This is a genomic window from Paenibacillus durus (assembly GCF_000756615.1).
Classification (GTDB): domain Bacteria; phylum Bacillota; class Bacilli; order Paenibacillales; family Paenibacillaceae; genus Paenibacillus_AQ; species Paenibacillus_AQ durus.
Genome location: NZ_CP009288.1, coordinates 4,609,559 through 4,724,901, shown reverse-complemented (window position 1 = coordinate 4,724,901; position 115,343 = coordinate 4,609,559). Strand labels below are relative to the sequence as shown.

Annotated in this window: 99 protein-coding genes, 2 tRNA genes and 2 other annotated features (1 of these 103 cut by a window edge); of the genes, 72 read left to right on the top strand and 29 right to left on the bottom strand. The window is 51.6% G+C overall.

Annotated elements, in window-relative coordinates; all coding sequences use genetic code 11:
• Window positions 1-130: 130 nt before the first annotated feature.
• The gene (locus tag PDUR_RS20520; RefSeq protein WP_407944242.1) at window positions 131-886 is read right to left on the bottom strand and encodes an AAA family ATPase; all 756 of its coding nucleotides are present in this window, start codon (window positions 884-886) and stop codon (window positions 131-133) included.
• A gap of 241 nt (window positions 887-1,127) precedes the next feature.
• Here PDUR_RS20520 and PDUR_RS20515 point away from each other — a divergent pair, with 241 nt between their 5' ends.
• Window positions 1,128-2,225: a glycosyltransferase family protein gene (locus tag PDUR_RS20515; RefSeq protein WP_042207979.1), complete on the top strand. Its 1,098-nt coding sequence runs from the start codon at window positions 1,128-1,130 to the stop codon at window positions 2,223-2,225.
• 22 nt (window positions 2,226-2,247) lie between these two features.
• Complete coding sequence (locus PDUR_RS20510) at window positions 2,248-3,381, top strand: CgeB family protein (RefSeq protein WP_052410321.1); 1,134 nt, start codon at window positions 2,248-2,250, stop codon at window positions 3,379-3,381.
• Here the strand turns inward: PDUR_RS20510 and PDUR_RS20505 are convergent.
• Window positions 3,361-3,699, bottom strand: a complete 339-nt coding sequence (locus tag PDUR_RS20505; protein WP_156130538.1) for a hypothetical protein — start codon at window positions 3,697-3,699, stop codon at window positions 3,361-3,363. The genes PDUR_RS20510 and PDUR_RS20505 overlap by 21 nt on opposite strands.
• Here PDUR_RS20505 and PDUR_RS20500 point away from each other — a divergent pair.
• The 7 genes from PDUR_RS20500 to PDUR_RS27470 all read left to right on the top strand — a co-directional run bounded on the left by PDUR_RS20500 (window position 3,664) and on the right by PDUR_RS27470 (window position 11,168).
• On the top strand, window positions 3,664-5,076 hold the full coding sequence (locus PDUR_RS20500) for a glycosyltransferase family 4 protein (RefSeq protein ID WP_042207977.1): 1,413 nt from the start codon (window positions 3,664-3,666) through the stop codon (window positions 5,074-5,076). The two genes, PDUR_RS20505 and PDUR_RS20500, sit on opposite strands and share 36 nt — an antisense overlap.
• Before the next feature lie 522 nt (window positions 5,077-5,598).
• Window positions 5,599-6,693, top strand: coding sequence for a non-hydrolyzing UDP-N-acetylglucosamine 2-epimerase (gene wecB / locus PDUR_RS20495; protein WP_042207976.1), 1,095 nt, complete (start codon window positions 5,599-5,601; stop codon window positions 6,691-6,693).
• Complete coding sequence (locus PDUR_RS20490; protein ID WP_042207975.1) at window positions 6,683-7,669, top strand: polysaccharide biosynthesis protein; 987 nt, start codon at window positions 6,683-6,685, stop codon at window positions 7,667-7,669. Before wecB ends, PDUR_RS20490 begins: the two co-directional genes overlap by 11 nt.
• Entirely contained in the window at window positions 7,666-8,505 is an 840-nt protein-coding gene (locus PDUR_RS20485) for a dTDP-4-dehydrorhamnose reductase family protein (RefSeq protein ID WP_042207974.1), read from the top strand. Before PDUR_RS20490 ends, PDUR_RS20485 begins: the two co-directional genes overlap by 4 nt.
• The gene (locus tag PDUR_RS20480) at window positions 8,475-9,293 is read left to right on the top strand and encodes an NAD-dependent epimerase/dehydratase family protein (protein ID WP_233277406.1); all 819 of its coding nucleotides are present in this window, start codon (window positions 8,475-8,477) and stop codon (window positions 9,291-9,293) included. Before PDUR_RS20485 ends, PDUR_RS20480 begins: the two co-directional genes overlap by 31 nt.
• Window positions 9,294-9,502: 209 nt before the next feature.
• Window positions 9,503-10,225: a glycosyltransferase gene (locus tag PDUR_RS20475; protein WP_042207973.1), complete on the top strand. Its 723-nt coding sequence runs from the start codon at window positions 9,503-9,505 to the stop codon at window positions 10,223-10,225.
• Window positions 10,226-10,325: 100 nt separating this feature from the next.
• Window positions 10,326-11,168: a YhcN/YlaJ family sporulation lipoprotein gene (locus PDUR_RS27470; protein WP_052410319.1), complete on the top strand. Its 843-nt coding sequence runs from the start codon at window positions 10,326-10,328 to the stop codon at window positions 11,166-11,168.
• A 94-nt stretch (window positions 11,169-11,262) separates the two neighbouring features.
• Here PDUR_RS27470 and nagA read toward each other — a convergent pair whose 3' ends face one another.
• The 10 genes from nagA to PDUR_RS20420 form a co-directional block, all read right to left on the bottom strand.
• Complete coding sequence (gene nagA / locus PDUR_RS20465) at window positions 11,263-12,450, bottom strand: N-acetylglucosamine-6-phosphate deacetylase (RefSeq protein ID WP_042207972.1); 1,188 nt, start codon at window positions 12,448-12,450, stop codon at window positions 11,263-11,265.
• Window positions 12,438-13,166 (bottom strand): glucosamine-6-phosphate deaminase, encoded by a 729-nt coding sequence (nagB, locus tag PDUR_RS20460; protein WP_042207971.1) that lies wholly within the window; start codon window positions 13,164-13,166, stop codon window positions 12,438-12,440. The genes nagA and nagB overlap by 13 nt, the downstream gene beginning before the upstream one ends.
• Window positions 13,167-14,045, bottom strand: coding sequence for a MurR/RpiR family transcriptional regulator (locus PDUR_RS20455; protein ID WP_042207970.1), 879 nt, complete (start codon window positions 14,043-14,045; stop codon window positions 13,167-13,169). It abuts the gene before it with no gap.
• Between the two features lie 197 nt (window positions 14,046-14,242).
• Window positions 14,243-15,202, bottom strand: coding sequence for an O-fucosyltransferase family protein (locus tag PDUR_RS20450; protein WP_042207969.1), 960 nt, complete (start codon window positions 15,200-15,202; stop codon window positions 14,243-14,245).
• Complete coding sequence (locus tag PDUR_RS20445; protein WP_042207968.1) at window positions 15,174-16,253, bottom strand: O-fucosyltransferase family protein; 1,080 nt, start codon at window positions 16,251-16,253, stop codon at window positions 15,174-15,176. The genes PDUR_RS20450 and PDUR_RS20445 overlap by 29 nt, the downstream gene beginning before the upstream one ends.
• Window positions 16,254-16,291: 38 nt before the next feature.
• Window positions 16,292-17,470, bottom strand: coding sequence for an O-fucosyltransferase family protein (locus PDUR_RS20440; RefSeq protein ID WP_052410318.1), 1,179 nt, complete (start codon window positions 17,468-17,470; stop codon window positions 16,292-16,294).
• Window positions 17,471-17,522: 52 nt separating this feature from the next.
• Window positions 17,523-18,602: a mannose-1-phosphate guanylyltransferase gene (locus PDUR_RS20435; RefSeq protein WP_042207967.1), complete on the bottom strand. Its 1,080-nt coding sequence runs from the start codon at window positions 18,600-18,602 to the stop codon at window positions 17,523-17,525.
• A gap of 56 nt (window positions 18,603-18,658) precedes the next feature.
• Window positions 18,659-19,588 carry a GDP-L-fucose synthase family protein gene (locus PDUR_RS20430; RefSeq protein ID WP_042207966.1) on the bottom strand — a complete coding sequence of 310 codons (930 nt, stop codon included), beginning with the start codon at window positions 19,586-19,588 and terminating at the stop codon, window positions 18,659-18,661.
• An 82-nt stretch (window positions 19,589-19,670) separates the two neighbouring features.
• Window positions 19,671-20,693: a GDP-mannose 4,6-dehydratase gene (gene gmd / locus PDUR_RS20425; RefSeq protein WP_042207965.1), complete on the bottom strand. Its 1,023-nt coding sequence runs from the start codon at window positions 20,691-20,693 to the stop codon at window positions 19,671-19,673.
• 275 nt (window positions 20,694-20,968) lie between these two features.
• A complete protein-coding gene (locus PDUR_RS20420; protein ID WP_042207964.1) occupies window positions 20,969-22,291 on the bottom strand; it encodes a cation:dicarboxylate symporter family transporter in 1,323 nt (440 codons plus the stop codon).
• A 301-nt stretch (window positions 22,292-22,592) separates the two neighbouring features.
• Between PDUR_RS20420 and PDUR_RS20415 the strand changes: the two genes are divergently transcribed.
• The 6 genes from PDUR_RS20415 (at window position 22,593) to ltrA (PDUR_RS20390) (ending at window position 31,952) form a co-directional block, all read left to right on the top strand.
• Complete coding sequence (locus tag PDUR_RS20415) at window positions 22,593-24,248, top strand: PucR family transcriptional regulator (protein WP_042207963.1); 1,656 nt, start codon at window positions 22,593-22,595, stop codon at window positions 24,246-24,248.
• 264 nt (window positions 24,249-24,512) lie between these two features.
• The gene (locus PDUR_RS20410) at window positions 24,513-24,737 is read left to right on the top strand and encodes a helix-turn-helix domain-containing protein (RefSeq protein ID WP_019908812.1); all 225 of its coding nucleotides are present in this window, start codon (window positions 24,513-24,515) and stop codon (window positions 24,735-24,737) included.
• A gap of 282 nt (window positions 24,738-25,019) precedes the next feature.
• Entirely contained in the window at window positions 25,020-26,603 is a 1,584-nt protein-coding gene (locus PDUR_RS20405; RefSeq protein ID WP_042207962.1) for a PTS transporter subunit EIIC, read from the top strand.
• 74 nt (window positions 26,604-26,677) lie between these two features.
• Window positions 26,678-28,006 (top strand): 6-phospho-alpha-glucosidase, encoded by a 1,329-nt coding sequence (locus PDUR_RS20400; RefSeq protein WP_042207961.1) that lies wholly within the window; start codon window positions 26,678-26,680, stop codon window positions 28,004-28,006.
• 715 nt (window positions 28,007-28,721) lie between these two features.
• Window positions 28,722-30,047 (top strand): group II intron reverse transcriptase/maturase, encoded by a 1,326-nt coding sequence (gene ltrA / locus PDUR_RS20395; protein ID WP_042207960.1) that lies wholly within the window; start codon window positions 28,722-28,724, stop codon window positions 30,045-30,047.
• Between the two features lie 582 nt (window positions 30,048-30,629).
• Entirely contained in the window at window positions 30,630-31,952 is a 1,323-nt protein-coding gene (ltrA, locus tag PDUR_RS20390) for a group II intron reverse transcriptase/maturase (protein ID WP_042207959.1), read from the top strand.
• 576 nt (window positions 31,953-32,528) lie between these two features.
• Here the strand turns inward: ltrA (PDUR_RS20390) and PDUR_RS20385 are convergent.
• Both PDUR_RS20385 and PDUR_RS28255 read right to left on the bottom strand, forming a co-directional pair.
• Window positions 32,529-33,758 (bottom strand): transposase, encoded by a 1,230-nt coding sequence (locus PDUR_RS20385; protein WP_081949603.1) that lies wholly within the window; start codon window positions 33,756-33,758, stop codon window positions 32,529-32,531.
• 274 nt (window positions 33,759-34,032) lie between these two features.
• A protein-coding gene (locus tag PDUR_RS28255; protein WP_156130534.1) for an IS630 family transposase occupies window positions 34,033-35,072 on the bottom strand; the annotation gives its coding sequence in 2 pieces (ribosomal slippage) (window positions 34,033-34,572 and window positions 34,575-35,072; 1,038 coding nt in all).
• Window positions 35,073-35,212: 140 nt separating this feature from the next.
• Here PDUR_RS28255 and PDUR_RS20370 point away from each other — a divergent pair.
• From PDUR_RS20370 to PDUR_RS20355, 4 genes are all read left to right on the top strand, one after another.
• Window positions 35,213-36,466 (top strand): RNA-guided endonuclease TnpB family protein, encoded by a 1,254-nt coding sequence (locus PDUR_RS20370; RefSeq protein WP_233277405.1) that lies wholly within the window; start codon window positions 35,213-35,215, stop codon window positions 36,464-36,466.
• A gap of 104 nt (window positions 36,467-36,570) precedes the next feature.
• A complete protein-coding gene (locus PDUR_RS20365) occupies window positions 36,571-36,858 on the top strand; it encodes an SIS domain-containing protein (RefSeq protein ID WP_081949602.1) in 288 nt (95 codons plus the stop codon).
• Between the two features lie 158 nt (window positions 36,859-37,016).
• Window positions 37,017-37,520: a PTS sugar transporter subunit IIA gene (locus PDUR_RS20360; RefSeq protein WP_042207955.1), complete on the top strand. Its 504-nt coding sequence runs from the start codon at window positions 37,017-37,019 to the stop codon at window positions 37,518-37,520.
• Window positions 37,521-37,705: 185 nt separating this feature from the next.
• Window positions 37,706-38,719, top strand: coding sequence for a zinc-dependent alcohol dehydrogenase family protein (locus PDUR_RS20355; protein ID WP_042207954.1), 1,014 nt, complete (start codon window positions 37,706-37,708; stop codon window positions 38,717-38,719).
• 1,080 nt (window positions 38,720-39,799) lie between these two features.
• Here PDUR_RS20355 and PDUR_RS20350 read toward each other — a convergent pair.
• Complete coding sequence (locus PDUR_RS20350) at window positions 39,800-40,060, bottom strand: hypothetical protein (protein WP_042207953.1); 261 nt, start codon at window positions 40,058-40,060, stop codon at window positions 39,800-39,802.
• A 215-nt stretch (window positions 40,061-40,275) separates the two neighbouring features.
• Here PDUR_RS20350 and PDUR_RS29910 point away from each other — a divergent pair, with 215 nt between their 5' ends.
• The 6 genes from PDUR_RS29910 (at window position 40,276) to rlmN (ending at window position 49,624) form a co-directional block, all read left to right on the top strand.
• Window positions 40,276-42,825, top strand: coding sequence for an AAA family ATPase (locus PDUR_RS29910; protein WP_042207952.1), 2,550 nt, complete (start codon window positions 40,276-40,278; stop codon window positions 42,823-42,825).
• 513 nt (window positions 42,826-43,338) lie between these two features.
• Window positions 43,339-44,322, top strand: coding sequence for an ABC transporter substrate-binding protein (locus tag PDUR_RS20340; protein ID WP_042207951.1), 984 nt, complete (start codon window positions 43,339-43,341; stop codon window positions 44,320-44,322).
• Entirely contained in the window at window positions 44,306-45,079 is a 774-nt protein-coding gene (locus PDUR_RS20335; protein ID WP_052410316.1) for an ABC transporter ATP-binding protein, read from the top strand. Before PDUR_RS20340 ends, PDUR_RS20335 begins: the two co-directional genes overlap by 17 nt.
• The gene (locus PDUR_RS20330) at window positions 45,073-45,828 is read left to right on the top strand and encodes an ABC transporter permease (protein WP_042207950.1); all 756 of its coding nucleotides are present in this window, start codon (window positions 45,073-45,075) and stop codon (window positions 45,826-45,828) included. The genes PDUR_RS20335 and PDUR_RS20330 overlap by 7 nt, the downstream gene beginning before the upstream one ends.
• Before the next feature lie 168 nt (window positions 45,829-45,996).
• Complete coding sequence (locus PDUR_RS20325) at window positions 45,997-48,369, top strand: S-layer homology domain-containing protein (protein WP_042207949.1); 2,373 nt, start codon at window positions 45,997-45,999, stop codon at window positions 48,367-48,369.
• Between the two features lie 187 nt (window positions 48,370-48,556).
• On the top strand, window positions 48,557-49,624 hold the full coding sequence (rlmN, locus tag PDUR_RS20320; protein WP_042207948.1) for a dual-specificity RNA methyltransferase RlmN: 1,068 nt from the start codon (window positions 48,557-48,559) through the stop codon (window positions 49,622-49,624).
• 176 nt (window positions 49,625-49,800) lie between these two features.
• Here the strand turns inward: rlmN and PDUR_RS20315 are convergent, their stop codons facing one another.
• Window positions 49,801-50,631: a TerC family protein gene (locus tag PDUR_RS20315; protein WP_042207947.1), complete on the bottom strand. Its 831-nt coding sequence runs from the start codon at window positions 50,629-50,631 to the stop codon at window positions 49,801-49,803.
• A 770-nt stretch (window positions 50,632-51,401) separates the two neighbouring features.
• Here PDUR_RS20315 and nifB point away from each other — a divergent pair.
• The 11 genes from nifB to PDUR_RS20260 all read left to right on the top strand — a co-directional run bounded on the left by nifB (window position 51,402) and on the right by PDUR_RS20260 (window position 63,672).
• Window positions 51,402-52,778 (top strand): nitrogenase cofactor biosynthesis protein NifB, encoded by a 1,377-nt coding sequence (gene nifB / locus PDUR_RS20310; RefSeq protein WP_042207945.1) that lies wholly within the window; start codon window positions 51,402-51,404, stop codon window positions 52,776-52,778.
• 6 nt (window positions 52,779-52,784) lie between these two features.
• On the top strand, window positions 52,785-53,663 hold the full coding sequence (nifH, locus tag PDUR_RS20305; protein WP_042207944.1) for a nitrogenase iron protein: 879 nt from the start codon (window positions 52,785-52,787) through the stop codon (window positions 53,661-53,663).
• 143 nt (window positions 53,664-53,806) lie between these two features.
• Complete coding sequence (nifD, locus tag PDUR_RS20300; protein ID WP_042207943.1) at window positions 53,807-55,264, top strand: nitrogenase molybdenum-iron protein alpha chain; 1,458 nt, start codon at window positions 53,807-53,809, stop codon at window positions 55,262-55,264.
• Window positions 55,261-56,814 carry a nitrogenase molybdenum-iron protein subunit beta gene (gene nifK / locus PDUR_RS20295; RefSeq protein ID WP_042207942.1) on the top strand — a complete coding sequence of 518 codons (1,554 nt, stop codon included), beginning with the start codon at window positions 55,261-55,263 and terminating at the stop codon, window positions 56,812-56,814. The genes nifD and nifK overlap by 4 nt, the downstream gene beginning before the upstream one ends.
• Before the next feature lie 232 nt (window positions 56,815-57,046).
• Window positions 57,047-58,408: a nitrogenase iron-molybdenum cofactor biosynthesis protein NifE gene (gene nifE / locus PDUR_RS20290; RefSeq protein WP_042207941.1), complete on the top strand. Its 1,362-nt coding sequence runs from the start codon at window positions 57,047-57,049 to the stop codon at window positions 58,406-58,408.
• Window positions 58,398-59,726, top strand: coding sequence for a nitrogenase iron-molybdenum cofactor biosynthesis protein NifN (nifN, locus tag PDUR_RS20285; RefSeq protein ID WP_042207940.1), 1,329 nt, complete (start codon window positions 58,398-58,400; stop codon window positions 59,724-59,726). Before nifE ends, nifN begins: the two co-directional genes overlap by 11 nt.
• Complete coding sequence (gene nifX, locus PDUR_RS20280; RefSeq protein WP_042207939.1) at window positions 59,701-60,102, top strand: nitrogen fixation protein NifX; 402 nt, start codon at window positions 59,701-59,703, stop codon at window positions 60,100-60,102. Before nifN ends, nifX begins: the two co-directional genes overlap by 26 nt.
• Window positions 60,086-60,646: a DUF269 domain-containing protein gene (locus tag PDUR_RS20275; RefSeq protein ID WP_042207938.1), complete on the top strand. Its 561-nt coding sequence runs from the start codon at window positions 60,086-60,088 to the stop codon at window positions 60,644-60,646. The genes nifX and PDUR_RS20275 overlap by 17 nt, the downstream gene beginning before the upstream one ends.
• 80 nt (window positions 60,647-60,726) lie before the next feature.
• Window positions 60,727-61,482: a HesA/MoeB/ThiF family protein gene (locus tag PDUR_RS20270; protein WP_042207936.1), complete on the top strand. Its 756-nt coding sequence runs from the start codon at window positions 60,727-60,729 to the stop codon at window positions 61,480-61,482.
• Window positions 61,479-62,624 (top strand): homocitrate synthase/isopropylmalate synthase family protein, encoded by a 1,146-nt coding sequence (locus tag PDUR_RS20265; protein ID WP_042207935.1) that lies wholly within the window; start codon window positions 61,479-61,481, stop codon window positions 62,622-62,624. Before PDUR_RS20270 ends, PDUR_RS20265 begins: the two co-directional genes overlap by 4 nt.
• Window positions 62,625-62,937: 313 nt before the next feature.
• Window positions 62,938-63,672, top strand: a complete 735-nt coding sequence (locus tag PDUR_RS20260) for a class I SAM-dependent methyltransferase (protein WP_042207934.1) — start codon at window positions 62,938-62,940, stop codon at window positions 63,670-63,672.
• Window positions 63,673-63,869: 197 nt separating this feature from the next.
• On the opposite strand, the gene PDUR_RS20255 is transcribed toward PDUR_RS20260, so the two are convergent.
• Complete coding sequence (locus PDUR_RS20255; RefSeq protein ID WP_042207932.1) at window positions 63,870-64,481, bottom strand: phosphatidylglycerophosphatase A family protein; 612 nt, start codon at window positions 64,479-64,481, stop codon at window positions 63,870-63,872.
• Window positions 64,482-64,761: 280 nt separating this feature from the next.
• On the opposite strand from PDUR_RS20255, the gene PDUR_RS20250 reads away from it, so the two are divergent.
• From PDUR_RS20250 to PDUR_RS20220, 7 genes are all read left to right on the top strand, one after another.
• Window positions 64,762-65,949 carry a GerMN domain-containing protein gene (locus PDUR_RS20250; protein ID WP_042207931.1) on the top strand — a complete coding sequence of 396 codons (1,188 nt, stop codon included), beginning with the start codon at window positions 64,762-64,764 and terminating at the stop codon, window positions 65,947-65,949.
• 196 nt (window positions 65,950-66,145) lie between these two features.
• On the top strand, window positions 66,146-66,904 hold the full coding sequence (gene rph / locus PDUR_RS20245) for a ribonuclease PH (RefSeq protein WP_042207930.1): 759 nt from the start codon (window positions 66,146-66,148) through the stop codon (window positions 66,902-66,904).
• 1 nt (window position 66,905) lies between these two features.
• Window positions 66,906-67,553, top strand: a complete 648-nt coding sequence (locus PDUR_RS20240; protein WP_042207929.1) for an XTP/dITP diphosphatase — start codon at window positions 66,906-66,908, stop codon at window positions 67,551-67,553.
• Window positions 67,554-67,807: 254 nt separating this feature from the next.
• Window positions 67,808-68,233: an NfeD family protein gene (locus PDUR_RS20235; RefSeq protein ID WP_042207928.1), complete on the top strand. Its 426-nt coding sequence runs from the start codon at window positions 67,808-67,810 to the stop codon at window positions 68,231-68,233.
• Window positions 68,234-68,237: 4 nt separating this feature from the next.
• The gene (locus PDUR_RS20230) at window positions 68,238-69,170 is read left to right on the top strand and encodes an SPFH domain-containing protein (RefSeq protein ID WP_042207927.1); all 933 of its coding nucleotides are present in this window, start codon (window positions 68,238-68,240) and stop codon (window positions 69,168-69,170) included.
• A 166-nt stretch (window positions 69,171-69,336) separates the two neighbouring features.
• Window positions 69,337-69,801, top strand: a complete 465-nt coding sequence (locus PDUR_RS20225) for a cupin domain-containing protein (RefSeq protein ID WP_042207926.1) — start codon at window positions 69,337-69,339, stop codon at window positions 69,799-69,801.
• A 258-nt stretch (window positions 69,802-70,059) separates the two neighbouring features.
• Window positions 70,060-70,896 carry an aldo/keto reductase gene (locus PDUR_RS20220; RefSeq protein ID WP_042207925.1) on the top strand — a complete coding sequence of 279 codons (837 nt, stop codon included), beginning with the start codon at window positions 70,060-70,062 and terminating at the stop codon, window positions 70,894-70,896.
• Window positions 70,897-71,001: 105 nt separating this feature from the next.
• On the opposite strand, the gene PDUR_RS20215 is transcribed toward PDUR_RS20220, so the two are convergent.
• Both PDUR_RS20215 and asnB read right to left on the bottom strand, forming a co-directional pair.
• Window positions 71,002-71,823 (bottom strand): CPBP family intramembrane glutamic endopeptidase, encoded by an 822-nt coding sequence (locus PDUR_RS20215; protein WP_042207924.1) that lies wholly within the window; start codon window positions 71,821-71,823, stop codon window positions 71,002-71,004.
• Between the two features lie 203 nt (window positions 71,824-72,026).
• Window positions 72,027-73,871: an asparagine synthase (glutamine-hydrolyzing) gene (gene asnB / locus PDUR_RS20210; protein WP_042207923.1), complete on the bottom strand. Its 1,845-nt coding sequence runs from the start codon at window positions 73,869-73,871 to the stop codon at window positions 72,027-72,029.
• Between the two features lie 152 nt (window positions 73,872-74,023).
• On the opposite strand from asnB, the gene PDUR_RS20205 reads away from it, so the two are divergent.
• Window positions 74,024-74,380: a hypothetical protein gene (locus tag PDUR_RS20205; protein ID WP_042207922.1), complete on the top strand. Its 357-nt coding sequence runs from the start codon at window positions 74,024-74,026 to the stop codon at window positions 74,378-74,380.
• 99 nt (window positions 74,381-74,479) lie between these two features.
• Here PDUR_RS20205 and PDUR_RS27465 read toward each other — a convergent pair whose 3' ends face one another.
• Both PDUR_RS27465 and PDUR_RS20195 read right to left on the bottom strand, forming a co-directional pair.
• Window positions 74,480-74,866 (bottom strand): EMC3/TMCO1 family protein, encoded by a 387-nt coding sequence (locus PDUR_RS27465; RefSeq protein ID WP_052410314.1) that lies wholly within the window; start codon window positions 74,864-74,866, stop codon window positions 74,480-74,482.
• Window positions 74,867-74,888: 22 nt separating this feature from the next.
• Window positions 74,889-75,554, bottom strand: coding sequence for a LexA family protein (locus PDUR_RS20195; protein WP_052410313.1), 666 nt, complete (start codon window positions 75,552-75,554; stop codon window positions 74,889-74,891).
• 229 nt (window positions 75,555-75,783) lie between these two features.
• Here PDUR_RS20195 and PDUR_RS20190 point away from each other — a divergent pair.
• Window positions 75,784-75,857 (top strand) — tRNA-Arg (locus tag PDUR_RS20190).
• Between the two features lie 237 nt (window positions 75,858-76,094).
• Here the strand turns inward: PDUR_RS20190 and PDUR_RS20185 are convergent.
• Window positions 76,095-77,954, bottom strand: coding sequence for an arginine--tRNA ligase (locus PDUR_RS20185; protein ID WP_042207921.1), 1,860 nt, complete (start codon window positions 77,952-77,954; stop codon window positions 76,095-76,097).
• A 43-nt stretch (window positions 77,955-77,997) separates the two neighbouring features.
• Window positions 77,998-78,216 (bottom strand) — a binding site (T-box leader).
• Window positions 78,217-78,360: 144 nt separating this feature from the next.
• On the opposite strand from PDUR_RS20185, the gene PDUR_RS29545 reads away from it, so the two are divergent.
• Complete coding sequence (locus PDUR_RS29545; RefSeq protein ID WP_218918419.1) at window positions 78,361-78,462, top strand: YjcZ family sporulation protein; 102 nt, start codon at window positions 78,361-78,363, stop codon at window positions 78,460-78,462.
• Window positions 78,463-78,596: 134 nt separating this feature from the next.
• Here the strand turns inward: PDUR_RS29545 and PDUR_RS20180 are convergent, their stop codons facing one another.
• The 3 genes from PDUR_RS20180 to PDUR_RS20170 are packed head-to-tail and all read right to left on the bottom strand — an operon-like array spanning window position 78,597 to window position 81,134.
• Window positions 78,597-79,298 (bottom strand): TetR/AcrR family transcriptional regulator, encoded by a 702-nt coding sequence (locus PDUR_RS20180; RefSeq protein ID WP_042207920.1) that lies wholly within the window; start codon window positions 79,296-79,298, stop codon window positions 78,597-78,599.
• 58 nt (window positions 79,299-79,356) lie between these two features.
• A complete protein-coding gene (locus tag PDUR_RS20175) occupies window positions 79,357-80,406 on the bottom strand; it encodes an ABC transporter permease (protein WP_042207919.1) in 1,050 nt (349 codons plus the stop codon).
• Window positions 80,403-81,134 carry an ABC transporter ATP-binding protein gene (locus tag PDUR_RS20170; protein ID WP_042207918.1) on the bottom strand — a complete coding sequence of 244 codons (732 nt, stop codon included), beginning with the start codon at window positions 81,132-81,134 and terminating at the stop codon, window positions 80,403-80,405. The genes PDUR_RS20175 and PDUR_RS20170 overlap by 4 nt, the downstream gene beginning before the upstream one ends.
• A gap of 249 nt (window positions 81,135-81,383) precedes the next feature.
• Between PDUR_RS20170 and PDUR_RS20165 the strand changes: the two genes are divergently transcribed.
• From PDUR_RS20165 to pstA, 4 genes are all read left to right on the top strand, one after another.
• Window positions 81,384-82,817 (top strand): TolB family protein, encoded by a 1,434-nt coding sequence (locus PDUR_RS20165; RefSeq protein ID WP_042207917.1) that lies wholly within the window; start codon window positions 81,384-81,386, stop codon window positions 82,815-82,817.
• A gap of 58 nt (window positions 82,818-82,875) precedes the next feature.
• The gene (locus PDUR_RS20160) at window positions 82,876-83,733 is read left to right on the top strand and encodes a phosphate ABC transporter substrate-binding protein (RefSeq protein ID WP_042207916.1); all 858 of its coding nucleotides are present in this window, start codon (window positions 82,876-82,878) and stop codon (window positions 83,731-83,733) included.
• An 81-nt stretch (window positions 83,734-83,814) separates the two neighbouring features.
• A complete protein-coding gene (gene pstC, locus PDUR_RS20155; protein WP_042207915.1) occupies window positions 83,815-84,759 on the top strand; it encodes a phosphate ABC transporter permease subunit PstC in 945 nt (314 codons plus the stop codon).
• A complete protein-coding gene (gene pstA, locus PDUR_RS20150) occupies window positions 84,759-85,640 on the top strand; it encodes a phosphate ABC transporter permease PstA (protein WP_042207914.1) in 882 nt (293 codons plus the stop codon). The genes pstC and pstA overlap by 1 nt, the downstream gene beginning before the upstream one ends.
• A 269-nt stretch (window positions 85,641-85,909) precedes the next feature.
• Here the strand turns inward: pstA and PDUR_RS20145 are convergent.
• A tRNA-Arg gene (locus tag PDUR_RS20145) sits at window positions 85,910-85,983 on the bottom strand.
• Window positions 85,984-86,156: 173 nt separating this feature from the next.
• On the opposite strand from PDUR_RS20145, the gene PDUR_RS20140 reads away from it, so the two are divergent.
• The 18 genes from PDUR_RS20140 (at window position 86,157) to PDUR_RS20055 (ending at window position 108,707) form a co-directional block, all read left to right on the top strand.
• Complete coding sequence (locus PDUR_RS20140; protein WP_081949931.1) at window positions 86,157-87,038, top strand: hypothetical protein; 882 nt, start codon at window positions 86,157-86,159, stop codon at window positions 87,036-87,038.
• Between the two features lie 119 nt (window positions 87,039-87,157).
• A complete protein-coding gene (gene tig / locus PDUR_RS20135) occupies window positions 87,158-88,498 on the top strand; it encodes a trigger factor (RefSeq protein WP_042207912.1) in 1,341 nt (446 codons plus the stop codon).
• Between the two features lie 208 nt (window positions 88,499-88,706).
• The gene (clpP, locus tag PDUR_RS20130; protein ID WP_042207911.1) at window positions 88,707-89,297 is read left to right on the top strand and encodes an ATP-dependent Clp endopeptidase proteolytic subunit ClpP; all 591 of its coding nucleotides are present in this window, start codon (window positions 88,707-88,709) and stop codon (window positions 89,295-89,297) included.
• Between the two features lie 11 nt (window positions 89,298-89,308).
• Window positions 89,309-90,565, top strand: a complete 1,257-nt coding sequence (gene clpX / locus PDUR_RS20125; RefSeq protein ID WP_042207910.1) for an ATP-dependent protease ATP-binding subunit ClpX — start codon at window positions 89,309-89,311, stop codon at window positions 90,563-90,565.
• A gap of 101 nt (window positions 90,566-90,666) precedes the next feature.
• Window positions 90,667-91,803 (top strand): flavodoxin-dependent (E)-4-hydroxy-3-methylbut-2-enyl-diphosphate synthase, encoded by a 1,137-nt coding sequence (gene ispG, locus PDUR_RS20120; protein WP_042207909.1) that lies wholly within the window; start codon window positions 90,667-90,669, stop codon window positions 91,801-91,803.
• Between the two features lie 193 nt (window positions 91,804-91,996).
• The gene (lonB, locus tag PDUR_RS20115) at window positions 91,997-93,706 is read left to right on the top strand and encodes an ATP-dependent protease LonB (RefSeq protein WP_042207908.1); all 1,710 of its coding nucleotides are present in this window, start codon (window positions 91,997-91,999) and stop codon (window positions 93,704-93,706) included.
• A gap of 167 nt (window positions 93,707-93,873) precedes the next feature.
• A complete protein-coding gene (lon, locus tag PDUR_RS20110) occupies window positions 93,874-96,228 on the top strand; it encodes an endopeptidase La (RefSeq protein ID WP_042207907.1) in 2,355 nt (784 codons plus the stop codon).
• Window positions 96,229-96,248: 20 nt separating this feature from the next.
• Window positions 96,249-96,875, top strand: a complete 627-nt coding sequence (yihA, locus tag PDUR_RS20105) for a ribosome biogenesis GTP-binding protein YihA/YsxC (protein ID WP_042207906.1) — start codon at window positions 96,249-96,251, stop codon at window positions 96,873-96,875.
• Between the two features lie 293 nt (window positions 96,876-97,168).
• The gene (gene hemA, locus PDUR_RS20100) at window positions 97,169-98,557 is read left to right on the top strand and encodes a glutamyl-tRNA reductase (RefSeq protein WP_042207905.1); all 1,389 of its coding nucleotides are present in this window, start codon (window positions 97,169-97,171) and stop codon (window positions 98,555-98,557) included.
• Between the two features lie 189 nt (window positions 98,558-98,746).
• On the top strand, window positions 98,747-99,388 hold the full coding sequence (ccsA, locus tag PDUR_RS20095) for a cytochrome c biogenesis protein CcsA (RefSeq protein ID WP_330217219.1): 642 nt from the start codon (window positions 98,747-98,749) through the stop codon (window positions 99,386-99,388).
• Between the two features lie 18 nt (window positions 99,389-99,406).
• Entirely contained in the window at window positions 99,407-100,054 is a 648-nt protein-coding gene (locus PDUR_RS20090) for a precorrin-2 dehydrogenase/sirohydrochlorin ferrochelatase family protein (protein WP_042207903.1), read from the top strand.
• Between the two features lie 4 nt (window positions 100,055-100,058).
• The gene (gene hemC / locus PDUR_RS20085; RefSeq protein WP_042207901.1) at window positions 100,059-101,021 is read left to right on the top strand and encodes a hydroxymethylbilane synthase; all 963 of its coding nucleotides are present in this window, start codon (window positions 100,059-100,061) and stop codon (window positions 101,019-101,021) included.
• Window positions 101,022-101,030: 9 nt separating this feature from the next.
• Window positions 101,031-102,578, top strand: a complete 1,548-nt coding sequence (gene cobA, locus PDUR_RS20080) for a uroporphyrinogen-III C-methyltransferase (protein ID WP_042207900.1) — start codon at window positions 101,031-101,033, stop codon at window positions 102,576-102,578.
• A 222-nt stretch (window positions 102,579-102,800) separates the two neighbouring features.
• A complete protein-coding gene (locus PDUR_RS20075; protein WP_042207899.1) occupies window positions 102,801-103,790 on the top strand; it encodes an SPL family radical SAM protein in 990 nt (329 codons plus the stop codon).
• Window positions 103,791-104,012: 222 nt separating this feature from the next.
• Entirely contained in the window at window positions 104,013-104,999 is a 987-nt protein-coding gene (locus tag PDUR_RS20070) for an aldo/keto reductase (RefSeq protein ID WP_042207898.1), read from the top strand.
• Between the two features lie 431 nt (window positions 105,000-105,430).
• On the top strand, window positions 105,431-106,432 hold the full coding sequence (gene hemB / locus PDUR_RS20065) for a porphobilinogen synthase (protein ID WP_042207897.1): 1,002 nt from the start codon (window positions 105,431-105,433) through the stop codon (window positions 106,430-106,432).
• Between the two features lie 32 nt (window positions 106,433-106,464).
• Entirely contained in the window at window positions 106,465-107,766 is a 1,302-nt protein-coding gene (hemL, locus tag PDUR_RS20060; protein WP_042207896.1) for a glutamate-1-semialdehyde 2,1-aminomutase, read from the top strand.
• Between the two features lie 32 nt (window positions 107,767-107,798).
• Entirely contained in the window at window positions 107,799-108,707 is a 909-nt protein-coding gene (locus PDUR_RS20055) for an RluA family pseudouridine synthase (RefSeq protein WP_042207895.1), read from the top strand.
• A gap of 74 nt (window positions 108,708-108,781) precedes the next feature.
• Here the strand turns inward: PDUR_RS20055 and greA are convergent, their stop codons facing one another.
• Complete coding sequence (gene greA / locus PDUR_RS20050) at window positions 108,782-109,267, bottom strand: transcription elongation factor GreA (RefSeq protein WP_042207894.1); 486 nt, start codon at window positions 109,265-109,267, stop codon at window positions 108,782-108,784.
• Between the two features lie 238 nt (window positions 109,268-109,505).
• On the opposite strand from greA, the gene PDUR_RS20045 reads away from it, so the two are divergent.
• Genes PDUR_RS20045 through PDUR_RS20040 form a run of 3 tightly spaced genes read left to right on the top strand, consistent with a single transcriptional unit; the run spans window position 109,506 to window position 111,899 of the window.
• Window positions 109,506-110,843, top strand: coding sequence for a LysM peptidoglycan-binding domain-containing protein (locus PDUR_RS20045; protein ID WP_042207893.1), 1,338 nt, complete (start codon window positions 109,506-109,508; stop codon window positions 110,841-110,843).
• A gap of 23 nt (window positions 110,844-110,866) precedes the next feature.
• Window positions 110,867-111,193 (top strand): hypothetical protein, encoded by a 327-nt coding sequence (locus PDUR_RS29250; RefSeq protein WP_169744928.1) that lies wholly within the window; start codon window positions 110,867-110,869, stop codon window positions 111,191-111,193.
• Entirely contained in the window at window positions 111,162-111,899 is a 738-nt protein-coding gene (locus tag PDUR_RS20040; protein WP_042207892.1) for a hypothetical protein, read from the top strand. Before PDUR_RS29250 ends, PDUR_RS20040 begins: the two co-directional genes overlap by 32 nt.
• Window positions 111,900-112,068: 169 nt before the next feature.
• Here the strand turns inward: PDUR_RS20040 and PDUR_RS20035 are convergent, their stop codons facing one another.
• A complete protein-coding gene (locus PDUR_RS20035) occupies window positions 112,069-112,323 on the bottom strand; it encodes a hypothetical protein (RefSeq protein WP_042207891.1) in 255 nt (84 codons plus the stop codon).
• Window positions 112,324-112,736: 413 nt separating this feature from the next.
• The gene (locus PDUR_RS29245) at window positions 112,737-112,904 is read right to left on the bottom strand and encodes a hypothetical protein (RefSeq protein WP_169744927.1); all 168 of its coding nucleotides are present in this window, start codon (window positions 112,902-112,904) and stop codon (window positions 112,737-112,739) included.
• 124 nt (window positions 112,905-113,028) lie between these two features.
• Window positions 113,029-113,318, top strand: a binding site (T-box leader).
• 159 nt (window positions 113,319-113,477) lie between these two features.
• Between PDUR_RS29245 and PDUR_RS20030 the strand changes: the two genes are divergently transcribed.
• Window positions 113,478-115,343: the 5' portion of a valine--tRNA ligase gene (locus tag PDUR_RS20030; RefSeq protein WP_042209543.1), read on the top strand. Its footprint extends 768 nt past the window's final position; only the first 1,866 of its 2,634 coding nucleotides appear in the window; the start codon lies at window positions 113,478-113,480; the stop codon falls past the right edge of the window.

Below are 115,343 nucleotides of genomic sequence, written 5' to 3'. Positions count from 1 at the left end.
ACAATTTCAGGTATTCTGCATTATCCCGCTTCCATTTGAGTGGCCCCGTCCACCTGCCTGATTCCACCACAAAAACAAAGGGCGTCCAGCAGCCATTTCCATAGCTTATGGGACACCCTCGCATAAACCTTTATTCTTCCTCCAGCAGCTCGCGCAGCATGCCCTCGCGGTCATTCATGAACGCCTTGGTCACCGCGAAATGCTCCGTTTCCTCTAAAGAAACTTCCCGGATTCCTTCCTCTTCCAACAGCCAAATATCCGCCCCCGGATAGGACATCAGAATCGGCGAGTGTGTAGCGATGACGAACTGCGAGTCGCTGCGCACCAGCTGATGCATACGGGCCAGCAGCGACATTTGCCGCAGAGGGGACAGCGCCGCTTCGGGCTCGTCCAGGATATACAGGCCGCGTCCGCCGAACCGGTGCATGAAAGCGGCGAAGAAGGATTCGCCATGCGACTGCTCGTGCAGCGATTTGCCCCCGTAAGAATCTCTGATCCTTGGGCCGGGAGAGGGCTGCTCATCGAGCTCGTCAATATATGAGGCTACATTATAGTAGCTTTCCGCGCGCAAAAAGAACCCGTCTTTCGGCCGTTTGACCCCTCTGGCGATCCGAAGATATTCATACAGGATGGAGTGTGAAGAACGGGTATTGAACGAAAAATTCAGCGTCCCCCCTTCCGGATTGAAGCCCCAGGCGGCGGCGATCCCCTCGAGCAGGGTCGATTTGCCGCTGCCGTTCTCTCCCACCAGGAAAGTAACCGGATTCCTGAACATCAGCCGCTTCAATGAACGGATCACAGGCAGGTGAAAAGGATAGGAGCGGAAGGACGGAATCTTGTTCCTAAGCAGCTCCATATGGCGTAAATACAGCTTGTCGTTCTCCATTGTCATGCTCCTCCCCGCAAGACTGCTCCGAGCCGCACTTAGACTCAGGGCCTGTATCTACCACTCTATCATCGGGAGTTCCTAAAGTCCAAGTCAGAGTCCAGGCCTAGATATGCAGCTTGTACGGTTGCCAGAGGGCATTTGCCAATTTATTGCGGTAACGGACAGGTGTCCATGAGGCGGATATCTCCGAAGCATATAACTATACTGTCATCAGATTACGACAGGGCAGGGTGAGGCTGTGAAAGCGAAAATAAAGCAGGAGCGCAAACAGGGGTACCGTGACGGCTACCGTCAGGGCTACCATCTTGGTCTGTGTGAAGCTGTGAAACAGCTCAATCCGGGTACGGCAGGTGTTCGGCGTCCCTTAAAGCTAATGTATGTCCCGCAGGGCTTCGATGCGATCGATGCCGGGGTATCGGAGGCGCTGGCCGGGCTTATTACCGAGCTGATTGTATGCCCGGCGCATGCCATGCTGGAGACCGCCGCCCGGGAATCTCCGGAAGCGGTGCTGGTTATGAATGGGCTGCATGTATTTCCGGATAACCATTTGGAGCAGATCGCGGAAATCCGCAGGCGGGGTATTTCCACTGCTATCTGGTTTGTCGACGATCCCTACTTTACGGAGGATACGTCTGTTCTTTGCCGGCATTACGATCATGTGTTCACGCATGAGCTGGGATGTGTGGAATTTTACCGGTCGCATGGAGCGGAGTCGGTGCATTATTTGCCGCTGTGCGTGAATCCGGAAATGTTCAATCCCCGCCGCATCGGCCCGGAGTATTGCTATGACATCGTTTTTATCGGCAATGCTTTTTTCAACCGGACCGAGCTGTTCGACCGCCTGGCCCCGATGTTGATTCGTCACCGTACGCTGATCGTCGGCGGATTCTGGGAGCGGCTGAAAAGATTCGATATGCTGTCTCCTTTCATCCACAAAGGCTTTATTCCGCCGGAGGAGACGGCGAATTATTACAGCGGCGCAAAGCTTGTCATCAATATTCACCGTCCATGGGAAGCGGGGCAGGATAACCGCAATTCATACCGGGTTCCCGCAAGATCCATCAATCCGCGCACTTATGAGATCAGCGCTTGCGGCGCGATGCAGATTACGGACGTACGGGATGATCTGGCGAACCACTACCGGCTGGGCTACGACCTGGAGACCTTCGGATCGCCCGAGGAGCTGGAATCCAAAATTGAATATTATCTGAAGCATGAGACTGAGCGGCGGAATTTCGCCTTGAGAGCTCTGCGGACAACACTTCAGAACCATACCTTTGCAGCCCGGCTGCCAAGACTGCTTGATGTGATCGACGAGGCGCGAGCGAGACATTAATTAAATAAAGGAGCGAGGTACGATGAGCAAAGATTTCATTCTTCCGGTCCCGCCGCTTCCCCTTACGCCGGCTGAGCAGGCGAAGCTGGAGGGAAGGCTGAACGGTTTCAAGAATGGCTATTCCGAAGGCTATATGCGCGGACGCTTAGCCATTCTGGACGGCCGTCCAGAAGAACCGCTGCCCGTACGCGATATTCATGTCATGTATGTCGGTTCCGGTAAAGGCTACCCCTATTCCCCGCTGGACGAAGCCGTGCTGACATCGCTGCAAAGCCTGACGGCGGATGTAACGGCAACGGATGTACATCAGAACCTGGTAGAACTGGCTGGCGCCAAACGGCCGAACTTGGTCCTTGTGCTCGACGGAATGGAACTGCCGCTGGAACAAATCGACCAGATCCGGAGAATGGGTATCCTGACGGCGATCTGGCTTACAGATGATCCTTATTATACTGATTTTACGCTGGGCATCGTGAATCACTACGATTATGTATTCACGCTGGAACGAAATTGCGTCGAATATTACCGGCAGCTTGGTTGTACGGAGGTGCATTATTTGCCGTTCGCGGCTTACCGGCCGCATTACCGCCCCACGATCTCCCGCACACCGGTTGCGCGCGAGGTAAGCTTTATCGGCTCCGCGTATTGGAACCGGGTCAATTTCTTCCGGGAAATCATGCCCCAGTTGATGGAGTTCAATACGGTTATTAACGGAATTTGGTGGGACCGCCTTCCGGATGCTCAAGCTTACGGAGACCGGATCGAGATCGGGAAGTGGATGTCCCCGCAGGAGACGGCTGCCGCTTACAGTTGTTCGAAAATCGTGATCAACCTGCACCGTTCCCATGTCGATGATGCATTCAACAACAATACACTGGCGATTTCTGCGGCTTCGCCGAATCCGCGGACATTCGAGATTGCGGCCACCGGCACGCTGCAGCTAAGCGATGTCCGGGATGATCTGGCCTCCTTCTACAAGCCAGGAGAGGAGATTGTAACGTTCAGCACACCGCAGGAGATGATGGACAAAATCCGGTATTACCTGGCGAACGAGGAGGAACGCCAAGCCATTGCGCTCAGGGGGCTGGAACGGACGCTCCGGGAGCATACGTATCCGAAGCGGGTCAATCAGCTGTTAACCATTATTTTCGGATAAATATCCGCTTCCGCTCCGATCTGCCGATTTATGTTCTTGCCGCGGGCGGTTGTCATGTCCGCTGCCGCTGCGGATCTCATACGATAAGCCAAGGCGAATCGGGTAAACATCGGACCATTTCAGAGGCTTCTGTCCGGTGCGGATCTTCGAGAGCGGCAGGGAAGTCTTTCTATTCGGGCAGCGGAACCGCAGCAGGTTCCCGCTAACGTCCGGGCATTGCATACCTAACAGGGAGGTGAGCGGCCGCTCCGAATTTATCTGTTCGGAAGCGCCAATACGCCAATGGGTGATAAAGCTGCCGTTGTCCTTTTTTCCCATGTATCCAATGACAACAGCATAACCGGCGCCGAAAAGCTGCTGCTGTTCTTCGCCCGGGAACTGTCCTCATACTTTGACTGCCTGCTTGTCGCGCCTCAGGAAGGGAAGTTGACGCGTCAGGCCCGCCGCAGCGGAATATCGGTGGAACTGCTGCCAATTCCGCTTGTGTACGGCATGTATACTCCCTATGCGGGACTCGAAGAGGACATCAAGTCTTTTCAGAACGGCAGGGAGTTCAAGGACCTTCATGCATGGCTGGCTAAGCGGCGTCCAGCTTTTGTCGTAACGAGTACCTGTGTACACGTTCTGCCGGCCATAGCCGCCAAATCGCTGGGTATACCGGTGGTATGGAAGATCAGCGAGATCATTACCGAGAACGAACACACTCCGCTAAGCATCAATCTGATCCACCGGTTCAGCGACCAAATTATCTGCATTTCACAGACGGCGGCTCTTTCTTTTACGGAGGAAATACGGGCAAGTAAAATTGCGCTGCTTCCGCCTACGTGGGACGATCAGGAGATGATGACGGCGGCGTGGAGCAGGCTGAGGGGAGAGCGGCGGCGAGAGCTGCGTATAAAGCCCGCAAATCGGCTCGTCGGTTACATCTCTTCATTTATTATCGAGCAAAAAGGACTGGAGCATTTCATCCACATGGCCATACTTGTGGCAGAGAAGCATCCGGAGGCACGCTTCCTAGTTATTGGCGAGCCGCGCGACAAGGATTACTTCAGCCGCTGCAAACACAAGGTGAAGCTGGAGGGATTGTCCTCCCGCTTTCGGTTCGCGGGCTATGAGAAATCGCTTTCGGAGTCGTACTGCGCCATGGATGTGCTGGTCGTTCCAAGCCTCGTCCGCGAGGGCTTTGGCATGACCGCCATGGAAGGCCTCGCCTTCGGCAAGCCGGTCGTCGCCTATGATTCCGGCGGACTAGGCGAGATCATGCGGGCGGTAGATTGCGGCGAAGGCCTGGTTCCGCCAGAGAACATTGAAGCGCTCGCGCAGCACGTGGAAGCCCTGCTTGCGCAGCCGGTGCTGGCGGCGACGATCGGCGTCCGGTCACGCGGCCGCGTAATTGCCGCCTACGGCCCGGCGGCATACCGTGAGCGCCTGAGCGGGCTGGCGGAGGCGTGGCGCCTCCGCTGGGCGGACGCCGCCCCGGCGGAGCCGCCCGCCGGCGATGGCACAGGCGCTGCGCCTGAGCAGGCAGCGCCGCGCAAGCGCCGCGCATCGAAGCGGCGCGGCCGTCTCCGGCGCCGGCTGGCCCGCCGCGCCGCTTCGCCGCGGAGCGCGCGGCGGGCGAAGCGCGCCAGCCGCACGTCCCGGCGGCGGCGGACATCCCGCAAGCGCCGAAGCGCTGCGGCGCGGCGCCGGTAGCGGCGCCAGGGATGCGCTGGACGGCGGGCTCGCGCTTGGCAGGGCCGCCGCGAGCCCGTTGCGCATCCGGCGCAGGGCCGCCGGGCTGCGCCGGTTTAATCCGGGCTTTGCGTTTACCGCCGTCTGGACCGCTCCTATTGGCGCTTGCCCCGAGCAAATAGAAGGAAATACTCCCTCTAATTTTTTACAGTCAAACCTTTTCAAAGTATATAGTGGAAATCCTCCGGTTAATTTCTGCATTTTCCTCAGTTCCGTTCAAATCGGCGTATTTAACGGGAGAAATTCCAGTTAATCTAAGAATCGTGCTTTAATCGGCGTGATTAGACGGTGGAAATCCTTTTAATTGGCGTGGCGCACCTTAGAAACTCCGGCTCGCCGGCAGCACCGCAGCCCCAGGAGTCCGGGTTTGGCTCATTGCCGATTCCCGGCCTGCCCTCGCATACTTCGCCGGGGTTCGCGTACGGCCTGCCTGCCGGTCCTGAAACTAAAACATCATCAAGATTCAAGCAGGGGAGTGAACGCATGAAAATCATGACCATTCTGGGCACGCGCCCCGAAATCATCCGCCTGAGCGTAATTATTCCGCTTCTGGACCGGTATGCGGACAGTCATGTGCTGGTGCATACGGGCCAGAATTTCACCGCCAGTCTGAGCGGCATTTTCTTTGAGGAACTGGGGCTGCGGGCGCCGGACTACGTGCTTCAGGAGAAGCAGGCAGGGCTTGGCGGACAGCTTGCCGCCATGTTCGGCGGGCTGGAGCCGATTCTGCTTAAAGAACGGCCGGACCGCGTTCTGCTGCTCGGCGATACGAACAGCGCGCTGTGCGCCATTCTGGCGGAGCGGATGGGTATTCCGGTCATTCATATGGAAGCGGGCAACCGCTGCTACGATCTGAATGTGCCGGAGGAGAAGAACCGGCGCGTCATCGACGCCGTCTCGACCATCAATATGCCATATACGCCGCAGAGCAAGCGGCACCTGGCAGCCGAAGGAATTCCGAATTCGCGGATTATGCTCACCGGCAACCCGATTCATGAGGTTATGACGCACTACGCTCCGCAAATTGCGGCCAGCGATATTCTGAACCGGCTGAGCCTTGCGCCGGGGCAATATTTTCTCGTTACGGCACACCGCGCCGAGAATGTCGATCATAAGGAGCCGCTGATGGAGATCATGCAAGGCCTAAACCTGATCGCCGAGCACTTCGGAGTCCGTCTCATTTGCAGTATCCATCCCCGTACCCGGTCGAAGCTGTCGGATTCCTTTCCGCTGCAAATGAATAGTCTAGTCGAATTTTATGAGCCGTTCGGTTTTTTCGATTTTGTCGCTTTGGAGAAGAATGCGCGCTGCGCCATCACCGACAGCGGGACCGTTCAGGAGGAATGCTGCCTGATGGGCGTGCCGACCGTGACGATCCGGCGGACGACCGAGCGTCCGGAGACGGTGGACTGCGGAAGCAATGTCGTTTCTGGAGTGGACAGCGGAAGTATTTTGCGGTGCGCCCGGCTGATGACCTCAATGAGCCGCGAGTGGGAAATCCCTGACGGCTATCTGGACCCGGATGTATCGCATAAGATCGTCAAATTTTTACTTGGAGGGAACCTGTATGTTCAATAATCAACGGATAGCGGTTATCGGCGGTACCGGTTCCTGGGGGCATGAGCTGGTCCGGCAGCTTCTACCGCAGAATCCGAAGGAAATCATTATTTTCTCTCGCAGCGAATCCGCCCAGGTAGCCATGAGCCGGGAATTCGAGGATAGACGTTTAAGCTTTGTCATCGGTGATATCCGCGATAAGGAAGCTCTCATTGCGGCATGCCGGGGTGTGGATTATTTGTTCCATCTGGCGGCGCTGAAGCATGTTCCCGTCTGCGAGGATCAGCCCTACGAGGCGCTTAAGACGAACGTCATCGGGACGCAGAATGTCATTGAAGCGGCCATAGCGAACAAGGTGGACAAAGTGATTTATATCTCGACCGACAAGGCGGCCAATCCGTCCAACTTCTATGGCATGACTAAAGCCATCGGCGAGAAGCTGATCGTCTATGCGAATCTGCTTGGGTCCAGCACCAAGTTCGTCACTGTGCGGGGCGGGAATGTGCTCGGAACGAACGGAAGCGTCGTCCATTTGTTCATGAAACAGATTCGGGACAAAGGCGAAGTGCGGATTACCGATTTCAACATGACCCGGTTCTTCCTGACGCTGAGCGACGCCATTTCCCTGCTGTTCAAAGCTTCCGAGGTCAGTGTGGGCGGCGAAATATTCGTAATGACCATGCCGACCTGCCGGATTGCCGATTTGGCTGAAGTGCTCATTGAGGCCTCCGATAGACAGAACGTAAAAATAATCGAGACAGGTATCCGCCCCGGGGAAAAAATCAATGAAATTCTGATGAGCGATTTCGAGAGCCTGACAACCGTAGTATACGACGAGCAGTATCTTGTCATATTGCCTACCCTTAATATGCCTCATCTGAAGTCGCGGTATCAAAATTGCGAGCCGGTGTCCTTCAGCAGCTTCAGCTCCGGGAACAATCTGATGTCCAAACAAGAAATCAAAGACATCCTGATCCGGGGAGGTTTCCTGCAATGAAGCTGCTGATCCTCGGCGGAAACGGCATGGCGGGGCATATGCTGGCAGATTACTTCCGCCTTCAGGGCAAGCACCAGGTATTTCACACAACCCGGGACAAAAGCGACCAGCAGGGACTCATACTGGATGCCGATGATATTGCCGCTGTGGAGAGAACGGTAAGCATCGTCTCTCCCCACTGCATCATTAACGCGCTGGGCGTACTTAACCAATCGGCGGAAGACCATAAAATCGCCGCCTATCACATCAACGGCTTTCTTCCCCACCGTCTGCGGAGAGCCGCCGACACCGTATCCGCCCGGCTGATCCACATCAGCACCGACTGCGTGTTCGAGGGAACGCGCGGCGGCTACACGGAGGAGGATGCGCCCGACGGAACCTCTGCTTATGCGATTACGAAGGCGCTCGGCGAGGTTCGCGATTTCGGTCATCTGACGATCCGCACGTCGATTATCGGGCCGGAAATCCGTAAAGCAGGCATCGGGCTCATAGAATGGTTCCTGGCGCAGTCCGGCAAGGTTCCTGGCTACCGCCGTGTCATGTGGAACGGGGTGACGACGCTTGCACTGGCCAAAGCCATCGATGGTCTCCTGGATTCGGAGGTGTCTGGTTTGATTCACCTGGCCCATCCTCAGCCGGTCAGCAAATACGAGCTGCTCGGGATGATTCAAGAGGCCTTTCACAAGACCGACGCCGAGATTGTTCCTGATGATGTACATGTACAGGACCGCACTTTAATCGCTACACGTAAAGATGCAGTCTTTCATCTGCCTTCCTACCCCGATATGCTTACCGAGCTGGCGGAATGGATTCAGCAAAGCCGGCGATATTCATGACCGGCAGAAAGCTGCTGATTACCGGCGCCGGCGGCTTTACGGGCCGCCATGCCGCCGCCTATTTTACGGCGGGAGGAGCGGAGGTAACCGCCGTGCTGCGGAGAGCGGTCCCCGGCGAATCCGGGGAACCGTTATTTCCGGAAGACGTTAGAACGTATATTTGCGATTTGAATGACGGCGAAGCCGTGAAGAAGATGATAGAGGATACCGCTCCGGGTGAAGTGCTGCATCTGGCGGGGAAAAATTCCGTACCGGAGTCGTGGCGGAACCCGGCTGAATATCTGGAAACGAATGTAATGGCGGCAGTGTACCTGCTTGACGCGCTGCGCTCCCGCAAGGAAGTCCGTCTGCTGGTGGCGGGATCGCGGCTGAAGTTTAATCCGGGAGCAGGAGAGCCGCCGCCGCATCCATACAGCCTCAGCAAGACGCTGGAAGAACTCGTGTCCTTGTCCTGGGGAACGCTGTTCCGGCAGCAGGTGCTGATTGCCGAGCCCTGCAACCTGATCGGGCCCGGACCTTCCACGGGCTTCTGCTCGCTGCTGGCCAGGCACATTGTCCGAAGCGAGCAGGGGAGTGCGCAGCCGCCGTTCCGGCTGTCTTCCCGGCAGGCGCAGCGGGATTTCCTTGATGTCCGCGACGCTGTCCGCGCGTACGATTGCATCTTGAAGCAGGGAGAGCCGGGCACCACGTACCGGATCGACTCGGGAAAGCCGCGCAGCCTGGGCGAGATTACGGAGCGCATGCTGAGCCTGACCCGGGCGAATGTGGGGGTGGAATGGGGAACGTAGTCCGGTCAGGAGCCGGAGAGTGCCCCCGTTTCGGATACGCCGCATAAGCAGGCAGATTCTTCCGGTCAGGGTGCGCCGCAAAGTCAGGCGGAGTCCGGCTGCTTTACCGTACATGCAGCCGCCTTAAATTGGCGCCCCGAAGTGCAGCTGGAGCGCTCCCTTGCCGACATTCTGGAATATTACCGCAGCAACCGGAAAGGAGCATCGCCATGAACGCAAAAGTTTCGGTTATTATCCCGTTTTATAACTGCCCGTATATTGATCAGGCGCTGCAGAGCGCGCTATCCCAGTCCCAGGCTCCTTATGAGATTATTGTCGTCGACGACGGCTCCACCGTCCACCGCGACAGAATTGCTCCATACCTCTCCTATTCCAATATTCATTATCTGGGCAAAGCCAATGGTGGCACCGCCTCTGCTCTGAACCACGGTATTCTTCATGCCACCGGCGACTATGTCGCTTGGCTCAGTTCCGACGATGTCTTTTACCACGATAAGATTAGAAACCAGGCGCTGTTCATGGAGCAGAACCGTCTGCTGATTTCTTACACCAACTTCAATTATATCAATGCCGCATCCCAACTTGTTCAGTTTAATGCCGGAGCCGTTTTTGACAATCGGCTTGATTTCCTGCGCTGCTTTCTTCAGGGTAACCCGGTAAACGGCTGCACGGTTATGATCAAAATGGAACTGTTTGGAGCCATCGGCTTGTTCGATGAATCGCTTCCCTTCACGCATGATTACGATTTATGGTTCCGCGCGGTTCTGAACGGATATCCGCCGGTGATGCTGAATCAATCCCTGACCGGTTACCGGCGTCATGAAGGCATGGGTACAGTCAGGCATTACGACCGGATTATGGCTGAAGTAGCGGCGTTAAAAGAGCGATACAGCGCACCGCTGCGCAGTTTGATAGCCTCCATGGGAGGATAAAAGAGATCTAGCATGCCAAATCCTTTCAGCATAGCCCGCCCTCAGGGAAGCCATCCTAACGATTGTTACACAGCAATCATAACGAGTGGAGGGTGAATGCATGTTGCGATCAAGAATCGGCTTGTCCGTCTCCGCAGCCCTGCTGTTGGGGATGGCCGGAATCGCGGGCTGTACAAACTACCAGAATACGGCGGGGAATTATGGCGTGCGGAGTGTGCAAGATGGCCGCATCAATGATGGTGTACGGGGTGTGAACGATGGCCGCCTGAATGTCAATACGGCCAGGGAAGGGCATACGATCGACAGACTGGATATGGACCAGAAGCTCGCCGATCGCGTGGCTGCCATGAAGGAGGTGCGCACCGCCAATGTGCTTACCGCTGGCCGCAGCGCTTATGTAGCTGTAACGCTGGACAATAATGTGACCGGGGGCATGCGGGCAAAAGGCGGCAACGTATACGGTACGAACATGATGCCGGGCAGCACTGGATACGGAACAGGATACGGAACAGGATACGGCACAGGAGTTGGTATGCAATACCCAACACGGGGAACCAGCATGCCGGGAGCTGTTGCCAATAACAACAGAAGCTTGACAGGAACAGGCGCAGCGATACCTGGTCCAACAGGCGCAGCGATACCTGGTCCAACAGGACGCGGAGGGCTTTTCACTAGCAACGGGGTGACAACGGGAACCACGGCGGCAAGCATTCAAGATACGCTTTCCAAAGAAGTGAAGGCAAAGATCGCTGATGTCGTCAAAAAGAGTACGCCGGGGATCGATCGGGTATACGTCTCGGCCAATCCCGATTTCGTTCAGCGCGTGAACAGCTACGCCGCACAGGCGCGAGCCGGCCATCCCCTGCAAGGTTTTGTAAATGAATTCCGCATAATGGCGGAGCGCATCTTTCCCGCTCGCGGCGGGGACCATATCAATAGATAAAGAAGCATTATCCGTATCGAATGCCAAACGCAACACGCAGAGATTCATCCTCGGCGGATGAACCTCTGCGTTAATTGCCGTATACATAAAATGCCTAAAGTTCCTGACGGCGTCCACCGATCCATACGCCGCGCAGGTTAAGAGCGCCGTCCAGCAGCAGAATATCCGCGCGCTTACCGGTTTCCAGCGAGCCGATGCTGCGCTCCATGCCAAGCGATATGGCCGGATTCAGACTCGCGGCCCGGGAGGCATTCTCCAGACTCAGGCCGGCTTCTTGAATAAGATAACGGAAGCCCTCGATCATGGTGAGCGTGCTTCCGGCAAGAGCGTCAGGGTTGTCTCGAAGGCGGGCTACACCATCCTGCACCTTAACCGGCAGATCACCGATGGCATACTCCCCGTCGCTGAGGCCGGCAGCCGACATTGCGTCGGTAATCAGAATCAGGCCTTCCGGTCCTTTAAGCCGTGCCAGAATCGTGATCGCCGCGGGATGAACGTGAATGCCGTCCGCGATGACCTCCGCGCGTATCCGTTCATCGGACAGGACCGCGCCCGCCGTTCCGGGCTTGCGGTGATGCAGCGGAGTCATCTGGTTAAACGTATGCACCGCCTGGTTAAGACCCGCGTCTGCTGCGGCGATAACCTGTTCGTAAGCGGCGTCGGTATGGCCGAGGGCGGCAGTAATTCCACGTCTGCGCAGCCAAGATATAACTTCCGTCGCGCCTTCCCGTTCGGGAGCAAGCGTAACCTGCCGAATCAAGCCCGGATAGGCCCCAGCCCATTCTTTCAGCCATTCTACATTAGGCGGGACGATATGCTCGGGATTTTGCGCCCCGGGCCATTTTGGGCTGATGAAAGGTCCTTCCAGGTGAACCCCGGCCAACTGCGCATATGGCATTTCCCCCAAGCGGTAGGAGTTGATCTCGCCAAGCACACGGTCGATCGCCTCTTTAGAGGCGGTCATCGTTGTGGCCAGCATTGTCGTTGTGCCGTTAGCGGCATGAAATCCGGCAATCTCCGTAATCGCCTGAGCATTGGCGTACATAAAATCATGCCCCGCGCCGCCGTGAACATGCACATCGACAAAGCCAGGAATAAGCAGGCCATCCTGCACGCGTTCGCTTTCCGGCCAGCCGGAGCAGGCTTCCGGCAGCCAGCGCGCTGCTCCCGCATATACAATTAGGCCGTCCTGCACCGCGACAACCCCGCCCCGGGTGATTCCCCCCGGAGTCAGTACCCTGCCATACAGCAGCTGCTCATTGTCCGTGCCTAATCCAGCCATTGTCCCGCTCCTTCATCTACCAGTACGACGACATTCGGATGGCTCTGAAGCAAGGAAGCGGGGCACTGGGTCGTAATCGGCCCCTTCACCGCGTTCCGGATCGCCTCAGCTTTCTCCGCGCCGCGCACGAGCAGCAGAATTTGCCGCGCCTTCAGGATGCTGCCGACACCCATCGTAATCGCCTGCGTTGGAACATCGGCAAGCGAAGGGAAGAACCGGGCATTGGCTTCCCGCGTTTCCGGCAGCAAATCGACGACATGGGTTCCGCTGGTTAGGCTGGCATCGGGTTCATTAAAGCCGATATGCCCGTTGCTTCCGATGCCGAGAATTTGCAAATCGACGGGCCCTTCCTCTTCCAGCATTTGATCATAGGCCAGGCACTCGGCCGCCAGATCCCCGGCGTTGCCGTTAGGCACATGTGTCCGGGACAGGTCGATGTCGACATGGTCAAACAAATGCTTGTTCATGAAGCTGCGGTAGCTTTCCGGGTGATCTACCGGAAGTCCTACGTATTCATCAAGATTGTAGGATGATGCTTTTGCAAAGCTTACCAGACCTTTGCGGTGCATCTGGACCAGCCGTTCGTAGACGCCGATGGGCGTGCTGCCGGTGGCGAGTCCTAGGACCGCCTTCGGACTGCTCTGAAGCAGGCTGGCGACCAGATTGGCCCCCGTCTGCACGAAGTCTTCGTCGTTTTTAAACTTAAAAATGTTCATTTATTCTGTACCTCCCCGTTTGTGACGGAATTGCTGAACGTTCCGGTAGGATTGCTCCAGCTTCGGAATATAATCGCCAAACCTTCTGCTGACCATCCCGGTAAATAAAATATCGATAATGTGAAGCTGCGCGATCCGCGAAGCCATATCTCCTCTGCGCATTCCTTGTTCAAGGGAGGAGGAGAAGAGTGAAATCCCGCTGAGCGAAGCAAGCGAGCTGCTGCCATATGAGGTGAGTGAGATCGTAGACGCGCCGCTGTTCTTCGCGCAGATGAGCGCGTCGATCGTCTCGGGCGTTTCCCCCGAGTATGAAATGGCAAAGGCGACGTCCCCTTCCCCAAGAGAGGAGGCCGAGGTGATCTGCATATGCGAATCGGCAAAGGCCGTGCAGTTCACGCCGATCCGGATCAGCTTCTGATAGAAATCCTGAGCGACAATCGATGAGGTGGCCATGCCGTACAGATCGACCCTCCGGGCGCGGCAGAGCAGATCGACCGTCTGTTCGAGCCGCCCGATATCAAGCAGCGACGTCGTGTCGCGGATGGAAGCGAGGTGATTCGCCTGCATGGCCTCCACGATGACGGAAAGCGGATTGCCCGCCATAATATCCTGATAAGAGGAGCCGCCGGTCAGAGGCGCCGCATCGCTGTGGGCGATTTCAGCCGCCAGCTTCACCTTGAAATCCGGGAAGCCCTTAAAGTGAAACACCTTGCAAAAGCGCGTGATTGTCGCGGCGCTAATGCCGCATTGCTCCGCCAGCTCTGTGATGCCCATATGGACAATCTCGCCGGGGGAGGCAAGTATCCGCTCCGCCAGCCTGCGCTCCGTTTGGGAGAGCTTGGACCTCTCGTGCTCCAGTGCATGCAGAATTGGAGTCATCAACCCACCTCGTATTCTAATGCGATCGTTGAAATTATTTTTAGTATAATATATAAAATTAAGAAAATTATTTTCATAACTAGGATAAAGCAAAATCTAGTGAGATGCAAGAGCGGCTTTTCATAAAAAAACAAACGACCGCTCACCGGCGGCATACCGGCAAACGGTCACTGTAATAGGATCACGATTATTCGCTTTTAATACAGCAGCTTGATATTTTTCTCCGGCCAATCTTTCATCCGCAGCACCGTATTCGACAAGCTGGAATAGCCATTGCCAATAAAATAGTCGCATTGAACGGCAAGATACGTGTCTTTAATAATGTCCGAGGTGTCTTTTATGAGTTCAATTCCTTTATGGCGCTGATTGGGATAATTGGACCGGTTCGGGTGGATTCTGCCTCTGAAGAACGCTTTCCTGCTCTCGCTGACAATTAAGGTTTCGTATTTATCATAAATCTTTTGGAATTGGCGGACGAACTTGTAATGGTCGGTAATGAGAAACAGATGACGGCATTCGAAATTGCTCATAAAGCTCCATATATTGGGATGGTAATAATCGTTGATATTATAAATCTGCCCAATTTCACTTACGAGGCCGTTGGCCCGGATATGAACGCCCAGAATCGGTTTTTCATCACGGAACTGCGGATTCTCATAAACAAACTGCTTGGCTTCGTCAAGGATGCTGGGTTGGATTTTAATGTATTTGTCGAACAGATAACGGTATATCTGATGCGGTGTTTTGCCGAATAAAGGGTGCCGATCGGGAATCCAGGGTGCGATAGCGCCCACATGGTAATACACATCGCTGACCAGCACGTTGGCGTCAGTAGCGATCATATCCTGTAAATCCCGGTCTTCCCATTTCAATTTGTCCGGGTCTTCCATCAGAACAGTATGACTGGTCCAGATGGGCGGATAATACGTAAAATCGGACCGGACGGCTTCATGAGGCATATGTTCATTGATTGGCTCGAAGAACAACTCGAACGAATTTTTCGTCACGGACTCGGAATACAGACTGTCCATGCCCCAGTACACAATTGGAGTCCGGTCCGTGATCTCTGCAATGAGCAGCTGGCCAACCACATGATCCACATCCGCCCAAATGCTGTACCCCCAAGGTTTAATCAGGAGAAATCGGTTTATGCTCATGCTGGTTATCACCTCCGTACAGACTTGGATATTGAGCCCGCCGCTGCTTGGCCCGATAATATTTGGTGGCCAATTCGGCTCTTGCCCGTTTGCGGGTATTTTTTCTATCCTGTTTCAACGTTCGGTAAAAAAGCTTAATGTGGCTGTCCGGCCAGTCCTTCAGCCGGTTGACGAAAAAGGAAACATTGGAATAGCCGTTGCCGATAAAATAATCGCATTTGGTGGCAAGGTACGTATCCTTGATGATCTCGATGCCTTTTCTTTTTTTTACGACAAAGTTCTGCAGATGGGGAGCCTCGGTAACGGAGTTGCGGGGAGCTCTCACGCAGTCGGTATATACGACTATCGAACCGTAGCGCTTGTTGAAGTCATCGATCGCATCATCGCAATCCGTGATCAGAAATAACTTGCCGATTTTTCCTTCCTTTAATACTTTTCGGATTTCTCCATCATATTGCTTGTTAAGCTGCTGAAGGTTCTCCACCTCGCGCACTTTGTCGCTGGCCCGGATATGAACGCCGAGGAGCGGGTGATGATCCTTCAGATGCGCATTGTAAAATTCGTTGATTTCCGCTTCAATATCAGGCTTTAAACGCAAGTACTTCCGGATCAGATGGCGGTAGATCTGTACTCCGGTCATCCCGTATGCCCAATGACTCTTTGGAATATACCTGAGCAGCGGCTTGGAGAAGAAATGGACGTCGCTGACGGCCACATCCGCTTTGCTGGCCATCAGTTCCCCAATGCCGCGGTGAAGCCGCGCCGTCTTATCCAGATCCTCCACTAGTGCGTTGCTTGCATTCCAGATCGGCGGGAAAAAGGTGTGTTCAGGCCTAAGCACGTCATCGATGGTGTATGAGGAGACGGGTTCATAATACAATTCAAAGGCGTTCGTATCGATATATTCACTGTATAAGCTGTGCGGCCCCCAATACACCACCGGTATTCGTTTGGTCAGCTCGGCTACAAGCAGTTGCCCGGTCAGGTGGTCCATATCCGACCAAAAGCCCCACCCCCACGTCTTAATAAGCAAGAACTTTTGCTGGTGCATCCGTTCGGAGCACCTCCAATCCAGTGGTTTAGAATGAATTAACGATCCTTCAGCTTTTTCCATGTACGGTGCGTGCTATAAGCGATCTGCTTGAATTTTCCAACCAATTTATTGTCGGGATAAACGATGGTATTGGTCACCGCATAATTGGCTAAACTCGAATTTTCCGGCACCCAGTACATCAATTTGATATTGGTATCGGCCCAGTCATTAAGATACGTAACGGCTTTAGACATATTCGAATAGCCATTGCCGATAAAAAAGCTGCATTTCGCGGCAATATAGGCGTCCAATATGGCGTCTATTCCGTTTTGACGGCGGTGCATATGCGTTTCAAGATAAGGAACATCGACGTCATTGGAGGAATGCCGCAGCGCATCCGTATACACAAGCATCGATCCGTACCGCTCCCGGTATTCATCCAGAATTTCCGTGCAGTCCGTGAGCAGGAAAATCTTTTTAATGTTGAATTTGCCAAGCATATACTGGATTTCCTTATGATAGTCCTTGTTTGACGTTTCAAGTTTATTCACTTTATGAATCCGGTAAATCTGGTGAAGCTTAAGGGTATCGTTGGTGTTCTGCTCCGGGTGTTTTTTCATCTTATACACTTTACCGTGATAGCGTTCGTTTAAACTGTTCTTCTCAAATGCGCTAATGGAAAAGTTTTCGCGGACATGAACAGCCAGAGTGGGTCCTTCATGCAGGGAATTAGAATAAAAAAACTTCATGATCTTGTTTGTCAGATCCGGTTTGAGTTTCAAATATTTGCGCATCAAAAAACGGTACGCATGCATCGTATCCATCCCGTACAAAGGGTGATCCTCCCCAACAAGAGAGAGGGCGGACAGTTTGTTCGCATACGTGTCACATACCACGACATCAGCATCGCTCTCCAGCATTTCCCCGATGCTCCGCTCAGTCAGCGAGACCTGCCCGGGGTCAGGCATCAGCAGATTGTCATACTGCCATACGGATGGAAAAAAGCTGTAGCCCGGATTCATTAAGTCTTCGATTGCGTAGTTAGACACCGGCTCAAAATACATATCAAAAGCGTTAGTATAAATCTTTCCGTTATAAAAGCTGTTGCTGCCCCAATGCACTACCGGAATTCTGCCGCTCAAATCCGCGATAAGAAGCTGCTCCAGCAGCTGGCGTATATCCATCCAAATACTATGACTGTAACCTCTAATCAGCATAAAACGTAACCGGTTCATGTTCCTTATCACCTCCATGTTTCCTTTACGTCAGGCGGGACGAAGCGGCATTTTATGTCCGCTCCCCGTATCCGGTACGTTTCAACAATTGGACGAACGCTTTGACATCCTGAGCCCTCTCTTTGGGACAGACCAGTAATACATCTTGCGTCTTAATAATCATCATATTCGAGAGACCGATGGAAGTGACCAGTATATCGCTGGTGAAAATGATCGAATCTTGAGTATCCATTCCGACATAACTGCCGCTGACGGAATTACCGCTGTCGTCGTAGCCCATCAATTTTCCCAGCGCGTCCAGGCTGCCGATATCATCCCAGTCGAAGTAGCCCTTAATGGCTGTAAGGCTGCTGCTGTTCTCCAGCACTCCGTTATCGAAAGAGATATCGGGCAGTTGGTCAAAAGCCTCCTCTATCACTGAATCAAATCCGGGGGAGTCGATCTGGTTAAGCGCTGCTGACAGAATATTGAAGTGTTCCGGCATATTCTGCTGAATTCCGCTCTTGAAGGCCTGCAGATTGCCTGCGACCATACCGCTGTTCCACAGATACTGTCCGGATTCCACGTAGGTGCGGGCAGTGGCGATGTCGGGTTTCTCTTTGAACTGCTGAACCTGGGATACCTGGGGTTTGGGATCGGTATGCTCGCTTGGATCAATTTTGATATAACCGTAGCCGGTGGCCGGATATGTCGGATTTACGCCGATAATGGTCAAATCGGAGCTGTTAATGGTCTCCCTATAAGCTTGGTGGATCGCTTTAAGGTACTCATGCTTATTGTTGACATAGCTGTCAGCCGGAATGAAACAGACCGTGCCGTCTTGAAATCGGCGTTCCAGCAATAAGGCCGCATAAGATATGCAGGCCCCGGTATTTTTACGAAGAGGCTCGAGTATAATATTTTGCGGGGGAATAATGTCCTTAAGCACTTCCCTCGTAATCTCCGCATAATTTTTATTAGTAATGACATAACATTTGTCCGGCGGTATCAGCTCGGTAATGCGCTCAAGGGTCTGCTCAAGCATGCTGCTCGTTCCTTTAACGCTGATAAACTGCTTGGGCTTGTGTTCCCTGGATAGGGGCCACAGCCGCAGTCCGGCGCCGCCGGCCATGATAACCGCATATTTATCCATGTGTTCACCTTCCCGATAGTCGAGATCTGAGAGAGTAAGGCCGCCGCTTCAGCAAGTCATTTGACGTGGTCCAGATAGTAGCGGTAGGCTTCACGAAGACCTGCTTCCAGACCGGTCTTTGCCTTCCAGCCCAGCTTTTCCAATTTGGCCACATCCAGCAGCTTGCGCGGTGTTCCATCCGGCTTGCCGGCATCAAACAGCAGCTCGCCATCGTAACCGACAACAGTTTTCACCATTTCCGCCAGTTCGCGGATGGACAGATCCTCTCCTGTACCGACATTCAGGAACTCTGAACCGTCGTAATGCTCCATCAGGAACACGCACGCGTCCGCCATATCGTCAACATACAGAAATTCCCGGCGCGGCTTGCCCGTACCCCACAACGTCACGCTGGGTTGATTTGACGATTTGGCTGCATCTATTTTGGCGATCATGGCAGGAATGACGTGAGAGTTGTTGAGGTCGAAGTTGTCATAAGGCCCGTACAGGTTGGTGGGCATTACACTGATATAATTGGTTCCGTATTGGCGATTATAATATTGGCACATTTTAAGCCCTGATATTTTGGCCAGCGCGTAGGCTTCATTCGTCGTTTCGAGCGGCCCCGTAAGGAGATATTCCTCCTTAATGGGTTGGGGGCAGAGTTTGGGATAGATGCAGGAGCTGCCGAGGAAAATAAGCTTTTTGACATTATTCTTAAATGCGCTGCGGATGACATTACATTGGATCAATTCATTTTCCATAATATAATCCGCAGGATAGGTGTTGTTGGCCACGATTCCGCCGACTTTGGCGGCCGCCAAAAACACATAGTCGATATCCGACTCTTCAAAGAAACGTTCCACTGCCGCCTGGTTCGTCAGATCCAGCTCCTGCAGCGTTTTGCCGATAATATTCTTGTATCCTTTCTCCTTCAGGTTTCTGACAAGAGCAGAGCCGACAAGACCTTTATGTCCGGCTACGTAAATCCGGCTGTTCTTCTCCAAGTTAAAGCGACTCCCTTCTCACCTAATGTATTGAGTTGCCTATATACGAAGTGAACCTGTATAAATGCAGGGATGGAAGCGATCAGGAACCCTGATCGCTCTTGACCATCATTTCGACAAGCTCCTTGAAGGACACTTTTGGCTCCCAGCCCAGCTTCGTTTTTGCTTTGGTGGGATCACCAAGGAGCAGATCGACTTCACTTGGCCGGAAATACTCTTCACCTACCGTGATCAGCACGCGTCCCGTCTTGGCGTCAATTCCTTTTTCGTCCAGGCCTTCACCTGTCCAGGCAAGCGTAATCCCGGCATGCTGGAAGGCAAGCTCGCAGAATTCCCTTACCGTATGGGTTTCCCCAGTAGCTATAACATAGTCTTCCGGGTGATCCTGCTGCAGCAGCAGCCACATCGCCTCTACATAATCGCCGGCAAAGCCCCAATCCCGTTTGGCGTCCAGATTGCCGAGCACAAGACGCTCCTGTTTGCCTTTTAAGATGTCGGCGAGGCCGGTTGTAATTTTGCGGGTGACGAAAGTTTTGCCCCGGCGCGGCGATTCATGGTTGAACAGGATGCCGTTGCAAGCATACAGATTGTAGGCTTCGCGGTAGTTAACGGTTATCCAGTAAGCGTACAGCTTGGCGACGGCATAAGGGCTGCGGGGATAAAACGGGGTCTTCTCGCTCTGCGGAACTTCTTGGACGAGGCCGTACAATTCGCTGGAAGAGGCCTGATAAAACCGGATGCCGGGGTTTATATCACGAATGCTCTCCAGAAGGCGCATCGAACCGAGGGCGTCTACATCCCCCGTGAATTCCGGAATATCGAAGGACACTCTGACGTGGCTCTGCGCGCCCAGATTGTAGACTTCGGAAGGCTCAATTTTGCTGATTAACCTGCTTAATCCTCCGGGGTCCGCAAGATCACCATAATGCAAAACGAAATCCGGCCGGTCTCCAGATTTATTTTCCAGGAGATGATCAATTCTTTCCGTGTTTATCGAGCTGCTTCTGCGGACCATCCCGTGAACTTCGTAACCTTTGCCCAGTAATAGTTCGGCCAGATATGATCCGTCCTGACCTGTCACGCCGGTAATGAAAGCTTTTTTCAAGTTGGTTTCATCCCCTCTTTTTTGGTTATGGTCTATGTATATGAGCATGAATATGGGAAGGTTTGGGTAACTGTACGCTGACCGCAGAAATAAGGGAATTCAGCCAGGGGATTCGGGCAGTAGGCAATCGTATGAATAGGGGGATTTTGGGCTTTGAGGACGGCAAAAAAAGGCGGCAGCACACCCGGATAGACTGTTTCCTAACCGGATGGCTGCCGCTTTTTCGGCTTTAATTTTAGGCGTTAGCGTATCAATAAAATTAGAATAGGCGATTATTAATCATTGGCCTGGACGGTTACCGGCATGCCGGAAGAATCATGCGCTTTGCTTTTCATGGCAAGCAAAGCTTGCTCCTTGTTTAGCAGCCCTTCCCAACGGGCGACAACGAATGTAGCGACCGTGTAGCCGATAATGTTGACCGTCGTGCGGAAGTTGCCCATAATGCGGTCAGGAGCAAGCATAAGCGCAACGGCTGCGATTGGGATCGAGCCTGTGCTTGCCGCAGTAGCCGACAAGGCGACGAACGCCGAGCCCGGAATACCGGCCATTCCCTTGGAAGTAAGCAGCAGCACGGCGAGAAGTACGATTTGCTCATATATGCCGAGCTCTACGCCAGTTGCCTGCGCCAGAAAGACGAGCGCCAGCGACAAATAGATAGAGGCGCCATCAAGGTTGAAGGAGTAACCAGTCGGAACGACAAGTCCGACAACCGAGCGGTCGCAGCCCGCTCTCTCCAGCTTTCTCATAATTTGCGGCATAACAGCCTCTGTTGAGCCGGTTGCAAATGAGAATACAATTTCCTCACGCACAAGCATAATGGCTCTCCATAGACCGATTCCGACAAACACACGCATAATAACTGCCAGAACGAGCAGGAAGAGCAGACAAGCTACCGTCATGGCGAGGAACAACTTGCCGAAGGCCAGCAGCGTCTGCATGCCGTACTGGCTTACGGTGAACGCCATCGCTCCAAAGGTAGCAATTGCAGTCAGCTTCATAATGAAGCCCATGATTTGAAAAATGACATGGCTAATGTGCTCCAGCAGGTTAATAAGGACCTCTGAGGTCTTGCCCCCTACACGTACGAGAGCGAAACCGAAGAGACAGGATACAAGCAGCACTTGCAGCATCGTGTTCGTGGCAAACGCCGAGACAACGCTGTCTGGAATAATGTTCATAAAGAATTCAGTTCCGTGAGGGAGTTCGGAGTTCTTGGTCACTTTAGTTACAGCGTCGGTGGACAGCGAATCAGGATTCACATGCATCCCCGATCCCGGGTTCATCACGTTCGCAACAAGCATGCCGATAATCAGGGCGAATGTCGTTACAATTTCAAAGTACAGCAGCGCCTTGCCGCCGATCCGGCCGACCGTCTTAACGTTGCCCACCTTCGCAATGCCAAGCACTACGACTACGAAGACAAGCGGGGAAATAATCATCTTGATGAGTTTAATGAACCCGTCCCCTAGCGGTTTCAATGCGATTCCGAATGTCGGCCAAATATATCCAACCGCGATACCTAACACTATGGACATCATGATTTGAAAAAAGAGGCCTTTATAAAAAGGCTGGCGCACCTTGGCTGCTGTCTTGTTCATGTTTGTCATCCTCCTAATTATTTATTCCTGGAATCGAGCCTGTTTGGCGTTTTTTTGGCGTTGCTCTGCTAGCTTCTTTCTGATTACTCACCTTTCGTGTTATTTTTTATTACTTTGTTTGTGTTCTTTATTGACTCATTATAATAGATTAATTTCCGCAAGGCATTATGTACCTTTAATAAAAATAACTATCATTTTTGTTTATGTTGTATAATTAGGACATCAAATGATAGGTATTGGCTATTCATTTGTGTTTAATGAGGTAAGTTAACTATCATAAGCAACAGAGGGGTGAGTTTCCATGATATTAGCAGAGCTCTTGAAAATTCCGTTTCTGCTGGAATCAAAGGTCATATGCGGGTTTCAGGGACTGGGCCGGACTGTCAGTTCCGTCAATATGATGGATGCGCCGGATATTATTGATTTTGTAAAACCCGACGAACTGCTAATCACAACGGCTTATGCGTTAAAGGATCACCCCGAGGAGCTTGTGGCGCTTATCCCCGAATTATCGGCGGCCGGTTGTGTCGGACTCGGAATTAAAAAACGTTTCTGGTCTGCGATCCCCCAAGAGGCAATCGCCGTTGCAAATGAGGTCGGTTTCCCGCTTATCGAGCTGCCGCTCAACGTTTCGCTTGGCGATCTTATTAACCAGGCCATTGATACGATCCTGGACAAGCACACCGATACACTGCGTAATGCGCTGCAAAGCCACCGCCAATTTTCCAGTCTGATTCTGAAGGGGCAGGGAATTCCGGAAATTGTGCGCGATTTAGCAGGGCTGCTGGGCAGCCCCGCCATCCTGTTGGATCAAAGGATGAATTTGATTTCGGCGTCTTCGCATTTCCGCGAGCAGGTTTATCAGGACCTGCTGCCGCAAATCCGCGAATTGGCAAGTCAGCTTCCGAATGAAGACCGCACCTCTGTATGTTGCTTGGGGGATGCCGCCCCCGGCGCCTTAAACTATATCGCCGCGCATCCGATTATGACGTACCAGCCGCAGGGTTTCCTGCTGACGCTGCAGCAATCGGTCGAGCTTCAACAGCTACCGGTCATGATTATGGAGCAGGCCGCCAACGTCATCAGCTTCGAACTGCTGAAGAAGCAGGCAGTGAAGGAGCGGTCCAGACGCTATAAGAATGATCTGTTTACGGATATCGTTAACGGGTTCATGACTTCCGAGCAGGAATTGATCCACCGCGGCAAGCGTTACGGACTGTCCGAGAATTTACCCTCGCTGTGCATTGTCATCCAGCAGGACGATGATCTGACCAGAAGGGAGTTTTCCCTGCCTTCTTCCGAGGAGCAGCAATTGTCCAAGCGGGAGGAGCTATATGATATTTTGAAGGATGCGTTTCAGTCGCGGGGCCATTCGTTTGTGCTGTTCAACAACAAGGATCAGTTCGTGCTCATTCTTTCTATTTCCGGGAGCAAGACGGCTCCTGTGCATGCGGAACGGCTGCTGCGGGAACAATTGACCGAAATCAGTGACAACCTTTATCATAGGGAGAAAATTTCCGTGTCGTTCGGGGTCGGTAATCCGATTGACCGTCTGACGGATATTCCCGTCACCTACAAGGAGGCGGTTGAAGCTTGGGAGACGGCCCATAACAGCAAGAAGCGCCGCTTTGTCCAGTTCTATCATGTGAAGAAGCTGACCGACCTGCTGCGGATGCTGCCGCTTGAAGAACTGAAGAAATATTATAATGATACCTTTAAAGAACTGAATCGGCTGGATGAAAAAGAGCGGCGGGAGCTGATGCGAACGTTAATCACTTATCATGACAACAACTGCCAGATTGCCGAGACCGCCAAGCAATTGTTCGTGCACCGCAATACGGTCGTCTACCGGCTGGAGAAATGCGAGCAGCTCACCGGCCGCAAAATCAGAAACACCAGCGACAATCTGCGCTTCAAGGTTGCCTATCTGATGGAGCAGCTTATTGATGCGGACTGATTGTTGCACAACAAACCCTCTTCTCAGCATTTGAGATGAGGGTTGATTTTTTATATCAATTATCACCATTCCCCGGCTTCGGAGAAAATATGCCGTCAATGTACAGCTGCGGTTACGAAATATCGGATTCTCCTGCATATTCGCTAAAGCCCATTTAGGCCTGCGTGCGGCACCATTAACACTCACAATACATACTATAAATTTGACTGTATCCCTTTACCTTGTTAGACCAAACAATCCCGGGCAAGGAGGGGTGACACCACCATGAAGGGGAACGAACACCACAGCAAATTCTTGTTAACGCATCGTGAACGTGAAGTATTCGAACTTCTTGTTCAGGATAAAACGACGCGCGATATCGCCGGCTTACTATTTATCAGCGAGAAGACGGTTCGCAACCACATCTCCAATGTTATGCAAAAATTGAATGTAAAAGGCCGTTCGCAAGCGGTTGTCGAGCTGATCAAGCTTGGGGAGCTGAAGATATAGACGGGGCCTGCGACTATGCGTTAAGCCTTCTTTTGGCCGAAAGGGCCGGGGAAGGTTTTTTGTTTGCTTGACGAACCAAATCGCTGGCAAGCAGACGCTTCCTGTAAGTACTTATAAAACCAAAATATGAAAACCATTAATAACAGGTTGCCAGTTGATGGAACCTGTTTTTTAATGCCGTTTTTGTATTTAAACGGGGAAAAATATTTGTTAGAGTGTAAAACGTAAACAATAAACCGCTTACAAAAAAGCGGAATTGAAAATGATGAGGGGGGGCTTTTGGTGAAGGATAAAGTTGTAAATGGAATGCAGATTTTTGCAAGAGCGATTGTTGTTCCGGTTTTATTTTTGCCGATCGTCGGTCTAATATTGGCATTTACATCCATTTTGGGCAATCCAATGATTGTTGGAGAAGGCAGTTCCTTAATCAATGTCGGCAAGTTCATGGCCAGCGGGGTTTGGCCTATTTTAACCAACTTGGGAATTGTCTTTTGCGTAGGCATCGCGATGGGAATAGCGAAAGAAAAGAAAGCGGAAGCGGCGCTAATAGCTCTATTGTCATACTTGACATTTCTGGGTGCTAACAACGAGTGGCTTAAGTTAACGGGAAAATTAATCAAATATACAAATCCCTCTGAATTGCAGGGAACCGGGCAAACGATCGTATTAGGCTTTCAAATCATTGATATGGGTGTTTTCCTTGGAATGATCCTCGGGGTCGTCGTAGCGCTTGTCCATAACAAGTTTTGCAATAAAGAATTACCGGGAGCGTTAGCATTGTATGGCAATACCAAGCTGGTATATATCGTATTAGTTCCGATTTTAACCGTACTGGCTGTTGTATTCAGTTATGTTTGGCCATTTGCAGCCAGCGGTATCCGGGCAACAGCGGATTTCATCAATTTATCGGGTTCGATAGGCGTGTTTATATACGGATTTTTAAACAGATTTCTCATACCTACAGGATTACACCATCTCGTATATTCACCATTCCTCTATTCTAACATGGGTGGCGAATTGACTGTAAACGGACAAACGTATTTGGGCGCTTACAATATATTCCTGGCGCAGTTAACAGATCCGTCTATCAAGCTGTTCGACCCATCCGCAAAGTTTTTGCAATACGGTATGGTTAAAGTTTTCGGTTTGGTAGGAGCAGCGCTGGCCTTTTATAAAACAGCGAAACCAGAAAAGAAGAATACGTTAAAAGCCCTTTTAATACCGGCGGCAGCAACTTCATTTTTGGTCGGCATAACAGAACCTATCGAATTTACATTCTTGTTTGTGGCGCCGTTTCTATGGGTAGTTCACTCGGCGTTGGACGGCATATTTGAGGTTATTTCCGTACTCTTGGGGAGTCGAGCTAATGGAATGGGCGGAATCATAGAATTCCTGACTTTTAATTTGCCTGCGGGAATCGGCAGAACAAGATGGCCTATCTTTGTTGGCATAGGACTTATTCAGTTGGCGACCTATTACGCTGTATTCACCTTTTTAATTAAAAAGTTTAACCTCAAGACCCCGGGACGAGAAGATGATGAGGTTGAGGTTAAACTGTTCACCAAAAAAGATTACAAAGAAAAAATGAGCCAAACATCCGGTGAGACAGCTATAGCCGCAGGCAAAGATACCGATTTAGCTGCCGCTATTGTGGAAGCTCTTGGAGGCAGGAGAAATATTGAAACCGTTGACAACTGCTTCTCTCGATTGAGGATCAAGGTAACGGATGCTGGTATCGTTGATGAACTGGGTTTAAAAGGTACAGGAGCATCAGGCGTTATTAAAAACGGCGAAAATATTCAAGTCGTCTATGGGCCTAAAGTTAATGGGGTCAGAAATGCCGTTGATAAATATCTTGCAGGTTAAGCGTTTGCCAATCAAAGAGGTATTAAATTTATTCATAAATTTAATATACAAAAAAGTGGAGAGAGGGACGAATCATGAGTAAAAAGTTTACTGTAACAATCGCGGGCGGAGGAAGCACATTTACGCCGGGTATCGTTTTAATGCTGTTGGATAATCTGGACAAATTCCCAATTGGAAAACTAAAGTTCTATGATAACGATAAGGAAAGACAAGATATCATAGCCGGAGCATGCGAGGTTATTTTAAAAGAACAAGCGCCGGACATTGAATTTGTCGCGACCGTGGAACCGGAAGAAGCCTTCACGGGTATCGATTTTGTTATGGCTCATATCCGGGTCGGCAAGTACGCCATGCGCGAATTGGATGAAAAAATTCCTTTAAAATACGGTGTGCTGGGTCAAGAAACCTGCGGGCCCGGTGGAATTGCTTATGGAATGAGATCCATTGGCGGAGTAGTTGAAATCCTTGACTATATGGAAAAATACTCGCCAAATGCATGGATGCTCAATTACTCGAACCCGGCGTCAATCGTTGCCGAAGCGACCCGCAGATTGAGACCGGATTCCAGGATTTTGAACATTTGCGATATGCCGATAGGTATTGAAGCGCGGATGGCTGAAATTTCAGGATTAGAGTCCAGAAAAGATATGACCGTCCGTTATTATGGACTGAATCATTTTGGCTGGTGGACGGATATTCGCGATAAAGACGGAAATGATTTAATGCCGAAAATCAAAGAGCATGTCGCAAAACATGGCTATGTTGTTTCGGTTGGAGACAGCCAGCACACGGAAGCAAGCTGGAATGATACCTTCGCTAAAGCCAAAGATGTGTATGCTGTGGACCCTGACACATTTCCTAACACCTATCTGAAGTACTATTTATTCCCGGATGATATTGTTCAGCATTCTAACATAGAATATACACGAGCAAATGAAGTCATGGATGGAAGAGAAAAGTTTGTATTTGGCGAAGCCAGAAAAATTATCGAACAGCAATCTACAGAAGGCTCCGGATTGCATATTGATGAACATGCTACCTATATTGTTGACCTTGCAAGAGCCATTGCCTTTAATACGAAAGAAAGAATGCTGATGATTGTCGAGAATAACGGGGCCATTGCCAATTTTGACCCTACGGCAATGGTTGAGATTCCTTGTCTTCTTGGCAGCAACGGACCGGAACCGCTGGCTATGGGTAAGATTCCTCAATTCCAAAAAGGGCTTATGGAGCAGCAAGTTTCTGCAGAAAAATTAGTGGTCGAAGCCTGGATCGAAAAATCCTATCAAAAGCTGTGGCAGGCCATTACCCTGTCCAAAACTGTACCCAGCGCATTCGTCGCGAAACAGATTTTGGATGATCTAATCGAGGCCAACAAAGACTTCTGGCCAGAATTGAAATAAAAACAGGTATAATTTTCTACAAGACGATGGAGTCTGGTCAAGGGCAGTTTCAAACTGCTTTGGCCGGCTCTTTGTGCGCTTGGCAGCGCAATCGACTAAGGAGTGAAAGTCTCCAGCATGCCGCAGATGGCGGAAATGCATAGCTGACAGGCAGTGCGCAGTCCAACAGGATGCGTGCGGAGGGCCTGAAGGCAAAGCCCGGAACAGGCGGCTAAACCAAGTTGGCTGACGAGATCGGATAACCCTGCAAAGGAAGGGAATGTCCAATACCATCATGGGTCTCGGAAGTTAGGAGGACTGGATTCGGGGGAAAGTCGGTTGACGTGACCCAAGGAGATCCGGCCGTCCCCGCAAAGCGGTAACTTCTGTACAAGGCCGTGACGGTCAAGACGGGATTACGGATGGTTGGAAGTCAGAGGTAGGGATAGTAGTGAAGAAGCACGCTGGAAAGGCCGCAAAGGCGTGTGAACCGGTGCGAGAAAAAAAAGCCGGTGCAAGCCCTGACCCAAAAGGCAGGGACTTGGCGTGAAGCCCGAACCGTGAAAGAAGAGAGCATGAGGAGGGCCATGTGCCAGACAGGAGCCGGGGAGCTAAGGTGTGCGTAGATCCGGGGAATGAACATAAGGAGAAGCCGTCTGGGGCGAGTACCGAAAAGCAGAAGCGGAGATTGCCGCGAGGCTACAAACCGCGCTGCTGAAAGGGAAGGAGAACGAGCATGGAGGAACCAAGGCAGGACAAGCTCTCACGTGAAGGAACAAAGCAAGCAGAAGGACGAAAATGGTACAGTCTCATCGACAAGATATGGGCCATGCCGAACCTGGAGGAATCCTTTGTGGAGGTCAAGCGAAACCGTGGCGCGGCAGGAATTGACCGCAAGACGGTAAAGGCGTATGGAGAAGAGTTGGAGCACCATCTAGAAGTGCTTCAGCAAAAGCTGCGGAAGAAGACCTACCAGCCGAAGCCAGTCCGGCGGGTATATATTCCCAAAGCGGACGGAACGCAAAGGCCGCTGGGCATTCCAACAGTAGAAGACCGTGTGGTACAAGCGGCAGCAAGACGCGTGCTGGAGCCGATCTACGAAGCTGAATTTCTGGATTGCAGCTTCGGGTTCCGCCCCGGAAGAAGCGCACATATGGCGTTGCAAAAGATCCGACAGGATCTGGATGACGGGTATCGCTACGTGATTGACGCCGATCTGAAGTCGTACTTTGACACCATCCCGCACGAGCGACTCCTCATTCAGGTCAAGGAAAAGGTAGTGGACGGAAGTGTGCTGTGGCTGCTGGAGAGTTTCCTGAAGGCAGGCGTACTGGAAGGAGGCAGCTTCCAACTGAGCGAACAGGGCACGCCGCAAGGCGGAGTGATTAGCCCGCTCTTGGCGAATATCTATCTGCATCCGTTGGATCGGGAGATGATGAGACGCGGACACAGACTCACGCGGTACGCAGACGACTTTGTCATCTGTTGCCGTACGGAAAAGGGAGCAAAGCGAGTCCTGGAATCCGTCGTCCGGCTACTGGAAAAAGAGCTGGGGTTGACGGTACACCCGGAGAAAACGAAAATCGTGAATAGCCGGAGGGATACATTTGTGTTCTTGGGGCATGAATTTAGCCCAGGCAAGCGGATGAAGCCCTCCGCTAAAGCGACAAAGAAGTTTAAAGAACGGGTGAAAGAGATTACGCGGAGAAACCAAACCGTGGATGTGCAGCAACTCGTAAAAAAGAAGCTGAATCCGTACCTGAGAGGCTGGGGCAACTACTACGGAACAGGTGATGTGAAGAGCAAATTCCGGGAATATGATGCGTGGATACGGCGGCGGTTGCGGAGTGTACAACTAAGAAGCTGGAAGAAAATAAGGAAACTCCATCGGGAAATGCGACGTAGGGGATGGGACAGCGAACTGCCTGGACTGCGAATGACAGCATGGAGAAGCTCTCACTCAACCTATGCGCAATATGTAATGCCCAATTCTTGGTTTAAAGAGATTGAACTATGCAGTCTAAGTGAGCTTTGTAAATCCCTTCATCCCCAAAGGGGATAAACACGGAGGAGCCGTATGCGATGACCCGCACGTACGGATCTGTGAGAGTTGCGCCTTGAAAAGCTCAAGAAGCACGTGTCGCCTGAAATGGCGATCAGGACAAAGCCTAGCCAGCAGTTCTGTACCGAGTCTTGCGTGGTGCATGGCAACGTGCACGGCGAAGCGTAGACAGGAAGGCAGTAGGCCGGAATAAAGTGAAGAGGATCATTAGCCCCGAAATCTAACGTGATCGAAGCAGCCGATCCTATCTCTCTGTGGAGAAGGCAGAAACAGCATCACCGCAAAGGCGAGGGGATGACTGAGGCTTCCGGGGTTCGTACCTACAGCATGCTGCCAAAGGGTTTCTTGGGAACAAGGGAGATCCGGCGGTTCCAAATTTTTTTTTGGTAGAGCCGAACAAGCCTACAAAGCGAGGGAGGTTCGACGACTTGCCGGAAGTCTTACTGACTGATAGTACTCCGAGGTAGGGAGAGCCTGCTACATGGGGAAGCGGTCAGCAGAAATGGAATCTTTCTAAGGCAACATGGGCTCCATACAACGGGAGGACACAGGCCTTCATGCAACGGAAGGGGAAACCTAGCCATGACAACGGGATTGGAAAGAATAGCAGCAAAAGCACGAGAAAATGTAAAGTTTCAGTTTACTTCGCTCACCCACCATATTTCCAAGGAACGGCTGCGAGAGTGTTTGCAGCACATTCCCAGACGTACGGCGCCCGGCGTGGATGGGATTACCCGAGATGAAGCGATGAAAACCTTTGAGGTATGGGCAGATGAGATGCTCACATCGATTCACCGGAAGGGATACCACCCACCAGCCGTAAGAAGAGTCTGGATACCGAAGCCTGGAAAGAAGGAGAAACGTCCGCTAGGCGTTCCTGCCGTAGCAGATCGCGCCTTACAGCGGTGCACAGCGGAAATACTGACTGCCATCTACGAGCAGGATTTTCTGAACTGCTCATTTGGGGGCAGACCGGGAAGAGGCCAGCACAACGCCTTGGCGACACTGAATGAGATCATAGCCGGAGAAAAGGTCGGCTGGGTATTTGAGGCGGACTTAAAGAATTTCTTCGGAAGTCTCGACCACGAATGGATGATGAAGTTTGTGGAACATCGAATCGGTGACCCGCGAATTCTTCGACTCATCCAACGTTGGTTAAAGGTAGGCGTGCTAGAAGACGGTAAAATCCACGTCAGCGAAGAAGGTACGCCGCAAGGTGGTTCGATCAGTGTTCTGCTGAGTAACCTGTATCTGCACTATGTGCTGGATTTGTGGTTCGAGAAAGCAATCAAGCCACGGCTTAGAGGCGAGGCCTATCTTATCCGGTATATTGACGATTTCATTGTCTGTTTTCAGTACCGTAGCGACGCCATCCGTTTCCAAGAAGCGCTCCGAAATCGACTTCATAAGTTTAAGCTGGAGTTAGAGCCGAGCAAAACCAGATTAATCGAGTTTGGGCGATTCGCAAGCAAGCACAGCCAATCCAAAGGCAAACGCAAGCCGGATACCCTCTACTTTCTGGGATTTACGCATTACTGCACGCGAAACCGACAAGGGAATTTCATGGTGGGCAGGAAGACGGAGAAGAAGCGACTAAAGCGAAGCATTGGGAACGTGCAGGAAACAATGAGAAGAATGCAGCATGAAGCGGTAGAGATGCAGGCGGTAAAGATCAATCAGATGTTGCAAGGCCATTACGCCTATTACGGAATGGCAGGGAATATGAGGTGTCTGAACAAAGTCTATGCCGCCGCTGTTACCTACTGGCGGAAAGTGCTGAGCAGGCGAAGTCAGAAAAGCTATGTAACTTGGGAAGAATACCGCCACATTCGCACATTATTTCCCCTTAAGCGACCGAAACTCTTCATCCCTTATAATCGATTGAAGAACTACGCTATGCTGTGAAACCAATTCTGAAGAGCCCGGTGCGGGAAATCCGCACGCCGGGTTCTGTGGGGGTTCGGGCCACCAGTTGGGTGGCCCTTCTACCCGGAGCCCATGCATTTGCGCATGGGCCTACTCGATTTTTACGCGCGCCTAGCGAATCTAGGCACAACTAACCGGTGGGAGTCCGGCCATAGGTAAGAGCCAAGCTGCCTCGCAGCTGACAGGCGACTGGTGGAGAGATCCCAAGGTTGAAGCTCTTGTATTTGAACAGATATAGTGTCGCAGTCCCCCACCTCTCAGCCAACAGCGAAGGCGGGGGTTAGACACGTTTGCTTTACCAAACATACGTTCCTGTGCTATACTAGATCTGGACTTACCCACTTAATGGCTGAATATTCCAATTCGACTGCGAATTAAACCAAAGCATGGCGATTCGGGTCGGCCAAAAATGGCGAAGAAAGCTTGCGAACCGCTGTGAAGCCGTGTCAAAATAGAGTTGGATGGAATCGTCCTTCCGAGGACGGACTTCGCAGCGGGTATGGAACAGAAGGTCAACTACTTGGCGGTGGGTGACTTCTGCTTTCGTACCCGTTTTCACGTCATATTGCCACTGAGCGAAGCGGACGAGCGTTTCAGCAACAAACAATAGGTCATGTGGGCGTGAATGTGATGTTCATCCGTGGAATGACAATCGTTCATGCCGAGTTCTTGCTTGGCGTTTCGAAAAAACACTTCGATCGACCACCGCTTCCGATACACCTGAACGATTTTTTCAGGAGGAGCCTCAATCTGGTCGCTGATCAGCAAGGCAAATGTTTCTTTGACCGACCCGGTTTCCTGATCTTCCTCCAGGTAGGCCGTCACGACAGCGTTCACCGCCTTGAGCACAGGCTCTTTACGGTAGCCTTTGCCTTTGTGGATTTCATCGATGGCGATGTAGATATCTCTAAACGGCATGCAGCGGATCCCCTTTTTCCGCCAGAAGGAGAATGTGGGCTTGGCTTCTTGGATCAACCGGCTGGGCAACGTTTTTACGATTCTTTCTTTACCGTGCACCTTGACCTTGCGATAAAGGGTCATGTTACTTTTGGCTCTGCTCACCCAATGAAAGCCCAGGCCTTCTATACCCAGATACAGATCCTTGGCCAAATACCAGCTGTCCATGGCCACCCAGCACTTTGCGGTACCGCGAAGATTGTCCTTCACTTGCTGCAGCAGGTTGAGAGCTAAATGCAGTTTGGATAGATGCTCCGATTCTCCGTTATCCTGTTTCCAAATGGCGTAAAGAAGCGGATACTGAAACCCATTTGCCTTGACCGCATGGAGTACGACCATATTCATGGCGTTTACATACACTTTGCTGCAATGATCCCACAAGCGATAGATAAACGGCATGTTCCTGGCGTGATTATGTTCGACCAAGGTGTCATCCAGGGCAATGACATCATCATCCTTCAGCATCGTCTCCTCCTGCTCCTGCAGTTTGGCGACACGTTTGAGGTTAAACGCTTGCCATGCAAAGGACGAGACCATAAAACGGCTGAAAACAGACTGTGTGATCTTTTGTCCGCCAAACATCCGCTCGAGGAGGGAGTCTTTTTCATAAAACTGAATCATTTGCAAGCACGTGGTACAACGGCTCAAAAGTCCGACGACAAACAGAAACGCAAGTTTCCAGGTGGGACATCCTCGAGTTTTCATAATTCCGCATTGTGTAAGGAGTAGAGAAAAGTCAAAACGATTCCACAAGGAAAGCAAGAGTGGTGCGTCTCCAAAAGCGCTGTAGGAAAGCTTCTTGTACTTAGGTTGATGAAGATCTGACATTTTCGAACCCCGTTATATGGAAGATAGGTATAAAAGATAATACCTCCTTCGCGATTATTGGGGTATTCCAGAAAAGTCAAGAGGCTTTTCGATTTTTTCGGCACATTTCTGTTACGATTGTTAATTTACAACTTTTTACTCTAACTGGGTAAGTCCAGCTAGATCCATCAAACTTGCGAGGGAGGCGCATCTCATGAAGGTGGTCAAAACACTTAAACATCCGATTACGTCTCACCACCGCATGCTATATAAGTTGAACGAAAGAAGATAGCAATCAAAACCGAACGCATAGGCGGTCAATAATTACATGAGGGCGCTTCATGATTTCATCCATAAACTGCCCAACACGCAGACGGATTTCGGAAACGGTGGAATAGAACACATTGTTGATCACACTGGACTTGAGCCATTTCCAGAGTCCTTCTACGATATTTAACTGCGGGCTGTATGGTGGCAGAAACACGAGCTGGAGCCGATTTTTCTGCTCTTCCAGAAACGGCTGAAGCAGCTTTGCATGATGAATCCGGGCATTATCTAACACAAGAACCAGTTTCCCCGTTGGATAAGCTGCAAGGACCTTCTGAAGAAAGGCAAGAAAAGTTTCAGCGGTATATTCTTCGTCTTCTTGCCAAACGATTCGTCCCGTCTCATAGTCAACCGTCGCGAGTAGCTTGACCCCGCGATGCTTGCCTGTGGTTGGAATGATTCGTTGCTTCCCGCGAAGAAACCAGGTTTTCTGAATCGCTTGATAATCCCGAATCATGGACTCATCCTCGAAGAGCAAGTGGTCGATTTCATCGTTCAGTATCTTTTTTTCAAATCGGGAAAGGTCGTTTCGGCAAACTGGCGTTGCTTTTCGGGATCTGCTGCCGCGAGCGTGTATGTTGGTTTCATATAGCTGAGCCCTAATCGTTCCATTACCTTGGAGATGCCTCGGAGCGAGTAGCGGTGGCCCCATTCTCGTTCCACATACGTGGCAATGAGCTCAAGCGTCCAGTTGTGCTTGGCTGTAAAGCCGACCTCGTGAGGGACCGAATAGGCGACGGTCTGTTTCAACTGATCCTGCTGTTCCTTAGTCAACCGAGTAGGAGCACCCGATGAGTGTTTGAGTTGCAAGGCTGCCAATCCACTGTTTTCGTACGTATGAATGTAACTGCTCACCGTCATTCGGTTTCGATTTAGAATGTCAGCGATCGCCGTCATCGATGTGCCTTTCAAATACAAATAGATGGCTTGATAGCGTTCATACATGCGCCGCTCTTTGGCTTGTTTCATGGCTTCTGTTACTTTTTCCAGTTCGGTATGCTTATCCATGGCGTTCCCCACTTGTCCGTTTCTTGATCTGTTTCTTATTCGACAAATGGTTTGTTTTTCCCTTGCCAGGGTTTGCTAAGAACTTTGATTCAACTTATATAGATGCGACTCTCCATGTGTATCAAGAGGCGCTGTCCTTCTTGATTACGGTCATTCATGAGCAGTTTATGAACTTGGAATCGTTATCCACCCAAGCGGTGGTGACGGCGGTAGAACGGTTGACTCATCGTACTAAGCACAATCCGAATCCGCTCTACGCCGAGTTTGATCAACGCTTTTATAAGTTTCCTTCGTACTTCCGCAGAAGTGCCATTGCAGAAGCGTTTGGCATTCTGAAAAGTCATCATTCCCGTTTTCAGCTTTGGCAAGCCGAGCGGCAACACGCCCAGCAAGAAGGGAAACGCTTTTCGAAGAAACCGCCGACACTTGAGGCTCAGCATCAGGCGTTCCCTTGCTTGTACAAAGGCAATATGTTCATTCGAACCTCTGATAGGGCAGCCAACATCAAGGTATTTCATCAAGGCGATTGGGTCTGGCTCCCCATTACCTTTAATGGGCAAGACCTATTCAAACGTAACGTGTGGAGCATGAAAGAATGCAACCCCAGATTGGTCCGAAAAGGAAAACGCTATGCCCTTCATATCGCCTATGAGGGGGATGTAAAGTTGACTCAGGTAGAACGTTCCAAACAGCGGGTCTGTGCCGTTGATTTAGGGTTAACGAATTCCGCAGTATGTTCCGTGCTGGACGCAAGCGGCACTGTCTTGGCGAGGACCTTTATCAACCAAGCCAAAGAAAAAGACCGAATGCGCCAAATCACAGGCAAACTGAAACAAGCCCAGCGACAGTCCGGTATAGGGGCAAAACCAAATTTCTGGCGGCGGATGAACGGCTTACAGACGCATATCGTCCACGATACCGCGCATCAAATCGTCGCCTTTGCCCAAAAGCACCACGCAGATATCATCGTCATGGAGTATTTAGGCAAGATGCGTCTGCCTAAAGGAACGTGGGGAGCCAAGCGGCTTCGTGCCAAACTCCAGTTGTGGGCCAAACGTCGCATCCAAACGAAAGTGACCGAAATGGCGCATTTCCTGGGGATGCGGGTTTCCATGGTCAACCCTGCGAATACCAGTGCGCTTGCTTTTGACGGCAGTGGATGGGTACAACGCAACACGAAGCGTGATGTTGCTGTATTCGCAACAGGCAAAACGTATCACGCGGACCTTAATGCCTCGTATAACATCGGCGCACGATACGTGCTGCGCAACCTACAAAAAGCCACATCTGAAAAGATGTGGTTGTCCTTGGAGGCAAAAGACCCTTCATTGGCAAAACGAACGTATTGGACGTTGGCTTCCCTCATTAGGGCGCAACAGGCATTGAGCCTTTAATCATGAAGCTCGCAGCGTGTGCAACCCTGTATCGATGCCAACAGAAGCCCCCACTTCTAGCGTAAGCTAACTGGGGGAGAGTTCACAGCTATGATGTAAACCTTATTCAGGAAAAATTGTTTATTAATGTTTCCAAATCCGGAGAAACGGATTCTTTGCTCAAAATGTCGAATTCCGCAAAGAAAAATGGAATTAAGATCATCTCCTTTACAGGAGACTCGGAAAATTCCTTATCCAAACTGGCGGATATAAGCTTGAAAATAGTTGATATGGATGCGATGGATGACCGCAATAAGTCAGCCTCTTCCTTCTATCCGAATGTACTGATGTTATTTGAGTTTTTGATTGGTGAATATTTGGAGAGAATAAAGGAAGACTCCATTAAAAATTGATATGTTGAGCACAACATACCCTTATTTTGAAAACGTGTTACTTTTCTAAAGTACACGTTTTTTTGCGTTGTGAAAATGTTTACACAAGTAAACGCTTTAATATAATATCGGTTTATAGATTAAGCAGCTTCGCTATAAAACATTTGGAGGTATTTCTCATGTTTAATAAAATTAAAGCGCTTATATTTCAAGATAAACCGGAACAGCAGCAGGAAGATGGCTTTATTGTTCCTATTTCCGGGGAAATCATTGATTTGAGCCACGTACCGGACGAAGCGTTTTCCCAGCGGATGATGGGGGACGGATTTGCTATTCAGCCTGAGGATGGAGAAGTCTTCTCACCGGTGGATGGAGTCGTTACGACAGTGGTTCCCAGCAAGCATGCTTTTTCCATTAAAAGCAATTCTGGGATTGAATTTTTAATCCATTTTGGCGTGGATACGGTTAAGCTAAAAGGAGAAGGCTTTGATGTTTATGTACAGGAAGGAAGCGCAGTTAAAGCGGGGGACTTGGTCCTGAAGGTTAATCTCGAACAAATCAAGGACAAAGTGCCGTCTGTTGCTGTTTCGGTTATTTTTATCGAACTGAACGGAAAGCGCTTCAGTTACAAGACCGGCAAAGCAGCAGCAAAGGAAAAAGGACGCTGTTACTATACAATATGAGGACATGCAATGAAGATCTCGAGTATATTGCACTTTGGACGAGGACCTTTAGAAAATAAGTGTTTTTATACGAAGTTTTTATGCAACCGCTAACAATAAATGTACCAGTCAGATTTAATAGTTTGCATCTGTTGAATGGGCAAGGCCTGAGTAAAAATCAGCTTAATAACTGGGAGATGGAAATCATGAGAGCAGCGGTCTTCAAAGGAAAGCATCAAATGGAAGTGTTAGATTGGAAAACGAAGGATCTCGAACCGCATGAGGTGCGAATCCGGGTTGAAAGTTGCGGCATTTGTGGTACGGATCAGCATATTTACCATGGCCACCCCGGATCTGCTGCGGTCGACCCGCCGATTGTGCTCGGTCATGAACTGGCAGGCGAAGTGATAGAGTTGGGGTCTGGGGTTTCGAACTTGAAGCTAGGAGACAGAGTATCGATAGATCCGAATATTTATTGCGGCGAATGTGAATATTGCCGGAGCGGCCGGCCTCACTTGTGCGATCACCTTCAAGCCATCGGCGTGACGCGAGACGGAGGCATGGCGGAATATTGCATTGTTCCTGCGGTAAACGCTTACCGTATCCCGAATGAGATGAGCTATGTAGAAGGTGCGATGGTAGAGCCAGTCGGTTGTGTCTTACACGGATTGAAGAAAATCGATGTTCGCCCGGTTCATACGGTACTCATTATCGGTGGCGGCTTCATCGGCCAATTGTTCCTCCAGCTTGTAAAAAAACAAGGAGCGGCAAAAATTATTGTTAGCGAACCTGCGGTGGAGAAATACGAGCGGCTTCTTGAACTGGGGGCGAACGAGGTCGTGCAGCCAACGAGTCCAGAAACGGTACAACATTTGATGAATATTGCAGATGTAGTAATCGAATGCGTGGGACGCAAAGAATCAATGGAGCTTGCAATCCAAGCAGCTCGAAAAGGAGGTCAAATCCTTCTGTTCGGTGTACCCTCGCCAGACACTCTGATTAATGTTTCGCCATTTACCATTTTTTCAAAAGAACTAAGCATAAAGGGATCCTTTATTAATCCTTACACACATGAGGAAGCGATTTCTTTCATTCGGCAAAACATAGTACGGATTGAGCCATTAATCAGCCATTATTTCGCACTAGATGACATTCCGGAAGTGATGGGGAAATATCCGCAAATGAATGTAGCGAAAGGTGTAGTCACTCACTCTACATAATATGCGCGATTCCACAGTCATCCAAGGGTTTTCGAAAGCCACATCTCCAACGTTATGCACAAACTGAATGTAAAAGGCCGTTCGCAAGCGGCTGCCTTGGCTGATCAAGCTTGGGAGCTGAAAATATAGACTGAGCCTGTGATTATGCGTTAAGCCTTCTTTGGCCGAATGGGCCGGGGGAGGTTTTTTGTTGCGAGAAAGTGAAGGAGATCGGCCTATACAAAGGGGAAAGTTCGAGCGGGTCCGCATCAATAGTAAAAAACAAGCGTTTGCCGCATGAACGGGCAATCGCCTCCTTTGATAAGGTGAAGTTTAGAAATCATAATACAGAAGCTGCTCCTGACAGCTAGATATTCTTGCTAACTCCGATTTGGGGTAACCGAGACGCTTTGTCTTCTCGTTGCACATCCAGCAGGAACAATGGATTTTACCTTTGGCGAATATACCGATAAATTTGACGACCCATCCCCATTGTTTTGCAAGGCGTTTCTTACGCTGAATAACCCGCTTTCTGTGGTGTCTGACATAGGCTTGATTCCGATTTTTTCGATAAGGCTTCACTACCATCACGCTCCCTTGGGCAAAGGCTCAGCCCGCAAGAGATGCCAAGGGTTTTCCTACGGGCAGAGCATGATGGGAATCAGATTTATATTATGAAGCATGTATGCCACCTCCCTGGAGTTATTTTGAAGTAGAGTTCGGATAACATATCTGCATGAATTCAAAATCCACTTTCAATTTTTCTCTTAGCATAAAATCAATACCCAGTAAGCCATCGAAGCCATACGGTTCTTGAATAGAGCCTAACTGAATAGGAAAGGATGCCAAGTTAATATTGTCAATTTCCAGATTAGGAATCACTTATTCGTAACATAGTTCGCTTGTTCCGCCAACGCCATACATTCTTTTGGCTTTACCGTTAATAAAATCAATGTGAATGCCAATTTGGGAAAGTAAATCCGTATTAAATACAGTTGCTGCACACCCTGTGTCGAACAGAATGTTCGATAAATGAATGGATTGCTGATGATGTTTCAATGTCATAGAGACGTTGGGCAGACCATTTAGAATTTGAAATCATCATGAACGCTGCCGTACCCCCGAGAAGAATTCCTCAACGACTTCCACATCGGTTTGACTGGTATGGAAGACATATAATTCACGAGTTGGATACAGCTTGTGAAAATGTTTATACCCATCCCAAGCTTGCTGAGGATTGTCATATTCCTTAATAACCGCCATATCTTTAAGACAGCGAACTCCATTGTTTGAGCTGGCTTTAATCGCTTCGACCAAAACAAAACGACCTGGAAGTGTTTCGGCAATCTCTTCCCATTTCATCGGCTTCACCTCACGTTTGTCTGGTTTATTCATTTTATCATAATCAAAGAAGAGACAAAGAGTTGGGTGAGTAGATTGTTATTTTATGGTACACTCTAGTCATAAAGTCCTTTTATTAATAGAGCAAATGAACTGTAAGTACTTGGTTTTTGAGTATTGGTGTAGTACGTAAAATTCAACCTTAAGACTTATAAAGTTTAGAGAGGGGCGTTAAAATGTATCTTACTGGCTCAGAGTATCTTGAGTTAGATGGAATTTTAAAAAAATATGAAGTAGGCTTAAGAAGCTATATTGCTGAAAAGGTGTGTGATAAATACACAAATTATAATAGTTTTTCAACAGTAATAAGTGAATTGAAAATTAGATTTGACTCATCTCAAATAGGTATTAAGCCCTTTTTGTTTCAGAAATATTATTCGAAATTAGTGGCATTAGAAAAAGATGAAAAACTTGAAAAACTTTATGATGCTTTAAATTTCACATTAACGTGCTTTAAAATGCAAAATCATTACGAAGATAGTGATGTTCCTTACTTGTCAGGGATATTGGATTTGATGTTCTTGTTAAATGCCCCACTATTTAGTGAACTAACAACCCAATTTGGATCAGAATTTGAAGATTTTTTAAGTTTATACCTAAAAATAAGAAACGGTGGATCACACCCGGCTTCTAAAAGAATTTTAATCGAGGAAGCACACCAAATAACGCAATTTGTACTAATAAGTACATCTGTTATTCGAAGTGAGTATTTTTGGTATGTAGAGGTAGAAAGTATAAAAAAGAACATATCTGAATTTTTACATAAGATCAAGAAAAAAACTCCTATTTTTAATAATTTGCTTCAAATAAATCAGAATCATGAAGAATTATTAATGAGAGAGACGGAGTTGGCACATCTAGAGAAGTTATTAATTACTAATAAAAGAAGATCTAGTAGCGTAGTGCTTCATGGTTATGGAGGAGTTGGGAAAACCTCGTTAGCACGAGAATTTTGTAATCGAATTATGAAAAAAGTTCTTGAATCGGAAATAAAAATGGACTTTATTATCTGGGCGTCCTCCAAAAATGAAGAATTAATTTTTGATAGGGTTGGAATGATTAAAATCCGAGAATTCAAGCCGCAATACCAAACATTTGAAGACCTTGTTGAAATGATGTGTAAAATCTTACAATTAGATACCAGTTCTGAAGAACAGTTGCTTAATTATTTTGAAAACTGTAATCAAGGTCTGATTGTAATAGACAACTATGAAAATATTAAAGGTACTGAAAGAGCAAAACTTGAAAAATTCATATCAGACGGATGCCCTAACAATATCCAATTTCTTTTGACTTCAAGACAGGATGAAGATATTGCAGACAAAAGAATAGAAATTAAAGGTTTTAAAGAAGTTGATATTGGTATTCAGTTTATAGAAGAATACTGTACATTGAATGATTTTTCATTAATTTACACAAATGATGAATTGAAAGAGTTTTTGTCCCTATCATGTGGAAATACACTTGTAATTACAATTAGTCTAGATCGAATTTTTGATGGAATTATGGATTTGAAAAGCTCATTAGATAATCTTCGTCCTCTTCGAAATAGGGATGTAGAGCAAATAGCAGAGTTCATGTATAAACATATGTTCGATGGAATTATTGCTGAAAATGAAAAGTCATTTCCTTATATCCGAAAAATATTAAATATCATGTTATTATATAGGGATCCTGTAGACATTAATATCCTATTCGACTTCACCGAAGCTAAAATAACAGATTTAGAAGAAATATTATCTTTGTTTGTTAGAAAATTTATAGTCAATAAAGTACGTGGAATGTATGAATTAAACGAAATGGCTACAAAATTTATTTCTTTAAAACTTGTTCCTGATAATCAACACTTAAGAGATCTATTAAATAAAATTCAAGATTATCGACAGGATAAGGAGCTTGCTCTTAAAAGGTTAGAAGAAGATACATCGAATAATCCTAAATTAAGGAATATTATCGACGATTGGCAACCATATGCAAATTCTGAATCAATTATTATTGCACAAGCATATAAACTTTATGATGATTATTCAAAACGTTTAAGTAAGATACACAATAATGACATTGCATTTAAAAATGATTTGTTATCAGAAGTAAAAGATGCCTTTTCAAAACTATCTAATAGAAGCGGACATCCATATGTAAGTTTTCAGAAAGCAAGAGTTTTAAAATTGTTTTTATTTGGACTTAGAAATGCTGAATTGAGAAAAGAACTAATTCAACAAATGAAAGAAGCATATGAGGAAGCTTATATTGTTATATACACAGGAGATTATAGAAATATAATTAATACAGCTAGTTTCCCAGCTTTATTGATGCTATACGGTATATTTTGTTTAGTTGATTACAAAAACAACTTTGAAGCAGTGAAATATTTAGAAATGGCATCAGATTTTTATAATAACAGAGAGACAGAATTCAGTGAAAATAATGCTAATACCTATTTTTTTCTTTCGCAAGCTTGCTGTAATGCTTATTTGGAAAAGGGAGATATTAGTTACTTAAACAAAGCTTTAAAGTGCATTAACTCTGCATATTCCTATTTCAAAAACTGTTCTGACGAAACTAGTAAAAATAAGGTGAATGAACTATCACTTATGAGCCTTTTTATTCAATTTATGAAAAACGATATTCCCAAAGGGACGGTAAGAAACCAAATGAAGCAGTTTAAACAAATGAAAGGTTACATGAGTCCGATTATAAAAGAAATAAACAAAAAATTAGCTTGAATTACAAACCACATCTCAAACGTTATGCAAAAATTGAACGTAAAAAGCCGTTCGTAGCGGCTGCCTTGGCTGATCGAGCTTGGGGAGATGAAGGATATAGACGGGTCCTGTGACTATGCGTTAAGCCTTCTTTTGGCCAAATGGCCGGGGGAAGGTTTTTTGTTCTGAGGAAAGGGGATTTCATCATTCACGTCTTTGCAAAGGTGCTGCAAGGAATGATGCGGAACGATTATTTGCTTACATTTTCACCTCAGGTATCGAACATATTTTCGCCGGTAAAACATGGGGTTGCAGATAGATTGACGTAAATGTCGGCGGATATTAAACGTACTGCTGAGGGAGCGATCTTTTAAAGCCAAGGAGTATACAAAATCAGGCAGCAGTTGTAAAATTGCATTATTTGCGTCTTCCCGCTCTGATACATAAGTAGTGAGCATCCATTATTTGTTAAATTCTACTTAATGCCGGTGCGCGGAAGGGCCTATATCAACGATACGGAGGATTCCCAGATTCATGAAGAAGAACGGAACATTGAACAAAATATTGCTGCTGCTGTTAATAACACTGCTCGCTGCATTGGCTGCAGGCTGCGGTTCTTCCAATAGGAAAAACTCGCCGAGCGCGGAAAATACGGGAACGGCAGGTGAGATCCCTTCGTTTTCTTTGGGCATGCTGCCTTCGATCGACGCTATCCCTTTTATTATCGCCCATGAGCAGGGTTTCGACCGCAAACGCGGGGTAAATCTCGACATTCAGACCTTCAAAAGCGCCAAGGACCGCGACGCGGCATTTCAGGCGGGAAAGCTGGAGGGATTCAGCGCGGACCTGGTTGCGGTTGCCATTTACAATAACGCCGGACTGGATGTGAAGATCGTCAGCGCCACCTTCGGTGAGTTCGATCTGCTGACTGGAAATGACGGCATCAAGGAGGTCAAGGACCTGAAGGGCAAGACGGTCATTTTGTCCAAAAACACCTCCACCGAGTACACCGTCGCCACCATGCTGAAACAGGCGGGTCTGAGCGAACAGGACATTACAGTAACCGAGGTACCGCAAATTCCGACAAGATTGGAGCTCCTGAAAAATAGCAAGGCGGACGCGGCTGTTCTGCCTGAGCCGTTCGTGACAATGGGCAAAGCCTCCGGCCTGCGGATACTCGGTTCTACACGCTCGGCCGGAATCCAACCGTTCGTGCTTGCCATCCCGCAGAGCGCGATCGACGCCAAACCTAAGGCCATTCAAGCGATGTACGCAGCCTATGACGACGCGGTAGCCTATATGAAATCCCATGATCAGAGTGAATACGTTGACACGATTATTAAAGCGGTGGGTTACCCCGAGACGCTGAAGAGCCAAATCCAGGTACCCGATTATGTTCCGGCGTCCCAAGTAGACAAGGAGCAGGTCGCGGCGGCTTTTGCCTGGGCGAAGGAGAAGGGGCTCCTGACCAAGGACCTGTCTCCGGAGGATGTGATCTCAAATGTCCAGTTCAAGTAATAAAGACGGACTTCGCATAAACGGGCTGACCATAAGCTACAAAGAAGGGACGCCGGCCTTTGGGCCGGCCTCGCTGCACATACCGGAGCATGGCATCTACACACTGATCGGTCCGTCGGGCTGCGGCAAGTCGACGCTGCTCCGGGCCATTGCCGGCCTCCTTCCCTGGTACACGGGAGACATTATATATAATGGACAGGCAGCGCACGGCCGGGATCCCCTCATCGGGCTTGTGCCGCAAACCTACGGTCTGCTGCCCTGGAAGAACGTGACGGCCAATCTCCGCACGGCTCTTGCGGTCACCCTTCCCGGAAGGGAGCGGAAGGAGGAGCGGGAGGAACGAATCCGCCGCTGGCTGGAAGCCATGGGCATCGCCGATTTGGCCGGACGGTATCCTCTCTCGCTCAGCGGAGGACAGCAGCAGCGGGTAGCGGTTGCCAGGGCGTTCGCGCTGCTTCCGGAAATTATGCTGCTGGACGAGCCATTCTCCGCGCTCGATGCGGTGACCCGCGAGACGCTGCAGCGGCTGTTTCTTGAGAACTGGCGAACGCATCCGGTCACCGCTTTATTTGTGACTCATGATGTGGAGGAAGCGATCCTGCTGGGGGAGAGAATTGTCATTATGGCGCCTGGCGGCCGGGAGCTTGATATTATCGACAACCCCGTTTTTTCATTAAAGCATGAAGATAAACGAAGCAGTACGGAGTTCTTCGAGCAGACCAAGCTGATCAGAAAGGTAATGCAGGAGAAATGGTAAAAACAACGCGCTATCATTATATTTTACGGCTATTGTTTGTATTCTTGGGGATCAATGCAGTCTGGTATGCCACGGCTCTGCTCATCAACATGCCGATTCTGCCGAGTCCCTTTGCGGTTTACGCATCCTTGTTTCAGCTTGGGTTCACGGAGACCTGGCTGAATATCGGATACAGCCTGTACCGCGTATTTGCCGGAATGCTGCTGGCGCTTCTGCTCGGCCTGCTGATCGGCCTTCTCATGGGGCGTTCGGTGTTCTGGAACAGACTGCTCGACCCCGTCGTCTATCTGACGTATCCCGTGCCCAAAATCGCCCTGCTGCCCGTCGTCATGCTGTTTTTCGGACTAGGGGAAATCTCCAAAATACTAATGATTATGCTGATTCTGATCTTTCAGATCATTATCTCCGTACGCGACGGTGTAAAGGCGATCCCGGGCAGCGCCTACGAGGTACTGTCCAGCATCGGAGCAACCGCGCTGCATAAATTTTGGCATGTGACGCTGCCTGGGGCGCTGTCGGTCATCCTCAGCACGGTCCGTATTTCACTCGGCACCGCCATTTCTGTGCTGTTTTTTACCGAGATTTACGGAACTGAGCATGGAATGGGCTTTTTCATTATGGATTCATGGCAGCGTTTGGACTACCCTGGAATGTATGCGGGAATACTGCTGTTCAGTCTTGTTGGTTTTATTCTTTTTCTGCTGGTTGATGTGCTGGATCGTATCTTTATGAAATGGCGCAGGTCCTGATTTCGATCCACGGCCGCCGTACTTTGTGAATTACATGATCTTCAAAAAGCCTTCTTTTGCCCCATGGCGGCGATAGAAGGTTTTTTTGTGAATGAGAGATATTTTATATGGAAAATAAATGAAGATATCTTTATAATTACTAAGAATTGAAAAAAGGAGGATGAGATTTTGAGGAAAAAGCATATCCGTACACCAGGCTTCACGGTAAAATCCGCATTAACCGGAATGGTGGCATTTACTCTTGCGATGCCGGCAGGATTGGCCGCTGCGGCTTCTTCTTCCGGTACCGCCGCAGCCGTCCCCGTTTCTTACAAGGTGGCTGCGGACAAATCCCAGAACGCCGAATCTGCGAAGGCAGCTGATGCAGACCCTGCCAAGGCCAAGTTTACGAAAGAGCAGGCGATCTCCAAGCTAAAAGAGTTGTTTCCCATTTTGGCTGATGCGGAAGTAACGAGTGTGGAACTGGGTATTAACAATATGTATCCCGTACCATCCAATCAGATGATATGGAACATTCAATGGAGTTACCAGAAGGGCAATAGCGGATATGGCATTAGCAGCCAGGTGGATGCCGTTAATGGAGATCTGATCAGTACATATCTCTATTTTCCGGACCGGCAGCAGAACCAGAGTTATTATCCGCCCGAGATCACTAGGGAACAGGCACTGGAGAAAGCCAAAGCTTTTATCGCCAAAGCGGCCCCCTCTCTTTCGATTAACGATTTGGAGCTGCAGGATGGCAATGATTATTTGAGTAATCCCGCACTTTTCGGCCCCGTACAATACGGATTTACTTTTAGTGTTATAAAGAACGGCATCACTTCCCCGCTTGAAAATGTTTCTGTGGTCGTAGCTGCGGACGGCAGTGTAAGGCAGTTCAACAAATCGCCGGAGCATTGGAACTACCCGGCGGCTGCTGCGTCGATTCCGCAGGCTAAGGCGGAGCGGACATTCAGCGACCAGTTTGACGTGGAACTCGTTTATATTCCTATCTTCAAGAATGGCAGCGGCAACAGCTGGATCTTGGGCTGGCGGCCGACCGAGCGCGCGCTGTATACTATCGATGCCCTAACAGGAAAACGTCTGGATACCTTTGGCGCGGAAAGTACAGTCACAGCCTCCGTATACAGCGATGTTCCGCAGGCTGCAAGCCGCTTTACCCCCAGAACCACCGCCACAGAAATGACGAGCGATGAAGCGGCTAAGCGGGTGAAGCAGATCGTCTCCATTCCCGCGGCGAAAAAGCTGACATCCAGTTCGCTGGGCAGCGATTACGCGGACACCGGAAGGAAGGTTTGGAGGCTGAGCTGGCTGGACAGCGAGTCTCTCAAAACCGGTTTCCCCTCCCAAACTTACGCCGAAATTGACGCCGTTACCGGGCAAATTCTGAGTTTTAACGAAAATCAATATCCAGTCCCTCCTGAAGCCCAGGAAGCGAACAAGCCGAAGAGCAATGAAGTTAACGCCACACTGCAGCAGGCCAAGAAAAAGGCGCTCGCCTTGATTAACCTCCTGTATCCCGATGCTGCCAGCAATCTGAAGCTGGTCGAGCGGGAAAATACCGCCGGCGAAGGCGCTGGCTTCAGCTTCCAATTCCTGCGCTTCTATAAAGGGGTTCCGGTTAGCGATGGCGGTCTGATGCTTGTGCTCGACCACACCGGCGCACTGAAGACCTATAACTTTCCTCGGACATCGGATCTTGGGAAAGCAGGGGTCGATCTGTCCGCAGTGAAGGTTACGAAGGCAGAGGCAAGGGCTCAGATCTTTGACCGCTATAAGGTGAAGCTGCAGTATGGAAGCTTTGGAGGCTACACCGTTGCCGGTTACACCAAGCCGAAGATCAAGCTTGTATATTCGCCCGTACTGGGAGATCCTGCCAACGCCCCGGAAGTCATTGACGCGGTTACCGGCAAACTGACCGCTCAGTATGAGATGCCCGGAAAATTGAAGAAAGCAGCCTCTGCTTCCGACATTCAAGGACACGCGGCCGAGCAGGCGCTGTCCACATTGGTGAAATACAATATTCTGATACCGGATCAGGATGGCAAAGTGAATCCCGATTCCGAGATTACCGCAGGAGACTGGCTGACTTGGATATCCAAGGCGGTTGCGCCTTATTTTGGGGGTTATAATAACGGAACCGAACCTAAGCCGGTCGCCGGCGTCAGTCCGGAAAGTCCGTATTATAATGCGGTATCCTACGCTGTGCAGAACCAGTGGATCGATCCGGCCAGCACGTTCCAACCGGACGCCAAGCTGACACGTGAGGGATTTGCGGTCCTCTTGACTTCCATTGTCAAATACAACAAGATTTCCGCCTTCTTGCAGGCTGATCCGGTCTTGGCCCAATTTGGGGACGCCGCCTCGATCACCCGCAAGGGCGAAGTTGCGGTCGCTGTGAAGCTTGGACTTCTTCAAGGAGAGAACGGCAAATTTAATCCGGCTGACACCGTAACCAAGGCCGAGGCGGCTACGGTAATGCTGAAGCTGGTGGAACTCCAGGGCAAGACGGACCAGGCTATCGGACAGTCTAGGTACTAATTAATTCAGCAAGCGGAAAGCTTTAAGCCGTTCAACGGAGGGAATTCGCCTTCGCCGGACGGCTTTTTTTCTATAAGAATCCTCTTGTTTTAATTAAAAAAATTTGGGACAATAAGATACGATTGCAGTTTAGACAGCTGCATTCTTGAATGACAGGCTTGCGGAAGCCTTGAAAAGAGGATAAATAATGAGCAAAACTTCCATCTATGGATTGACCTTTGATCAGTTGGCGGCATGGCTGCTGGAGCGCGGACACCGTAAATTCCGGGCTCTGCAGGTGTGGGATTGGCTGTATATAAAGCGGGTAACGGATTTTTCGCAAATGGAGGATGTGCATCAGGACGCCTTGCAGCAGCTGGACGAGCATTTTTCCATCCGGACCTTGACCGAGCACATAAAGCAGGAGTCGATAGACGGCACGGTGAAATTTCTGTTCCGGCTGCCGGACGGAAATTTGATCGAGACGGTATTGATGCGGCAAAAATACGGGCTGGCCGTTTGCGTAACGACTCAGGTCGGCTGCAATATCGGGTGCAGCTTCTGTGCAAGCGGGCTGTTGTCCAAGAGCCGGGACTTGTCTTCCGGGGAGATTGTGGAGCAGATTATGCAGGTGCAGATGGATTTGGACCGTATGGGGAAAGGTGAAGCGGTAAGCCACATTGTCGTCATGGGCATCGGCGAGCCGTTTGACAACTTTGAGAATATGGTAGATTTTCTGCTGATTATCAAGCATCAGAAGGGGCTGAACATCGCCGGACGACATATCACCGTCTCGACCAGCGGCCTTGCGGACAAAATCATTGAATTTGCCGACCGCAACCTTCAGGTGAATCTGGCCATTTCCCTGCATGCGCCGAATAATGAGCTTCGTAGCCGCATCATGAAGATCAATCGCGCCATTCCGATCGAGAAACTGATGCATGCGATTGACTACTATTTGGAGAAGACGAAGCGGAGAACGACGCTGGAATATATTTTGCTCCGGGATGTGAACGACCAGCAGGAACATGCTCTTGAGCTGGCGAAGCTGATTGCCGGTTATGGCCCGCTCGTCAACGTGAACCTAATTCCTTATAACCCGGTTGATGAGCACAGCCAGTATCAGCGCAGTGACCGGGAGACAGTTCGGGCTTTCTTCGATACGCTAAAAAAACAAGGTGTGAGCGTCAGCACCCGTCTGGAGCAGGGAACGGACATTGATGCAGCCTGTGGACAACTGCGCAGCAAGCAGATTAAGGCATCGGCACTGGGATAATGGTTATTGTGGGGTCGGCAAGTTGAAATAACTTACGTATATATCACACCTACCTTACATCTTCAAGGGATACAGATTGATTCCTTCCATCATAGGGTTTATTTAAACAAACAAGCCCGTTTACGCTGCAATAAGCGTAAACGGGCTTGTTTGTGTCGATTAATTAGGAAGTTTGCTTATTTCCCAAGCTGCTTATCCAGTTCGCGGACCGGATTTACACCATTATTCTCTTCGGTAGTATGCTTGCTCATGAACCAGCCGATTGCGGCAATGAGGACGAGGACGATATAGAATGTCGCCTTCCACAAGGTGCTGTGCGCGAAATCCTCAGATAATATGCCGAGCGAAGGATGCGCAAGTGTAATGACTGCCAATTTGACGCCAACCCAACCGACGATTACGAAGGCTGCAACTTCAAGTCCCGGGCGGGAGTGAAGAAGCTTGACGAAGAAAGAGGCGGCAAAGCGCATGATAACCAGTCCGATAAAGCCCCCGGCAAAGATAACGAGGAATACGCCTCCGTCGAGTCCGCCTATTGCGGGAAGACCGCTTGGCGGAAGCGCAACGGCCAGAGCGACCGCAGCAAGAATCGAGTCGACGGCAAAGGCGATGTCCGCCAGTTCCACCTTGAAGACAGTCAGCCAGAAACCGCCTTTCTTTCTGTCTGTGTCTTCCTTTCCGCCGCTTTCCGCCGCTTCTTCAGTTACCGGCTTCCTCGAAGCAATGATTTTACGGATGATGTGGTTGGCAGCGATAAAGAGCAGATAAATCGCCCCGATCGCCTGCACCTGCCAGATGTCCACCAGGAACGAGATGACGAACAGCGAGCCGAACCTGAAGATGAACGCCCCGAACAACCCGTAAAAGAGCGCCTTTTTCCTCGTTTCTTCAGGAAGGTGTTTCACCATGATTGCCAGCACCAGCGCATTGTCCGCGGCGAGCAGCCCTTCCAGCCCCACAAGAACAAGCAGTACCCAGCCATACTCCAATAGTAATCCAAAATCCATTGTTGTTACCTCCCTCGCGTTTATGATGACCCAAAAGTATATAAAAAAGACCTTTACCAAACAGATTGAATTCAAAAAAGAATCAATCTGAATGGTAAAGGTCTCGCTAACAATAGGTTATTGCCAATAAAGCCGGAGAAATGGTTACATTCTCGTACTGACGACTTTATTTATCAGCTACTCCCCTTTACGGGATATTCGGTTTACTTAGTTTATGCCTAGAAAGATCATATATTAGTTGAGAAACATTGTCAACAGCGGGGGATTTCATTGTTACTCTCTATAATTTGTAGTTGAGTTCGCTAGAATCGGCACTCTTTTTGTCAGAATAAGAGGATATATGTAGAAATTCTTTCAGTTAAGCCACTGTAAACGGGGAGTAAAATGACATTGATTTTCAATGAAAACGGGATATGAAAACGTAAACATGAGATGTGGATGTCATATATGCTAACATATGATTTGACGAAACTGCAAACATGCGGAAATACCTTAAATTTTCTTGTTTACGCTAATTGACGATATACGGGTTTGAAAATATGATGAGTGTACAACAAAGCTTTCCAAGCAAGGTTGAGGTCAGGAAAACTGACATGTCGGATGTAGGTTATCTAACAAATAATCTACTTGGAGCTTACCCAAGGAAGCCGGCTGTGAAACATTGAACAGCTAACGCTCCGCAAAACTTAGGCGCATGCTTCCGACGCGAGAATGATGCGAAGTATGCGCAAGGGAGTACAACTCCTCATTACTTTAAGGAGGTGGGAAAAATGAAGCCGCAGCCGACGTCGTGTTCATCAAGTGCAGCAGAGGACGATATCAGTCGCCATCCTTGCTACAGCGAGGAAGCCCATCGGTTTTTTGCCCGGATGCATATCCCGGTAGCTCCCGCCTGCAACATCCAATGCAACTACTGCAACCGTAAATTCGACTGCGTGAACGAAAGCAGACCTGGGGTTGTCAGTGAGGTGCTCACTCCGGAACAAGCGGAGCGGAAAGTAAAAGGTGTGGCAGCACAGCTCATGCAGCTGTCGGTGGTCGGCATAGCCGGTCCAGGCGATCCGCTTGCAAATGCGGATAAGACTTTCGATACCTTTGCGAGAGTCAAGAAGCATGTGCCCGACGTGATGACCTGTCTCAGCACCAACGGACTTACGCTGTACCGGCACATCGATCGAATCGTTGAACTCGGGATCGGGCACGTAACGATTACGATCAACGCCATCGACCCGGATGTCGGTAAAGAGATTTATCCTTGGGTATTTGATGAAGGAGTGCGTTACGAAGGAAGAGAAGCCGCCGCTCTGCTGATCAGCCGTCAGCTTCAAGGCGTGGAGGAACTGGCGAAGCGAGGCATTCTCGTCAAAGTCAACTCGATTCTGATTCCGGGGGTCAACGACAAGCATCTGGTTGAAGTATCAAAGAAAGTTAAGGAGCTCGGCGCGACGCTTCACAATGTAACGCCGCTGATTATCGCTCCTGGCAGCCAGTATGAGAAGGACGGACGCAAGGCTCCTCGTCCAAGAGAACTGAACCAGTTGCAAGAGCAGCTGAGCGAGGGCGGAACGAAGCTGATGCGCCACTGCCGCCAATGCCGCGCCGACGCGGTTGGGCTGCTCGGCCAGGACCGTAACCAGGATTTCCAACTGGAAACGATGGAAGCCGATCCGGTTATCGACCTGGATGCAAGAGAACAGTTCCAGCAGGAGCTCGATAGCAAAATCCGTCAGCGCCTGATCGCGAAGGAGAACCGCCGGACGATTCTTGATGAGAACAAGAAGACAAGAGTCGCGGTTGCTTCCAGAGGCGGAGACAAGGTCAACCAGCATTTTGGCCATGCGACGGAGTTCATGATTTTCGATACCGACGGAACCGAAGTGAAATTCATCGGGATCCGGAAGATACAGGCATACTGCCACGGCACAGCCGATTGCAACGGAGACAAAGACGAAACGCTTCAAGAGATTACCTCAATCCTTAGCGATTGCCGGATTCTCCTCAGCTCCGGTATCGGCGACGCGCCTCGCGCGGCGCTGAACAAAGCAGGCATACTGCCCCTGGTCCGCAAAGGCGGAATACAGGAAGCTATACTTGAAAGTGTGAAATACGGTTCCTATTTTGAAAATATTAATATATCGAAGGGATGATTAATCATGAGTAAGAAACCAAGACAAATCGCATTTTATGGTAAAGGCGGTATCGGTAAATCCACGACTTCCCAGAACACTTTGGCACAGCTGGCAACCACTTTTGGCCAAAAAATCATGATCGTAGGCTGTGACCCTAAGGCTGACTCCACTCGTCTGATCCTGAACACGAAAGCTCAACAAACGGTACTTCACATGGCTGCTGAATTGGGTTCGGTAGAAGATCTTGAACTCGAAGACGTAGTAGCAACTGGCTTTGGAGACATCCTCTGCGTTGAGTCCGGCGGTCCGGAACCAGGCGTAGGCTGCGCAGGCCGCGGTATCATCACTTCCATCAACTTCCTGGAAGAGCAAGGCGCATACGAAGGTATGGACTTCATCTCCTACGACGTACTGGGTGACGTTGTATGCGGCGGTTTCGCAATGCCAATCCGCGAGAACAAAGCACAAGAGATCTACATCGTCTGTTCCGGTGAAATGATGGCTATGTACGCTGCCAACAACATCGCACGCGGTATCTTGAAATATGCACAAAGCGGCAGTGTTCGTCTGGGCGGCCTGATCTGTAACAGCCGTAACACCGACCGTGAAGATGAGCTGATCATGGAGCTTGCGCGTCGTCTGAACACGCAAATGATCCACTTCGTACCTCGCGACAACGTCGTACAACATGCCGAGCTGAGAAGAATGACGGTTACTCAGTACAACCCTGAGCACAACCAAGCCAACGAATACAAACAACTGGCTGACAAAATCCTGCACAACGAAATGCTGAACATTCCGACTCCGATCGAAATGGACGAACTGGAACAACTGCTGATCGATTTCGGTGTGGTAGAAGACGAAGAAACAGCTCTCAAGAAGCTGGAAGCTGCTGGTCACTAATAAAAAAAAGCGAACAGACTTCGCTTAACAATAGAAGTTATCCAGTGAATGGAGTGGAGAGACGGTCATTCACTGGACCGAATTAAACAAAGCATGCCCTGCAGGAGGTAATGTCCTGCACAATTGAAAAGGAGGCTCAACGAATGGGACTGGATATTGAGGCGAACAAAAAGTTAGTTGAGGATATACTGGAAGCCTATCCCGATAAAGCAAAAAAAGACCGTAAGAAGCATTTTCAGATTAATACTGAGGAGACTAAGGAATCCTGTAGTTGCTCCCTGAAATCGAACATTAAATCCCGTCCAGGCGTAATGACGCCGCGCGGTTGCTCCTATGCCGGTTCCAAAGGCGTGGTATGGGGACCAATCAAGGATATGGTTCACATCTCTCACGGCCCGGTTGGCTGCGGACAATACAGTTGGGGTACTCGCCGCAACTATGCGAACGGTACGCTTGGTATCGATAACTTCACAGCTATGCAAATCACAAGTGATTTCCAAGAGACGGACATCGTCTTTGGCGGCGACAAGAAGCTGGAAATCATCTGCCGCGAGATCAAGGAAATGTTCCCGCTGGCTAAAGGTATCTCTGTTCAATCCGAATGTCCGGTCGGTCTGATCGGCGACGATATTGAAGCAGTATCCAAAAAAATGGCCAAAGAACTGGAAATGCCAGTCGTTCCTGTCCGTTGCGAAGGTTTCCGCGGCGTCAGCCAGTCGCTTGGTCACCATATCGCGAACGATGCTATCCGCGACTTTGTAATGGGTAAAGCGGACCTGGCCGAAACCGGTCCTTACGATGTAAATATCATCGGTGACTACAACATCGGCGGCGATGCTTGGGCTTCCCGTATCCTGCTGGAAGAAATGGGTCTGCGCGTAATCGCTCAATGGTCCGGTGACGGTACCCTGAACGAGTTGGAAATCGCCCACAAAGCGAAAATGAACCTGATTCACTGCCACCGTTCCATGAACTACATGGTTACGCATATGGAGCAAGCTTACGGTATTCCGTGGATGGAGTACAACTTCTTCGGACCGTCGAAAACTTACGAGAGCCTGCGCGCAATCGCTGCGAAATTCGACGCAACGATCCAAGAAAACTGCGAGAAAGTTATCGCCAAATACAAACCGCAAATGGATGCCATCATCGGCAAATACAGACCTCGTCTGGAAGGCAAAAAGGTTATGCTCCTGATCGGCGGCCTGCGTTCCCGTCACACGATTGGCGCTTACGAAGATCTGGGCATGGAAATCGTTGCTACCGGCTACGAATTTGCTCATAAAGACGACTATGAAAGAACCTTCCCAGAAATGAAAGAAGGATCGATCATCATGGACGATCCGACTGCATATGAACTGGAAGAACTCGCTCAAAAATTGAACATCGACCTTATGGGATCGGGTGTTAAGGAAAAATACGTATACCACAAAATGGGTATTCCGTTCCGTCAAATGCACTCCTGGGATTACAGCGGTCCGTACCATGGCTTCGATGGCTTCAAGATTTTTGCCAAAGATATGGATATGACTGTGAACAACCCGGTATGGAATTTGATTGATAAGAAAGAAAAAGTACAGACTGAGGGGGCGAGCGTATGAGCAAGGAAAGATTGAATATTCCGGATTATAACACCTTGTTTACGGAAGAACGCTATGTTCAACAGCGTGAAAACAAGAAACAATTTGAAGCGCCTTGCAGTGATCAAGAGAAAGCAGAAGCGCTCGCTTACTCCAAATCTGCGGAGTATATGGAGAAGAACTTCGAACGTAAAGCCGTTGTTATCAATCCTCACAAAGCTTGCCAACCGCTCGGATCGGTTATGGCAGCACTTGGATTTGAAAAAACGCTGCCGTTCGTACACGGATCCCAAGGCTGTAACTCTTACTTCCGCAGCCATCTGAGCCGTCACTTTAAAGAACCTACGCCAGCCGTTTCTTCCTCGATGACTGAGGATGCAGCTGTATTCGGCGGCATGAGCAACATGATCGACGGTCTGCAAAATGCAGTTGCTCTGTACAAACCGGAAATGGTAGCCGTATGTACCACTTGTATGGCGGAAGTTATCGGTGACGACCTGACAGCTTTTATTGGCAATGCTCGTCAAAAAGGCGCAATTGCCGAAGATTTCCCTGTTACGTATGCCAACACGCCTAGCTTCATCGGCTCGCATATCACTGGGTATGATGCGATGATCAAGAACATTCTGAACCAGCTGTTTGACCGTTCCGGCCTAACTGCTGCTCCGGGTACTGGCGAAGAAGGCGAGAAGCTGAACGTGCTGCTCGGATTCGAGCCTTACACAGGCAACTTTGCGGAAATCCGCAAAATCCTGAACGCTTTTGATACGAAGTACACGATTCTCGGCGATCACAGCGGCAACTACGATTCCCCGGCTACTGGCGAATACGAGTACTACTATGGCGGAACGAAGCTTGCTGATGTTCCGAAAGCTGCTAACGCGCTGGGTTCACTTGTACTGCAAAAATACACGCTGAAGAAGACTCAAGAATATATCAGCGGAACCTGGAAACAACAAGTTTCCTCCTTGTCCACTCCGCTTGGCGTAAAAGCTACGGATAAGCTGCTCGCAGCTATCAGCGAACTGACTGGACTTCCGGTTCCTGCATCGCTCACCGAAGAACGCGGACGCGTGGTTGACGCTTACGCCGACAGCCATCCTTATCTGCATGGCAAACGCGTTGCTCTTGCCGGCGACCCTGACCTGCTGCTTGGACTTATCGGATTCTGTCTCGAAGTCGGCATGGAGCCGGTACACATTCTGTGCTCGAACGGTGATGTGGAATTCGATGGCAAGAAGTGGAAAGAAGAAGTTGAAGCGCTGCTGGCAACCAGCCCTTATGGTTCCGAAGCAACTGTTTATGTAGGCAAAGACCTTTGGCACCTGCGTTCGCTGCTGCTTAACGATCCGGTTGATCTGGCTATCGGCAGCTCGCACGTTAAATTTGCTGCCAAGGATGCAGGAGTACCGCTGGTCCGCGTAGGCTTCCCGATCTTTGACCGTCATCATATGCATCGCAATCCGATTATCGGCTACCAAGGAGCATTGAACCTGCTGACCTTGATTGTCAATATTGTCCTCGATCAGCTAGACAACAACGAATCTGGTTTCGGCGATTTGGTTCGTTAATCAATAGGTAAAAAAGGGAGCAGATTTATCTTGGATAAATCTGCTCCCTCAGCCTATTTTCAGAGAAAATATGTTATAATTTGTACAACTCAGATTTTGAATAGCGGCGAAATGTATACGGATTGGGGTCCAAACGTTTCTGTTCTATTTATTCCGCATTCATTTCAGTTGTTTAGCCTGGTGGGTAGTAAGAATTAGAGCACTGAGTCTTAGCGAAGGAGATGATGATCCAATGGAGCCTATTCGAAAAGAAGAGATAGACGATCAGGCCTGCGGGAGCCTTGCCCCTAAGTCAAAGCCTTGTCCACGGCCAAAACCGGGTGAGGCAGCCGGAGGTTGCTCATTCGACGGAGCCCAAATTACATTGCTCCCGATTATGGATGCTGCGCATCTCGTGCATGGACCGGTTGCTTGCGCTGGCAACAGTTGGGAAAGCCGGGGAAGCCTTTCGAGTGGTCCTTCCCTCTCCCAATACGGCTTTGCGACGGATTTGAGCAATAATGACATTATTTTTGGCGGAGAAAAAAAGCTGAAAGACAGCATTGACTATATTGCCGGGCGTTTTGCGCCTCCGGCTATCTTTGTATATTCAACCTGCGTTACGGCGCTGATCGGCGAAGACATGGATGCCGTCTGTAAAGAGGCGTCCGACCGTCTCGGAATCCCGGTAGTTCCTGTAAACAGCCCCGGCTTTGTCGGCAGCAAGAATCTAGGCAACCGGCTCGCGGGCGATGCTTTGCTCCAATATGTTATCGGTACGGGTGAGCCGGAACTAGAGGCTTCTATGGGCGTAAACCTGATTGGCGAGTACAACATCGCCGGCGAGATGTGGGATATTGAGAAACTGATGAACCAGGCGGGAATAACGCTCTTATCCCGCATTACGGGCGATGCCAGATATAAGGAAATTACCTGGGCCCACCGTGCGAAAGCCAATATGGTAGTATGCAGCCGCGCACTGCTTGGACTGGCGAAACAGATGGAATCCAAGTATGGCATTCCCTATTTTGAAGGTTCGTTCTATGGTGCAAAAGAGACCACCTACTCTTTGCGTCAAATGGCGTATTTGCTGAACGACAGAGAGATGGAGCGCAGGGTCGACCGACTGACAGAGCGTGAAGAGAATCGGTTGTCTCACGACCTGCGGCCATACCGCAAAATACTTAAAGGAAAGAAAGCTGTTCTCTATACAGGCGGAGTGAAGAGCTGGTCGGTTATTTCGGCGCTGAAGGAACTGGGTATCCAGGTTGTTGGTGTCGGAACGAACAAAAGCTCGGATGAGGATGTACAGCGGATTGCGGACAGAGTCAGTGATGACACAGAGTACATTCCGGAAGGCGGAGCAAGCCGTATTATTAAGACAGTGAGAGAACGCAAAGCCGATATAATGATTGCCGGCGGACGGAATATGTATGTTGCAATGAAAGAGCAAATTCCGTTTGTGGACATCAATCAGGAACGCCATAAGGCCTATGCCGGTTACGAAGGTCTGCTTCGGCTGGCCAAGGAATTAGTTGATTCCATCGCTAATCCGATTTGGAAGCTCGCCTCCTCACCAGCTCCGTGGGACAAGGAGGGCAGCTATGACCGTTAAGAAAAGAAGCAAGCCGGTATCGGTTAATCCGCTGAAAATCGGGCAGTCTCTCGGCGGCATACTAGCGATGCAGGGCTGCTACCGGGCCATGCCGGTTGTCCATGGCTCGCAGGGCTGCTCCGCCTTTCCCAAGGCGCTTCTGACTCGGCATTTTCGTGAACCGATTGCCGTACAGACTTCAGCGCTGCAGGAAATGGACGTTATTTTCGACGCAAACCGCAATTTGGAAGAAGCCCTGAATGCAGTGCTTTCCAAGCATCGTCCCGACATTATCGGGATCATCGGGACTGAGCTGACCGATGTTGCAGGGGTGGATTACCAGAGTATGCTGAAATCGTACAAGAGAGAGCGGAACATGCGGGGCGGGCTTGCCTTTTCTGTGACGCTGCCTGACTTTCGCGGATCGCTCGAATCCGGATTCAGTGTAACTGTTGAAGCGATGGTTGATGAACTGATTCAGCAGGCGGGTCTCCGGGGACAGCGGAACGTGAATTCTCGTCAGATTACGCTGCTGCCGGGATCTTATCTTACACCCGGGGATGTAATGGAACTCAAGGAAATCGTGTCCTCCTTTGGCTTTGAGGTCATCGCACTTCCTGATATATCAACTTCTCTGTCGGGGCATCTTCTGACAGGATTCTCGCCGCTGACCAGAGGCGGGGTCCCATTGGATTCGATGCTGCAGAGCCTGCAGTCGGGACTTACGATCGCCTTCGGCGCCAGTATGGAACGTCCGGCCAGAAGACTGCATAACGCTCTCGGTACGCCATACAAGGTGTTCCAAGGAACGATGGGTCTCAAGGCTTCCGACGAGCTGCTGAATTTCCTGCATCAAATCAGCGGTGTTCCGGTTCCCATCCGGTACTGCTGGCAGCGTGAGAATCTGCTTGACTGTATGCTTGATGCGCACTTTCAGTTTGCTGGTGTCTCCGCTCTGGCCGCACTTGAACCGGATCATCTTCGCTCTGTCTCGGAATGGCTGGATGAGCTGGGGGTTGAGCAGAAGGCGCTGATTACCTCGTATGAAACGCCGGCGGTGGCCGAAATGGAGCGCGATGTATGGGTCGGCGACCTTGACGATGCCGAGGTGCTCGGAAGCGGGGCTGATTTGTGGATCGGAAGTTCGCACGGAATTGCGGGAGCGGAGCGTATTGGAGCGGCTTTCCTGGCTGCCGGTTTCCCGATATGGAATGAGCTCGGATCGTATATGAATGTTTCCGTCGGCTATCGTGGAGCGATGGAGTGGACCAATAAAGCAGGCAATCTATTAATGAGAAGGGAGGCGGAGCATCGTGAAAGTAGCGTTCGCCACAGATGACGGAGTTCGTGTAAATGCCCATTTTGGGCAATGTTCGATGTTTGCCATTTATAATCTGACGAAGGGTAGCAGCGAGCTTCTGGAGCTGCGCAGAATACCCGACATCGCAGCCCAGGACGAATTGGGCAAGATCGACGGCCGGATTGAGGCTATTGATGACTGCACTTTGATCTTTCTTATGCAGATTGGAGCATCGGCGGCAGCGAAGGTGACCCGCCGCAAAATCATGCCGGTTAAAGTGCCGTTCGGAAGTCCGATCGATGAGCAGGTTAAACGCCTCGAGGAGATGCTGCAGGGCAAGCCGCCGATGTGGCTGGCCAAGGTGCTGCGTGCGGAGGAAGAGGAAGGAGCTGGGGTCAATGGATCAAATGGCTAACGAAGTCGCATGTGCGAACGAACAGCCGGCGGATAAAGCTCAAGTTCGACCGAAGCGCCGTTCCAAACCGGCGCCCGATCCTGAAAAAGCGGAGCGTATTGTCCGCCGTTTAAATGATCTGCTTAGCGCGAGCGATTATTTTGGCCGCTATGCTTCCCTCACTCCCGAGGAAAAGATTGCGAAGCTGTTCCTGGCTTCAGCGGAGGATAAGGCTAAATCGGACATCAACTGCACGGCGTCCGATGAGGTCCGCCGCCAGGTGCCGGTATTGTTTCAGGCTATCGCTAGCTTGATGGAGGAGAAGAGCGGGTTGATGATTCAAAGCTCTGCGGAAATTAATGTCGAAGGATTCGGCCGTGGACTGATCTATAGCGGCCGCATTATTCTTGTCATGAAGAGCCTTCGTGCAGGCTTTCCATTTCCGTTCACTTCTCTGGAGAAGACCGTTGCCTATGCGGTTGCTTGCTTGGATGAGGGCATTGCCTTCTTAGATAAGTATAAAGAACAGACTGCTGTGCACGGACTGCTCAGTCTGGAGGGATAAACTTCATTGTCAAGAAACACCTCCGATCCTATACTATTATGAAACTATTAAATCATGAGCGATAACGGAGGTATAATGCGATGGAGCAAGGGTCGATCGGTTTGCTGGAACAGGAGCGGTATGCACGGCAGTTAAAGCTGCTTGGAGAGAACGGTCAGAAAGCGCTGAAAGAAGCGACAGTAATGATCGCCGGTATCGGCGGCCTGGGTGGTACAGCAGCGATTTATTTGGCGGCTGCAGGAGTCGGTAAATTGATTCTGGCGCATGAAGGGAAGATTCTCTTGCCGGACCTGAACCGCCAGATTCTAATGGATAGCGAACATTTGGGAATGGAACGGATGAGTACGGCCATAGAGCATTTGCGGCGGCTCAATCCCGAGATGGAAATCGAGGGTTACAATTCCAAGATTGAGTATGACAAGGCAAAGCCTTGGGTTGAGAGCGCCGATATCGTCATCGATGCCCGTTATGATTTCCCGGAGCGGTACGTATTGAACCGGCTCTGCGTAGAAGCAGGCAAGCCGATGGTGGAATCGGCGATGTACGGCTTTGAAATATCTTTGACAACAATGGTTCCAGGTGAGACGCCTTGCCTGGAATGTCTATATCCCGACGACCAGCCCCAGTGGGAACCTTTTGGGTTTCCAGTTCTGGGGGCAACTTCCGGTATTGCGGGTTGCCTGGCTGCGCTGGAAGCCGTAAAATGGATTACAAGGGTAGGGCCGGCCTATACCGGCATTATGTATCGCTTTAACTCACTTGACTTTAGCACCTACAGTGTCCGACTTGCCCGTAATCCGAATTGCGCTTGCTGCGGAGAAGGAGGTAAACCGTGAAAAGTCTCAAGCTATGTGACACGACACTAAGGGATGGCGAACAGGCGGCTGGAGTATCATTCACGAGGGCAGAAAAGCTGGAAATCGCAAGATTGCTGGCGGAGTGCGGTGTAGAGCAAGCGGAGATCGGTATTCCGGCTATGGGGTTTCGGGAACAAGAGGACATTGCGGCGATTGCCGCCCTCGGTCTTCCCATGAAGTTAATGACTTGGAACCGTGCACTCAAAAGCGATATCGACAAGGCTTTGGCGACGGGAGTAAATTGGTGTCATATTTCGATTCCCGCCTCCGAAGTTCAGCTTCGGGGCAAGCTTGGGCTTTCGCCCGCCGAAGGATTAGCCAAGCTGCATCGTGCGGTGGAATATGCGCGTGGGCTGGGTATGGCCGTGTCGGTCGGTATGGAAGATTCGTCTCGTGCGGACATGAGCTTTCTGGTGGAATTGATCAATTCACTGTATGAGGAAGGCGGTATACACTGGTTCCGTTATGCGGATACGGTTTCCGCGCATCATCCCGGTCAGATGGCTGGGCGGATAAGTACGCTGCTTGGAGCTGTGCCGTCCGACGTGGAGTTGGAGGTGCACTGCCATAACGATTTCGGACTGGCTGTCGCGAATACGCTGAGCGGCATCGCCGCCGGAGCGACGTGGGCGAGTACGACAGTCGCGGGAATCGGTGAACGAACAGGTAATGCGGCAATGGAGGAAGTTGCGCTGGCCTGGCGTTATTTGTACGGGGGCCATAGTAACATCCGGGCCGAATTGCTCAAGCGGATTGCCGATATGGTGATCATGGCTTCCGGCCGCAGCGTCGGAGATTCCAAGCCGATTGTTGGGAAGATGGCGTTCACGCATGAGTCGGGTATTCATGTGGACGGACTGGTGAAGGATAGGGAGACCTATCAGACCTTTAACCCCGCTGAAGTCGGCAGAGAGCATAGTTTCGTGCTCGGCAAGCACTCCGGAACGGGCGGCGTCGCTCATGTACTTGGCAAGCGGGGGCTGGAAGTGGACCCCGATACAGCAGCCAGGCTGCTGGTACGTGTCCGGGAATATGCTGAAACCAACAAAGGCAATGTGCCGGAAATCCTGCTGGTGGAATGGCTGCTGGAAGAACAGCAGCAGGCGCAGAACGCGGTCTAAGAAGACGGTGAAAGCTGATAATCGGCTTCTACAAAGGCAGGGCTGAAGCAACAATGGATAAAATACTGATTCAAGAAATAAGGGACTGATTCACGGGATAAGTTTTTCCTTGCGAATCGGTCCCTTTTATGTATGGAATGCGGCAGTCTGCGCGCGACCGGGTGTTGAATGACTGATAGGATATTTATATGTTTCATGAAGCGCGAGTGACGAGCAGCTTTGAGTTTACCTGCAAAAGGGGGTAAAATAATCGGTACATTTGCAGATACATAGACTGGTTAAATGAAAACAGACCTGCGGGAGGAGACGGGACATGAGCGAATGGTATGAGAAAAGCTTTGGAGAGGACTATTTGATTGTATACAAACACCGGGATTTCGGAGGGGCGCGGCGGGAGGTTGAGCGGATGATCGGCTGGCTCGGCCTGCCGGCTAAAGCCAAAGTGCTGGACCTGTGCTGCGGCATGGGACGGCATTCACTGGCACTCGCAGAAGCGGGCTACGAGGTAACCGGAATCGACCTGTCGGAAGCACTGCTGCGCGAGGCGCGCGTTCAGGAAGGTGCGGAGCGGGTCGCCTGGATCCGGTCCGACATGCGGGAGCTGCCGCTTGAGGGCGGATTTGACGCGGTAGTTAATCTGTTCACATCCTTTGGTTACTTTGAGGAGGACGAGGAGCAACTGAAGGTGCTGCGGGAAATTCGTCGGGTGCTAAAGCCGGGAGGAAAGTTTATCATTGATTTCCTTAATCCTTCCTATGTGATTACCCATTTGGTCCCTCATTCCACCCGGGAAGACGGAGACAATCTGATTGACGAGAAGCGGCGGATCGAGAATGGATATGTAAAGAAAGACATCATTTTGACGTCCAAATTGGATGGAACGCCGCGGCAGTATCATGAGCGGGTAAAGCTGTATTCGCTGGAGAAATTTCGCGATCTAATCGCGGATGCCGGTCTCTTGATCGAATCGGTCCATGGAAACTACGATGAGGAGAAATATGAGGCGGAAACCTCGCCGCGCATGATTTTCGTAGGGATTCGTCCGTAAATGAACAGAAACAGGATATAGAGCAGATGGGCGGCATTGGTCTGTTCGCTATGCAAAAACAGCCGGCGGAAGAAAGATTCCGCCGGCTATTTAGTTTTAAAACATCAGACCGTAAAAGTTCCGGAACCCCAGCTTCTGGATATAGCTGTAATAACTGCCGTCAATAAGAAAGTTGGGCGCTATCTGTGAGATAGTATTCAAGCTTCGTTATTCCCCTGCATCTTTTCCGCGTCCAAGTTATTGGATGTCTCCTCGCTATCCTCCGGCTCATGCGGGAGTCCCAATTCTTTCTCACGCTCGGCCTGCTTGCGGTGGGCAATCCGGCTGCTGGCCGCGGCAGCAATAGCTCCAACGATGTCATCCAGGAAGGTGTGAACTTTCCCGTCGTTTTTGTCATTCAGTCTTTCCAGTACGCCGGGAGGCTTTAACTTGTCGATATAGCCGTAATTGGTAAATCCGATGCTGCCATATACATTGACAATGGAGAAGGCCAATATTTCATCAACCCCGTAAAGACTTTCGTCATTTTCAATCATTTCTTGAAGCGGGGGAAGCAGCTTGCCTTCTTCAGCCAGCAGATCGAGCTGGATACCGGTCAGCACGGCATTCTGTATTTCCCGCTTGCTGAGCACCCTCTCGATATTGTGAATGCATTCCTCCATCGTTAAGTTAGGGTAATATTTCTGCTGAAGCAGCAGTACAAGTTCCGCAATTTCTTCAATTTTTACACCGCGTGTGTGAAGCCAGGCCCTCGTTGCCTGTGCGACGGCTTTGCTGTTCAGACTGTAAGGAATTTTTACATCGGCCATATTCAGTCACCCCGCTAAAAAATGTCGTTGGTTGGACCTCTAACCGGCTGGCATGAATCCCCATGCTGCGCCGTAGTCAAATTGTACGTTCACAGGAAGTATTTGTCCAGCAGAGTAGACTTATACGGAATCCGCCAGCTTAGGCGGCTGAGGAGTGGAAGTTGCAGTGCCCGGGCAGACTCTCGCTATTTTAGGATAAGCCGTTGTTATTTTTTGGCCGAGGGGCTCGTATACATAGCAGTACAAACCGTATCGATAACCTTGAAAGGGGCAAATCCAAATGAAAAATAAGCAAAAACTTGCCTTGGCTTCTGCGGCCTGCCTGTTGGCAATTCCACTGGCGCTGTCCGGCTGCGGCTTGTTCGGCTCTGATCAATCGGCTGCCATTGACCCGCCGCCTAGCGATGTGGAGGAGCAAATGCTGCAGACGAGCGGGAATACACTGGATACCGGGGTATTCGCACCTGTGGCGGAGGACGGCGCAGACAACGGAGTAAGCGGCAGCGACTCAGGCGGGGGCGCTGTCGATTCAGGCGCTGCGGCAAGTACCGACACAGCAGGAAGCGGGAATTCAGCGCTTAAAGGCGATAACGATTCGACTGCCGCACGCACGACGGTATTTTTGCAGAATGATAATGGCCTGCTTGCTCCCGTATCGCTCAGTCTTCCTGCATCAGGCAAAGATGGAGCGCTGAAGCAGTCGCTTGAAGCGCTTGTTGACGGTGGAGCCTACGCCGCAGATCTGCCAGACGGTTTCCATGGTGTCCTGCCGCAGGGCACAGAAGTTAAAAATGTAACGGTGGACCATAATCTGGCCGTCGCCGAATTTGGCGGCAAATTCAGTACTTATGCTCCTGCTGATGAGCGGAAGCTGATGGAGGCTGTTACCTGGACACTGACCGGCCAGGAAGGGATTACTGGAGTGCAGCTGTGGGTTGACGGCAAGAAGCTAAATGAGATGCCGCTTAAGGGAACGCCGCTCGACCGTCCGCTGACCCGCAGCATGGGAATCAACCTGCCGTCTCAAGGTCCGGTTTCAATGAATTTCAGTACGGTTACCGTTTATTTCTCGTCAGCTTCTCCGGCCGGTGTTCAGTATTATGTTCCGGTAACCCGCTTTGTAACGCCGGGACAGGACCCGCTCAAAGCAGCGATGAACGAGTTGATTGAGGGACCCGATTCCGAGAATGGACTTGAAACGGTAATGACCTCAGAGACATCGCTGGATTCCGTCCAGAAAGAACAGAACGGAGTAGTCACGGTATCGCTGAACGACGATATGTTCGATGACGGCAGCCAGGTTCCCGCAGAACTGCTGGAGTCCGTAGTACTCACGATTGCCCAGAACTCGGAGGATGCCATGGTCCGAGTCCGGATGAACGGCAAGCAGACGGTTACCGGAACCGACAATGTCGATTACGGCAAGCCCGTATCAGCGCCGCAATATGTGAATGAACTCCCGCTTTAAGGGCTAACTTAACTAATGCTTGATATTTTTCTGAAGATCCTATGCTCAGCAAACGCTGCGTACGAAGAAGAGCCCCGATTCCACCCGGACGCTGCCTAACCGCCAGGCCGAAAAAGATGCTTTTGCGCCTGCACTTTGGTAAAATTAAGGATGCTTAAACGAAGCTCACGCTATACAAATGTAGGAGGCAGACAAAATGAGATCAAATGGGCGAAACGACGATGGGCTCCGGCCGCTGAAGATTACGACCCAAATCAATAAATATGCCGAAGGCTCTGTACTCATTGAAATGGGGGACACCAAGGTCATTTGTACGGCCACCGTGGAGGAGAAAGTCCCTCCGTTCCTGAAAGGACAGGGGAAAGGCTGGGTGACAGCGGAGTATTCCATGCTGCCGCGGGCGACGCAATCGCGTAACCAGCGTGAGGCTGCACGGGGAAAGCTGACCGGACGAACGATGGAAATCCAAAGGCTTATTGGCCGGGCTCTTCGTTCCGTAGTCAATTTGCAGGCGCTCGGCGAACGGAATATTACCCTGGATTGCGATGTTATTCAAGCAGATGGCGGTACGCGAACTGCGTCGATTACGGGTTCTTTTATCGCCCTGGCGTTTGCCGTGAACAAAATTGTAACGCAGCACCGTCTCACCGTGTTCCCCATCACCGATTATCTGGCGGCGATCAGCGTCGGTATTGTAGGTGATCGCCCGCTGCTGGATCTGAATTATGAAGAGGATTCCAAAGCCAATGTTGACATGAACGTGGTGATGACCGGAGGCGGCGAATTCGTCGAACTGCAGGGAACCGGGGAAGAAAGACCCTTCTCGCGAAAAGAACTGGATGATCTGCTGGGTCTAGCCGAACAAGGGATTCTTGAACTGATTGCCGCCCAAAAAGAAGCCCTTGGACCGATCGCGCTTAAAATTCCATCCGGCCAGACCAGTCAAAGGGTATAGTATGAACTCAAGAACCGGTATTCTTATTGTCGCAACCAAAAATGCCGGCAAGATTCGCGAATTTCAGCATGCTTTTGCACCGCTAGGCCTGACGGTAAAGAGCATGTTCGATTATCCGGAGCTGCCGGACGTGGTGGAGGATGGAACGACCTTTGCGGAGAATGCGCTGAAAAAATCGAAGCAGATCGGTGAAGCGCTCGGGCTGCCTGTGCTTGCCGATGATTCAGGACTCTGTGTGGATGCGCTTGACGGACGTCCCGGTGTTTATTCCGCCCGCTATGCGGGCGAAGGGTCGTCGGACGGGGACAACAACCTGAAGCTGCTCAGCGAGCTGGAGAGATTGAAGCAGGGCGAGGATACAGGACAACCGCTCCTCAGCACGGCAAGATTCGTCTGCGCGCTGTCGCTATACGATCCGTCCACGGCTGCGGAGCTTACGGCTGAAGGCGCCGTGGAAGGCTGGATTACTTCCGAACCAGCGGGCGGTGGAGGCTTCGGCTACGACCCCTTGTTCTATCTTCCGGAATTTGAGAAGACGATGGCCGAGCTTACGCTGGAAGAGAAGCAGTCGGTCAGTCATAGGGGGATGGCGCTCCGGCTCCTGACGGAGAAATTGGCCGCGCAGGGCGACCGTGGCACTGGGAAATAAACCTTAATTATGGCCCCAGATTTGAATGGACATGAGTCAATCCATTCAGGTCTGGGGTTATTTTTTATCTCATGCTAATCTATCAGCATATCGGTCAAGCCGATTGAACGATGAAGAATCCAGCTGTCATCATAACGCTGCCTAGATAGAAATACAATGAGTATAGCGGTTGTTAATTGCCATGCAAAAAGATGCAACGCAGAAGATTTCTTTTCGTTATTGTTAGTATAAAGCGAAAAAGAAGGTGACGTTTGATGGTCTGGATCATCTGGTTTATCGCCGCCGGCGTATTGCTGGTCGCCGAAATGCTGACGCTCACTTTTTATCTGCTGTGGTTGTGCATTGGCGCTGTTGCCGCAGGTCTTGTATCGCTTGCCGCACCGGATGCGGTACTGGTTCAAGTACTGACCGGTTCTTTGGTTGCGCTCGGGCTGACCCTGTTCTCGAAACCGGTGGTGTCAAGGTTCCGCGCTTCGCAGGGCTTCAAGGACATCGGCACCGATATTGTCGGCAGAGAAGGAATCGTCGTTCAGCCGATCGAGCCGGGCAGATACGGGCAGGTCAAGGTCGGGGGAGATATTTGGAGTGCTGCATCGGTGCAGCAATTGAGTGTGGATGAGAAAGTTAGAGTCATCAGCAGAGGAAATGCCATCATTGAAGTAGAACGTTGGGAGGTATAAGAGAATGGAATTGGCGGTTATTGGAGTTATCTTGGTTGTGGTGATCGCATTTATCGCACTTACGGTCAAAATCGTTCCGCAGCAGCGGGTGGGTATCGTCGAACGGCTCGGTAAATTTCACCGTCTGTTGACGCCGGGTCTGAACGTTCTGATTCCGATTATCGACCACGTGCGGACCTATCATGATCTGCGAATTCAGCAGACAAATGTGCCACCGCAGACGGTGATTACGAAGGATAATGTACAGGTGCAGATCGATACGATTATTTTCTATCAGGTGGTGGGCCCGGAAGAAGCAACCTATGGCATTTCCGACTACGTATATGGTGTGCGGAACATCAGTACAGCCACGATGCGGCAGATTATCGGCAAACTGGAGCTTGACGAGACGCTGTCCGGCCGGGAGAAAATCTCAACGGAAATCCGCCTCGCTCTCGATGAAGCGACAGAGAAATGGGGCGTGCGGATTGAACGGGTCGAAGTGATCGATATCAAGCCGCCGGTGGACATTCAGGAAGCGATGGATAAGCAGATGAAGGCCGAGCGGAACAAGCGGGCGATTGTACTGGAGGCGGAAGCGGCCAGACAGGATATGATTCTGCGCGCGGAGGGCGATAAACAGAGTAAAATCCTAAAGGCGGAGGGAGACAGGGAAGCAAGGATTCATCAGGCTGAAGGTCTGCGTCAAGCGCAGGAGCTGGAGGCGCTCGGCCAAGCCAAGGCGATTCAGTCGGTAGCGGAGGCGGAGAAGCTGCGGATCGAGCTCCTCAAAAGCGCAGGGCTGGATGAGCAGGTGCTTGCGTATCAATCGTTCGAAGCTCTGGGGGAGATCTCCAAAGGACCGGCCAACAAGGTATTCCTGCCGACCGACGTCGTCAGAACGCTCGGAAGCTTGGGGGCGATGGCCGACGTGTTCAAGGCTGGCAAGGACAAATAAGCTGTGGCTGCGGAATTTCATTTTACAATTATGCTGTTTTCGGCTAAAGTAGGGGACACGGGCAACAACACTAGATCCGTGCTGTGTCCCTCTTAGTTGTCCCATTCTTCACTTCGGGAACCGGGAGAGCGGAACCAGCGGAAACATATCGTGAGGAGAGAAGATCGTGGCACAAAAAGAACTTTCGCCTTTTGTGGAACTGCTCGGCCTTGAGCGTCATGTCGAGGGCGGCTGGTTTAAGGAAATCTGGAAATCATCTGTTCAAATTCCCCGGGATCTCCTGGGCGAAGACTACTCCGGTTCCCGTCCTGCGGCATCAACCATCTATTTTCTGCTGCATCCGGGCGAAATTTCCGAGTGGCATGCCGTCCTGTCGGATGAGCATTGGCTGTGGCATGCCGGCAGCCCCCTTGTGTTAAGCCTTGGAGGAAATGGAGAACATCCCGGTGATGTGCAGGAAATCGTGCTGGGTCTTGATATCGCTGCAGGCCAGCAGCCACAGGCGCTCGTACCCGCCGGCGTATGGCAGGCCGCGAGACCGCTCGGTGACGAGCCGGTGCTTGTATCCTGCGTTGTGGCTCCGGGCTTTCACTATGACGATTTTCGGTTGGTCGACAAGTCGGAGGGATAGCGGCAGATTATGCTGGTAACAGCCGAGCCGGCGAAATATTTGCTGTAATAACGGAGCGAAGGCTCCGTTTTCTAATATTTTGAAAGCGCTTAATTCGTTGAGGTTCGCATAAATTAAGACATACGGTGCTCTGTATTTTGTATTGCCGGGAGTGAATCTGTTATACTTAATTTTGGAAATCATACTTAGAAGAGCAGCATAGTTGGTTAAGCGATTTTGTAGATATCCAATCCATAATTGAATCTGGAGGGAGTAGCGATGAGTCAGTTGAAAGGACCTTTTACCGACGGACCTACTTTAAGTGATGGCGTATCGATGCCTTGGCTGGGACTTGGAGTATGGCAGACCAAGGATGGCGATGAAGTTATCCATGCGGTCAAATCGGCGATCGAAATCGGCTACCGCAGTATTGATACCGCCTCGGCGTATAAGAATGAAGAAGGCGTCGGACAAGCCATCCTGGAATCCGGGTTGCCGCGCGAGGAACTGTTTATTACCACCAAAGTATTCAATAATGAACAAGGGTATGAAGAAACCTTGAAGGCCTGCGAGTCGAGCCGCAAGAAACTCGGCCTGGACGTAATCGACTTGTATCTGATTCACTGGCCGGTTAAGGATAAGTTCCGCGAGACATGGAAAGCGCTTATTCATTTGCAAAAAGAGGGCTATGTCAAATCGATCGGCGTCAGCAATTTTCAGATTCATCATCTGAATAGCATCATTGACGACACCGGTATCGTGCCGGTGGTGAATCAGGTGGAGTTCCATCCGCTGCTGACCCAGCGCGAGTTGCTCAAGTACTGCCGCGAGCAGAACATTCAGCTGGAAGCCTGGAGCCCGCTGCTGCAGGGCAACCTGGATATTCCGCTGCTGCAGGATCTTGCGCAAAAATACGGAAAAACGCCTGCACAAATCGTTCTCCGCTGGGATATCCAGCAGGGCGTCATTACGATTCCGAAGTCGGTTCATGCCGACCGTATCCGTGAGAACGCCGGCATTTTTGACTTTACGCTCAGCGATGAAGATGTTCTGGCCATCGAAGGGTTGAACAAGAACCATCGCTACGGTCCTGACCCGGATAATTTCAATTTCTAGAAGGCCGCTTTCGGCCCGTCCAAATTGATTCGATGAAAAGGGTGCCTCTAGCCGCTTTCCGCAGTGGCCGAAGGCACCCTTTCGCTTTATTAGAAGGAGTTCTGTTCATTGCTGGGTGCCGCGGCGGCCCAGCTTCCTCATCAGAATTATACCGTGAAGAATGACCAGCATGCTGCATGCTATCGCTATGACTTGCCTTGCCTGATCGCTGGCTGTAAGGGTATCGAAGATACCATGCCAAAGTATGACCGGGATGATACTCCAGCGGCTTCCTGCGCAGATCCAGGCGAGTACGACAGAGCCGTAAGCCAGGCTGATTCCCCAGCCGATGACGCCAAATCCCATGCCGAGATAATTATCGTTAAACCAAAATGCGGGCAGATGCCATAACATCCAGACGGCGGCCACGATCAGAGCCGAAGCGAATAAAGAGCGGCTTCGGTGCAGTTCTGGCAGAAGAAAGCCGCGCCAGCCACTCTCCTCACCGATGCCAAAAGTCAGCATCCAGACTAGCGAGGTTTCCCAGATGTTGAAACCGGAAGGAAGGTCGGAGGTAAGCCCGAACCTGTGCATATCTGGAAAACTGCCGGTAACGAGGCGATGAGCCAGGATGGCAATACATCCGTAAACAAGCGGAAGGCCGGATGAAATCAGCAGCCACCTTCGCGGGAATGAAAATGAAAACAGCGTCTTCATCCATGCGAAGAATCCTTTGCGGCCAGCCGAAAGCTCTGCGGCGGCGGCTCCGGCAAGAGGTCCGAAGGAACCGAGATAGAATTGTCCGGGGAGGACGGGGAGATCGGCTGCCAGCTGCTTGTTCGCAAGCAGCGGCAGCCAGCAGGTCCAGGTAAAGCCAAAGGCGACGAATAGAAACAAAATTAGTTTGCTATTGCTCCGCTTTTGGCTGGAGGACAGACGGGGATTCATAATTACCTACTCCTTCATATAGAGTGATCTATCCCTATAATGGGAGCAAGGCATTGTGCAGGGATACGGAAAATATCACGTTTTTTTAAGGAAAACATAAAGCCCACAGATTGCTATGAGATTGAATAGCTGCCTGCGGGCGTAGTCATTGGTGCTCGGGTGCTTAATTCGCTTCGGCACGTTATATGGTGGCTTATCGCCTGTTACTCAATGGAAATATTATAGGTGCGGAGCCAGAGATCGACCTGGGACAGGTAAGCGAACAGCTGCGGGCCGGACATTAGCTGACCGAACCAGGGCAGATTGCTGGAGGACTCCGGCGATGCCGCAATTTCACGGATTTTGGCCGAATCAATCAAAGGCAGAATAGGAGAAGACGGATCGTCAAGAATGCTGAGCGCCTGCTGCCGAACGGCATTCAGATAGCCGGGATTATGCGTCTTGGGATAAGGGCTTTTTTTGCGATACAGCACATCGTCCGGAAGTACGCCTTCAAGCGCTTTGCGCAAGATCCCTTTTTCCCGGCCGCCCACGGTTTTAATTTCCCAGGGAATATTCCACACGTATTGAACGAGCCGGTGATCGCAATAAGGGACGCGTACTTCAAGACCGACACCCATGCTCATTCGGTCCTTGCGGTCCAGTAGAGTCGGCATAAACCGAGTGATATTGAGGTAGGACATGACCCTCATCTGTGCCTGCTTGCCGGTTTCGCCCTCAAGCTTTGGCGTCTCCGCTACCGCGTCGCTGTATCGATCTCCCAAATATTCGAGCGGACGAATCCATTCCCGGATCTCGGGTGAGAGCAGACCGGCCCGCATCTTAGGAGCAACCGCCCATGGGAAAGTTCCTGAAGACAGCATTTCTTCACGGTGAAACCAGGGATACCCGCCGAATATTTCGTCAGCCGCTTCACCGGAAATCGCCACGGTGGCACCTTTTTTAATTTCCCGGCAGAACAAATACAGCGATGAATCGACATCCGTCATGCCTGGCAGATCGCGTGAGAACAGCGCATTATCCAGCGCCTCTACCAGCTCATCCGTGTCGAATTGTACATAATGATGGCGGGTCCTCAGTTCATCGACCATCCGTTTGATCCAGGGTCCGTCAGCTCCAGGCTGGAAGGAATGGCTTTTGAAATACTTGTCATTGTCGACATAGTCGACCGAATAGGTGTCCATCTGCCCTTGGCCGGTCCGTTTATAATAATCCACGGCAAGCGCAGATAATGCGCTCGAATCAAGGCCCCCGGACAGCAGGGAGCAGACGGGTACGTCAGAGACAAGCTGACGCTCGAGCGTATCCTGCAGCAGTTCCCGTACTTTAGCGGCTGTCTCCTCCGGACTGTCCGTATGGGGGGAACTTTCCAGCGTCCAGTAGGCATAGCTCCGCAGGCCTTCACGGCTGTATATCATGGCATGGCCGGGGCGAAGCTCCGACATATCCTTATATACACCATGTCCCGGCGTCCGGGCCGGACCAACTATAAAAATCTCTGCAAGCCCTTCCGGTCCTACGACCGGGCGGACCTTGGGATGCTGAAGCAGCGCCTTGGGCTCCGAACCAAAGATGAGCGTATCGTCCGCCTTGCTGAAGAACAGCGGTTTCACGCCCAGCCGGTCGCGTGCGAAGAATACCTGCTCGCGCAGACCGTCCCAGACGGCAAAAGCGAAGATACCGTTCAGTTTTTCCGCACAATCCGGTCCCCACTCGATATAAGCGTGCAGCAGCACCTCGGTGTCGCATTGCGTACGGAACTCATGTCCCCGCTGCTTCAGTTCATTTTTTAATTCGGGGGCATTATATAATTCTCCATTATAGACTATCGCATAGACCTGGTCTTCATGGCAGGCAATCATCGGTTGTGCGCCGTTCTCGGGATCAATTACGCTGAGTCTGCGGTGTCCGAAAGCGATAGGGCCCGAAATCCAAGTACCCGCCGCATCCGGACCGCGGTTCGCCAAGGTTTCAGTCATTTTGACCAGCAGCCCGGAATCTTGGGTCAAATCTCCGCGCCACTGGATAAATCCGGTTATTCCGCACATGACGGTTCATCCTCTCTTGTGTGGGTCGTTAATTGCTGTGTCGCTATCTTTTTGCCAATTAGTACAGATATATGCCGAAGGAAGGCATAAAATGTATGTCCTTATCCGAACACTAGGGAGGGGGAAATTTGGCTTGGAAGGAAGGATGACCGATGTACTATATTAAGGATGCGAAAATACGCAGAATGCTTAAATATGACGGGGCGCCCTGCGCCGAAGTGGGGGTACTGCCGGGAGCTGTGGGTGACTCCGCGCTATTGGTCTATATTGTGGAAGATAACCGGGAAGAGGGGTATGAAATTGTCCGTATTTTGACCAATGATGCGGATACAGACAGTGATTGGTTTGATAATAATATGCATGACGCCTTTGTCGATGTGACTTCAAGCGCATTTACAGGCAGTCCGGTCATGAGTCCGGAGGAGGAACGGGACAAATTTCAACGGGAACTGCTGATTTTCGGGGATTTAAAAAAACAGCTAGGGCTTCGATTTCAGGACTATTCATAAGCCAATCGGAAATGAACATGAATAAGGGAGTGTTTCTATTCGCTATGTAGGAACTTAGGGACACTCCCTTAAATTATCTGCAAAATAAGCGGCTGACGATTAGTGGCTCTTTAGCATTTCCATTTCAACCTCTAGCTTAAACTGGCGGCGATTAAGGAGATCCATACCAGATTCCAGTGTATCGATGCGCTTGTTCGTCTTCTGTTCGAATGCTTGCTGCGCCGTCTCAATGCGCTTTACCGTTTCCAGTGTCTCGAAAAGGGCCTGCTTGAACTCCCGTTGCTCAGCTCTCATTTCCTGCTGTTCTGCACGCATTTCCTGTTGCTCTGCACGCATTTCCTGCTGCTCTGCACGCATTTCCTGTTGCTCTGCACGCATTTCCTGTTGTTCTGCACGCATTTCCTGCTGCTGTGCTTTCATTTCCTGCTGTTCTGCTTTAATCTCCTTCAGTTCATTTAAAATCCGTTCGAACATGGCTTCGCTCATGGTTAGCCGCCTCCTTAGAAATTTAATAAGTAGCAATGGATTTCAGCACTCTTCCGACAACTCTAATTTCGGAGCCGTAACTTGCTCGAGCTTCACGTATTATGGGAGAAAGCTTAACGTTATCGGATAAAAGAATAAAATGATCACCCTGACAGTACACCCTCCGAAGCACCGGCTCGCCATTAACCAGTACGACGGCAATTTCGCCGTCTGCCACCTTATCTTGTTTGTGAATCAGCAGAAGGTCGCCCTCGGCAATGCCAGCCGAAGACATACTATCGTCCCTTGCCTGAAGATAAAAACATTCGCCTTCCTTAATCCAATCCTTTGGTGTAGCTTCATAGCCTTTAATTTCGCGAACCTGGAGATCATCGTTGTGAAAAGAAAGCTTTCCCGCAACAGGCAGCTGTACTAGCTCGGCCACACGCGGCTCTGCGCCCAGCATCGTCTCCGTTCCTTCAAGCAGCGCGGCAAGCTCAACGTTCAGAGCCAGAGCAATCTCGCTCAGTCGGTCCATGTCCACTTTAATCTCTCCGGTTTCGTACCGCTGAATGGTCTTCTTCGTTAGTCCGAGAGCGTCTCCTAGAGCCTGCAGGCTCAGTTGTCCAATGTTACGATGTTTGCGGATATTGCCGCCTACAATTTCATAAAACCGGGAGATTTCCTGAGTTTTGTTTATTGTAATCACGCGCCTTTATTATTCAGAAATGTAAGATCGTAAATTTGATTCTTGTAAAAGTGATTATAACAGAATAAGACACGAAATCAAGTATTTTATTAATTGTGTCTTATTAAATCTCTGCTACCTTCCTAAAATGCCTGCATACTATTTTCGAAGAATTGTAACGTGCCCAAAACTTGATCTCTCTAGTACAATCGTTATATAATAATAAACGTTGTTGCAATACATACCTTGTGTCCCAATAGCTCAGCTGGATAGAGCATGCGCCTTCTAAGCGCACGGTCGGGGGTTCGAATCCCTCTTGGGACGTACAAAACCTTCCTTCGGGAAGGTTTTTTGCGTTACAGGGGACAAGAACCCCAGAGGTTCGTCGGAGCATAGGCATCGGGAGGATAAGCATCGCAGTCAGCCCAAAGGGCTGTACCCCGATTGGGACGTACAAAGCCTTCCTTCGGGAAGGTTTTTTGCGTTACAGGGAAGAGAACCCCCAGTGGTTCGTCGGAGCATGGGCATCGGAAGCATCGGCATGGCAGCCAACTCTCCTCCTTACAGCCGTTCCGGCGCAGGCAGGCCCAACACATCGAGCGCGTCTTTCAGTGTACCGGCGAATCTCCGGACCAGCCAAAGTCTGAAACGCAGCCGCTCCGGTTCGGCTTTCAGGATGGGACAGGCGGAGTAGAAATTGTTGAACAGGGTAGCTAGCGTGTGCGCATATCCGCAGATAGCGTTCGGGGCCAGCTCCTGTCCCGCCGCATAGAGCGTGTCCGGCCAAAAGGCGATATGCCGCAGCAGAGCGGCTTCCGCTTTTTCCATATTGTCCGGTATAACAGCTTCTTCGTCCATGACCAAGTCAATCACAGGCGCTTTGGCCAGAACGCTGACCGCACGCGCATAGGAGTACATCAAATACACGCCGGTATTGCCGGATATTTCCGTCGCCTGGCGCAGATCGAACACCACCTCGGTTCCGAGGTTGAAACGCAGCAGGTAGTAGCGTATGGCGGCGAGGGCGATCGTGCGGCTGGGCAATCCGTCTTTATCACTGCGGCTTTGTTCAATGCTGTTCTCCACAAGGTTGATCAAATCGCTGACTTTGATGCCGATACCTTGGCGCCCGGACATGGCGTAAGAGGTTTTGCCGTCCGAAATGTCGATGCCAAGATCCGCAGCGGAAGCGGGACTTAGGGAAACAACGCCGTAACCCGCATGATAGAGCTTATCGGCCTGAGCGGAGTATCCCAGCGCCCGCAGCGCCTCTTTGACCATATTTTGGGGATACTCCTGCCTTGAATCAATGACATTAATGACGACATCGGCCCTGCCGAGCGGCAGGTGTTCTCCTCCGTTTACCGTTGTAAACAAGCCCTCTTCGAACTTTGTATAAGTAAAATCCTTGCCCAGCAGCCCGAATTTCCAGAGATGGTAAGCAATATCCTTAGCCGTATACGTCAAAATCCCGTTCGAGCGCACCAGCACCTTATCCGTAATATGCTCCGACTCCTGCTCCCCCTGTTCCGTTCCCTGCTTAAGCACCCAACAGCCTGCAAGCTTCCCCTCGGTTTCCTGGTAAAAAAGAGGCGTCCGCCGCAGCCGCTCAAATGCCGCCGACCAGAACCCTTCCCTGACAATGCTGCTTTCCCAGACCAGCAAATCATATTCGATGCCGAACGGCTTCATTTCCGCGATATGCTCCCGAACAATCCGTTCTGCGGCCAGACTGCCGAGCCAGGCGACATTCCCCGTACCTTCTTCCAGCTTATGCAGCGTTTCGGCGCGTTTGGCCGCCATTTCCGGATTCGCCGCATACTCCTTGTTGATTGCCGAGTAAATGTCCCAGCAGTAATCGCCGAAGCGGACATGCTCCCCGGTCAAAGGAACATTCAGCAGACCGACGACGGTATCCGCCAATTGGTTGCCAAGATCGTCGATATAATTATGGACCTCAACCGTATAATTGATTCTTCTTAACATACGCACAAGTGTGTCACCGATGCATGAATTCCGCAGATGGCCGATATGCATGGATTTGTTGGGATTGACTGAGGTATGCTCGATGACCACTTTTTCATCCGGCGCCGGAGGCAGCGCGAAATCTCGCCGGGCCCAAGTATTCCAGCAGATATAAACATTAAGAAAGCCGGGAGCCGCCGTTTCCGCCTTTTCCAGCAGACCCTCCGCCAGACCCGTAGTCTTCAATTCCTCCTGAATCAACTGCGCAATGACAAGCGGCGGTTTACGCAATGTTCTGGCAAGCTGCATGGCAATATTGCTTGAATAATCACCGTGTTCCGGGTTTGCGGGCTGTTCTACAGCCACCGACAGTTCTTCGGGAATCTCCAAACCAAGACGTTCCATGACACGTTTTACGCTTTGCTCAATCTCTTTTTGAATAAGCTGGCTTAACATCCTCACGACCTCCTTCTGAATATAAAAAAAAGCCCGCGTCTCAAAAAGAGACGAGGACTTGTGTTCTCGCGGTACCACTCTACTTGCCAGACCGGAAGGTCTGGCCGCTTTGCGGGATAACGGACCCGTGCCGGGGCTTCCTACTGAGGTTCGGAAGTCCGTCTCCCGGGTGCGCTTCATGAGGGTCTTCCCGCCGGCTCCCACCAACCCGGCTCGCTGGGCATCAGAGGCCCTTCATTACTCTCCCGATCATCGACTGCCTATGAATTTTTTTCTAAATTATAAACGTTTTTTTGGAAAAAGCAATTTGTTTTTTTCATTTCATTTACTTGCCGAAACTCCCAAACGAATGAGGCAGCCGCTGCATAATCTGGTGACGTATTCTACTTGAGAGGAGGAGTCATTCATGAGCGAAGTTGGCGGATATGGCGCTGGTTGTAATTCCACAACCGCGATTCTGGTGTTGTTCATTCTGCTTGTAATCATCACCAAATCTCTGTGGGTATAATTGTTTGTGTAACGAAAAATCCCGCAGGCCTCAGGGCCTGACGGGATTTTTTTAAAGCTGCGCGTTTATCCTTTTACCTCAGCTACGGAACCGCCGCTTCTTTTTTCCACTGGTGAATGGACTGCGGCTTGCCGTTACTTGCGCTCGGATGCCTGATTTCCCGGGTTCGCCGCGATGCCATGCATAATGAACCGGATCAACAGCTCAATTTCTTCCTCATCGTTCCATTCCTTGTTCGGCTGCAGCAGCAGACGGGTCATAATGTAGCCGATGGTGGCGGATACCGAAAAGCGGATGACTGCTGGCGCCGGAACGTCGATGATTTCCCCTTTTTGCTTAAAATGCTCGACTTGCGCGGAAATCCTTTCAAGAACCTTGCCGATAATATCCTCTATGAACTGCTCTCGCAGCTTCGGATGAAAAGGAATTTCCTGAATCAAGATTTGCAGGAACTTAAAGTTCTTGCGGGCGAAATCGAGCCGGTTCCGGATCAGGGCGCGCAGAAAGTCCTCATAGCTGTCAAAAGACGTATCCAGCAAATTCCCGAAGTTTCTCATAACAAAAGGGGCAAGCAGCCGGCTCATCGTCGGCCCGACAATGGACAGCAGCAAATCTTTCTTGGTCTTGTAGTAGCGAAAAATCGTTCCCTCCGCTACGCCGGCCCTCTGGGCGATTTCGCTGGTCGCCGCGCCCGCATAGCCTTTTTCCGCAAACACATCCACGGCCGCCTGCAAAATCGCGATTTGCTTCGGCGTTATTTTTTCTTCATCGCCAAGAGCAAGCAGCTCCAGAGCCCACGACTCCGTATTGTTGTCCGCAGAAAGATGTTCTGCCATAATGTCAACCCTCCAGACGTTTTCTGTCTGCTTATCGTACCATATACGAGAGCTTGAGTTACATTTTACGATGCTTGCGGAGAGCAAGCACGTTCAGCACCATGAACACGAGCGAGAAGGCGATTAGCACATACACATCCGTCTCCACCGCGTTCCAGCCCTTGCCGCGAATCATAATGTTCGTCATTGCCTCGGCCCCATAGTATAACGGAGTCGCATATCCGACCCGCTGAAGCCAGAGCGGAAGGGTATCCAGCGGGAATAATCCGCTTAGAAAGATTTGCGGCACAATGACAAGCGGGATGAACTGAATCATCTGGAGCTCGTTTCCGGCATACGCCGACAGCAGCGTACCGAGCGTTAATGCCGTCATCGACAGCAGCAGTGTAATCAGCAGGACATAGCCGAAGCTTCCGGCCATCATAATGCCCAGCACCTGAATGGAGAACCAGGATATAAGCAGCGCCTGAAACACGGTGAAAATCCCGAAACCGCAGACATAGCCGATGACGATTTCCCAGCGTTTAAGCGGTGTGGCAAGCAGGCGTTCGAGCGTTCCCGTCGTCCGTTCCCGCAGAAAGGAGACCCCGGCAATCAGGAAGACGAAAAAGAAGACGAATACGCCGATCATAATCGGTCCGAACCGGTCGATCGTCTTCATGTCGGCGGAGCCGTACAAATAGCTGATCTGCGGCTGAACGGCAGCCCCCGCCTGCGCCTGCGCTTGGCCGGATACCCCCTGATCCCTGGCTGCCTGCTCCAGCGCCTGCATAACCGCCCGGTTAGCCGTAGGATTGCTTCCTTCCAATATGACCTTTGGAGCACCGCCGCTCATCGAGATCAGCGCGTCAATTTCTCCATTTTTCAGCGCCAGGGTGCCTTCTTCCTCCGCATTATACTTTACTGCCTTTGCATCATGCTTCGTCAACGCCTCAGATAGAACCGCCGCCTGGCCCGCAAGTCCGATATTAGGCTTATAAGTCTCCCCGCCAAACACCAGGCTCATCAGGCTGAGAACGAGCAGGGGGGCGGCGAACATCAGGGCCATCGTTCTTTTATCATGAATAAACTGCCGTAAAATACGCAGCGTAAGCGCACCGATTCTCATGAACGCACACCTCCATAATACAAAAACGCTTCTTCAATAGATGAAGAGCCTGTGGCCTGAAGCAGATTCGCCGGAGTGTCTTCCGCAAGCAGACGGCCTTCGCGGATCATGCCGAGCCGGTCGCATTTTTCGGCTTCATCCATCACGTGGGTTGTGAGCACTATGGTAGTCCCCCGTTCATTCAGAGCTTTGAGCTCCTTCCAGATGGACATGCGCAGCACCGGATCGATGCCGACGGTCGGTTCGTCCAGAATGAGCAGGGGCGGTTCATGCAGCAGGGCGATCGCCAGCGACAGCCGGCGCTTCATCCCCCCGGAGTATTGATTTACTTTTTTGCGGAGATGCTCCTGCAGATTAACGATCTCCATCACTTCCTTGATTCGTTTGTTTCTCCGCTCTTTCCTAAGTCCGTACAGTGAAGCGAAAAACTCCAGATTATCCTTGGCGCTCAGCTCGCTGTACAGCGCGTCGGACTGGGCCATGTAGCCTATTTGCGAGAGCAGGGACAGCTTGGGGACTTTCACTCCCAGCACATGCACTTCCCCCGAGTCGGCTTCATCAATTCCGGTCAGCAGCCTGACCAGGGTCGTCTTTCCAGAGCCTGAGGGACCCAGCAGGCCGAAAGTCTCGGCTTTGCGTACCTTAAGGCTGATGTCTTCCAGGACAACTTTGCTGCCGAATGCTTTGCGAATATGAGATACCGTAATTACAGGCGCTTCCTGGTTCATAAGAATCACTCCGTTCATTTTCAATTCAATATGAGTGAGTACTCACTCATTATATTAGTTCAGAGATCGCTAATTGTAAATCCTTTTCTTCGAGCTTAATATTGCGCTGACAAAAGTTCCTTATTCCGGCAGAAAGAACGCGAAAAATCAGGACAAGTTCATCATTACCAAATATTTCTCGGCAACAGATTTTACAACCAGGACGGAAAATAACATTAGTAGTTACCTATATGAAAAGGGTGAATCCATTTGAAAAGAAATCAGTGGTTAAGCGTGCTGATGGCTTCGGCGCTTCTTGTGACTGTCAGTCAAGCAAGTGTGTATGCTGCGGCAGGCGCAAACAGCGGCAAATCAGCAGCCGTGAAATCATCCGCCAGGGCGGCGAAAGTGAAAGAAGGAAAGGCAGCTTGGACGGTGGACAGCGTTCAGCACACCATCAAGACGATTGACGCCGGAGGATACAAGCTGTATTCGGTCGGCCAGCTTGCAGCCGCACTGGGCGCAGGTCTGAAAGCAGAAGCGGGAGGTCTCTCGCTGACAGACAGAGCAAGCGTACATACGATTAACTTTAAAGCGGGCTCCAAGAGCTATTCGGTAGACGGCGTGAAACGGAGCTTCACAACGGCTCCAACCGTATACGGCGGAAAATTGTACGTTGAGCTAAGCGCGATTGTATACGGACTTGGAGGTGAACTGTTCGGCAGCCCACTGCAAATTCTTAGCACCGCCCGGCCGCAGGGCGAATTCGATACACTCCATTGGGCCGCTGACGGAAGCCTTCTCGCAAATCGTGAAGGAGACAAGGCGGAAATTTATAAATTTGCGTCTAATCCGGGCAGCTACAGACTGTTCTCTAGTGACAGCAGAGCTGCCGATTTCTCGGTTTCGGGCGACCTCCGTTTCGGTGCTTTCACCGACGAGACGGGTCAACTGCTTGTCATCGATTTGGCGTCCGGAGCGGTAAAGCCGCTTGGCACGGATACCAGCGTCAAGACGGATCTGACTTGGTCGGCTGACGGCAAGACCATCTATTTTATCCAGGGAGACAAGCAGGAGAAACTGTCGAAAATTTCTGTGGATACCGGCGCTGTAACGGAACTGCTGGCGGATAAGGTGGAGAACAAATCCGAGCTGCAGATTTCCGCGGACGGCAAGAAGGCGGTCTATATCGTCAACATTACGGGGACAGCTAAAAATGATGCCGACAGCACCGAAGATTCCCTGACGGTCGACTACAGCAAGGCTGGAGAGCAGCTGTACCAGCTAGACCTGTCTGCAAAGGATGCGAAACCGGCCGCTCTGACCTCCTCGGGCGACAACAAGCTGTACCCTGAAATTCTGGCCGACGGAACCGTGGTTTACTTAAGTGCTGACCCTGATGGCAAAGCTCCCAATACCCTGAAGACGCTGAAGCCTGACGGAACCTTCGCAGACATTCCGCTTGATATTGAGGTGGTATGGGCACAAGAAGGCGCAGGCGGATTGATCGCATCCGGTACGGCAGCCGACGGAACGTCGCGTATCTATGCCATTACGGCCGCCGGAGCAAGTAAAGAGTTATTCCGGACAACCCAGGACATTTCGGAAGTTGCGGTTTCCGGCGACGGCGCCAAGCTGGGTGTGATCTCGGGCGGTAAACTGTTAGAGATTGAGAACGGCAAGGCTGTGCAGCTGACGAAATAACATTTTTTTCAGCGTGAATTTATACTATATCGGCTTCAAGCCGGAAGGGGAATTAATCATGAAATTATTTAAAAAAATCACGTTTTCGGCCTTAGCAGCTGTATTTGCAGTTACGGCATCCTTCGCGGGAGGAGCTTCCGCAGCAGGATCGCTGTCGGGTAAAATCACGGTCAACGGTTCAACGGCTCTGCTGCCGCTGACACTGCAGGCCGCCAAGGAATTTCAAAGAATGAATCCGAAGGTTAGAATAGCCGCTTCCGGCAAAGGCTCTGTCACTGGCCCTCAAGCCGTTAAAAAGGGCATCGCCGACATCGGCGCCTGCGACTGGGATGCCAGCATGGACGTTCCTGGCTTTAAAGCATTTAGCGGACAGGTGGCGAACAAAGTCGCTGTCATTCCTTTTGCTACGATTGTTAATAAAAATGTCGGCGTGGACAACCTGACCACTGAACAGCTCAGAGGCATTTACTCCGGCAAAATTACGAACTGGAAGCAAGTTGGCGGCGCTGACGCGGATATCGTCGTTATTACCCGCGCTTTCGGTTCCGGTACCCGCGTCAACTACCAAGCCAAGGCGCTTGCGGGCGGCGATATCGTGAAGAAAGAGAAGAACTATAAAGAGACCGGCTCCAGCGGCGATATGAAAACGGCTGTTGCGACGACTCCTAATGCCATCGGATACATCGATTTGGTATATGTCAGCGGTGATGTAAAGGCCGTCAAGTATAACGGTGTAGCAGCTACCACTGAAAACGTCATTAACGGTTCCTACAAAATTTGGGCATATGGCTACTACATGACTAAGGGCCAACCGACCGGGGCTGTTAAAGCCTTTATCGATTACGTTCAAAGCAAGAAGTTCCAGCAGGGTTCGCTGAAAAAGCTGAAGTTCATCCCGATTTCGGCAATGAAGTAATTTTTTAGCGCATCCAATAGAACAAATGATATGAGCCAGCCTCCGGCGATAGCGGGGCTGGTTTTTTACAGGAGGACAAGCATGGTACAACCGACCTACGATTCAACCCCTGCGGTAAATGGAAGCCTTCATATCAAAGGGGATACCGGCAGACGCCACCTTAGGCATTTGCTTGCAAACACCTTTGCCCGGTATTATTTTTTGTTCAGCATATTGGCGCTTTGCCTCGTGCTTGCGCTAGTCATCGTCTTTATCGGCAAGACGGCAATGCTGCTGCTTGGGCAGATTTCTCTGGCCGATTTCTTTCTCTCATTTAATTGGACGCCGGAAGAAGATAAGTTCGGGGCTGCGGCATTTATCATCAATACGTTATCGCTTACCGCGCTCACGCTGCTGATTTCAGTACCGGTGTCGATAGGCATGGCGGTGCTGACCGCTGAAATCGCGCCCATCTGGCTGAAACGTTTTATCCGGCCGATTCTTGATCTTCTGGTTGGTATTCCTTCCATTGTATATGGTTATCTCGGTCTGACTGTCCTCCTTCCGATGCTGCGGCGCGCCAGCGGCGAGAGCCTTGGAGACGGTCTGCTGGCGGCGGCGCTCGTTCTGGCGCTTATGGTGCTGCCTACCATTGCCCGAATCAGTGACGATGCGATCACCGCCGTACCGGGCAAATACCGCGACGCCGCCTACGCGCTCGGCTCCACCCGGCTTCAGGTTATTTTGCGCGTTGTTCTGCCAGCGGCCGGCAGGGGCATTCTTGCGGCGGTCATCCTTGGGATGACGCGGGCGATCGGCGAGACGATGGCCGTCGTTATGGTCATCGGCAACACGCCGCAGCTGGCGAAGACGCTGTTTACGCCAGCGTCGGTCCTGACAAGCAACATCGTTATGCAAATCTCCAACGTGGAATTCGACTCTACCTGGAACTACGCCCTGCATATGATGGCTTTTTTACTGCTGCTGATTTCTTTCTTGCTGATCCTGGTTATCCGGTTCTTGGGACGTAAAAGGAGGGAACGGTAATGAGCGGCTTTTCCCGTACTCGGCGTACAAGCTGGGCCATCCGCCGCGATAAGCTGGCGACCTGCGGCTTTTACGGACTCGGAGCTTTGGTTATGCTGCTTATTTTCTGGCTGCTGTTTACGATTTTGAGCAAAGGGCTGCCCGGGCTTGATTTCTCATTCCTGATTCGCCAGCCTGAGGAGATCGACGCCGGAGGCGGCATCGGCCCCGTGCTGTTCAACTCTTTTTATATTTTGCTGATCTCTCTTGTGATTTCGGTTCCTATTGGGCTGGGTGCGGGGATTTATATGGCGGAGTATGCGCCGGATAATTCATTTACCGGAGCAATGCGGATTTGCGTTGAGGCTCTGTCTTCCGTTCCATCCATCGTGTTCGGACTGCTGGGATTGGCTATTTTCGCGGAGTATTTCGGTTTGGGTCTGACCATAATCGGCGGCGGCGTCAGTCTGGCGCTGCTGAATCTGCCGATGCTGGCGCGGGTAACGGAGGAAGCAATTCGGGCCGTTCCAAAAGAGCTGCGCGAGGCGGGCTATGCGCTTGGGCTGACGAAATTTTATTGTATCCGTAAAATTGTGCTGCCGGTGGCGCTGCCGTCCATCATCACGGGCATCTGTCTCGTTGCCGGACGGGCATTCGGGGAATCGGCCGTAATTATTTTGACGGCGGGACTCAGCACTTCGGGGGAAATGTGGGATTTCAATCTGCTCTCCCCGGGAGAGACGCTGGCTGTGCATCTATGGTACGTGCAATCGGAAGCGATTGTAGAAGATGCCCGGCAGATCGCGGACAAATCCGCAGCCGTGCTCGTTATCGTCGTGCTGCTGATCAATCTGGCGTTTCGCGTGCCGCTCTGGTGGGTGAAGCGCGGGGAGGGGCGGTAAATAATTCTAAGCCGGGATACAGCCCATTCGGGCTGACTGCGAAGCAGGTGCTAACGAAGCTGATGCTCCGACGAACCTGTGGGGGGTTCTCATCCCTGTACGAGAAAAGGCCTTCCCGAAAGGGAAGACCTTTTAACGTCCCAAGAGGGATACAGCCCATTCGGGCTGACTGCGAAGCAGGTGCTAACGAAGCTGATGCTCCGACGAACCTGTGGGGGGTTCTCATCCCTGTACGAGAAAAGGCCTTCCCGAAAGGGAAGACCTTTTAACGTCCCAAGAGGGATTCGAACCCCCGACCGTGCGCTTAGAAGGCGCATGCTCTATCCAGCTGAGCTATTGGGACATATAAACTGAAAAGCAAGCAAAAATTATAGTATCATAAAACCGGCGAATATTCAACCTGTTTTTTCAAACCCGTCACAGGGTATGCTATAATCATCTACCGAGACGTTTTTGGAGAATCAGGAAGGAGGTGCCGTCATTCGAAATTCCAATTCCCCCGCTAAAGAAAACATCGTGCTTTTCCCCAAAACGCTGGACTACTATCAAATTCAGCTGACCGTTATGCTGGAAAGCGAACGTTATGGTGAAGCAGCTGAGCTGCTGCGCTTTTTGCTGCAATGCCAGGGGCAGGAAGCACGGCACTATGAGGAATGGCAATCTCTGCTGGAGTGGCTGGAGGCGGCGTTTCCATATGCTTTGCAGGACAAATATATCAACGAATCCCAGGCTTATGAAGAAGATATAGGTGAACAAGAGATGGCCCGGCAGCTGGCCAAGACCAAGCTTCAAGAAGACCCGGAATATGCGGGCAAGCTGCTGCACCGGGTTATGCACGAGCCATTGTCGGAAGCGACACTGCTCGCTCTGGAACAACTGTCCCATTTTGAAGGGGACGAGGTGGATTACGCCCTGACCGAGTGGGTTCAGAATCCGGGAATCCATCCTATTCTTCAATTCCGGACGTTGCAGACGCTTCGCCGGCGCGGTGTACAGGGGGCTGTGGAGTTGAAGCGCGGGCCGCAGAACATTGTGGTGGAAATTGATAACGTTCCTTTGAATAAGGATGAATTCCCTTCACAAATAGCCCAGGTGCTGGAACGGGTTGCGGAGCATGCGGAGATGCATGAGCCCACTTTGTATTATTTTGCGCAGGAGCTGTGGGAGCAGTTTATCATGTCGATTTACGGCTCGGAAGCCTATTATACGATTTTGACCGGTGAGGACGGAATTCTGGATCTATGGGCTGGAGCGCTGCATCAGACGGTTTCCGAGACGCTTAATGGAACAAGGAATGAAGAAGAGACCCGGGCAATGTACGGCATAACGGAAAGTATGCGGTTTCAGTTCGAACAAGCATACCGGATGCTGAACGGCTTTACCGGAAAGCGTCAGTGAAGTCATATTCCGAGGTCCAAAACGAACTTCACTACTTGAAAAATATAATAATATTTTATATAATATAATGGTTATTCTGTGCGTGATATGTGAACCAATTCTGGAGGGGAAAGTAAACAATGAAAGCAACTTGGGAAAAAATAGAGAAGAACCTTGGCGTTCTTGAAGTTGAAGTAGACGCTGAGCGTGTAGCGAAAGCTCTCGACAAAGCCTTTAATAAAGTCGTTAAAAAAGCAAACGTACCCGGCTTCCGCAAAGGTAAAGTGCCGCGTCCGATTTTTGAATCCCGCTTTGGCGTAGAAAGCCTGTACCAAGACGCCATCGATATTCTGCTGCCTGAAGCCTACGGCGAAGCAGTTGAGCAGACCGACATCTTCCCTGTAGACCGTCCTGAAGTAGATATCGAGCAGTTTGGCAAGGGACAAACCTTCAAGTTCAAAGCCAAGATCACTGTCAAGCCTGAAGTGACGCTCGGCGAGTACAAAGGAATCGAAGTTCCCGCTCAACAAGCGGAAGTTACCGACGAAGAGCTAGGTGCTGAACTCAAGCGCCTGCAAGAGCGTCATGCCGAACTCGTTGTGGTCGAAGACGTACCTGCAGCGAGCGGCGACATTGCCGTGATCGATTTCGACGGATACGTCGACGGAGAAGCTTTTGAAGGCGGCAAAGCGGAGCGCCATTCCCTGGAACTGGGAAGCAACTCCTTCATTCCTGGATTCGAAGACCAAGTCATCGGTATGGCTACCGGCGATTTCAAGGACGTCGAAGTGACTTTCCCGGAAGAATATCAAGCTGAGCATCTTGCAGGCAAGCCAGCCGTATTCAAAGTGAAACTGCATGAAATCAAACGCAAGCAGCTTCCTGAACTGGACGACGAATTTGCCAAAGACGTAAGCGAGTTCGAAACGCTCGACGAATACAAGGAAGATCTGAAGAAACAATTGGAATCCCGCAAGGCCGATGAGCTGAAAGGCGTGAAGGAAAACGCTGTTGTTGAAAAGGCTGCTGCCAATGCGGAAGTTGAAATTCCTCAAGCGATGATTGACAGCGAAATTGAGAGTATGGTCCGCGATTTCGACATGCGTCTTCGCCAGCAGGGCATGAACATGGATATGTTCCTCAGCTTCTCCGGACAAACCCAAGATGACCTGCGGGAACAAATGAAGAATGATGCAGAGCAGCGCGTCCGCAACAATCTGGTTCTCGAAGTGATTGCGAAGCAAGAGGATATTTCGGTTTCCGACGAAGAAGTTGAAGAAGAGCTGTCCAAAATGGCAGAGACTTACAGACGTTCTCCGGAAGAGATTCGCGGCATTCTTGCAGCCAACGGTTCGCTGGATAGCTTGAAGGGCGAAATTTCGCTCCGCAAGACCATCGAGTTCCTCGTTGAGAACAGCAAGGAAGTTGAGGCTCCGGCCGAAGCTGCAGAAGCGAAATCCGAAGAAGCAAGCGCTGAATAAATGATCTTATAGCGTTTAGAGCGTTTTCACTAGAGCGGTCCATTTCGGGCCTCATACCTAAGAGATAAGGTGCGTATATTTGCCTACGTGCCTTATTTTTTTGAAGAAAGACCTTTCTCTAAGTGAAAAAATGACATTGCGCCTTGAACGTGTTAAAATACATCTGAAAAGGCAAGACTAATTTGTATAGAGAAATGAGGTTGGTGGCATGAGTCTGGTACCAATGGTTGTGGAATCGACGAATCGGGGAGAACGCTCTTACGACATCTACTCCCGATTGCTCAAGGACCGCATCATATTCCTGAGCAACGCGATTGATGATGATGTTGCCAATCTGGTAATCGCCCAATTGCTGTTTCTGGCAGCCGAGGATCCTGAGAAGGACATCAACTTGTACATCAATTCGCCCGGTGGTTCTGTAACAGCCGGCATGGGTATATATGATACGATGCAATTTATCAAGCCAGATGTATCCACGATTTGCGTAGGAATGGCGGCTAGCATGGGCTCGCTTCTTTTGACGGCCGGGGCGCCCGGCAAAAGATATGCGCTATCCAACAGCGAGGTGATGATTCACCAACCGCTTGGCGGCGTTCAGGGTCAGGCGTCTGATATTTGGATTCACACAGACTGGATTCTCAAGACAAGACAGAAGCTGAATCAAATTTATGTAGACCGCACAGGACAGCCCCTTGAAAAAATCGAGCGCGATACAGACCGTGATAACTTCATGAGCGCCGAAGAAGCAAAGGCTTATGGCCTGATTGACGAGGTTCTGGCTTCACCGATCAAATCCTAAGGGGTGATTACATGTTTAAATTTAATGATGAAAAAGGGCAGCTGAAATGCTCTTTCTGCGGAAAATCGCAGGAGCAAGTACGCAAGCTCGTAGCAGGGCCCGGCGTTTATATATGCGATGAATGTATCGAACTGTGCACGGAGATCGTAGAGGAAGAGCTCGGACATGAGGAAGAGCTGGATCTGAAGGATATTCCGAAGCCAAAAGAAATCCGCGACATTCTCGATCAATACGTTATTGGTCAGGACCAAGCCAAGAAATCGTTGTCTGTTGCGGTATACAACCACTACAAACGGATTAACAGCCAGAGCAAGATTGAAGATGTCGAGCTGACGAAGAGCAACATTCTGCTGCTTGGTCCGACTGGTTCAGGCAAGACGCTGCTGGCTCAGACGATGGCCAAGATTATCAATGTGCCGTTCGCCATTGCGGATGCTACTTCCTTGACGGAAGCGGGCTATGTCGGCGAAGACGTCGAGAACATTCTGCTTAAGCTGATTCAAGCCGCAGACTATGATGTGGAGAAGGCCGAGCGCGGTATTATCTATATTGATGAAATTGATAAAGTGGCCCGTAAATCCGAGAACCCGTCGATTACCCGTGACGTTTCCGGCGAAGGCGTGCAGCAGGCGCTGCTGAAGATTCTCGAGGGAACGGTCGCTTCGGTGCCGCCGCAGGGCGGACGTAAGCATCCGCATCAGGAATTTATTCAAATTGATACGACGAACATTCTGTTCATCGTCGGCGGTGCTTTTGACGGATTGGAACAGCTGATTAAACGCCGTGTCGGCAAAAAGGTGATTGGCTTTAATGCATCCGAAGGCGGTCAAAAGGATCTGAAGCCTGGAGAGTACCTGTCGATGGTTCTGCCGGAGGATCTGCTGAAATTTGGCCTGATTCCCGAGTTTGTTGGCCGTCTGCCGGTTATCTCGACGCTCGAGCCGCTTGACGAGAAGACGCTGGTGCGTATCTTGTCCGAGCCGAAGAACGCATTGACGAAGCAATACGCCAAGCTGCTGGAAATGGATAATGTGTCGCTGAAGTTCGAACCGCAGGCACTGGAGGCCATTGCGAAGGAAGCGATCAAGCGCAATACCGGAGCCCGTGGTCTTCGCGCCATCATTGAGAGCATTATGCTTGATGTGATGTACGAAGTGCCTTCCCGCGATGACATCAAGGATTGCGTCATTACGGAGAAGGTTGTTCAGGAGAAGGCGCTGCCTGAACTGAACATCAAGAAAGACAAGAAACAAGAGGAAAGCGCGTAATAGCTAGCCTTACAATACAGGCCTAATGTCTCCACCTTCTTCCGCCCCCCGTCCCCCGCGGGAGCGAGGGGGTGGAGCTTTGGCGTTATGGGGGAGAAACCATGTTCCTTAGACATCAGACGCGTCCCGTCAATGTAGGCGGCATCACAATTGGAGGAAACAATGAGGTTGTCATCCAAAGCATGTGTACGACCAAGACTGCAGATGTGGAAGCCACGGTAGCCGAAATTCTCCGGCTTGAAGAAGCGGGCTGTCAGCTGGTGCGCGTTACGGTGAATAACGAAGAGGCCGCTGCGGCCATCAAGGAAATCAAAGAGCGGATTCATATTCCGCTCGTTGCGGATATTCATTTTAACTATAAGCTGGCCTTGCTCGCCATCGAGAACGGCATCGATAAGGTGAGAATTAACCCCGGCAATATCGGACGGCGCGAGAAAGTGGAAGCGGTTGTTAAGGCATGCAAAGAAAAGGGCATTCCGATCCGAATCGGTGTCAATGCCGGTTCGCTGGAGGCTCATCTGCTGGAGAAATACGGCTACCCGACGCCGGAAGCGATGGTGGAGAGCGCCTTGTACCATATCGGAATTCTGGAAGAACTGGATTTCCACAACATTATCGTGTCACTGAAGGCGTCTGACGTCCCAATGGCAATTGAAGCTTACCGCAAAGCTGCAGAAGTGATTCCTTATCCGCTGCATCTGGGCATTACGGAATCTGGCACCCTGTTCGCCGGTACCGTGAAGAGCTCGGCGGGCATCGGCGCTCTGCTCTCTATGGGAATCGGCAATACCGTGCGCATTTCGCTCAGCGCTGATCCGGTAGAGGAAGTCAAGGTGGCGCGCGAGCTGCTCAAGACATTCGGCCTAATTGCGAACGCGGCCACGCTCATTTCCTGTCCGACCTGCGGACGGCTTGACATCGACCTGTTCTCCATTGCGAATGAAGTCGAGGAGTATATCTCCAAGATCAAGGTGCCGATCAAGGTATCGGTGCTCGGCTGTGCGGTGAATGGTCCCGGCGAAGCTCGTGAGGCTGACATTGGTATTGCTGGAGCGCGCGGCGAAGGTCTGCTGTTCCGATACGGACAAATGATCCGCAAAGTTCCGGAAGCGGATTTGCTGTCTGAGCTGAAGAAAGAAATCGATGCGATTGTGTCCCATTATGAAGCCACCGGGGAAATCCCTGGCCGCAAGGCTCATCACGAGTCCATGCAGGGAGCGGGGATATCGGAAGGCTGAGCATTAAGAATTTCATAAGTCTACGGCTGCGGTCTTTTCCCGCCTGCGGGAAGGGGCCGCGCTTTTTTTCGAGTATAGAAGCAAGTTTCATCGCAAAGCCTTCGCCTTGTTATGGTAAATCCTCTCCAATGCGTTTAGCCGTTAGGGAAACGGCTATACTACCTAGTAGTACCAATGAATGGGAGGATAACTTATGGAACTGAGCATAGTGCTGATGGTCGTGCAGTTATTTTTCGCGCTGGTCATCGGCGTTTACTTTTGGAATTTGCTGCGGGGACAAAAGACAAACAAGACGGCGGTGGAGCGGGAGTCGCGCAAAGAACTGGAGAAGCTGCGGAAAATGCGGGCCATCTCGCTGACGAAGCCGCTGGCCGAGAAGACGCGTCCGGCTGCGATCAAGGATATCGTCGGGCAGAAGGATGGTCTGCGGGCCCTGAAGGCGGCGCTGTGCAGCGCCAATCCCCAGCATGTTATCATCTACGGCCCTCCCGGTGTTGGAAAGACGGCGGCGGCCCGCGTTGTGATGGAGGAAGCGAAAAAAAATCCGTTCTCTCCTTTCAAGGCGGATTCCAAGTTTACGGAAATCGATGCCACAGCGGCACGTTTTGACGAACGGGGCATCGCTGATCCTCTGATCGGCTCCGTTCATGATCCTATCTACCAGGGAGCTGGAGCGATGGGCGTGGCGGGTGTGCCTCAGCCTAAGCCGGGGGCGGTAACCAAGGCGCATGGAGGGATTTTATTTCTGGATGAAATTGGAGAACTACATCCCATTCAGATGAATAAGCTGCTTAAAGTGCTGGAGGATCGTAAGGTTCTGCTGGAAAGCGCATATTATAACTCGGAGGACAGCAACACGCCGGCTTATATCCATGATATTTTCCAGAATGGCTTGCCCGCCGATTTCCGGCTGGTTGGCGCAACTACGCGCTCGCCTCAGGAAATCTCTCCTGCACTCCGTTCGCGCTGCATGGAAATCTATTTCCGGCCGCTGCTTCCGGAAGAAGTTTCGCTCATCACCCGGGACGCGATTCAGAAAATCGGGCTAAAGCCAAGCCCGGAAGCGGTCTCTGTTGTCCAGAAGTATGCTACGAACGGACGCGAGGCGGTCAATATGGTTCAGCTCGCAGCAGGCCTTGCGCTTATGGAACAAAGAGAAACCTTAAGCGCGGCCGATGTGGAATGGGTAGCGGGCAGCAGCCAGCTGCCGCTGCGCACCGAGCGCAAGATTCCTTCCGAGCCCCAAGTAGGGCTGGTGAACGGGCTGGCGGTCTGCGGTCCGGGAATGGGCACGCTGCTTGAGATCGAAGTCTCGGCGGCTCCTGCCGTGAATGGAGAAGGCAGATTGAATATTACCGGGGTTGTCGATGAAGAAGAAATCGGGGGCGGCTCACGCACGCTTCGCCGCAAGAGCATGGCTAAGGGATCGGTTGAGAACGTCCTGACCGTTCTGCGCTCCATGAACCTTTCGCCCGACCGCTATGATCTGCATGTGAATTTTCCGGGCGGCACACCCATCGACGGACCTTCCGCCGGGCTCGCAATGGCTGTTGCGATTGTGTCGGCAATCCGGGGTCTGCCGGTGGACAATACGGTAGCAATGACCGGGGAGATTGGCATTCGCGGCAGGGTGAAGCCGGTCGGCGGCGTACTAGCGAAGGTGGAGGCGGCTTTGCAGGCCGGCGCCACGACGGTGCTCGTGCCCAAGGACAACTGGCAATCGCTATTCGCCGATTTGGCGCAGGTGCGCGTCATTCCCATTGAGACCGTGGAAGAGGCATTCCGCCTTCTATTCGGCACCCATCTCGAAGATGTCCGGCTGTCCGCCGTTGCCGGAGACACTTTTGCGGCGTCTCCAGCGCTGCTGAAGGCGGACGCTTCGGGAGAAAGCGCCAATCTGTAAAGCCGTGCCAATTTCTTAAGCTGCCGGTCGGTTCCGGGATCGGCTAATGCAACTTCTGCGCCAACTGGCCGCCTTATGTGCGGTCAGTTGGTGTTTTGATGGCGCTTTTGATAGAATAAAATACAAAAGTTATGACATACAAGAGAGCGATTGGAGGTTCGAAAGCGATGGTATCCAAACATACAAAAGGTCGTCGTTTTCCTTTATTGCCGCTCAGGGGTCTCCTTGTGTACCCAAGCATGGTCCTTCATTTGGATGTGGGTCGCGAGAAGTCGGTTAAAGCGTTGGAAAAAGCGATGGTCGAAGATAATCTGATCCTCCTCTGTTCTCAATCGGAAGTCAATATTGAAGAGCCGGGTCAAGAAGATATTTTTCGGGTTGGTACAGTGGCGAATGTGCGGCAGATGCTGAAGCTCCCCAACGGCACGATCCGTGTGCTTGTGGAGGGCGTTGAACGGGCCGAGATCATTCACTACATGGATAATGAGGAATATTACGAGGTCATGGCGCGAGAGCTTCCTGAGCAGCCTGACGATGATCCGGAAAGCGACGCGTTAATGCGCACTGTCCTGAACCAGTTTGAGCATTATATTACCTTATCCAAAAAGGTGACGCCGGAGACGCTCGCGGCAGTATCGGACATCGAAGAGCCCGGACGCCTCGCCGATGTCATCACAAGCCATCTTGTGCTGAAGATCAAGGATAAGCAGGAAATTCTCGAGACCATCGACGTACGCAAGCGTCTGGAGAAGCTGCTTGATATTCTGGGCAACGAGCGCGAGGTGCTGGAGCTGGAACGCAAGATCAACCAGCGCGTCAAGAAGCAGATGGAAAAGACGCAGAAGGAATATTATTTGCGGGAGCAGATGAAGGCGATCCAGAAAGAGCTTGGCGACAAAGAAGGGCGGGCCGGTGAAGCCGAGGAACTTCGTGCCCAGGCGGAGGAGAAGGAGCTGCCGGAGCGGGTCAAAGAGAAGATTGACAAGGAAATCGACCGGCTTGAGAAAATGCCTGCGAGCTCTGCAGAAGGCGGGGTCATCCGTAATTACGTGGAGATGCTTCTAAGCCTTCCCTGGAATGAATTCACCGAGGATGATCTGGATATCGCCAAGGCGGAGCAAGTGCTCGATGAAGACCACTACGGGCTGGATAAACCGAAAGAGCGGGTGCTGGAATATCTGGCCGTCCAGAAGCTTGTCAAAAAGCTAAAAGGCCCGATCCTCTGTCTTGTCGGCCCTCCGGGAGTCGGCAAAACTTCGCTGGCGCGGTCGATCGCGCGCTCCCTGAACCGCAAGTTCGTCCGCATTTCCCTCGGCGGCGTGCGGGATGAAGCGGAGATCCGCGGCCACCGCCGCACCTATGTCGGCGCGATGCCCGGACGGATCATCCAGGGCATGAAGACGGCGGGTTCGCTCAATCCCGTCTTCCTACTTGATGAGATCGACAAGATGGCTTCCGATTTCCGCGGCGACCCTTCCGCGGCGCTGCTGGAAGTTCTGGACCCGGAACAGAACAATACGTTCAGCGATCACTTCGTGGAAATTCCGTTCGATCTTTCGAATGTAATGTTCGTGACGACGGCCAATGCCGTGCACAATATCCCCCGTCCGCTGCTTGACCGGATGGAGATGCTGTACATCCCAGGCTACACGGAGCTTGAGAAGCTGCAGATCGCAAGACGTTACCTGCTGCCGAAGCAGAAGAAGAATCACGGTCTGGAAGATGGCCAGCTAACGATTGAGGAAGGTACGCTGCTGTCAGTCATCCGGGAATACACGAGGGAATCCGGTGTCCGGAACCTGGAACAGCAGGTAGCCGCGCTGTGCCGGAAGGCGGCCAAGCAGATTGTATCGGGAGAGAAGGAGAGCGTCAGCATCTCCCCCGCCGATATCAAGGATTACCTGGGAACGGCCAAATACCGTTACGGGATGGCGGAGCTGGAAGACCAAATCGGTACAGTGACCGGCTTAGCCTGGACAGAAGTGGGCGGAGATACGCTGCTGATTGAAGTAACGGTCGTTCCGGGGAGCGGCAAGCTTATTTTGACCGGACAACTGGGTGACGTTATGAAGGAGTCGGCGCAGGCCGCATTCAGCTATACGCGTTCCAAGGCGGAAGAGTTTGGCATCCCGTCCGATTTTTACGAAAAGAACGACATTCATATTCACATCCCCGAAGGGGCGATTCCGAAGGATGGGCCTTCGGCGGGCATTACGATCGCAACCGCGCTCGTATCTGCTCTCACCAAGCGCCAAGTCTCGAAGGATGTTGCGATGACGGGAGAGATCACGCTGCGCGGGCGGGTGCTGCCGATTGGCGGACTTAAGGAGAAATCGCTTGCCGCCCATCGCGCGGGCTATAAGAAAATCCTCCTCCCCAAAGATAACGAGCGGGATTTGAAGGAAATTCCCGAGAGCGTGAAGAATGACGTGGAATTTGTACCCGTCTCTCATATGGATCAGGTGCTGCATCACGCGCTTGTGGCCAAGATCGCGGATCAGGCTGTCCAAAGTTTGCAATAGGTTTTTAGAAAGGAAGTCCAATGAAAGTAACTAAAGCCGAGTTTATTATCAGTGCCGTCGGCCCGAATCAATACCCTGAAGACGCCTTGCCGGAGATTGCTCTGGCAGGGCGCTCCAACGTGGGGAAGTCGTCCCTGATTAACCGAATGATTAGCCGCAAAAATCTGGCCCGCACCAGTTCCACCCCGGGCAAGACGCAGCACATGAACTATTACCGCATTAATGATACGATGTATTATGTCGATTTTCCCGGTTACGGTTACGCCAAAGTATCCAAAGTCCAACGGGCGGCCTGGGGCAAAATGGTAGAGAAGTACTTGGCCGAACGCGAGACACTCAAGCTGGTGCTGCTCGTGGTTGACCTGCGCCACCCTCCAACCGCAGACGATAGGATGATGCATGAATGGCTGAAACACTATGACATCCCGATGTGCGTCGTCGCAACCAAAGCGGACAAAATTCCAAAGACCCGTCTGCCAAGGCATATCAAGATTGTAAAAGAAACGCTCGGGATTCTTCCCGGCGAGAGCTTTATTCCGTTCTCTTCGGAGCTCGGTCTCGGAAGAGACGAGCTGTGGTCGTTGATTGAAAGCCGGATTGCTTCCGGAGAGCAAGAAGAAGAACAAGATAAAGAGAACCGTGGCTAAAGGTTACCCGACTATTTTTTTAAACGTCAGGCCACTATGAAACTCAGCGAACTATAAGCTATAACACTTGATAACCATGCATAGCCGTGGTTATTTTTTACTTTTTTCCTTGTTTATAATTATTCTAATTTCATATATAATTCATAAAGAGACAAAAGAAATGTCTCGTCGTGTGATATACTTAACATAGTGATTGTATATGATGTGATTTTGATATTCTACGGAATACAAATATTTGTTAGGCAAATGCTAATATACAGCAACGAATTAAGACTAGGATGGTGAACTTATAGATGCACATCGTCGCCGTTGGCTTGAACTACCGTACAGCGCCTGTCGAGGTGAGAGAGCAGTTCGCTTTTGCGGAGAAGGATCTGCCGGCAGCGCTTCATCAGCTGATGCGGACGAAGAGCGTGCTGGAAGGGGTCATCGTCGCCACCTGCAACCGTACGGAAATTTACGTGGTTGTGGATCGTCATCATATGTGCGGACACTTTATCCGCAGCTTTATGGAGCAGTGGTTCGGCGTCAATAACGAGCAATTTACACAGCATATGTATAAATATGAGGATGAGCAGGCTGTCCAGCATCTGTTCCGGGTGACCTGTGGACTTGATTCGATGGTGATCGGCGAGACGCAGATTTTGGGGCAGGTTCGCAGCGCTTTTTTGACCGCACAGAGTGAGGGCGCGACGGGAACGTGGTTCAACCGGCTGTTCAAGCAAGCAGTGACGGTAGGCAAACGGGCCCACAGCGAGACGTCGATCGGCGAGAGCGCGGTATCGGTCAGTTATGCGGCGGTTGAGCTGGGCAAGCGTATTTTTGGCATGTTCACCGGCAAAAAAGTGCTGATTCTCGGCGCGGGCAAAATGAGCGAGCTGACGGTCAAGCATTTGTACGCGAGCGGAGCTGCGGAAGTGATTGTTGCGAACCGCACCCTTGCGCGTGCTGCGGAGCTGGCGGAGAAGTTCGCGGGCCGTCCATGCACGCTGGAAGAAGCGGCCTCTCGTCTGCAAGAGTTCGATATTGTGATCAGTTCTACAGGTGCAGAAGGCTATGTGCTGACGGCTGGAAGAATTGCGGAAAGCATGAAGAACCGGCAGTCCCGCCCGCTGTTCATGATTGATATAGCCGTTCCGCGCGACATTGATCCGTCGGCGTCCGAGCTTCCGAATGTGTTTTTGTACGATATTGACGATTTGGAGGGTATCGTGGAGAGCAATATGGAGATGCGGCGCGGCGAAGCCGCGAAGATTGAAGGGTTGATTGTGGAGGAGAGCGATAATTTTCAGCAGTGGCTTAAGACGCTGGGAGTGCAGCCGGTCATTCGGGCGCTTCAGGAGAAATCAAACGCCATTCATGAGGAAACGCTGGAGAGCTTGTTCAACAAGCTGCCTGAACTGGATGAGCATCAGCGCAAGATTATCCGCCGGCTGACCAAGAGTATTGTGAACCAGATGATGCATGACCCGATCAATGTGATCAAAGAGATGTCCGGCGATAAGAACGGGAGCGAGGCGCTTGAGTTTTTTTCGAAGGTCTTTGCACTTGAGGACCGGCTTGAGTCCGAATCGGAAAAAGGGAGCGTCGCTCCCGAGAGAAACCGCAAACCGGCGGACACGCTGCCCGGCAGCGGAAACGCCGCTCTGCCGAAGAGCGCTTTTGCTCCGGCAAGCCTCTAAAAGGAGGACCCCGGTATACGTTACCTGAATGGAATATATGACGCAGCCCTGCTGCTGTATGCCCTGAGCCTGCTGTTTTATTTCCTGGATTGCCTTGAGCGGAATCCGGATCGGAAGCGGTTAGGCACGGGGCTTCTTGTTTTTGTCGGCCTGCTGCAGTCCGCGGGTCTTGGCATACGCTTTTATGAGGTGCAGGGTCTGCCGATTTTTACGCCGTACGATTTTCTGTTCTGGTTCTCTTTCAGCATCGTGCTGATCTCACTGGCTCAGTCTTTTATGCGGCGTTCCGAGTTTACGGTTCTGCTGCTCAGTGTAGCGGGGTTCAGCGCTTTTTTCCTTAACCGGGTGTGGCTGACGGCGGAGGATCATACGCTTCAGAGCTGGAAAGCGGTCCACGGCTGGCTGGCTATGCATATTATTCTCGCCAACCTGAGCTTTGCCGCGCTGACGCTGGGTGCGGTGTTCGGAATCATGTACCTGTTCCTGCACACCAGGCTGAAGCACAAGAAATGGAATGACCGGGTCCGGCGTCTGCCAAGTCTGGAAGTTCTGGACAAATATGCTTATACTTCCGTGCTTGCCGGGACGCCACTGCTCGCGGTGTCGCTTATTGTGGCCGGGATCTCAATTATTTCCGAAGGGCGGCTGCCGCTGTTTCAGGATTTAAAAGTGCTGTCCACGCTTATCGGGCTCGGTATTTACTTATCCTATCTTATTCTTAAAAGATCGGGCCGGAGCAGCGGAATTGTCATGGCGCGCTGGGCGGTCTCGGGCTACGGATTTATCATCCTAAATTTTTTGCTGAATTCGTGGTCCGATTTTCATCGTTGAGGCGGGGGCTGAGATTATATGACGGTTTATTTGCCGATTATGCTGGATTGCAGGGGAAAGCATTGTATAGTGGTCGGAGGAGGAAAGGTTGCGGAGCGCAAGACGCTGGGGCTGCTGGAGGCCGGGGCGGCGGTAACGATTATTAGCCCTGCCCTGACGCCGCAGCTGGCGGAACTATCGGACAGCGCGTCAGTGGTCTGGCTGAACCGCAACTATGCTCCCGGGGATGCCCGTGGAGCTTTTCTTGTCTATGCAGCAACCGACGATCGGGCGGTTAACGAGGAAGTGGCGCGGGAAGCGGATAGTCTGGGTGTGCCGGTCAATGTGGGCAGCCATGCGGAGGCTGGGAGTTTCATTACGCCGGGCATGCTGCGCCGGGGCCGTCTGACAGTGGCGGTTTCGACCTCAGGTGCGGGACCCGGTATCACCGCAGGAATCATGAAGCTGATGGAAGAAATGCTGGGTGAAGAGTATGAAGCCTATCTGGATTTTATATATGAAATGCGCCAAGAGATCAAGCGGCGGGAACGGTCACCGGAGGTTCGAAAGCGTCTGCTGAAAAGGCTCGGGACATTAAATGTGCTTGACGAAATCAGGGAAGGCGCCTTTACGGCATGGGATTCGGAACAAATTGAGATCTGGATCGCACAACATCGGGAGGAATAAAAGAATGCGAACGATTATTGTAGGCAGCAGACAAAGCGCGCTGGCATTGACACAGACCGGCCAAGTAATAGATGATTTGAAGCGGCTCTGCGCGGAGCATGGGTTCCCATTTACGTTCGAGGTGAAAAAAATCGTCACCAAAGGCGACCGCATCCTTGATGTTACGCTGTCCAAGGTGGGCGGCAAAGGGCTGTTCGTCAAGGAAATCGAGCAGGCTATGCTGGAACGGGAGATCGACATGGCTGTGCACAGCATGAAGGATATGCCCTCCGAACTGCCGAAGGGTCTGGTTAACGGCGCGGTTCCCCGGCGCGTCGATCCGAGAGACTGCCTGATTACCCGCAGCGGCCAGGGTCTAGCTGATCTTCCTTCGGGAGCGCGGGTCGGCACAAGCAGTCTGCGCCGTTCCAGCCAGCTGGCGGCGCTGCGGCCGGATCTCGTGATCGAACCGGTGCGCGGCAACATCGATTCCAGGCTGCGGAAGCTTGCGAGCGGCGAGTACGACGCGATTCTGCTTGCGGCGGCTGGCCTGACCCGTATGGGCTGGCAGGACCGTGTGACGGCATACCTGCGGCCCGAGGAATGTCTGCCCGCTGTAGGGCAGGGCGCACTGGGCATCGAATGCCGCGTGGAGGATAACGAGCTGCGGCGGCTGCTTTCATTGTATAATGATGAAGAGACTGCGCTCACGGTCGCCGCGGAACGCCGTTTTCTTGGCGTGCTGAACGGCGGCTGCCAAGTGCCGATTGGCGCTTTTGCCACACTGGAGAGCACCTTAGAGGATAGCGTGGAGAAGGCGGCTGGCAGCCGGAGTATCACGCTTACCGGTATGGTTGGAACGCCGGACGGGGCCGTGATATTGAAGGAGAGCTGCATCGGCACCGATCCGGTTCAGGTAGGCGAAGAGACGGCGAGACGGTTGATCGCCAAGGGAGCGGAGAAGATTTTGGCAGAGCTAAGGGGTTGAGTTGAGAGAATGGCAGGCAAAGTGTATTTGGTGGGCGCGGGCCCTGGGGATGCAAAGCTCATTACGATCAAAGGCATGGAATGCATCAAAAAAGCGGATGTGCTGGTCTACGACCGGCTGGCAAGTCCCAGGCTGCTGAAATGGATGCCCCCTGGCGGAGAGAAGATTTATGTGGGCAAGCTTCCGGACCGGCATACGATGAAGCAGGAGGAAATTAATCAGCTGCTCGTCGATCTGGCGCTTCAGGGCAAGACTGTGGTGAGATTAAAAGGCGGCGATCCGACGATTTTTGGCCGGGTGGGCGAGGAAGCGGAGCTGCTGCGAAGAAACGGCATTTCCTACGAGATCGTTCCGGGCATCACGTCGGCGATCAGCGTGCCGGCTTATGCCGGCATTCCAGTAACTCACCGCGATTATGCTTCTTCTCTGTCGATTATTACCGGGCACGAAAGCCCGGACAAGCTGGACCGCTCGATTCATTGGGATAAAGTAACGAATGCCACGGGCACGCTTGTCTTCCTAATGGGAGTCGCCAAAATCGGCTATATCAGCAGCAATCTGATTAAGCACGGCCGCCCGCCGGAGACGCCGGTGGCGCTGGTGCGTTGGGGGACGCGCGCGGAGCAGGAGACGCTGATTGGCACACTCGCCGATATTGAAGAGAAAGTGAAGGCGGCGAATTTCGGGTCGCCGGCCGTTATCGTCGTCGGCGATGTGGTGAAGCAGCGGGAGGAACTGAAATGGGCCGAGGAGCTGCCGCTGTTCGGCAAGCGGATTCTTGTCACCCGGGCGCGCAGCCAGGCCAGTGAACTGGTGGACCGGATTGAGGAACTGGGCGGAGAGCCTTACGAATTCCCGGTTATCGAGACGGTTATGCCGGAGAGTGCGGAGAAAAGAGAGGCGATTGCCTCGGCGCTCACGAAGCTTCCGGAATATGATTGGGTGTTCTTTACGAGCGTAAACGGAGTGGAGTTCTTCTTCCGCCATCTGGCGGAGCTAAAAGCGGACATTCGCGGCCTGTCCCGCGCCCGTATCGCCGCCGTCGGTCCCGCTACTGCCGAAGCGCTCGCCCAGCGCGGCCTTATGACGGAAGAACTGCCGGCAAGGTTCCAGGCGGAAGGGCTGATCGAAGCATATGGTGATCGGCTGCTGCCGGGACAGAAGGCGCTGCTGCCGCGCGGCGATCTGGCAAGGGAATGGCTTCCGCAGAAGCTGACTGAGCTGGGGCTTGCGGTGACGGAGATCGATACGTACGAGACAATCGTTACCGGTGAGGATGATGTAGAGCTCATGAAGCTGCTGGAAGAGGGGCGGATACATGCTGTCACCTTTACCAGCTCCTCCACCGTGCGTAATTTTCTCGATATCCTGAAAAGGATGGGACTAACGGACCCGCTGCCTTTGCTGGAGAACGTCAAGATGGCCTGCATCGGCCCGATCACGCAGCAGACGGCAGTGGAAGCCGGACTGACTCCCGGATTGCTGGCGGAGGAGGCCACGATCGACTCGCTGGTGAATGAGTTGTGCCGTTGGAACGAGCAAACGAAGAACCGGTAAAGCTGTAGTCCGGGATTGGTAAAAGTGTTTTTTTCGGCAAAATTCGGCTGTATATAATTAAAAAAATGAATAATCTGCTGTTGCAACAGCCTGGCCCGATATGCGTGCGCCGGGCTGTTTGACGTTGATACCGGCCTGTGTTTGTTCGTCTTACTTCCTTGTATTAAATCCTTTGGATGTGTTATTATATAGGAACAAATGTTCCTGCGCGGAGGGTTGAGAATGCCGAAGACATACGAACCAGTAACATCGAAGACGGGAATGACGCGTGTGAAAGAGGAACGGATGCCATTCGGCTGGTCGGTCAATCCGTATCGGGGGTGCGCACATGGCTGCAGCTTCTGTTTTGCCAGAGGATTTCAGGGCTTTATCGATAAAAAGGCGGATGACGAGTTCCAGAATCATATTATGCTCAAGACGAACGCGGCTGAAGCGCTGGAGGCGCAGCTGTCCGGTCTGGCCCGCAAATTCAAGTACGATCTTGCAGCGATGAGAAATGAAGTGGGCGAGGTCATGATCGGGACGGTGACCGATCCTTATCAGCCGATAGAGAGCAGAACGAAGCTGACCCAAAAATGTCTGCTGGTGCTGGCGAAGTACGGTATCCAGACTTCGGTGACCACCCGGTCCCCTCTGATCCTGCGCGACTTGGATTTGCTTGAGAACATGCATACTTTGTCGGTTAATATCAGCCTCAATACATTGAATGACGGGCTTGCGCGCAGGTTGGAGCCGGAATCGCCGCTGCCGTCCAAGAGGCTGGATACGGTTCAAAAGCTGGCGGAACGGGGGATTAGAACCGCCGTATTCATCGCGCCGATTCTTCCGTTTCTGACCGATGAGCCGGGCGAGCTTGAAGCGCTGTTCGCCGCGGCGGCGGATCTGGGGGCGGAGTCGGTCATGACTTCGCTATTGCGACTTTCCCGGGATGTGAAAGGCTGGTACTTCCGTACGCTTAAAGAACAGTTCCCGGATACGCTGGAGCCGTACCGAAGACTGTATGCGGACGGGGGGTATGCTGAAGCGGGATACCGCGAGAACATGTCCCGGCTTCTGGACAAGCTGCACCGTAAATACGGACCAAGGTTCCGTTCTGTGCCTGAAAGGGCCACAGTATGGGGTGATTACTGCACCGGGGAAGAAGCTTGGCGGTCCGGTTTGGCCGAAATTGCCGGGAAGCCCCTGGTTGAGCAGCTGTCATTCCCGTTTTAAACGGCGGCGGTGCTGACCAGATAATCGGGTAGGACTTCACAGCGGGAGCAGATTGGCTGGACCCCCATGTTAAGGCGGACTTGGAGTCAGATGGACCTGTAACGGATATGGGTTACTTACAATCATCTGCAAAAGGGGTAAAGATGCTTTTCCCGGCAAGCTGCGGTAAAATTAAAGGGTTAGACAATGGTTAGAAATTAATTATAGAGATGAGGGATGGGCATGAAGAAACGCGAATTGGGCAGATCCGGTCTTGAGGTTTCCGCTCTCGGTCTCGGCTGTATGGGCATGTCCGAATTCTACGGCAGTCTCGACGAAGATGAATCCATCCGCACGATTCACCGGGCGATTGAGATGGGCCTTACATTCCTTGATACGGCGGATATGTATGGAGTCGGCAGAAATGAGGAACTGGTCGGCCGGGCGATTAAGGGACGACGGGACGACGTTATTCTGGCCACGAAATTCGGTAATGTCCGCGCGGCTGACGGAACGCCGCTCGGAATAAATGGCCGTCCCGAATATGTGAAGCAAGCTTGCGACGCCAGCCTGAAGCGTCTTGGCGTCGATCATATCGATCTCTATTATCAGCACCGGGTCGATCCCAATACCCCGATTGAAGAAACGGTCGGGGCGATGGCCGATCTTGTGCAAGCCGGCAAGGTCCGGTTTCTCGGATTGTCCGAGGCATCGCCCCGGACGATAGCCAAAGCGAACGACGTTCATCCGATCGCCGCGCTGCAGACGGAATATTCGCTGTGGAGCCGGGAGGTTGAAGATGAGATTCTTCCGCTCTGCCGGGAACTCGGGATCGGCTTTGTGGCATATAGTCCGCTCGGAAGAGGCTTTTTGACCGGTCAGATCAAATCTTTCGACGACTTGGAAGAGAGCGATTACCGGAGATTCTCACCAAGATTTCAAGGAGACAACTTCCGCAAGAACCTTGATCTGGTCGAACGCATTCATGAGATCGCCAAGGAAAAAGGCTGCTCGTCCTCTCAGTTGGCGCTGGCCTGGCTGCTCAGCCGCGGAGAAGACATCGTGCCGATTCCCGGAACCAAGCGGAGATCCTACCTGGAAGAGAACGCCGGCGCGCTTGATGTAACGCTCAGCCAGGATGAACTGCGCCGGATCGACGAAGCTGCGCCGCTAGGGGCGGCGGCCGGATTTCGGTATCCTGAAGCTTCGATGAAAGTTATCGATAAATAACGCCGTAATCATCGAATATTATAAGATTCACAGTTGTTCGTGTGATATACTTAACAAAGACACTGCCAATAATATGTTATGAAGCGGTGAGTGGACTGGCTTATTTACGCGGTCCTTCGGATAGGATGCCGCCTGGCGTACTCAACCCTGAGCCAGCTGTTGCCTTTTGGGAGCGCCAAGGCGCTGCTTGCAAAGGAACGGCCTGCTTGGGGTTTCTTGCAGTCTTAAGGGAGTGAATCCTTCTGTACTGGGCTTCGGTAAGGACGGTCGTTACCTCTTGCTGTCATTTCTTCCGCCTGAAGCGGATTGTTGCCGGGTATTTGCTTACACTAAGTGCAGGAGCGGCTCGTTTTAAATTTGGCCGGCAGTTCTACAACAAGAGCCGCGCCTTCAGCTTTGGATTCATATTTTTTATTTTGGGAGGAAGTTGAATGGCTTTTCCGATTGTGCGGCATCGCCGCTTGCGCGCTTCCGCCGGTATTCGCGGAATGGTGCGCGAGACCGTGCTGAATCCGCTGGATTTGATACAGCCGATATTTGTTACATATGGAACCGGAATTAAAAGAGAGATCGCTTCTATGCCGGGCGTCTATCATTTCTCGCTTGATACGCTGAAGGAGGAAGTGGATGAAATTGTATCCCTCGGCATTCCCGCGGTTCTGCTGTTCGGCATTCCCGAGACAAAGGACGCTGTCGGCTCCTCCGGGTTTGACGAGAACGGAATCGTACAGGAGGCGACGCGCCTGATTAAACAGTGGTATCCCGAGCTGCTTGTTGTCGCTGATACCTGCTTATGCGAGTTTACCGACCACGGCCACTGCGGCATGGTGCATACTCATACCGTGGACGGCGTCTTGCACGGCGATGTAATCAATGACGCTTCGCTTGAGCTGCTCACCCGTACGGCGGTGTCGCAGGCGAAGGCCGGAGCGGACATTATCGCGCCGTCGAATATGATGGACGGATTCGTGCAGGCGATTCGCGCCGGGCTGGATGAGGCCGGGTTCGAGCATGTGCCGATCATGTCCTATTCGGTTAAATACGCTTCCGCTTTCTACGGACCGTTCCGGGAAGCGGCGGATTCAGCGCCGCAGTTCGGCGACCGGAAGACTTACCAGATGGACCCGGCGAATGTGCGCGAAGCGATCCGCGAAGCGGAGAGCGACGTGCTGGAAGGCGCCGACATGCTGATGGTGAAGCCCGCGCTCGCTTATATGGACGTTATCCGCGTCATCCGCGAGCAGTTTGATCTTCCGCTCGTTGCCTATAACGTCAGCGGCGAATACTCGATGGTCAAGGCGGCCGCGCAACAGGGCTGGATTAATGAGAAAGCGATTGTTCTTGAGCTTCTGACCGGACTGAAGCGTGCAGGGGCCGATACCATCATAACTTACCACGCGAAGGACGCGGTTCGCTGGCTGCGCGGGGAATAGAACGGCAGTTTCCAAGACAGGAGGAATTAGGAGTGGGTAAGGAAAGTATCGCCCGGAGAGAGGAAGCTTCCCGGGCCGCCTTTGAAGAGGCGAAGCATTACATTCCCGGCGGGGTGAACAGCCCGGTTCGGGCATTCAGGTCGGTCGGTTTGACCCCGGTGTATGTGGAACGCGGGGAAGGCTCCCGGATCTATGATATCGACGGCAACAGCTTTATCGATTATATCTGCTCCTGGGGACCGCTCATTATGGGCCATGCCCATCCGGAAGTGGTCAAAGCGCTGCAGGAAACGGCCGTCAAAGGAACGAGCTTTGGGGCGCCGACGCTGCTGGAGACGGAAATGGCCAAGACGGTTGTGGAGCGCGTCGAGTCCGTGGATATCGTGCGTATGGTCAACTCCGGCACGGAAGCGACCATGAGCGCGATTCGTCTGGCCCGCGGATACACGGGAAGGAATAAGATCCTGAAGTTTGAGGGCTCCTATCACGGTCATGGCGACAGCCTGCTGATCAAGGCCGGTTCCGGCGTCGCGACGCTTGGTCTGCCGGACAGTCCGGGGGTGCCGGAAGGGATAGCCTCCAACACGATTGCGGTGCCGTATAACAGCCTGGAATCGGTCGAGCTGGCCTTCGAGCGTTACGGCAACGATATCGCGGCTGTTATTGTCGAGCCGATTGCCGGGAATATGGGCGTTGTTCCGCCTGCTGCCGGATTTCTGGAAGGTTTGCGCAAAATCACCGCGAACTATGGCGCTTTACTTGTGTTTGACGAGGTGATGACCGGCTTCCGCGTAAACCGGGGGTGTGCGCAGGGGCTGTTCGGCATCCGGCCGGACTTGACCTGCTTCGGCAAGGTCATCGGCGGCGGACTTCCTGTCGGCGCTTATGGCGGACGCCGGGAGATTATGGAACAAATCGCGCCGACCGGCCCGATCTATCAGGCAGGCACGCTCAGCGGCAATCCGCTGGCGATGGCGGCGGGTCTTACGACGTTGAAGCTGCTGACGCCGGAAGTCTACGACCGGCTGGAAAGCCTTGGCGCGCGGCTGGAAGCAGGGCTTAAGGCCAATGCGGAAGAAACCGGAATTCCGCTGACCGTAAACCGGGTCGGCTCGATGGTGTGTCCGTTCTTTACGGCGGAGCCGGTAACCAACTACGATGCCGCGAAGAGCAGCGATGTGAACCGTTTCCGCGCCTACTTCGGAAAAATGCTGGAACAGGGAATAAGTCTGCCTCCTTCGCAATTTGAGGGCATGTTTATTTCGGCGGTGCATACTGAGCAGGATATCGATGACACGATTGAGGCTCACCGCACGGCGCTGAAGGCGCTGTGAAGCCAGGAGAGCCTGTGAGGAAGCCCGGCTGGATGCGCCGCGGGGAATGGCTGGAGACAATGCCCGGCCGCAGGGTGACCGCTGCGGAGGACACTGGCGAAGCCATTGACCGGTGGCTTAGGGAGACGGCGGGAATGCCGGACAAGCTGCTTGCCCGGCTTCGCCGCGAGGGAGGAATCCAGTGGAGGGGCGACCGGCTGCGGCTGGCGCTCTTTCCGCCCAGAGAATGGGGGATTGAACCGGTCTGGCATGAGCTTGAGGTGCTGCATGAGGATGACTTCTGCCTTGTCGTCCATAAGCCTGCCGGCATGGCGGTTCATCCGGACGGAAGCGGAAATGGCGTGACGCTGGACCATGCGGTCGCCGCCCATTACGCCGCCTCCGGCGAGAACTGCGCCGTGCGGCATATCCACCGGCTGGACAAGGAAACAACAGGACCGGTGCTGTATGCGAAGAATGAATTTGCGCAAGCGGTTCTGGACGAGGCGATGCGTGCCAAGGCCATTTCCCGCCGGTATGCCGCCATTGTTCAGGGGGAGGTGCCGCGTTCGCTGGCCGTGATCGATCTGCCGATCGGGCGCGACCGCCACCACGCCTCGCGCCGGAGGGTGTCTCCCGGTGGACAGCATGCCATAACCCGGATTGTCGGCAGCGAGGTGTGGAAGGGTGCGTCTCTGGTGAAGATCGAGCTGGAGACAGGCAGGACGCACCAGATCCGGGTGCATTTAAGCCATGTGGGGCATCCCTTATACGGGGATGCGCTGTATGGTGGGCCAATGGCGCCGGAAGTGCATGGAAACCATTCTCTGCTGCGGCAGGCGCTGCACGGGGAATTCCTGCGTTTTGCACATCCTTGGAGCGGGGAGGAGCTTGAAATTGCCGATCCGTGGCCGGAGGATATGCTCCTGCTGCGGAATGCCCTTAGCGGCCGCATCAGGTAAAACAAGCAAAAAGGATCAGAAGCGCGTCAGCTAAGCTGCCGATCGCTCCTGATCCTTTTTTATGGGGATTCATGTTATACCAGCCGGATTTCAAGCAGTTCATACTCGATCACGCCTGCAGGCGCATCCACCTTGATGACGCTGCCGGCTTTTTTGCCGATAAGCTCTTTGCCTAAGGGGCTTTCATACGAAATTTTATTCTGAGCTACATCGGCCTCGGCGGGGCTTACAATCCGGTATTCGACTTTCTCCGAGAACTCAACATCATTCAGCACGACGATTGAGCCAATGGCGACAGAGGTAACGTCTAAGCTGTCTGCATCAACGACACGGGCATACTTCAACATGTTCTCCACCTGCTTGATCCGTGTCTCCATAAAGGCCTGATCGTCCTTGGCGGAATGATATTCGCTGTTTTCCTTGAGGTCACCGTAGCTGATTGCAACCTTTAGGCGCTCTGCCAGTTCCTTGCGTTTGACCGTTTTAAGTTCTTTAAGCTCTTCCTCCAGCTGGGCAAAGCCCTCCGGTGTCAGAATGATTTCATCTTCCTTGTTAGCCATTTTGATCACTACTCCCAATTTCTCGCTTTTTACTCTATTGTACCCTATATGAGGGTGTATGTGATAATGGACAATTTAATCCCGGCGTTTCTGTAATCTTGATGGTATTCGGCTGCGGTTTTAAGAGAGAGTGTCATGTGTCCTTTTTAGAAGCATATACATGGGGAGAGTAACATTTTGGGCTTATGCTCCGGGTCTGTTCCGGGGTTAGATTATGCCAAGAAGGAGGACATTTCCCGTGTTTGACCAGTCCCACGGCCTGCGGTTTGATATTTATGAACGCATTCATCTGCCTCAAGATCTTCCGGGGATCGCCGCACTGGAAGAGGTTGAGCTGCTGCCGGATATTCAAGTTATTCAACGCGAGGACCGGGCGGAGCTGCACGGACAGCTGCTGCTGACGGGCCTTTACCGGAGCGAAGACGACAGGACGAACCATTTGGAGCATTCCATTCCGGTTGAAATTACGGTTCCCCTAACCCGGGTGAGCTCGCTTGAAGAGATCGGGGTGGAAATTGAAAATTTCGATATTGACCTGCTGACAATGCGCAGCGTGAATATTACCGGTGTGCTGTCATTGCGTGGAATCGGGGGAATAGAGACGGTTCCTGCCTGGCAGCGTGAAGAGTTTACCGTTGCCTATTCACCGGATGAAGAAGATAGAGGTCATGCCGCAAACACTGCGACTCCGGCAGAAGGAGGCGAAGGATCGTATGAAAATTCGCCTTGGACATTCGGAGAAGGGATAACTGCCGAGTCAGTCCATGAACGGGAACAGACGGGAGCATTCAGTGGCGATCATGCGTTTTCGGGCATCACGCAGAGTGAAGACGGCGATGCATCGCCCATCTTGAATCTGGAGGAGAACCAGGATGCCAAGATTCATACGGAGAGCGGCCAGCCGGTTACCGCAGAGCAAGAGACGGAGCTTAGCGGTGAGCGGAAGACTGCGGATAACTGGAGCCATTTCGCCGCGGGTGGCACGTTTGCGGGCAGCGGCAGCCCGATTGCCGGCGAACGGACGTCCGCTTCGGAAACGGCGGATATTGCGGCGGCAAACGGCGCAGAGAGTACGGATATTGCGGACCCTTCAGACGACGCCTCCCTTGAGTCCTTCGCCCAGATCGGCGGCACTCAGACGGAGGAGCTACTCGCACAGGATACCGGCAGCCCCTCGGAGCCTGCCCTTTCCCAGGAGGAGAAGCCAGATCTAAAGATCGCCCTTGGCAGCAAAAAGGACGGCAGCGAACAGTCAAAAGAGCATCTGACCTTCTCTTCCCTGTTGCCCTCGGGCCGCACGCGCGTCGAACAGGAGGAAGCCTTGGAGGAAAAAGCGTCTTCCGCAGCATCGGCTGTTCAGGCCGAATCCTCTGATGACACTGAATGGAAGAGCCGGTTCATGCGGGATACGGACGGCGAGGAGGCTTTCCGCAAGGTCCGCCTCTGCATCGTGCAGCGTGAGGAAACGCTGGATACGATTGCGGAGAAATATCAGCTCAGCGCCCGCGAGCTGGTTCTGTACAACCGGCTGTCCGGCCAGACGGTGGAGGAAGGGCAGGTACTTTATATTCCTTAACGGCTTGCAGCCGGGATTTATGTTTGGACCGTACCAATAACACGTCTTCCCAAGGGGAGGCGTTTTTTTGTTGTATTACGCGTTCGCGCATAACAGGGGGAGTCATCATCTTCGGTGTCGGCATCCCGGAGCATGAATCCCAGGCTGAGGAATTGAAGAGCCTGCGGGCTTCTTTCCGCCGAAGTAATACCTTATTTATCATTATCTGCGCACTGGCGCTTCTGCCGCTGTTTGCAATAAACCGTTATTTTTCACTGAATCTATATCTACTGGTGGGTCTGGATGGGTATCGTAATATGGGCAGGATATCGATTGTTCTTGAAGTATCACCGGGCCGTGGCCCGGATTAAGCGTACGCATGATTGGAGCATCGGAGAACGGCGCGTCGTCCGGGCCGATACTACGCTTATTTTTCTGAAGAAACAAATGTCCCTTTTTCCCATATGGTTTATTGCGCCGTTTCTGATCGCTCTGGCCGTTATGTTCTATGCGTGGCGTTCTTCAGGAGAATTCGGCACGGTGATGAACGCTCAAGCGACCGGAATAACACTGCTGTTCTTTCTTCTGTCTCTGGCGTTCCGGCGGATGCGGACCAAGGAGTACAGCGCCGACAGCACGATAAATGAGGGGCTTAACCGGGCTCAGAGAAGATACTGGTCGGCGCTGTTCCTGGCAATCGCCATACTGGATGCCGTATTTGCCGCAGCTGCCACGCTGTCCGGACTGGATACTTGGACTCACTTTGGCGCCATTTGGCAAAATATGACCGCTATCCAAGTGGCGTCGCCCTTTGCCGTTGCGTGGTACACGGATCATAAAATAAATGAGTGGAGTAAACGGCTTCATGAAGCGGACGGACATCCATTCTACACTGACGATGATGAATACTGGAGACTGGGAGGCTTGGGAAGTACCCGGGCGTACATATTCAAGCATTCGCCTCCTTATATTGTCATCAGGCTTGTGGATGAATATATTGTATTTAACGATAAAGAAGCTTCGGATACCCGGCGGACGTTCGAAGATCTGAGACGCAAAGTTCCGCATGCACCATAAATATCAGTGGCTGCAATCAGGCTGTAATGGCGAAATGATTGATTTTACGATAGACAAATATATTAGGAGACGAAGAACGTCCCGATCCATTCCAGCGAATGGGCCGGGACGTTTTTTGGCATTTAAGGGGAGATGATCAGTATGAATGTTGAAGAAGCGCATGCGGCGTTTACCTTGGCACCATTTGCGGAGCAGAACAGGAGAACGAAAAGGCCGCCTGGAGCGCGGGCATCAGGTTATCTCTTTTGCCTATGACGACGTCGCTCATCAACCTTAACGGACCATCACGATTCTGCGCATGGTGCTTAGCCGCTATCAGCCGCAGTCTTCTCCGGTTAACCTGAAAAGTGTAGCGGAACGGGAAATTGTCCGCCTGGCCTGTATGCTCGCTCGTCCTCTTCGCCCTATCGATGTGGAGACTCATCTAAGTATCAACCATCGCACAGCCGTTCGAATGCTGCAAGCACTCTGCGGGAAAGGATGGTTTACTGCGGCAACCGGAGCGACGGGCAAACATGTTGTACGATACGAGCTGCAGCGAGGCGCGATGAACCAAATTATACAGAAAACCTGAAATTATACATCTTTTGTCGGCCTTAGAACTTTCACTGAACAGCATGCCTGCTAAAATACAGGTTCTAGCCCGTTCAAGCTCAAATGCAGTCGGCAGTGGCCTAAGTTCCTGCACAATAGTATGTTTTTCCACCTAACCACCGCTATTGATCGAAAAAACCTGCACTTTAGCAGGTATGCAAGACGTTGATTAGCTGTTTTGCAAGACGCCGATTGCTGATTAGCTGTTTTAAGATGCGATTAGCTATTTTTCAAGACGCCGAACTAAAAATCGCAACCCAATTGATTGGAGCCCTTAGATGGTGAAGCGCCAAAGCCAATCTCCAATTCAATCTCCAATTCAATCTCCAATTCAATCTCCAATTCAATCTCCAATTCAATCTCAAATGGATATACCCGCAGAGCAATGTTTACAAAATGACGAGACTCCAATAAGCCCTCATGCCCAGCAGATACTTTTCGTCAAAATTCGTCAGCGATTGTCCTGCTATGACCGGCTTCCGGTTGACTAGGCCGAACGCAAAATGTATTATGTAAAGTATTAAGCAATATTTCTTCAAAGACTGGGAACGGGAAGAGTAGGCGGTCAGCCCTTCAGAGAGCGGAATGCAGCAGCTGTGAGCTTCCGTAGGATGCAGCCAGCCGAAGTCGCCCCGGAGTCGCCCGCTTGAGTTTCGGTGGCTGTTACGGCCATGAGGTTAGAGCGCGCCGGCCGCAGGCCGTTATTTCTGCGCAGAGTGTCGCGTTTTGTCGGCCGGGTATTCGTAATGTGCCGGCTCCGCCGTTGTCCGGCGTATAACGCGAAACAAAGGTGGTACCGCGAAAGAATGACCTTTCGTCCTTTGAGGGCGAAGGGTCTTTTTGTTTGTTACTTTTGGAAATAAGAGTAATAACCGAATCATACGGAGGTAGAAAGCTATGGCAGAACAAGATCAATTGACACCGGCACAGCAGCCGGAATTGGAAGCTAACGGGGGCAGCTCCGCCGGCGGTGCGAAGACCGACATGCCGACCACTTATGACCCTAAAGCTGCGGAGCAGAAATGGTATCCTTACTGGACAGAAGGCGGTTTTTTCCGCGCCGGACAGCGTCCGGAAGCGAAGCCGTACACCATCGTAATTCCGCCGCCGAACGTAACGGGGATGCTGCATATCGGGCATGCGCTCGATTTTACGCTGCAGGATATTCTCATTCGCACGAAGCGGATGCAGGGCTATGATACGCTGTGGCTGCCGGGAACGGACCATGCGGGGATTGCTACCCAGACCAAAGTGGAGCAGAAGCTGCGCGCACAGAACATCTCCCGTTACGATCTCGGCCGCGAGAAGTTCCTGGAGCAGGTATGGGCATGGAAAGACCAGTATGCGGCAACGATTCATGAGCAGTGGGCGAAAATGGGACTGTCGCTCGATTACAGCCGCGAACGGTTCACGCTGGACGAAGGGCTGTCCAAAGCGGTTCGCGAGGTATTCGTCAAGCTGTACTCTAAAGGGCTGATCTATCGCGGCAAGCGCATCATTAACTGGGACCCCGCGGCCCGCACGGCCCTGTCCGATATCGAAGTAGAGTACAAGGAAGTTAACGGCCATCTCTATCATCTGCGTTATCCGCTGAAGGACGGCAGCGGCTTCATTACCGTAGCGACCACGCGTCCGGAGACGATGCTTGGGGACACGGCGGTTGCGGTACATCCGGAGGATGAGCGGTATAAGGACATGGTCGGCAAAATGCTGATTCTGCCGATAGTCGGCCGCGAGATTCCGGTCATTGCCGACGAGTACGTTGATAAAGAGTTCGGCAGCGGCGCGGTTAAGATTACACCGGCTCATGACCCGAACGACTTCGAGGTCGGCCAGCGCCACAACCTGCCGCAGATCGTCGTTATGGACGAGAGCGGCACGATGAACGCCGAAGCGGGGCCTTACCAGGGGCAGGATCGCAGCGAATGCCGCAAGAACATTACCGCCGATCTGAAAGAGCAGGGCGTGCTCATCTCCATCGAGGACCATGTCCATCAGGTAGGACACAGCGAGCGCTCCGGAGCCGTGGTTGAGCCCTATCTGTCGACGCAGTGGTTCGTCGCGATGCAGCCGCTCGCCGAAGCGGCGATTAAGGCGCAAAAAGACGGCACCGGCGTTAACTTCGTCCCAGAACGGTTCGAGAAAATTTATCTGCACTGGATCGAAAATGTGCGCGACTGGTGTATTTCCCGCCAATTGTGGTGGGGTCACCGCATCCCGGCCTGGTATTCCGAATCCACCGGCGAGATGGTAGTCGCCCGCGACGAAGAAGAAGCGCGCCGGATCAGCGGCCTGAGCGATCTGAAGCAGGACGAGGATGTGCTCGATACGTGGTTCAGCTCCGCCTTGTGGCCGTTCTCGACCCTTGGCTGGCCGGATGACAGCGAAGATATGAAACGCTATTATCCAACCGATGTGCTTGTAACGGGCTACGACATTATCTATTTCTGGGTGGCGCGGATGATCTTCACTGCGCTGGAATTCACCGGCGAGAAGCCATTCTCGGATGTGCTGATTCACGGCCTTGTCCGCGACGCGGAAGGACGCAAAATGTCCAAATCGCTCGGCAACGGCGTAGACCCGCTCGAAGTTATCGAGAAGTACGGCGCCGACGCCATGCGCTATATGATTTCGACAGGCAGCACACCGGGGCAGGATCTGCGCTTCCGCTGGGAGAAGGTCGAGCAGGCGCGTAATTTTGCGAACAAGATCTGGAACGCCTCGCGCTTCGCGCTGATGAACCTGGATGGCGTATCCTTTGAAGATATTGACATTTCAGGCAAGCTCGGCACCGCCGACCGCTGGATATTACATCGCCTGAACGAAACTTCCCGCGATATTTCGCGTCTT

Excerpts from the sequence above, each read along its gene's own strand:
- PDUR_RS20510 (WP_052410321.1), top strand. The coding sequence starts at position 2,248 with ATGAGCAAAGATTTCATTCTTCCGGTCCCGCCGCTTCCCCTTACGCCG.
- rph (WP_042207930.1), top strand. The coding sequence starts at position 66,146 with ATGAGATCAAATGGGCGAAACGACGATGGGCTCCGGCCGCTGAAGATT.
- PDUR_RS20505 (WP_156130538.1), bottom strand. The coding sequence starts at position 3,699 with ATGGGAAAAAAGGACAACGGCAGCTTTATCACCCATTGGCGTATTGGC.
- ltrA (WP_042207960.1), top strand. The coding sequence starts at position 28,722 with ATGGAGGAACCAAGGCAGGACAAGCTCTCACGTGAAGGAACAAAGCAA.
- PDUR_RS20485 (WP_042207974.1), top strand. The coding sequence starts at position 7,666 with ATGAAGCTGCTGATCCTCGGCGGAAACGGCATGGCGGGGCATATGCTG.
- yihA (WP_042207906.1), top strand. The coding sequence starts at position 96,249 with ATGAAAGTAACTAAAGCCGAGTTTATTATCAGTGCCGTCGGCCCGAAT.
- ispG (WP_042207909.1), top strand. The coding sequence starts at position 90,667 with ATGTTCCTTAGACATCAGACGCGTCCCGTCAATGTAGGCGGCATCACA.
- PDUR_RS20235 (WP_042207928.1), top strand. The coding sequence starts at position 67,808 with ATGGTCTGGATCATCTGGTTTATCGCCGCCGGCGTATTGCTGGTCGCC.
- PDUR_RS20415 (WP_042207963.1), top strand. The coding sequence starts at position 22,593 with ATGATATTAGCAGAGCTCTTGAAAATTCCGTTTCTGCTGGAATCAAAG.
- PDUR_RS20250 (WP_042207931.1), top strand. The coding sequence starts at position 64,762 with ATGAAAAATAAGCAAAAACTTGCCTTGGCTTCTGCGGCCTGCCTGTTG.
- clpX (WP_042207910.1), top strand. The coding sequence starts at position 89,309 with ATGTTTAAATTTAATGATGAAAAAGGGCAGCTGAAATGCTCTTTCTGC.
- wecB (WP_042207976.1), top strand. The coding sequence starts at position 5,599 with ATGAAAATCATGACCATTCTGGGCACGCGCCCCGAAATCATCCGCCTG.
- tig (WP_042207912.1), top strand. The coding sequence starts at position 87,158 with ATGAAAGCAACTTGGGAAAAAATAGAGAAGAACCTTGGCGTTCTTGAA.
- PDUR_RS20075 (WP_042207899.1), top strand. The coding sequence starts at position 102,801 with ATGCCGAAGACATACGAACCAGTAACATCGAAGACGGGAATGACGCGT.
- nifH (WP_042207944.1), top strand. The coding sequence starts at position 52,785 with ATGAGTAAGAAACCAAGACAAATCGCATTTTATGGTAAAGGCGGTATC.
- PDUR_RS20240 (WP_042207929.1), top strand. The coding sequence starts at position 66,906 with ATGAACTCAAGAACCGGTATTCTTATTGTCGCAACCAAAAATGCCGGC.
- nagA (WP_042207972.1), bottom strand. The coding sequence starts at position 12,450 with ATGGCTGGATTAGGCACGGACAATGAGCAGCTGCTGTATGGCAGGGTA.
- nifE (WP_042207941.1), top strand. The coding sequence starts at position 57,047 with ATGGAGCCTATTCGAAAAGAAGAGATAGACGATCAGGCCTGCGGGAGC.
- PDUR_RS20520 (WP_407944242.1), bottom strand. The coding sequence starts at position 886 with ATGGAGAACGACAAGCTGTATTTACGCCATATGGAGCTGCTTAGGAAC.
- PDUR_RS29910 (WP_042207952.1), top strand. The coding sequence starts at position 40,276 with ATGTATCTTACTGGCTCAGAGTATCTTGAGTTAGATGGAATTTTAAAA.
- PDUR_RS20090 (WP_042207903.1), top strand. The coding sequence starts at position 99,407 with ATGACGGTTTATTTGCCGATTATGCTGGATTGCAGGGGAAAGCATTGT.
- PDUR_RS20170 (WP_042207918.1), bottom strand. The coding sequence starts at position 81,134 with ATGAACCAGGAAGCGCCTGTAATTACGGTATCTCATATTCGCAAAGCA.
- PDUR_RS20500 (WP_042207977.1), top strand. The coding sequence starts at position 3,664 with ATGGGTGATAAAGCTGCCGTTGTCCTTTTTTCCCATGTATCCAATGAC.
- PDUR_RS20275 (WP_042207938.1), top strand. The coding sequence starts at position 60,086 with ATGGATCAAATGGCTAACGAAGTCGCATGTGCGAACGAACAGCCGGCG.
- PDUR_RS20400 (WP_042207961.1), top strand. The coding sequence starts at position 26,678 with ATGAGTAAAAAGTTTACTGTAACAATCGCGGGCGGAGGAAGCACATTT.
- nifK (WP_042207942.1), top strand. The coding sequence starts at position 55,261 with ATGAGCAAGGAAAGATTGAATATTCCGGATTATAACACCTTGTTTACG.
- lon (WP_042207907.1), top strand. The coding sequence starts at position 93,874 with ATGGTATCCAAACATACAAAAGGTCGTCGTTTTCCTTTATTGCCGCTC.
- PDUR_RS20215 (WP_042207924.1), bottom strand. The coding sequence starts at position 71,823 with ATGAATCCCCGTCTGTCCTCCAGCCAAAAGCGGAGCAATAGCAAACTA.
- greA (WP_042207894.1), bottom strand. The coding sequence starts at position 109,267 with ATGGCTAACAAGGAAGATGAAATCATTCTGACACCGGAGGGCTTTGCC.
- PDUR_RS20035 (WP_042207891.1), bottom strand. The coding sequence starts at position 112,323 with ATGAGTCTCCACATCGATAGGGCGAAGAGGACGAGCGAGCATACAGGC.
- PDUR_RS20420 (WP_042207964.1), bottom strand. The coding sequence starts at position 22,291 with ATGAACAAGACAGCAGCCAAGGTGCGCCAGCCTTTTTATAAAGGCCTC.
- nagB (WP_042207971.1), bottom strand. The coding sequence starts at position 13,166 with ATGAACATTTTTAAGTTTAAAAACGACGAAGACTTCGTGCAGACGGGG.
- PDUR_RS20355 (WP_042207954.1), top strand. The coding sequence starts at position 37,706 with ATGAGAGCAGCGGTCTTCAAAGGAAAGCATCAAATGGAAGTGTTAGAT.
- PDUR_RS20445 (WP_042207968.1), bottom strand. The coding sequence starts at position 16,253 with ATGCACCAGCAAAAGTTCTTGCTTATTAAGACGTGGGGGTGGGGCTTT.
- PDUR_RS20180 (WP_042207920.1), bottom strand. The coding sequence starts at position 79,298 with ATGGCAGAACATCTTTCTGCGGACAACAATACGGAGTCGTGGGCTCTG.
- PDUR_RS20490 (WP_042207975.1), top strand. The coding sequence starts at position 6,683 with ATGTTCAATAATCAACGGATAGCGGTTATCGGCGGTACCGGTTCCTGG.
- pstA (WP_042207914.1), top strand. The coding sequence starts at position 84,759 with ATGAGCGGCTTTTCCCGTACTCGGCGTACAAGCTGGGCCATCCGCCGC.
- PDUR_RS20070 (WP_042207898.1), top strand. The coding sequence starts at position 104,013 with ATGAAGAAACGCGAATTGGGCAGATCCGGTCTTGAGGTTTCCGCTCTC.
- PDUR_RS20475 (WP_042207973.1), top strand. The coding sequence starts at position 9,503 with ATGAACGCAAAAGTTTCGGTTATTATCCCGTTTTATAACTGCCCGTAT.
- lonB (WP_042207908.1), top strand. The coding sequence starts at position 91,997 with ATGGAACTGAGCATAGTGCTGATGGTCGTGCAGTTATTTTTCGCGCTG.
- PDUR_RS20230 (WP_042207927.1), top strand. The coding sequence starts at position 68,238 with ATGGAATTGGCGGTTATTGGAGTTATCTTGGTTGTGGTGATCGCATTT.
- PDUR_RS20450 (WP_042207969.1), bottom strand. The coding sequence starts at position 15,202 with ATGAGCATAAACCGATTTCTCCTGATTAAACCTTGGGGGTACAGCATT.
- PDUR_RS20350 (WP_042207953.1), bottom strand. The coding sequence starts at position 40,060 with ATGAAATGGGAAGAGATTGCCGAAACACTTCCAGGTCGTTTTGTTTTG.
- PDUR_RS20480 (WP_233277406.1), top strand. The coding sequence starts at position 8,475 with ATGGATTCAGCAAAGCCGGCGATATTCATGACCGGCAGAAAGCTGCTG.
- PDUR_RS20455 (WP_042207970.1), bottom strand. The coding sequence starts at position 14,045 with ATGACTCCAATTCTGCATGCACTGGAGCACGAGAGGTCCAAGCTCTCC.
- PDUR_RS20385 (WP_081949603.1), bottom strand. The coding sequence starts at position 33,758 with ATGTCAGATCTTCATCAACCTAAGTACAAGAAGCTTTCCTACAGCGCT.
- PDUR_RS20335 (WP_052410316.1), top strand. The coding sequence starts at position 44,306 with ATGTCCAGTTCAAGTAATAAAGACGGACTTCGCATAAACGGGCTGACC.
- PDUR_RS20315 (WP_042207947.1), bottom strand. The coding sequence starts at position 50,631 with ATGGATTTTGGATTACTATTGGAGTATGGCTGGGTACTGCTTGTTCTT.
- nifB (WP_042207945.1), top strand. The coding sequence starts at position 51,402 with ATGAAGCCGCAGCCGACGTCGTGTTCATCAAGTGCAGCAGAGGACGAT.
- PDUR_RS20330 (WP_042207950.1), top strand. The coding sequence starts at position 45,073 with ATGGTAAAAACAACGCGCTATCATTATATTTTACGGCTATTGTTTGTA.
- hemB (WP_042207897.1), top strand. The coding sequence starts at position 105,431 with ATGGCTTTTCCGATTGTGCGGCATCGCCGCTTGCGCGCTTCCGCCGGT.
- PDUR_RS20440 (WP_052410318.1), bottom strand. The coding sequence starts at position 17,470 with ATGAACCGGTTACGTTTTATGCTGATTAGAGGTTACAGTCATAGTATT.
- clpP (WP_042207911.1), top strand. The coding sequence starts at position 88,707 with ATGAGTCTGGTACCAATGGTTGTGGAATCGACGAATCGGGGAGAACGC.
- PDUR_RS27465 (WP_052410314.1), bottom strand. The coding sequence starts at position 74,866 with ATGAGCGAAGCCATGTTCGAACGGATTTTAAATGAACTGAAGGAGATT.
- PDUR_RS20270 (WP_042207936.1), top strand. The coding sequence starts at position 60,727 with ATGGAGCAAGGGTCGATCGGTTTGCTGGAACAGGAGCGGTATGCACGG.
- nifD (WP_042207943.1), top strand. The coding sequence starts at position 53,807 with ATGGGACTGGATATTGAGGCGAACAAAAAGTTAGTTGAGGATATACTG.
- PDUR_RS20055 (WP_042207895.1), top strand. The coding sequence starts at position 107,799 with ATGCGCCGCGGGGAATGGCTGGAGACAATGCCCGGCCGCAGGGTGACC.
- PDUR_RS20205 (WP_042207922.1), top strand. The coding sequence starts at position 74,024 with ATGTACTATATTAAGGATGCGAAAATACGCAGAATGCTTAAATATGAC.
- PDUR_RS20220 (WP_042207925.1), top strand. The coding sequence starts at position 70,060 with ATGAGTCAGTTGAAAGGACCTTTTACCGACGGACCTACTTTAAGTGAT.
- hemC (WP_042207901.1), top strand. The coding sequence starts at position 100,059 with ATGCGAACGATTATTGTAGGCAGCAGACAAAGCGCGCTGGCATTGACA.
- PDUR_RS20175 (WP_042207919.1), bottom strand. The coding sequence starts at position 80,406 with ATGAGAATCGGTGCGCTTACGCTGCGTATTTTACGGCAGTTTATTCAT.
- PDUR_RS20340 (WP_042207951.1), top strand. The coding sequence starts at position 43,339 with ATGAAGAAGAACGGAACATTGAACAAAATATTGCTGCTGCTGTTAATA.
- PDUR_RS20435 (WP_042207967.1), bottom strand. The coding sequence starts at position 18,602 with ATGGATAAATATGCGGTTATCATGGCCGGCGGCGCCGGACTGCGGCTG.
- rlmN (WP_042207948.1), top strand. The coding sequence starts at position 48,557 with ATGAGCAAAACTTCCATCTATGGATTGACCTTTGATCAGTTGGCGGCA.
- pstC (WP_042207915.1), top strand. The coding sequence starts at position 83,815 with ATGGTACAACCGACCTACGATTCAACCCCTGCGGTAAATGGAAGCCTT.
- PDUR_RS20360 (WP_042207955.1), top strand. The coding sequence starts at position 37,017 with ATGTTTAATAAAATTAAAGCGCTTATATTTCAAGATAAACCGGAACAG.
- ltrA (WP_042207959.1), top strand. The coding sequence starts at position 30,630 with ATGACAACGGGATTGGAAAGAATAGCAGCAAAAGCACGAGAAAATGTA.
- hemA (WP_042207905.1), top strand. The coding sequence starts at position 97,169 with ATGCACATCGTCGCCGTTGGCTTGAACTACCGTACAGCGCCTGTCGAG.
- PDUR_RS20160 (WP_042207916.1), top strand. The coding sequence starts at position 82,876 with ATGAAATTATTTAAAAAAATCACGTTTTCGGCCTTAGCAGCTGTATTT.
- cobA (WP_042207900.1), top strand. The coding sequence starts at position 101,031 with ATGGCAGGCAAAGTGTATTTGGTGGGCGCGGGCCCTGGGGATGCAAAG.
- PDUR_RS20410 (WP_019908812.1), top strand. The coding sequence starts at position 24,513 with ATGAAGGGGAACGAACACCACAGCAAATTCTTGTTAACGCATCGTGAA.
- PDUR_RS20260 (WP_042207934.1), top strand. The coding sequence starts at position 62,938 with ATGAGCGAATGGTATGAGAAAAGCTTTGGAGAGGACTATTTGATTGTA.
- PDUR_RS20255 (WP_042207932.1), bottom strand. The coding sequence starts at position 64,481 with ATGGCCGATGTAAAAATTCCTTACAGTCTGAACAGCAAAGCCGTCGCA.
- PDUR_RS29545 (WP_218918419.1), top strand. The coding sequence starts at position 78,361 with ATGAGCGAAGTTGGCGGATATGGCGCTGGTTGTAATTCCACAACCGCG.
- nifN (WP_042207940.1), top strand. The coding sequence starts at position 58,398 with ATGACCGTTAAGAAAAGAAGCAAGCCGGTATCGGTTAATCCGCTGAAA.
- PDUR_RS27470 (WP_052410319.1), top strand. The coding sequence starts at position 10,326 with ATGTTGCGATCAAGAATCGGCTTGTCCGTCTCCGCAGCCCTGCTGTTG.
- PDUR_RS20185 (WP_042207921.1), bottom strand. The coding sequence starts at position 77,954 with ATGTTAAGCCAGCTTATTCAAAAAGAGATTGAGCAAAGCGTAAAACGT.
- asnB (WP_042207923.1), bottom strand. The coding sequence starts at position 73,871 with ATGTGCGGAATAACCGGATTTATCCAGTGGCGCGGAGATTTGACCCAA.